Source organism: Pollutimonas rozaliensis (genome assembly GCF_048751585.1).
In the GTDB taxonomy this organism is placed as follows: Bacteria; Pseudomonadota; Gammaproteobacteria; order Burkholderiales; family Burkholderiaceae_B.
This window is the reverse complement of record NZ_JAZHOB010000012.1, coordinates 56,818-140,431: the sequence shown is the minus strand read 5'-3', so window position 1 is coordinate 140,431 and position 83,614 is coordinate 56,818. Positions and strand designations below refer to the sequence as shown.

Annotated in this window: 84 protein-coding genes and 4 pseudogenes (1 of these 88 cut by a window edge); 49 read left to right on the top strand and 39 right to left on the bottom strand. The window is 61.3% G+C overall.

Features of this window, described 5'->3' with window-relative positions:
• Nucleotides 1–56: 56 nt before the first annotated feature.
• The 5 genes and pseudogenes from V0R37_RS20995 to V0R37_RS20975 form a co-directional block, all read right to left on the bottom strand.
• Nucleotides 57–152 (bottom strand): annotated as a pseudogene (locus V0R37_RS20995) (PFL_4703 family integrating conjugative element protein); the annotation flags it as partial.
• Nucleotides 149–559, bottom strand: a complete 411-nt coding sequence (locus V0R37_RS20990) for a TIGR03750 family conjugal transfer protein (protein ID WP_033470523.1) — start codon at nucleotides 557–559, stop codon at nucleotides 149–151. The pseudogene V0R37_RS20995 and the gene V0R37_RS20990, both read right to left, overlap by 4 nt.
• Nucleotides 560–571: 12 nt before the next feature.
• On the bottom strand, nucleotides 572–940 hold the full coding sequence (locus V0R37_RS20985; RefSeq protein WP_042928657.1) for a TIGR03745 family integrating conjugative element membrane protein: 369 nt from the start codon (nucleotides 938–940) through the stop codon (nucleotides 572–574).
• Nucleotides 941–962: 22 nt separating this feature from the next.
• On the bottom strand, nucleotides 963–1,196 hold the full coding sequence (locus V0R37_RS20980) for a TIGR03758 family integrating conjugative element protein (protein WP_033470529.1): 234 nt from the start codon (nucleotides 1,194–1,196) through the stop codon (nucleotides 963–965).
• Nucleotides 1,193–1,546: an integrative conjugative element protein, RAQPRD family gene (locus V0R37_RS20975; protein WP_033470532.1), complete on the bottom strand. Its 354-nt coding sequence runs from the start codon at nucleotides 1,544–1,546 to the stop codon at nucleotides 1,193–1,195. Before V0R37_RS20975 ends, V0R37_RS20980 begins: the two co-directional genes overlap by 4 nt.
• An 80-nt stretch (nucleotides 1,547–1,626) precedes the next feature.
• On the opposite strand from V0R37_RS20975, the gene V0R37_RS23415 reads away from it, so the two are divergent.
• The 5 genes and pseudogenes from V0R37_RS23415 to V0R37_RS20950 all read left to right on the top strand — a co-directional run bounded on the left by V0R37_RS23415 (nucleotide 1,627) and on the right by V0R37_RS20950 (nucleotide 9,520).
• Nucleotides 1,627–1,971, top strand: coding sequence for a helix-turn-helix domain-containing protein (locus V0R37_RS23415; protein WP_425599796.1), 345 nt, complete (start codon nucleotides 1,627–1,629; stop codon nucleotides 1,969–1,971).
• Nucleotides 1,972–2,029: 58 nt separating this feature from the next.
• Nucleotides 2,030–4,422 (top strand): annotated as a pseudogene (locus tag V0R37_RS20965) (helicase-related protein).
• 182 nt (nucleotides 4,423–4,604) lie between these two features.
• Nucleotides 4,605–5,609, top strand: a complete 1,005-nt coding sequence (locus V0R37_RS20960; RefSeq protein WP_420376369.1) for an AIPR family protein — start codon at nucleotides 4,605–4,607, stop codon at nucleotides 5,607–5,609.
• Between the two features lie 177 nt (nucleotides 5,610–5,786).
• Complete coding sequence (locus tag V0R37_RS20955; protein WP_420376366.1) at nucleotides 5,787–6,782, top strand: ATP-binding protein; 996 nt, start codon at nucleotides 5,787–5,789, stop codon at nucleotides 6,780–6,782.
• A gap of 110 nt (nucleotides 6,783–6,892) precedes the next feature.
• Nucleotides 6,893–9,520, top strand: coding sequence for an AAA family ATPase (locus tag V0R37_RS20950; protein WP_033470540.1), 2,628 nt, complete (start codon nucleotides 6,893–6,895; stop codon nucleotides 9,518–9,520).
• Between the two features lie 91 nt (nucleotides 9,521–9,611).
• Here V0R37_RS20950 and V0R37_RS20945 read toward each other — a convergent pair whose 3' ends face one another.
• The 6 genes and pseudogenes from V0R37_RS20945 to V0R37_RS20920 all read right to left on the bottom strand — a co-directional run bounded on the left by V0R37_RS20945 (nucleotide 9,612) and on the right by V0R37_RS20920 (nucleotide 15,032).
• Nucleotides 9,612–10,361 (bottom strand): TIGR03747 family integrating conjugative element membrane protein, encoded by a 750-nt coding sequence (locus V0R37_RS20945; protein ID WP_033470542.1) that lies wholly within the window; start codon nucleotides 10,359–10,361, stop codon nucleotides 9,612–9,614.
• Nucleotides 10,358–11,140: pseudogene (locus tag V0R37_RS20940) on the bottom strand (TraM recognition domain-containing protein); the annotation flags it as partial. The gene V0R37_RS20945 and the pseudogene V0R37_RS20940, both read right to left, overlap by 4 nt.
• Before the next feature lie 40 nt (nucleotides 11,141–11,180).
• Nucleotides 11,181–12,035, bottom strand: coding sequence for a DUF1259 domain-containing protein (locus V0R37_RS20935; protein WP_048512706.1), 855 nt, complete (start codon nucleotides 12,033–12,035; stop codon nucleotides 11,181–11,183).
• Nucleotides 12,036–12,205: 170 nt separating this feature from the next.
• Nucleotides 12,206–12,799 carry a superoxide dismutase gene (locus tag V0R37_RS20930; protein WP_033470572.1) on the bottom strand — a complete coding sequence of 198 codons (594 nt, stop codon included), beginning with the start codon at nucleotides 12,797–12,799 and terminating at the stop codon, nucleotides 12,206–12,208.
• A 59-nt stretch (nucleotides 12,800–12,858) separates the two neighbouring features.
• Nucleotides 12,859–14,034 (bottom strand): chromate resistance efflux protein ChrA, encoded by a 1,176-nt coding sequence (chrA, locus tag V0R37_RS20925; RefSeq protein ID WP_033470574.1) that lies wholly within the window; start codon nucleotides 14,032–14,034, stop codon nucleotides 12,859–12,861.
• Nucleotides 14,035–14,087: 53 nt separating this feature from the next.
• Nucleotides 14,088–15,032 carry a chromate resistance protein ChrB domain-containing protein gene (locus V0R37_RS20920; RefSeq protein WP_033470577.1) on the bottom strand — a complete coding sequence of 315 codons (945 nt, stop codon included), beginning with the start codon at nucleotides 15,030–15,032 and terminating at the stop codon, nucleotides 14,088–14,090.
• A 119-nt stretch (nucleotides 15,033–15,151) separates the two neighbouring features.
• On the opposite strand from V0R37_RS20920, the gene V0R37_RS20915 reads away from it, so the two are divergent.
• Nucleotides 15,152–15,277 carry a hypothetical protein gene (locus V0R37_RS20915; RefSeq protein ID WP_255398788.1) on the top strand — a complete coding sequence of 42 codons (126 nt, stop codon included), beginning with the start codon at nucleotides 15,152–15,154 and terminating at the stop codon, nucleotides 15,275–15,277.
• Nucleotides 15,278–15,348: 71 nt separating this feature from the next.
• On the opposite strand, the gene V0R37_RS20910 is transcribed toward V0R37_RS20915, so the two are convergent.
• The 23 genes from V0R37_RS20910 to V0R37_RS20800 form a co-directional block, all read right to left on the bottom strand.
• The gene (locus tag V0R37_RS20910; protein ID WP_088384481.1) at nucleotides 15,349–17,634 is read right to left on the bottom strand and encodes a helicase-related protein; all 2,286 of its coding nucleotides are present in this window, start codon (nucleotides 17,632–17,634) and stop codon (nucleotides 15,349–15,351) included.
• A gap of 100 nt (nucleotides 17,635–17,734) precedes the next feature.
• On the bottom strand, nucleotides 17,735–18,037 hold the full coding sequence (locus tag V0R37_RS20905) for a hypothetical protein (protein WP_033470583.1): 303 nt from the start codon (nucleotides 18,035–18,037) through the stop codon (nucleotides 17,735–17,737).
• A gap of 118 nt (nucleotides 18,038–18,155) precedes the next feature.
• Nucleotides 18,156–19,265, bottom strand: a complete 1,110-nt coding sequence (locus tag V0R37_RS20900) for a DUF6094 domain-containing protein (RefSeq protein WP_033470585.1) — start codon at nucleotides 19,263–19,265, stop codon at nucleotides 18,156–18,158.
• Between the two features lie 74 nt (nucleotides 19,266–19,339).
• Complete coding sequence (locus tag V0R37_RS20895) at nucleotides 19,340–19,990, bottom strand: hypothetical protein (RefSeq protein WP_033470650.1); 651 nt, start codon at nucleotides 19,988–19,990, stop codon at nucleotides 19,340–19,342.
• An 82-nt stretch (nucleotides 19,991–20,072) separates the two neighbouring features.
• On the bottom strand, nucleotides 20,073–20,333 hold the full coding sequence (locus V0R37_RS20890) for a hypothetical protein (protein WP_033470588.1): 261 nt from the start codon (nucleotides 20,331–20,333) through the stop codon (nucleotides 20,073–20,075).
• A gap of 16 nt (nucleotides 20,334–20,349) precedes the next feature.
• On the bottom strand, nucleotides 20,350–20,748 hold the full coding sequence (locus V0R37_RS20885) for a hypothetical protein (protein ID WP_033470590.1): 399 nt from the start codon (nucleotides 20,746–20,748) through the stop codon (nucleotides 20,350–20,352).
• Nucleotides 20,749–20,837: 89 nt separating this feature from the next.
• Complete coding sequence (locus V0R37_RS20880) at nucleotides 20,838–21,452, bottom strand: DUF3275 family protein (RefSeq protein WP_033470592.1); 615 nt, start codon at nucleotides 21,450–21,452, stop codon at nucleotides 20,838–20,840.
• Nucleotides 21,453–21,568: 116 nt separating this feature from the next.
• Nucleotides 21,569–22,105 (bottom strand): STY4534 family ICE replication protein, encoded by a 537-nt coding sequence (locus V0R37_RS20875; protein WP_033470593.1) that lies wholly within the window; start codon nucleotides 22,103–22,105, stop codon nucleotides 21,569–21,571.
• A gap of 499 nt (nucleotides 22,106–22,604) precedes the next feature.
• A complete protein-coding gene (locus tag V0R37_RS20870; RefSeq protein WP_033470607.1) occupies nucleotides 22,605–22,997 on the bottom strand; it encodes a hypothetical protein in 393 nt (130 codons plus the stop codon).
• 28 nt (nucleotides 22,998–23,025) lie between these two features.
• The gene (locus V0R37_RS20865) at nucleotides 23,026–23,280 is read right to left on the bottom strand and encodes a hypothetical protein (RefSeq protein WP_033470653.1); all 255 of its coding nucleotides are present in this window, start codon (nucleotides 23,278–23,280) and stop codon (nucleotides 23,026–23,028) included.
• An 873-nt stretch (nucleotides 23,281–24,153) separates the two neighbouring features.
• Complete coding sequence (locus tag V0R37_RS20860; protein ID WP_086077285.1) at nucleotides 24,154–26,169, bottom strand: DNA topoisomerase III; 2,016 nt, start codon at nucleotides 26,167–26,169, stop codon at nucleotides 24,154–24,156.
• 280 nt (nucleotides 26,170–26,449) lie between these two features.
• Complete coding sequence (locus tag V0R37_RS20855) at nucleotides 26,450–26,833, bottom strand: single-stranded DNA-binding protein (protein ID WP_020685569.1); 384 nt, start codon at nucleotides 26,831–26,833, stop codon at nucleotides 26,450–26,452.
• Nucleotides 26,830–27,381, bottom strand: coding sequence for a DUF3158 family protein (locus V0R37_RS20850; protein WP_033470614.1), 552 nt, complete (start codon nucleotides 27,379–27,381; stop codon nucleotides 26,830–26,832). Before V0R37_RS20850 ends, V0R37_RS20855 begins: the two co-directional genes overlap by 4 nt.
• Entirely contained in the window at nucleotides 27,378–28,235 is an 858-nt protein-coding gene (locus V0R37_RS20845; protein ID WP_232468106.1) for a PFL_4669 family integrating conjugative element protein, read from the bottom strand. Before V0R37_RS20845 ends, V0R37_RS20850 begins: the two co-directional genes overlap by 4 nt.
• A 189-nt stretch (nucleotides 28,236–28,424) precedes the next feature.
• Entirely contained in the window at nucleotides 28,425–29,177 is a 753-nt protein-coding gene (locus tag V0R37_RS20840; protein ID WP_033470616.1) for an OST-HTH/LOTUS domain-containing protein, read from the bottom strand.
• A 238-nt stretch (nucleotides 29,178–29,415) separates the two neighbouring features.
• The gene (locus tag V0R37_RS20835) at nucleotides 29,416–30,609 is read right to left on the bottom strand and encodes an STY4528 family pathogenicity island replication protein (protein ID WP_033470619.1); all 1,194 of its coding nucleotides are present in this window, start codon (nucleotides 30,607–30,609) and stop codon (nucleotides 29,416–29,418) included.
• A gap of 2 nt (nucleotides 30,610–30,611) precedes the next feature.
• Nucleotides 30,612–31,172, bottom strand: a complete 561-nt coding sequence (locus V0R37_RS20830; protein WP_004255086.1) for a DUF2857 domain-containing protein — start codon at nucleotides 31,170–31,172, stop codon at nucleotides 30,612–30,614.
• A 17-nt stretch (nucleotides 31,173–31,189) separates the two neighbouring features.
• A complete protein-coding gene (locus V0R37_RS20825) occupies nucleotides 31,190–32,848 on the bottom strand; it encodes a ParB family protein (RefSeq protein WP_033470622.1) in 1,659 nt (552 codons plus the stop codon).
• Nucleotides 32,841–33,077 (bottom strand): hypothetical protein, encoded by a 237-nt coding sequence (locus V0R37_RS20820; RefSeq protein ID WP_033470625.1) that lies wholly within the window; start codon nucleotides 33,075–33,077, stop codon nucleotides 32,841–32,843. Before V0R37_RS20820 ends, V0R37_RS20825 begins: the two co-directional genes overlap by 8 nt.
• Nucleotides 33,061–33,927: a ParA family protein gene (locus V0R37_RS20815; RefSeq protein WP_086077287.1), complete on the bottom strand. Its 867-nt coding sequence runs from the start codon at nucleotides 33,925–33,927 to the stop codon at nucleotides 33,061–33,063. Before V0R37_RS20815 ends, V0R37_RS20820 begins: the two co-directional genes overlap by 17 nt.
• Nucleotides 33,928–33,967: 40 nt before the next feature.
• Nucleotides 33,968–34,186: an AlpA family transcriptional regulator gene (locus tag V0R37_RS20810; protein WP_018076211.1), complete on the bottom strand. Its 219-nt coding sequence runs from the start codon at nucleotides 34,184–34,186 to the stop codon at nucleotides 33,968–33,970.
• 118 nt (nucleotides 34,187–34,304) lie between these two features.
• Nucleotides 34,305–35,066 carry a hypothetical protein gene (locus V0R37_RS20805; RefSeq protein WP_026177189.1) on the bottom strand — a complete coding sequence of 254 codons (762 nt, stop codon included), beginning with the start codon at nucleotides 35,064–35,066 and terminating at the stop codon, nucleotides 34,305–34,307.
• Between the two features lie 530 nt (nucleotides 35,067–35,596).
• Complete coding sequence (locus V0R37_RS20800; RefSeq protein ID WP_018076209.1) at nucleotides 35,597–36,508, bottom strand: LysR family transcriptional regulator; 912 nt, start codon at nucleotides 36,506–36,508, stop codon at nucleotides 35,597–35,599.
• A gap of 233 nt (nucleotides 36,509–36,741) precedes the next feature.
• Here V0R37_RS20800 and V0R37_RS20795 point away from each other — a divergent pair, with 233 nt between their 5' ends.
• The 26 genes and pseudogenes from V0R37_RS20795 (at nucleotide 36,742) to V0R37_RS20670 (ending at nucleotide 63,466) form a co-directional block, all read left to right on the top strand.
• A complete protein-coding gene (locus tag V0R37_RS20795) occupies nucleotides 36,742–37,170 on the top strand; it encodes an ExbD/TolR family protein (protein WP_102073826.1) in 429 nt (142 codons plus the stop codon).
• Nucleotides 37,171–37,236: 66 nt separating this feature from the next.
• Nucleotides 37,237–38,145 carry a LysR family transcriptional regulator gene (locus tag V0R37_RS20790; protein WP_033470632.1) on the top strand — a complete coding sequence of 303 codons (909 nt, stop codon included), beginning with the start codon at nucleotides 37,237–37,239 and terminating at the stop codon, nucleotides 38,143–38,145.
• Nucleotides 38,146–38,634: 489 nt separating this feature from the next.
• A complete protein-coding gene (locus tag V0R37_RS20785) occupies nucleotides 38,635–40,524 on the top strand; it encodes a tyrosine-type recombinase/integrase (RefSeq protein ID WP_420376365.1) in 1,890 nt (629 codons plus the stop codon).
• 699 nt (nucleotides 40,525–41,223) lie between these two features.
• Nucleotides 41,224–41,970, top strand: coding sequence for a hypothetical protein (locus V0R37_RS20780; RefSeq protein ID WP_420376364.1), 747 nt, complete (start codon nucleotides 41,224–41,226; stop codon nucleotides 41,968–41,970).
• Between the two features lie 118 nt (nucleotides 41,971–42,088).
• A complete protein-coding gene (locus tag V0R37_RS20775) occupies nucleotides 42,089–42,301 on the top strand; it encodes an AlpA family transcriptional regulator (RefSeq protein WP_102071001.1) in 213 nt (70 codons plus the stop codon).
• 40 nt (nucleotides 42,302–42,341) lie between these two features.
• Nucleotides 42,342–43,220, top strand: a complete 879-nt coding sequence (locus V0R37_RS20770; RefSeq protein ID WP_420376363.1) for a ParA family protein — start codon at nucleotides 42,342–42,344, stop codon at nucleotides 43,218–43,220.
• On the top strand, nucleotides 43,204–43,464 hold the full coding sequence (locus V0R37_RS20765; protein WP_420376362.1) for a hypothetical protein: 261 nt from the start codon (nucleotides 43,204–43,206) through the stop codon (nucleotides 43,462–43,464). The genes V0R37_RS20770 and V0R37_RS20765 overlap by 17 nt, the downstream gene beginning before the upstream one ends.
• On the top strand, nucleotides 43,457–45,109 hold the full coding sequence (locus V0R37_RS20760) for a ParB family protein (RefSeq protein WP_420376361.1): 1,653 nt from the start codon (nucleotides 43,457–43,459) through the stop codon (nucleotides 45,107–45,109). The genes V0R37_RS20765 and V0R37_RS20760 overlap by 8 nt, the downstream gene beginning before the upstream one ends.
• 15 nt (nucleotides 45,110–45,124) lie before the next feature.
• Entirely contained in the window at nucleotides 45,125–45,685 is a 561-nt protein-coding gene (locus V0R37_RS20755) for a DUF2857 domain-containing protein (RefSeq protein WP_420376360.1), read from the top strand.
• 3 nt (nucleotides 45,686–45,688) lie between these two features.
• On the top strand, nucleotides 45,689–46,864 hold the full coding sequence (locus V0R37_RS20750) for an STY4528 family pathogenicity island replication protein (protein ID WP_420376359.1): 1,176 nt from the start codon (nucleotides 45,689–45,691) through the stop codon (nucleotides 46,862–46,864).
• Between the two features lie 229 nt (nucleotides 46,865–47,093).
• Nucleotides 47,094–47,894: a PFL_4669 family integrating conjugative element protein gene (locus V0R37_RS20745; protein ID WP_420376358.1), complete on the top strand. Its 801-nt coding sequence runs from the start codon at nucleotides 47,094–47,096 to the stop codon at nucleotides 47,892–47,894.
• A pseudogene (locus tag V0R37_RS20740) lies at nucleotides 47,891–48,019 on the top strand (DUF3158 family protein); the annotation flags it as partial. The gene V0R37_RS20745 and the pseudogene V0R37_RS20740, both read left to right, overlap by 4 nt.
• A 2-nt stretch (nucleotides 48,020–48,021) precedes the next feature.
• On the top strand, nucleotides 48,022–48,399 hold the full coding sequence (locus tag V0R37_RS20735) for an MFS transporter (RefSeq protein WP_420376357.1): 378 nt from the start codon (nucleotides 48,022–48,024) through the stop codon (nucleotides 48,397–48,399).
• Between the two features lie 383 nt (nucleotides 48,400–48,782).
• Nucleotides 48,783–50,798 carry a DNA topoisomerase III gene (locus tag V0R37_RS20730; protein WP_420376356.1) on the top strand — a complete coding sequence of 672 codons (2,016 nt, stop codon included), beginning with the start codon at nucleotides 48,783–48,785 and terminating at the stop codon, nucleotides 50,796–50,798.
• A 545-nt stretch (nucleotides 50,799–51,343) separates the two neighbouring features.
• Nucleotides 51,344–52,816, top strand: a complete 1,473-nt coding sequence (locus V0R37_RS20725) for a DNA cytosine methyltransferase (RefSeq protein WP_420376355.1) — start codon at nucleotides 51,344–51,346, stop codon at nucleotides 52,814–52,816.
• Nucleotides 52,817–53,083: 267 nt separating this feature from the next.
• Nucleotides 53,084–53,647, top strand: coding sequence for a hypothetical protein (locus V0R37_RS20720; RefSeq protein ID WP_420376354.1), 564 nt, complete (start codon nucleotides 53,084–53,086; stop codon nucleotides 53,645–53,647).
• A 201-nt stretch (nucleotides 53,648–53,848) separates the two neighbouring features.
• The gene (locus V0R37_RS20715) at nucleotides 53,849–54,565 is read left to right on the top strand and encodes a DUF5983 family protein (RefSeq protein WP_420376353.1); all 717 of its coding nucleotides are present in this window, start codon (nucleotides 53,849–53,851) and stop codon (nucleotides 54,563–54,565) included.
• A 289-nt stretch (nucleotides 54,566–54,854) separates the two neighbouring features.
• The gene (locus tag V0R37_RS20710) at nucleotides 54,855–55,670 is read left to right on the top strand and encodes a GTPase (protein ID WP_420376352.1); all 816 of its coding nucleotides are present in this window, start codon (nucleotides 54,855–54,857) and stop codon (nucleotides 55,668–55,670) included.
• A gap of 364 nt (nucleotides 55,671–56,034) precedes the next feature.
• Nucleotides 56,035–56,949, top strand: coding sequence for a DUF3577 domain-containing protein (locus V0R37_RS20705; protein WP_420376351.1), 915 nt, complete (start codon nucleotides 56,035–56,037; stop codon nucleotides 56,947–56,949).
• A gap of 109 nt (nucleotides 56,950–57,058) precedes the next feature.
• Complete coding sequence (locus V0R37_RS20700) at nucleotides 57,059–57,733, top strand: DUF3275 family protein (RefSeq protein WP_420376350.1); 675 nt, start codon at nucleotides 57,059–57,061, stop codon at nucleotides 57,731–57,733.
• Nucleotides 57,734–57,821: 88 nt separating this feature from the next.
• Nucleotides 57,822–58,169: a hypothetical protein gene (locus tag V0R37_RS20695; protein ID WP_420376349.1), complete on the top strand. Its 348-nt coding sequence runs from the start codon at nucleotides 57,822–57,824 to the stop codon at nucleotides 58,167–58,169.
• A 109-nt stretch (nucleotides 58,170–58,278) separates the two neighbouring features.
• Nucleotides 58,279–58,620 (top strand): hypothetical protein, encoded by a 342-nt coding sequence (locus V0R37_RS20690; protein ID WP_420376348.1) that lies wholly within the window; start codon nucleotides 58,279–58,281, stop codon nucleotides 58,618–58,620.
• A 166-nt stretch (nucleotides 58,621–58,786) separates the two neighbouring features.
• Nucleotides 58,787–59,446: a hypothetical protein gene (locus tag V0R37_RS20685; protein WP_420376347.1), complete on the top strand. Its 660-nt coding sequence runs from the start codon at nucleotides 58,787–58,789 to the stop codon at nucleotides 59,444–59,446.
• Between the two features lie 73 nt (nucleotides 59,447–59,519).
• Nucleotides 59,520–60,629 carry a DUF6094 domain-containing protein gene (locus V0R37_RS20680; protein WP_420376346.1) on the top strand — a complete coding sequence of 370 codons (1,110 nt, stop codon included), beginning with the start codon at nucleotides 59,520–59,522 and terminating at the stop codon, nucleotides 60,627–60,629.
• 145 nt (nucleotides 60,630–60,774) lie between these two features.
• A complete protein-coding gene (locus tag V0R37_RS20675) occupies nucleotides 60,775–61,086 on the top strand; it encodes a hypothetical protein (RefSeq protein ID WP_420376345.1) in 312 nt (103 codons plus the stop codon).
• A gap of 103 nt (nucleotides 61,087–61,189) precedes the next feature.
• The gene (locus V0R37_RS20670; protein WP_420376344.1) at nucleotides 61,190–63,466 is read left to right on the top strand and encodes a DEAD/DEAH box helicase family protein; all 2,277 of its coding nucleotides are present in this window, start codon (nucleotides 61,190–61,192) and stop codon (nucleotides 63,464–63,466) included.
• A gap of 40 nt (nucleotides 63,467–63,506) precedes the next feature.
• On the opposite strand, the gene V0R37_RS20665 is transcribed toward V0R37_RS20670, so the two are convergent.
• Nucleotides 63,507–64,259 (bottom strand): hypothetical protein, encoded by a 753-nt coding sequence (locus V0R37_RS20665; protein WP_420376343.1) that lies wholly within the window; start codon nucleotides 64,257–64,259, stop codon nucleotides 63,507–63,509.
• 208 nt (nucleotides 64,260–64,467) lie between these two features.
• Here V0R37_RS20665 and pilL2 point away from each other — a divergent pair, with 208 nt between their 5' ends.
• From pilL2 to V0R37_RS20630, 7 genes are read left to right on the top strand one after another with little or no spacing between them, the layout of a single operon-like run.
• Nucleotides 64,468–65,046, top strand: a complete 579-nt coding sequence (gene pilL2, locus V0R37_RS20660) for a PFGI-1 class ICE element type IV pilus protein PilL2 (RefSeq protein ID WP_420376342.1) — start codon at nucleotides 64,468–64,470, stop codon at nucleotides 65,044–65,046.
• Nucleotides 65,043–65,693 carry a hypothetical protein gene (locus V0R37_RS20655; protein WP_420376341.1) on the top strand — a complete coding sequence of 217 codons (651 nt, stop codon included), beginning with the start codon at nucleotides 65,043–65,045 and terminating at the stop codon, nucleotides 65,691–65,693. Before pilL2 ends, V0R37_RS20655 begins: the two co-directional genes overlap by 4 nt.
• Nucleotides 65,694–65,707: 14 nt before the next feature.
• Complete coding sequence (locus tag V0R37_RS20650; protein WP_420376340.1) at nucleotides 65,708–66,436, top strand: TIGR03759 family integrating conjugative element protein; 729 nt, start codon at nucleotides 65,708–65,710, stop codon at nucleotides 66,434–66,436.
• A complete protein-coding gene (locus V0R37_RS20645) occupies nucleotides 66,418–67,008 on the top strand; it encodes a transglycosylase SLT domain-containing protein (RefSeq protein WP_420376339.1) in 591 nt (196 codons plus the stop codon). Before V0R37_RS20650 ends, V0R37_RS20645 begins: the two co-directional genes overlap by 19 nt.
• A complete protein-coding gene (locus V0R37_RS20640; RefSeq protein WP_420376338.1) occupies nucleotides 67,005–67,547 on the top strand; it encodes an integrating conjugative element protein in 543 nt (180 codons plus the stop codon). The genes V0R37_RS20645 and V0R37_RS20640 overlap by 4 nt, the downstream gene beginning before the upstream one ends.
• Before the next feature lie 4 nt (nucleotides 67,548–67,551).
• Nucleotides 67,552–69,726, top strand: a complete 2,175-nt coding sequence (traD, locus tag V0R37_RS20635) for a type IV conjugative transfer system coupling protein TraD (protein WP_420376337.1) — start codon at nucleotides 67,552–67,554, stop codon at nucleotides 69,724–69,726.
• A complete protein-coding gene (locus V0R37_RS20630; protein WP_420376336.1) occupies nucleotides 69,723–70,472 on the top strand; it encodes a TIGR03747 family integrating conjugative element membrane protein in 750 nt (249 codons plus the stop codon). The genes traD and V0R37_RS20630 overlap by 4 nt, the downstream gene beginning before the upstream one ends.
• A gap of 22 nt (nucleotides 70,473–70,494) precedes the next feature.
• Here V0R37_RS20630 and V0R37_RS20625 read toward each other — a convergent pair whose 3' ends face one another.
• From V0R37_RS20625 to V0R37_RS20615, 3 genes are read right to left on the bottom strand one after another with little or no spacing between them, the layout of a single operon-like run.
• Nucleotides 70,495–71,544: a DUF3800 domain-containing protein gene (locus V0R37_RS20625; protein WP_420376335.1), complete on the bottom strand. Its 1,050-nt coding sequence runs from the start codon at nucleotides 71,542–71,544 to the stop codon at nucleotides 70,495–70,497.
• Nucleotides 71,545–72,231, bottom strand: coding sequence for an RES family NAD+ phosphorylase (locus tag V0R37_RS20620; protein ID WP_269495610.1), 687 nt, complete (start codon nucleotides 72,229–72,231; stop codon nucleotides 71,545–71,547).
• Nucleotides 72,224–72,898 (bottom strand): hypothetical protein, encoded by a 675-nt coding sequence (locus V0R37_RS20615; RefSeq protein WP_269495612.1) that lies wholly within the window; start codon nucleotides 72,896–72,898, stop codon nucleotides 72,224–72,226. Before V0R37_RS20615 ends, V0R37_RS20620 begins: the two co-directional genes overlap by 8 nt.
• Before the next feature lie 110 nt (nucleotides 72,899–73,008).
• Between V0R37_RS20615 and V0R37_RS20610 the strand changes: the two genes are divergently transcribed.
• From V0R37_RS20610 to V0R37_RS20565, 10 genes are all read left to right on the top strand, one after another.
• Nucleotides 73,009–73,911, top strand: a complete 903-nt coding sequence (locus tag V0R37_RS20610; RefSeq protein ID WP_269495614.1) for a bacteriophage abortive infection AbiH family protein — start codon at nucleotides 73,009–73,011, stop codon at nucleotides 73,909–73,911.
• A 138-nt stretch (nucleotides 73,912–74,049) separates the two neighbouring features.
• Nucleotides 74,050–74,421, top strand: coding sequence for an integrative conjugative element protein, RAQPRD family (locus tag V0R37_RS20605; RefSeq protein WP_420376334.1), 372 nt, complete (start codon nucleotides 74,050–74,052; stop codon nucleotides 74,419–74,421).
• Nucleotides 74,418–74,651: a TIGR03758 family integrating conjugative element protein gene (locus V0R37_RS20600; RefSeq protein ID WP_102071037.1), complete on the top strand. Its 234-nt coding sequence runs from the start codon at nucleotides 74,418–74,420 to the stop codon at nucleotides 74,649–74,651. Before V0R37_RS20605 ends, V0R37_RS20600 begins: the two co-directional genes overlap by 4 nt.
• Before the next feature lie 38 nt (nucleotides 74,652–74,689).
• Complete coding sequence (locus V0R37_RS20595; protein ID WP_442867531.1) at nucleotides 74,690–75,025, top strand: TIGR03745 family integrating conjugative element membrane protein; 336 nt, start codon at nucleotides 74,690–74,692, stop codon at nucleotides 75,023–75,025.
• 11 nt (nucleotides 75,026–75,036) lie between these two features.
• Nucleotides 75,037–75,435, top strand: a complete 399-nt coding sequence (locus tag V0R37_RS20590) for a TIGR03750 family conjugal transfer protein (RefSeq protein WP_420376333.1) — start codon at nucleotides 75,037–75,039, stop codon at nucleotides 75,433–75,435.
• On the top strand, nucleotides 75,432–76,112 hold the full coding sequence (locus tag V0R37_RS20585) for a PFL_4703 family integrating conjugative element protein (protein WP_420376332.1): 681 nt from the start codon (nucleotides 75,432–75,434) through the stop codon (nucleotides 76,110–76,112). The genes V0R37_RS20590 and V0R37_RS20585 overlap by 4 nt, the downstream gene beginning before the upstream one ends.
• Nucleotides 76,109–77,011, top strand: coding sequence for a TIGR03749 family integrating conjugative element protein (locus V0R37_RS20580; RefSeq protein ID WP_420376331.1), 903 nt, complete (start codon nucleotides 76,109–76,111; stop codon nucleotides 77,009–77,011). The genes V0R37_RS20585 and V0R37_RS20580 overlap by 4 nt, the downstream gene beginning before the upstream one ends.
• Nucleotides 77,001–78,398: a TIGR03752 family integrating conjugative element protein gene (locus tag V0R37_RS20575; protein ID WP_269495623.1), complete on the top strand. Its 1,398-nt coding sequence runs from the start codon at nucleotides 77,001–77,003 to the stop codon at nucleotides 78,396–78,398. Before V0R37_RS20580 ends, V0R37_RS20575 begins: the two co-directional genes overlap by 11 nt.
• Complete coding sequence (locus V0R37_RS20570; protein WP_420376330.1) at nucleotides 78,379–78,813, top strand: TIGR03751 family conjugal transfer lipoprotein; 435 nt, start codon at nucleotides 78,379–78,381, stop codon at nucleotides 78,811–78,813. Before V0R37_RS20575 ends, V0R37_RS20570 begins: the two co-directional genes overlap by 20 nt.
• Entirely contained in the window at nucleotides 78,813–81,704 is a 2,892-nt protein-coding gene (locus V0R37_RS20565) for a conjugative transfer ATPase (RefSeq protein WP_420376329.1), read from the top strand. The genes V0R37_RS20570 and V0R37_RS20565 overlap by 1 nt, the downstream gene beginning before the upstream one ends.
• A 271-nt stretch (nucleotides 81,705–81,975) precedes the next feature.
• Here V0R37_RS20565 and V0R37_RS20560 read toward each other — a convergent pair whose 3' ends face one another.
• Nucleotides 81,976–83,614 carry the 3' portion of an AAA family ATPase gene (locus tag V0R37_RS20560; protein ID WP_269495629.1) on the bottom strand. The gene runs 941 nt beyond the window's last position, so 1,639 of the gene's 2,580 nt are visible here — the last part of the coding sequence; its start codon lies off the right edge, out of view — the gene reads right to left on this strand; it ends in the stop codon at nucleotides 81,976–81,978.

The window sequence follows — 83,614 nt, the reverse complement described above, 5'->3', positions numbered from 1 at the left end:
GTTCAAACCATGAAAACCAACTCAAGCTGGCGGCTTGAATACATGTTACATGCGACAACTAGCTTGACAATTACCGACAGCGCCACGCCGCCCAGGCGCAGCGTCTTCACGTGTGCCTGCAGGTGCGCGACCTCATTCCTGAAACGGCTCATGCCGCACCTCGATCGGCCGTGCGCCGCGTGCTCCACCAGCCGGTGCGGGTGACCAGACGGCGCCCGTCCAGGTGAGCGGCGAGCACCGGATAGCGCAAGGTCAACCGCCACTGAAGCTGCCGGTACAGCCAAGTGTCAGGGCGGCCGCGCTTCTGGCTGCGCAGGAAGCCTCCGCCGACGAAGACGCCGAGCGCGATGCCCGCGACGATCAGCGTAGGCACCATGGCAATGCTTCGCGTCAGCCAGGCCAGGGGCACGCCGAGCACCAGCCCGGCGGCCGCCGACAGGCCGGCGCAGATCCACAGCTCATCGGCGGTCAGTCCGCGCACGACCACCGGCTGGCGATTCAGCCGGTGCGGCAGGAACGTCACCAGCGCGTCGCGCGCTGTCTCCGCGGGGGTGGCCATCGCGTGCAGCCCTTACAGCACGCCGGTGGCTTTGGTCAGCAGCCAGATGCCGACGACCAACAGGATCGCACCCACAGCGACGGTCAGCCCGAACTGGCCCCAGGTGGCACGGCCCGTGTGAATCTCGGAGTAGCGGGTGTAGGCGTGGTAGCAGACGCCGACGAACATCGAGGCGACCACGAGCAGCGCGATCAGCATCACGATGTCGTAGCCGTAGTTCTGCAGCGTCTGCATGAGGCCGCTGCCCTGGCCACGGGAAGGGTCTTCCATGGTCGGCAGGCCCTGCGCGAACGCGGATGGCGGCAGCCCCAGGAGCACCAGCGGTGCCAGCAGCGCGGCGATGCGCGAGGGAACGCGAAAAGTAGTCGGAGGCGTGTGCATGATCGATGGCCCTTCGTGGTGGTCAGGAGAGGATGAAGAAGGTCAGCACCAGGTACATCGCGACGAAGCGGATGCAGACGCCCAGGAACTGACGTTGGTTGATGCGGTTCTCGGCCCAGCCCACGTAGGCCGTGCGCATGGCCCACACGCCCCACAGCAGCAGCACGGCGAACACGAAGCCGAGCACCACGACGGACACCGCCGAGGGCGCAAAGCCACCGTTGGCCTGGAAGGCGGCGATCTGGTCGGCGGTCATGGCGAGGGCTCCTCCTGTTCGTCGCGGCGCAGGTAGTCGCCGGCCAGCGGAACGGGATCGCGCGGCTGGGCGCGCTGGGGCACGAGGAAGTCCTGCAAACCGGTGCGCACGCGCTTCAGGTCGGCGCGCAGCCGGGCGTAGTCGAAGTGGTAGCGGGCGCGCGCCTGCGGCGCTGTGGTGGTGGCGTGCTCGGCCAGTCGGTCGAGCAGGTCGAGCTGGCGCGCGAGCGCAGCGAGCTGCTCACGCTCCGGGGTGTCGTCGGCAATGGCGGGCTGCGGGGCCGAGAGCGACACGGTCAGCAGCACGGCCAGCGAAGGCCATGCGGATGCGCGGCGGTTAGTCTGTCCCATCGTGCCATTCCCCGTTGATGCGGATGGCCAGATGCTGTGCCGCGCTCTCGCTTTGCGCCGCAGGGAATGGGAACTACGGCATGACCGGATTCCCAGGCCGAACTGGCCATCAACTGCGCAAGGCTTCCCGGATCGCGGAGTTGGCCAGCGCCTACCGCGGCCTGGTAGAATTGGCTAAACTTGGCAATCCAAGGCTACGAAAGGCCAAATCGGATGGTTTCCGGATGACTGAAGTCGAGAGCGAAATCCTCACGCTGGAGGAGGTCGCGGCCTACCTCAAAGCCGGGAAGCGGACGGTCTATCGCCTTGCCCAGAAAGGAGAGATTCCGGCGTTCAAGCTTGGAGGTACCTGGCGCTTTCGCCGCTCAGAACTGGATCGCTGGATCGCCGAAAGCATCAGCAAGAAGAAGCCGGAGGCCGAGTGAGCGTGCGCCAAGTCAACGACCGAATCGCATTCGGAAAAGAACAAGGGGGGGATCGCCGTTGACAACACAGCAGCTTCTGACGCCGCACCAGAGCCAGTACTTCGCCTGGCTGCTGACCCGACGCGCGGCGGGCGACTCTGTGGAGTCGCTGGCCTCAACCTTGGTCGATTCGCAAGTCGATCTGAATCCTCATCAAGTCGAGGCCGCGCTCTTCGCTTGCCGCAACCCGCTCTCACGCGGCGTGATCCGCAAGCAGGAGCGGCAGAATCCGTTCCTGTTCGCGTCCGGCCCGATCATCTGTTCCTACCAGTTCGCAAAGGCCAAGGCCGACGACGTCAAGGGCATTGACTGGGACTTGGTCGTGCTCGACGAAGCGCATCGCCTGCGCAACGTCTACAAAACCAGCAACGTCATCGCCAAGACCCTCAAGGAGGCGCTGTCGCGCGTTCACTCCAAGGTGCTCCTGACCGCGACGCCGTTGCAGAACTCATTGCTCGAACTCTATGGGCTGGTCAGCTTCATCGATGACCGCGTGTTCGGAGACCTTGATAGCTTCCGCTCGCAGTTCACTGGCAGGGAGCAATCCTTCAGCAGCCTGCGTGACCGGCTGGCCCCCATCTGCAAGCGCACCCTGCGCAAACAGGTTCAGCCCTACGTTTCGTACACAGCACGCAGGGCCATCGTCGAGGAGTTCACGCCATCGGGCGAAGAGCAGGAACTTTCCAGGCTCGTCGCCGACTATCTGCGCCGCCCAAACCTCAAGGCCCTGCCCGACGGGCAGCGCCAACTGATTTCACTCGTGCTGTGGAAGCTGCTTGCCTCCAGCACGCACGCAATTGCGGGTGCGTTGGAGACAATGGCCAAGCGTCTCCAGGGCGTGCTGAATCAAGCTCCCGTGGTTCCCGATCTCGCCGAAGAACTGGACGAGGACTACGAGTCGCTCGACGAGACCGCCGACGAATGGGAGGACCAAGAGCCGGGCACAGAGGCAACGAACCGCTCCGAGCGTGATGCCATCGCACAGGAGATCGAGGAACTTCGCCACTTCAAAACGCTGGCAACCAACATCCGTGACAACGCCAAGGGTAAGGCGCTGCTCACCGCGCTGGTTCGCGCCTTCGCCGAACTGGATCGGTTGGGCGCGGCCAGAAAGGCCATCATCTTCACCGAGTCCAGGCGCACGCAGGAATACCTCCTCAGCTTGCTGGCCGACACGCCATACGGCGACGGCATCGTGCTCTTCAACGGCACAAACAGCGACCAGCGCGCGCAGGCCATCTATAAGGACTGGCTGAAACGCCACGAAGGCACCGACCGCATCACCGGCTCCAAGACCGCCGACACCCGCGCAGCCCTGGTCGAGCACTTCAAGGAGCGCGGCAAGGTCATGATTGCCACCGAGGCTGGGGCCGAAGGTATCAACCTCCAGTTCTGCTCGCTCGTCATCAACTACGACCTGCCCTGGAACCCGCAGCGCATCGAACAACGCATTGGACGGTGCCACCGCTACGGGCAGAAATTCGATGTGGTGGTCGTGAACTTCGTCGACCGCAGCAATGAGGCAGATGCACGGGTGTACGAGCTGCTGTCGCAGAAGTTCCAGCTCTTCGAAGGTGTATTCGGGGCCAGCGACGAAGTTCTCGGCGCCATCGGCTCCGGTGTCGATTTCGAGCGGCGTATCGCCGAGATCTACCAGAACTGCCGAGAGCCCGAAGAAATCAAGTCCAGCTTCGAGCAACTCCAGCTTGACCTCTCCGGCGAGATCAACGAGGCGATGGTCAAGACGCGCCAGGTCTTGCTTGAGAACTTTGATGAGGAGGTGCAGGAGAAGCTGCGCATGCGGGCAGACGACAGCCGCAACGCGCGCAACCGCTTCGAGCGCATGCTGATGGACCTGACCCGCGCGGAACTGGTCCATTGCGCCGCGTTCGATGACGACGGCTTCGATCTCCGCCACATACCGACTGGAATCGAGCATGGCGGTCTCACGGGCATCGAACTGGGGCGCTACGAGTTGCCTCGCCGCTCCGGCGACGCGCATCTATACCGCATCAATCATCCGCTGGCGCGATGGGGCATCGAGCAGGCCAAGGCTCGCGTACTCGACGGGGCTCGACTCGTCTTCGACTACAACGCCTACGGTTCAAAGATCAGCACCCTCGAAGCCTATCGCGGCAAGGCCGGATGGCTCACCGTGAAGCTGATCTCGGTCGAGACTTTCGGCAAGTACGTCGCACTGCCGCGACCTCGCCGACATTGGAAGAAAAGCTGTCATGGCAGAAGAAGCAGCGCGAACTGGAAGGCAAGCGCAGCAAGCTGCGCCGCGAGCTGTTTGCCCGGCAGGACGAAGTCGAAGCGCAACGAAATGACCTCATCAGTCAGTTGGAAGTGCAGCTCCAGCAGCAGGTGGAAGAGCGCACGCTGTTTACCGTCGAATGGGAGCTGGTCTGATGGCAACAGTTGTCGCTCGGCCCCTCGAACTCGATCTGCTATGCCGGAAACTCGATGCAGATTACTCCACCCGAATCACGGGAACAGGGAACACGCCAGAATCTCGGCGAAGCAACTTTCTGTCCAAGGCAATTGCAGCATTCGTCCTGCATGAAGACGCCGGCGCCAATCTCGATGAGTCCGTGGCCGCCAGTATCGATGGTGGTCAAGATCATGGAATAGATTCCGTATTCGTTTCAACAGATCAGACGATCTGGCTGGTCCAATCCAAGTACAAAGAGTCAGGCACTGGCGAGCCGGAACTCGGCGAGGTATCCAAATTTCGGGATGGCGTAACCGACCTTCTGCAAGGACGGTGGAACCGTTTCAACAACGCCCTGCAGAACCGCCAAGCGGCAATCACCAATGCCTTGAACAGCGGTGTCTGCAGGATCAAAGTCGTGCTGGCCTATTCCGGTACGGCGGTGTCCGATGACCGGCGCGACATCTTTGCCGACTTGGAGCGCGCGTTCAACGGAGCAAATCCGGGCTTTCTTCGGTGCCATGCCTATGGGCTCACGACCCTGCACGATCTGCATCTGGATGGGGTTTCGGCCCAGCCCATAGAAGCCGAAGTCGAATTGAAGGACTTCGGTCACACGCAAGAGCCCTACCGGGCGTTCTACGGCCGCATGGACGCCAAGCGGCTCGCCGAGCTTTGGGCGGCACACGAGGAGCATCTGGTTGATCGGAACATTCGGCGGTTCAAGGGTACGACCACCGTCAATGCGGGGCTGACCGAGACGCTCCGACAGGAAGCACAGCACTTCTTCTACTTCAATAACGGCGTCACCTTCCTCTGCGACTCCATAACGGAGCAGCATCCCCGCGACCCGCATCGGCAGACTGGCACGTTTCGCATTCGAGGCCTGTCCATCATCAACGGCGCGCAGACAGTTGGGGCGATAGCCCGCGAGCCACTGGCCCACTACGATGCACATCCCACCGTAGTCATGGCGACTTTCGTTTGTCTTGAGAACGTGCCTGATGGCTTTGGCGATCGTGTTACCCAATCGCGTAACCGCCAGAATGCCGTAGAGCTGGAAGACTTTGCCGCGCTCGATGAGCGGCAGGCCATGTGGCAGCAGACCTTGCAGATGGCTGGCGTCACCTATCTGGTCAAGCAGGGGGAGGACGACCCAGGATGAACTGACAGCGATTTCACGTGAGGTCGATCTTGTTTGCGAACGTCTTGTGACTTCTGTCCAGGGCGAGCAGTGGAACAAGCAGGCGCGCAGCGTTTTTGAGAACAAAACGGACTGTCGAACCGTGAAAGGCCGTTTGATGGCGACCTTGGCGCAGCAGAGTCAGGGAGGAAATCAATAGTGCAAGCAAACATCAAAGGTCTGGTGGATCGACTGGAGCTTTCTCAGGCCAAGGCAATGATGCCTCTTTACGAGGCCATCTCGAATGCCGTCGATGCAATCGAAGAGCGTCTAGACGGCTTCAGCAATCATTCGATTCGTATCCGTCTGGTTGCCTCTAACGATCTTGCCCATCAAGCTGGGGATGGGACTCTGGTCGTGGACGGCTTCGATGTCATTGATGATGGCGTTGGCTTCAACGACAAGAACTTGGCTTCGTTTCAAGAGGCGCACACGCTTTCAAAGGTCAAAGTCGGCGGTCGTGGTGTCGGACGCTTCACCTTCCTGAAGGTCTTTTCATCCGTACACATCCGCAGCGTCTTCAAACGCGACGGTAAGGCTTTTCTGCGCGAGTTCGACTTCAGCATCCAAGATGAACTGAAAGGCGCAGACACCACGTCTGAAGTCAAAGAGGCATGTGGCACGCATACCTCCTTGCGGGGCATGGATGACAAGTTTCGGGCTGGGTGGCCTACCCAGCCCGAGACCATCGCTGAACGCATCATTGCGCACTTTCTGATCCGGTTTGCGGCCCGCTCCTGCCCTCCGATAACTCTGGAGTCTCCTGGACACGCTCCGATTGACTTGCACGCCCTGTTTCAGGCAACAGTGCTGGCGCACATCCAAGAGCAGTTCTTCGAGGTTTCCGGCCATACATTCGCGTTGCAGGCTTATCGCCACCGGGACGGTCGCTCGCGCCACGAACTCAATTTGTGTGCGAACGGGCGGGAAGTCACCACGAGTAAGCTGCGGGACCTGCTTCCGGAGCTTCCCGAAAGGCTGATCGACGGTGACCAAGAGTCCTACACCTTGATCGTACTGGTCACAGGGGAATACCTGGATGACCATGCCAACCAAGAGCGCACGCGCATCGCTTTCCAAAGCGATGAGGAGCCCGAACTTGAGCAGACGCTGGTTTCGCGGATTACCTGCGCTTTGAGGTCAAGACGTAGTTGAGCTGCCCTTGATCGACTTCAGTGAGCAAAAGCGATTCCAGCGAGGCACCTAGGCGGCGGAAAATCGCCGCTTCACGGGCATGATGAATCGGCAGGGAAGAGGAACAAGAAATGCAGAAACCCGCCGCACCGCAAAAGACCGTCCTGGAAACGATTCTGGACTGGTCAAAGGATCGTCCACTCTGGCAGCGTGACGCCCTGCGCCGCATCATCGCAAACGGCCGTCTGACGGACGCCGATATCGGCGAACTCGTGGACCTTTGCAAACAGGGCAAAGGTGCACCCGTAGGCGCGCTGAAAGCGGTACCGCTGGAGAAGGCCCACCTTCCGGCCAACCCCGGTCAGACCGCCGCGGTATCGCTTCTGTCGATTGCCGACGTGACCGGCGTGAACAACCTTGCCGCCGGCCAGGCACTCGGCTTCGAGCCGAATGGAATCACGATCATCTACGGCGACAACGGTGCGGGCAAGTCCGGCTACGCACGCATCCTGAAGCGCGCATGTCGTGCAAGGCATGCCGGAAAGATCGAACCCAATGTGTATGCCGATCAGCCCCCGAAGCGCGTCGGCGCGAACATCGCGTACGGGGTCGGCGGTACGCCGCAGCCGGTCGAGCAGTGGCAGAACGGCACAAATCCGCATGCAACGCTGTCAGCGGTGAGCGTGTTCGATAGCGACTGCGCCTCAGTGCATATCCGCGAGAAGAACGAAGTTGCATTCCGACCCTTTGGACTGGACGTACCGGATGAGCTTGCTGCAGCTTGCCAGTCGGTGAAGGATGCCCTCGCAGCTGAGCAGAAGCAGCTTGAGAAGGCCCGCAATCCGATCTTTGCGGCGCCAACCTGGAAGGCCACCACGGCCGTGGGGAAGGCGCTTGCGGCGCTGAACGCCAATACTGACGCAAAGAAGATTGAAGCCCTGGCGGTGCTCTCGGCAGACGAAAGCGCCCGTCTTGAGCGTCTGCGGGAAGACCTGTCGAAGAATCCGGCCAAGGCGGCAGCGGAGCAGACCGTTAAAGCCGACAACGTCATGCGGCTGATTACCGTGATGAACAGCGTTGCAGCCAGAACCACCGATGAGGAGCTGCTGGCAGCCGCTGCCCTCGCCAAGGACGCACGGTCGAAACGGGACGCTGCACGTCTTGCCGCGGAGAAGGCCTTCACGGGCGAACCCCTTGCCGGCGTCGGCGGCGAGACGTGGCGGGCGCTATGGGATTCCGCCCGACGCTACTCGACGGAGATCGCATACCCCGGAGAACCGTTCCCGCCGTCGGCCGAAGACGCGCATTGCATGCTTTGCCAGCAGCCATTGGAAGCTGAAGCACGTGCACGGATGGCACGCTTCGAGGATTTCATCCAGAAGGACACGGAACAGCTGGCACGCGAGGCAGAGAAGGCGGCTCAGATCGCACGTCAGACCATAGCTACCGGGGCAATCGGCACGCGGGCGGTGAAGGCCAGTCTCGACGAGCTGGGCCTCCAGAATCAGGAGCTGCAGCAGCAGACGCGCCGCTTCATCGCCGCAGCCCGGCTGCGGCGCCACGTTCTGCTCAAAGCCTTGGGCGGAAACGGCGAGGTACAGCTTCCGCCCGTTCCGCTGTCGCCGCTGCCTGATCTCGGCCAGCTTCAGACCATGATCCGCAGCTACGCCGCCGAGCTGCGCAAGTCCGCTGACGCGGATGAACGCAAGAAGCTGGAAGCCGATTTCGCCGAGCTGAGCGACCGGGCGCTGCTCGCTGGCATGCTGCAGGTCGTCACTGACGAGATCCAGCGGCTGAAGAGCATCCGGTTTCTGACCGAGTGTGCGGGCGAAACGGCGACGAACACCATCACCAAGATGGGCAACGACATTGCCGACACCGTGATTACTCCCCGGCTGCGCGACAGATTTCAGGAGGAGATTGTCAGGCTTGCGGCCTCGAAGGTTCGCGTCGAAATCGTGCGCTCCGGCGGCAAGTACGGCTCACCGCAGTATCAGGTGCGCCTCTTCGCCAAGCCGGATGCCAAGGTCCACGAAATCCTGAGCGAAGGGGAAAAGACCTGCGTGGCGCTGGCCGCCTTCATGACCGAGCTTGCCACCGCGATGCACCGCTCTGCTCTGGTCTTCGATGACCCGGTGTCCTCGTTGGACCATCGCTGGCGTGGGCAGGTGGCCAAGCGTCTCGTGGAAGAAGCGGAGAACCGTCAGGTCATTGTCTTCACGCATGATCTGGTGTTCGTGAACGATCTGAATGACCACGCGACGAAGACCGGGCGGGCAGTGCGGCTCACGACGCTCAGTCGTGGCGCCGCGGGAGCCGGTATGGTGGCCGACGGCCTGCCCTGGAAGGCCCAGAGCGTCGAAGATCGCATCGACAAGCTGGAGAAGGCGGCACGTGCGGTAAAGCTGCTGCATGACAACAACCAGGAAGACGAGTACGCGGTCGAGGTGGCAAAGCTCTACAACTCGCTGCGCGCCACATGGGAGCGCGGCCTGGAAGACATCGCTTTCGTCCGCGTTATTCAGCGCCACAGGGACTACATCAACGCCAAGGACCTGAAGAAGGTCAGTGCGCTCACCGAGGCTGACTGCGATGCTTTCGCCGCTGGATTCAAGAAGTGCTGCGACATTGTTGACGCACACGATCCATCCAGCGGTAGGAATGCCGCGCCGCCACCACCTACTGATCTCTTTCAGGACATCCAGGCTTTGAAGGACTGGGCCGCGTCTCTGCGAGACAGGCAGAAGAAGATTGCTTGAAACGTATTCGTTCACGCCGATGCTGACGTGCTTGACGAAACAGAGAACCGAAACTACGGCATCGTTCATCTGACCTGGCGCAGGGCTGCAGCTACAGATACTTCTTGAACGTCGCCGCCGCAATGCACACCGCCACGCCGAGCAATGCGGCGCTGGGCAGCAGGATCAGCAGCGGGTTCACGCTGACCGGCAGTGCCAGGTAAGTCACCCACGGCAGCACGGCCAGCGGGATCAGGCTGGCCCTGGCGCGGTGATAGATGAACCCCGATTCGCGTCCCGCGCCGAAGCGGCGGATGTCCCGGCGTACCAAGCCGTCCACCAGCCCGACGAAGGCGACCATCAGGAACAGCGGCAGGGTCAGGCACAGCACCAGCAGCCGCACGAGGAAGACCAGCGTCGTGTAGGCCGCCGCGATCAGGTAGCTCTCCACGTTCACGTAGACCAAGCCGATGTAGTAGCGAAAATCCTTGGTCGGGCGGTGGCTGCCGGCGCTGGCCTGCGCCGAGGCATCGCGTATCCAGTCCAGCAGACCGCTTTTCACGAACAGCCAGTCGTAGCCTTGCTCGACCAGCCGGTGTGCGGTGCGCCCCGGCTCCTGCACCAGCGCGCTGCGCGTGAAGTGCGTGGAGAGCTGACCCAGCTCGTAGTGCAGCATGCCCTGCGCGTGGCGCCAGCCCTGCTCGGGCCAGAAGAAGTGCATGCCGACGCATTCGATCAGGATGCACAGCAGCAGCGCGCCGCACAGCACGCCGAAGAAGCGGAACGGCAGCGTGACCAGGCCGGCGATCAGGCCTTGCTGTCGCTGCTGCTGGCGCTGGGCCGCGACGGCCGGATCGCTCATGCTTCGGCCTCTTCACCGACGGCCGCCATCTGCTTGAAGTCGTCCAGCAGGTCGGCGGGCAACCCGCTGTCCTGCAGGCCGGGCAGGCCGGGCAGGCCCTGATTGTCCCACCAGTCGCCGGCCTCGACGTAGTGCTGGCGCATGTAGCCGGCCAGCTCCTGCAGATCCTTCGGCATGGCCTCGTCGGGGTCGGGCGCCGGCAGCGGCATGCGGACTTTCCATAGGTTGCCGCCCTCGATCAGCGCGAAGCACTGCCCCTTGGGCAGCGCAACCACATGCGCCGGCTCGATCAGCGGCACGCTGTTGCTGCTGATGCGGTCCTGGGTGTTGGACGTGAAAGCGGTATTGCCGCGCGGGTCGGAACTGTCGGTGGCGCCGCTCATCAACGCCGTGGCATACACCTCGACCTTGGGCAGTTGTCGCGTCAACAGCTCGGCGGTGGCGGTCTCGCGCACGCGCAGCATGAACAGATTGTTGAAGTTGCCGACCACCTGGCCGGCCTTGGCCCTGTTGCCGATGCGGGCCTCGATGTCGCTCAAGGTCTGCGTGTAGGCCGTCACCTGCACGCCGGCACCGCCGCCCTTGTTGACCATCGGAATGAACTCGTCGCCCATGAGTTCATTGAATTCGTCGGCGTGGACGTTGATCGGAATCTTGGCGCTCATCGCTGCGCCGGGTAGCCCGTCGTCGATGCCGAATTTGTAGATGTGGCCGGCGACCGAGACCAGATCGCTGAACATCGAGTTGCCCACCGCCGCCGCGACTTCGGCGTCGGACAAGCCACGAGGCAGGGCAAAGAGCGCCAGGGGCCGGCCCGCGTCATTTCACGGCCTTCTGTGCGTCCAAAGTCCTTTTCAACGACTGCGCCAGCTCCGCCGCTTTGCCTTTGCCCCAGTAGTGCAGAAAGACGTAGCGCGGCTCCTCGTGCGTCATGTGGTTGTGGATCGCCACGATGTTGATTCCTTCTCGCCGCAACACCTTGAGTACGGTCTGGAGTTCCTCCTCACGCATCGCGAAGTCACCGTCCACCACGGCCCGCTCGTCGGTCCCTGCAAACGCAGCCCAGGTGTTGACGCCCATCTCATTGCCGACGGGTGTGCCGTACATCTTCGCCTCGCGCCCGAAGCTCACCTTGACCATGCCGTCCTTCACTTGCGGCTTGGCGCCGAGGATTTCCTCGATGCGCGCCGCGGTGATGCTGCTGGGCGTGGGAATGCTGCCGCCAAAGGCCTTTGCGGGTTTGGGTTGGCTTGCTCGCACCTGCGCGACCCGGTCATACACAGCCTTGACCCCTGTGGCCAGTTGCCGCGCATCGCCCATCCCGCCGATGTGCATGAAGTAAACCTTGGGCTGGTCGAAGAAGAAGTGGTTGTGCAGCGCCGTCACTTCCAGGCCGGCTTCAAGAGCGGCGCTCATGGCCGGATTGACCTCGTCCTCGAACAGCACCGTGTCGCCCATCATCATCGTGCTGCCGCCCATCGGCGTGAATGCAGCCCACGATGTCAGGCCCATGAAGGGGGGCATCGTCCAGCGATCCACGCTGATCTTCACGTCATCGCGCGGCTTGCTGACCTTGAAGACGTTCTCGGTCTTGTTGTAGTTGCCCTTGAGTCCCGTCACGGACTCGATCGTTGCCGTGTCGACCGTCGGTCCGGCCGCAACGGCCATTTGCATGCAGACTGCTGTTGCTGCGGCGAAAAGGATTCGGGTTTTACGGGTCATATTACCTCCTGGTGGGGATAAACGATCAACACATCGTTCCGGGCGCCTCCCTCCCGCAGCAGGATTGAACGTACTGGCGAGTTCGGATTTCGGGGTTTCGGGTTTGATGGTGCGGTCCATGTTCAGGCTCCCAATCGGGTGAAAGCCGCTTCGGCGGTGGTCCAGGACAGGTTTTGCATGAAGGCGTCCACGTAAGCCCCGGCCTTGGCGCCGAAGTCCATGTGGTAGCTGTGCTCGTACATGTCGAGGGCGATCAGCGGCGTGGCGCCGGGCAGGTTGTGGGCGTGGTCGGCGGCCCAGGCGTTCACGAGACGCCCCCGGCGCGGACTCCACACCAACAGGGTCCAGCCGGAGCCGCCGCCCTGGGCCTTGCCCATGGCCGTGAATTGGGCGCGCCAGGCGTCCATGGAGCCGAAATCGCGCACGATGGCCGCCTTCAGCGTCCCGCCAGGGTCGCCTCCCGCGCCACCGAGGGAATCGAAGTACACCTCGTGCAGGATCATGGAACCGCTGGCGATCATCTCCTCGCGCTTGAGGCCGTTGATCTCGAACACCGGCGCCGCTCCCCAGTTCAATTGCGCCAGCTCTTGCTCGATGGCGTTGAGACGCTTGACAGCGCCGCCGTAGTTGTTCTCCCAATGGCTGACGATGAGTTTCTCAGACAGGCCGGTGAGTTTGGCCGGATCGCATGAAAGGGACTTCAGTTCGTAAGGCATCTTGGCTTCCTCAGCAAGGTGGATCGGAAACGGCGCGACGAAGGCTGACTCGATCAGGTTCAGCCTTGGCCCGGAAACACCAGCCACCCCGCCAGTCCCGCCGCGAGGATCACGACGACGACGTTGAGCTTGTTCTTCCAGACATAAAGGAATGCCAGGGCCGCGGCGAAGATCGACATGCCCGCCGTCAGCGATGGCACGCGTTCGGCAGTGACCCGCGCCAAGTCGATTGTGGTTGCGCCGATCAGGCCGACTACCCCAGCCGCGACGCCGTCCAGAAAGGCGTGTAGCCGTTTGTTCTCCACGACCGCCTCCAGCCGGTCGTAGAAAATCAGCGAGAACGCAAAGGCCGGAAGAAACACACCCACCGTCATGGCCACCGCCCCGATCGGCCCCCCCGCCACATAGCCGACGAACGTGGCGAAGATGATGAGCGGTGCCGGCAGCACACCGGACAGCGCCAGGCCGTCCAGGAACTGCCCATCCGTCATCCACCCGCGCCCGACGGCGTCGTTGCGAACGAACGGAATCGCTGTGTAGGCGCCGCCGAAGGTGAGCAAGCCGGCCTTGAGGCCTGAGGCGAAGATGAGCAACACCGAGGCTTGGCCCCGAACGACCGTTTCCACCAGCTTTGCTGTTGGCTCAGCCCAAAATGCCATGGCCGTGGCCAGCGCCACCGCTGCCAGCGTCACTAGCAGTGCTGAGGCCCGATGCTTGAGCACGAGCAGGGCGTACACAAGCCCACCCACGGGCAGGGTGATCCAAAAGTCGACACGAACTATGGCTGCCAGCGCGCAAACGATGGCAATGGCCCACAACCAGCGATCGAGCAGGATGTGCTCGCCGATGCGGTGCACGGCGCGCACGATCAGGGCGATCACGGCCGCCTGTACGCCAAGGAACGCAGCGCCCAGCGCGGTACCCACGATGTCAATCTGGAAGTACAACCAGGACAGCGCGAACATCAGCAAGAATCCGGGAAGCATGAACCCGAGTCCCGCCAGCATGCCACCCAGCCGCCCTTTCGCTCGGATGCCCAAATGAACGCATAATTCGTGGGCTTCGGGTCCGGGCAGCACCTGCATCACCGCAAGCAGCTTGTTGAAGCGTTTGACGGAGATCCAGCGTTCCTCGTCCACGAGCTCGCGGCGCAACATGCCGATCTGAGCCACAGGCCCGCCCCATGCGAGCAAGCCGAACTTGAGGAAGCGAACGAAGAGCTGCAGGTAGCTCATCGCTGGAGGGACGGCTTCAGTCGTGGCATCCGTCTGAGGACGGGTCAGGGTGTTCACGTTATTTTTTCCTCGTAACTCTTCAACAGCCAATCAAAAACTTCGCACGCGCGAACAAGCAGCGCGTCGTCGTCGGATTCGGATGCCCTCAGGCCCGCGAGCAGCTGTTCGATGCCCGGCGCTTCCGGTACCGGCAGTCCGCCCACGTCCAGGCAATGCACCACTTCGCCCAGGCGCGTCAGCGCCCGGTCGTCCTCCAGGCCAAAACTCGCCAGCAGCGTCTCGAAGGTGACCTTGGTACCGACGTGGCTGAACGTCGCACCGTCGAAATCGAAGCCGAGCCAATCGGCTTTGCAGTCGGCGGGACTCGTCAGCCAGACGATGCGGGCCTTCGGGTCGATAAACCGGCGGATCAGCCAGGCCGAGGCGAGCCGGTCGACCCACGGACGGGCCCGCGTGGCCCAGACACGGCCCCGATAGTCGGCCCGCTCCAGTCGCGGAATGTCAGCCTGCCGAGGGGTCGGCTCGTCGGGAGAAAGCCGGCGGGTGAGCGCGTCGCGCAGGTCGTCGAGCAGGCTCAAGGTCTGCCGCTGCGCCTCGCCGGGGAAGAAGTCGATGCGCGCCACCTGCTCGAAGCGGCGCACGAGCGGCTGGAGCTTACGCGCGGCGGCTGCGCCGTCCAGGGATGCCAGGCTCCGTCCGAGCCCTTTGATCTCCTCGACGATGCCCGCGTACTCCTCGCCCCGGTCGAACAGGGCGCGCAGCGCGGCTTCCTGAGCTTCGTCACACCCCGACAGTCGATAGACCTCGCCGCTGCCCCCGGCCTCGACCGACTGCGCCGCCACTTCGTCCAGCGCCGTAGCGCTATCGGCCGAGTCGGGCAGCAGATAGACCCCATCGCGCAGCGTCGCGCAGCCCAGCGCCTTGACGGAGCGCCAGACGCGCATGCGGCCGGTCGATGCCTTGGTGGGCAGGCTGATGAACAGCGCGAGAAAGCTCAAGCACGGACTCCTTTATCGCCAAGGGGTGGGTAATGAGTTATATATCTTACTGCATGTTATAGATCAAACGAAATCTACGAAGTTGCGTAGCGAGTCCGTCGGATCTGATCCCAAATCGCATGGTGCCCGCCGATGCGCCGACCAGCCTTATCAAGGAACGCTGGGAGAAGCTGGTGATGGCCGATGCTGGCATTGACCGGCACTACTACGGCCGCGCTTTTTTGTTTTCTGAAACGCTCCCCTGAAATAGCGACTGCGGCAACGACCGAAGACAAGAATTCGGCCCCCGAAGGGGCCGATCAAGAGGGAAACAATCTCAATGCACCAACTGCCGCGCCAACGCCACCTCCACCGAGTCGCCATCCTGGTTCAGGACATCGAGCCCTGATTCGGGCACGTCGCCGGAGGTGGATTGCGACACCATGATCTTCTTGGCCATCAGCCCCAGGCAGGTCATCTGCGAGGAGTTGGCGTAGCCGAGGTAGATCACCTTGACCGACTGCTTCTGACCGATACGCCATGAACGGCGTGCGGCCTGCTGCAGCGAATACACGTTGTAGCCCGACTGCATGAACACGATCGTCGGGAACTCCAACAGGTCCAGGCCGGTTTTCACCAGCTCTGGATTGGTGACGAGCACGTCGATACCGCGGTCCAGCTGCTCGGCGATCCAGTCTTCCCGGCGGGAGGCATCCACGCTCGCGCGCAGTACCGCCACCTTGAAGCCTTCCTGCTCCAGCAGCACCTTCAGGCGCGACGTGGTGTCGCGCGTGCCGGTGTAGACCGTATAGACCAGGGTCTTGCGACCTTCTGCTTTCTCCTGCTTGCAGATATCAATCAGCTCGCGCTCCTTGGGCATCACCTCCAGCTCGTTGAACTGAGCCGGGACGAAGGCCAGGGTGTTGCGCGTGCGTGGATGCACCACCGTCTCCGACCGGAAGCAGCAATCCGGCCAGGCCAGCAGCACGTTGAGGACCACACCCAGCAGCGTCGTGTCGCGCTTCGCCAGGGCCTGCTTCAGCTCCGCGGTCAGCCGTCCCGCCAGATCGCGATAGGCCGCGGATTGCGCCGTGTCCATCGTGACCTCACGGAACTCCTCGTCGTAGGGCGGCAGCACGTTGCCGCCGATGTCCTTCAACTTGAGGAAGACGGTGAACGGCAGAACGCAACGCAGCACGCCCTTCGGACCGAAGCCCGGCGCCTTGACCGTGCGCACCGATACTTTGGTGCCCTTGGCGGTCTTGTGCGCCGTGCCCGTGCTCTCGGAGTAGATGTCCTTGAGCACGCCGTGATCGCGCATGAACGCCATCGCGGCCGACGTCATGGAACCTTGCTTGGTCGGCCGGTAGCCGTCTTCGATCATCCGCCCAGGCAGGGCGCGGAACAGCAGGTGGAACAGGTCGTCGCCGTAGCCGCCCATCAGCGTGCCGGTGAGCAGCAGCGTCTTGCGCGCCTTGGCCGCCAACACCCCCATGGCCTGGCCCTGTGCGGAGCCGCCGTTCTTGTACTCGTGCGCCTCGTCGGCGATGAGCAGGTCGAACGCGCCTTGGGGAAGCTGCCTCTTGATGAACTCGGACGGCTGGTAGCCGCCCTCGCCGAAGCCGAACTCCATGTTGGCCATCGCACGTTCCATGCGATGGGCTTGCCGGTCCGAGAAGACCAGCTCGCCGTTGCCATCCATCAGGTTGATGAACTCGTGGATGTTGTCCCCGAGCATCGACGCGAGAAAGGCGTCACCGAACTTCTGCATCAGCTTCTGCGCGGTGACTTCGCCAATCGTGGGAATACGCTTCAGCGCCTTGAGCACGGTCGAGGACTGGTCACTGGCGGACAAGCCCCTGGGACGGATCAGCGTCCACAGCGGTGCGGCGCAATGGCTGCACTTGCGGCGGCTCTCTTCGGCTTCGAGTTCGACCGGGTTGATGGGCTCGCCGTCGAGGTCGGTGATGATGTGGCCGCAGTCCGGGCACGCCGCCACGTCGCCGTGGGGCGTGCGCCGCCGGGTGAAGACGGGCTTCCAGTGGAACCCCATCCGCATCCGCACGCGGCCCAGGACGAAGAACTCCTGACCCTGCGCCGGTACACCCAACTGCTCGCGCAGCTTCAGCAGCTTGACCAGCGTGTCCGGGCCGTTGAGCACCCAGACCTTGGCGCCGGCCACCGTCTCCTGGATTTCCCGCCGCCACTTGTAGACCAGATGCGGCGGAGAAAGAACCAAGGTTCGGCGGTAGCCTTCGGCGTTGAGCACGGCGGCGGTGGCAATACCCACCGTCGTCTTGCCGCATCCCATCTCGCCATTGACGATCGCGGCGCGTTCACCGCTATCGACCAGCAGCTCGGTGACGGCATGGACCACATCGGCTTGCGCCTGGAACAGCTTGCGCTTGAGGGCTGCGAGGATGAGTTGCCGATGTACCCGCACCTGGCCGGTGTAGACCGGGGGATTGGCACGGTTGAGCGAGTCGAGCAGCTCGTCGCCGAACTCCGACACGAAGTCGGTCAGGCTGATGGCGAGCGGAGAAGATGCGGCTTCGAGCAGGTCGCCCTGCACGGGCGAGGCATCGGAAACAGCCGCGGGAACAGTTTCGAGATCAAGTGACATGGTGATGCTCCAATGAAAATGGGGCATGCACCGCCCCCTGCGGGGCGATGGCATGCCCCAGGGGTGGGAAGAGAAAGACGGCCGAGCCGTCAGAGGACGATCAGTACTCGGATGGCAGCAGCAGCGTGGTGACGCTGCGGTCCCACTCGGTGATGATCCAGAGCTTCAAGGTCGGCGTGACCTGGTAGGACGAGAACAAGCGGTCTCCGGACTTCAATGCAGCGTCGTTGGAACGCCGGTCGCAGTCATCGAGATCGCCCCAGTCGCAACGCAGGTGGCGGCGCAGATAAGGCACCGGATTGAACTGACCCTGCTGGACCAGATCGTTGATGCCGGCGGTCATGACCACTTGTCCGGATGGGAACCGTGGTTGCGAGACGAGATTGAGAACAGCGAGTGCCATGGTGATTTCTCCTTCAGAAAGAAAAAGAGGCCACGGCACCCCATCGGGGCGACATGACCCCGGTGGGTGGACAAAGAAGGCGGCGAAGCGCTGGCAGCTTGCCGTCAGGGAACAACGATCAGCGGATGATTAGCACCTCGCCCCGCGTGGCGGAGCCCGGTGTCATGTCCCAGGCACGGATGACCGGCACGAACTTGTCGGTGAGGATGCGTGTCTCGGCCACGGAGCCGTCGTCGCGTTCGGTGTATTCCGTCTGGAGAGTCTTCTCCTTATGGGTATCACCTTTCACGACGAGCGTTCTGCCGCTCTTCGAGGTCACGACGCCCGAGATCGCGCCCGCGGCCAAGGCCAGAGCGAGATGCCAGTGGGACAAGGCCCGCGCCGGTGGACGCAGCGACTGCTGCGCGGCCCCCAGGTGGGTGTCGAGCGACGGCCATAGCCCCTGCAGTCGGCCGACTTCATCGGCGAACTGCTCAGGCTCCATCGTCACGCGATAGAAGTGCTCCGGCTCCGCGGGAGACACTGGGACGGTGTACTGCAGGAACGGCCATTCCACTGGCAGTTCCTCGGCCTCAGCATCGCCTTGCCCGATCTGCAACAGCAGCCCGCGCACGGCTTTGGCCGAGTCCGACGCCTGGTCGCGCTGGCGAGCCCGCCGACCGAAGATCACCACCTGCTTGAACTGCGCCTCTACCGCACGGTAGATCCGCAGGTCTGCGAAATGGCGCGTCAGCCATCCGACCAGCTCCGGATCGAGCACGTAGGACGGCACGATGAAGATCAGCACACCGCCGTATTGCAGCAGCGGCAGGCTGCGCTGATAGAACAACTTCTCCAGCCTGGCACGACCTTGGCCCTGATAGCCGATGTTGCCGTTGACGTCCTTGGAGAGGTCGCCATACGGCGGGTTCAGCCACAACAGGCCGAAGCTCTGCCGGCTGATCAGCGAGTCCATCAGGTCGCCGTGGAGGCAACGATCGACCAGTTGCCGGGCGTGGCGGGCACGCTCGGCGTCGTACTCGACGGCATAAGCCGAAACCTGCTCGCGCCCGAGGGCGTGCGCAGCTTCGGCAATCGCCACGCCTTCGCCGGCGCAGGGATCGAGGATGGAGAGCGGGCCAGAGGCTGGCGCCAGTGCGGACAACGCCCGTTCCAATGTGGGCTCATCGGTCGGGAAATAGCCGTTTTTGATGAAGTTGCGCGCAAGGCGCGGGAACATGAGAGCCATAAGAACCTCCTGAAAGGAAGTGGGATGAAGGAAGACGGGCACGCGCGCCGCGCATGCCCGTACATGGAGATGACTCAGGCCACGCGCCGAAGCGGTGCGCCGGAAGCCAGCTCGTACCGCGACGCCCCGAGGGTGCCGTTGCGAATCAGGTCACCCAGCGCGGTGGTCAGCGCCGGGACGTCGATCGCCAGCCGATGACCTTCCAACGCGCCGATGGCGGATGGCAGGCGGCTCAGCATCGCGCGGGCTTGCAGCAGTTCCAGCACGGTGTCGCGCCAGTGATCGAGCAACGGCAGTGGGCAGGTGTCCTGCACCAGCGTCCACAGCCGATCGGTGCGATGCGATGAATCCCTGGGCAGCAGGGCCAGCGCGCCGGCGTTGGCCTTGTCGGGCTTCACGCAGCGGCGGTCGAACAACCACAGGTTGACCATGGAACCGAACAGCGTGCGCCGGAAGACGCGCGTGGAGCGTTTCTCCAGGTTCTCGACGTTGCCGACGAAGACCGGGATCGATCCGCCCTGTTCGGTGATGACGTGGAACTGGTCCAGCCCCTGTTCGTCGCGCCCGAGGGTCAGACGTGCCAGGAACTCCTGGATGGCTGTGTCGCGCGCCCAGATGGAAAGGAACACGAGATTGCCCTGTTCGTCGCCGACGCAGCCATCGGCCATCAGGTCGGGGCATTCGTCGATGCGGTAGAGCGGCTTGGGATCGGAGTGTGCAGGCATGGTGATGTCCTCTTGGATAAAGGAAAGGGACAGCACTGCCCGCTGGGGCAAGTACTGCCCCGTGGGGTGGAAAAGGAATGGCTCAGTCCGGCTTGAACTGCCGGGTGGCCGGATTGAAACGAAGCGCCTCGTCTGCCTTGCGGATCGGCGTGAAGCCTTCCAGGTAGATGTTGGCCGAGTAGTTGTCGCGGTAGGTCAACGCCTGCCGTGCCTGCTCATCGGTGAGGCCGTTGGCGATGAAGTGGTCGAGCAGTTCCTCGTCGGGCGAGACGTCGTTGTTGGACAACTGGTCTTCGACGAAAGACAGCAGCGATGCCGGAAGAGACGCGAGGATGGAGTCCATCGTGAGCCTCCTGGGATCAGGCCGACACCGGCGTAGCCGGTAGGGTCGGCGTGCGACGACGCGCGTGGTAGGCGCGCACGCCTTCGCGCCACTGGGGGGACTGCTCGGGCGCCATCGCCAGATAGCTGAGCGGGCACGAGTAGTAGTACGGGTGCATCGACTCATCCATCGGCTTGTAGCCCCATTCATTGCCGGAGCCTTCCAGCAGGTCGCAGCGGATGTAGTGATAGGAGTCGCCAACCCCGAGGCCCGGCTTGATGCCTTCCTGCTTGGCGGTGATGCGCACGACGGACCACAGCACGTTGCCGCGCAAGGTGTGTGCGACGGTCTCCGCGCGAAGCTGCTCGTTGTCGCGGGGTTCGATCAGCTCCTGGATCAGCTGATGGCGGGATTGCCTTGAGAAATACCAGCCCATGAGAGTTCTCCTTGAAGAAAAAGCCGGAGTCCTCCCCATCGGGGAAGAACCCCGGCGGGTGGTGACTGACCGCTTGCGCGGCCGATGGATCAGGCGGTGGCGAGGTGCCAGTCCTGAGACAACGGGGCGAACGAATAACCCAGCACCCCGAGGCGGTCGCGCTGCTGACGCAGGACACGACGATCCACGGTCGGATCGAGCTTGACGCTGTCGCCCAGCGGCCAAAGCGCGCCGAACAGTGCGGTGTCGTCTTCCTCGGCCGAGGCTTCGAGAGACGGCTTGGCTGCTTTCTCCGTGCCGAACGGCGTGGTATCGACCAGCGGATCGCGGGTCTTGCGACCCTTCGCCTTGGCAGGTGCCGGGGCTGCGACAGGCACAGGTGCCTGCGCCTCTTCGTCGATCGGATCGACTTCCTGCGGACTCAGCCGGCGGGCTTCGTCACGGCTCAGGGGATCGATGCTGGACAAGGTCATACCGCCCAGGTGGGCGCGAATCTCGATCACCATCCGCCCACTGGTGTTGTAGGTGGAGGGCCGGATCTCGGTGATGATGAAGTCGCCGTCGTACTTGCCTTCGGCGTACTGGTCGAGTTCGGCATTCTTGATGACGAACTCGCCGATGGAAGTCGCCAGACGGCCGACGTTGAAGTCGCCGTTGCGACCGTGGATGGTCTTGATGGCCAGTTGGCCTGGAACATTGATCATGGATAGCTCCTTTCGACGAATGAGCGATCGCGTGCCGCCGGCGCCGAAGCGCAAGCGGTGCTCGATCGAAGGGGAAGAAAACAAGGCCCCGGTGCATGCGCATGGGGCCTTGCAGATCAGAACGACTCGGCCAGGGCCGGCGCGTCAGCGGGTGCATCGGCGTCGTCATTGGCGGCGGCTTCGGATGCGGGCGCGTCCTGGGCTGCCGACGCGCTGGAGGGTGCTGGTGCATCCTCGCTCGCCGCGTCATCGGTCGTCTTGGGCTCGGCCTTGTAGACCATCTCGCCATCAATCTTGATCCAGTTCACAAAGAGCAGGCGGGCCTTCAGGCTGACGCCCTGCTGGCCGGCATTCTTCCCCTTGGAGTAGGTGAAGATGTCGGTCCACAGGTCGCCGAGGCGGAAGCCGATCAGCACCTTGCGTTCGGCCTTGACGGCCTCTTCGCAACGGCGGACCAGATGCTGAGCTTCGCTGCCGGACACCCGCACGTCGAAACGGCGGTACTCGGGAGCGTTGCTCGGACCATTGAGCGCTGCGATGTCGCAGGCCAGGAACGGCTCACCTTTCTTGGGCTTCACTTCGCGGATGCGATTGAGATACCCGAGGCCAGTGATGTGCAGGTCGAAGAACGATTTTTCGGATGAAGTGGTCATGGTGAATCTCCAGACTTGAGAACAAGAAAAGCGGAGACACACCGACCCTGGCGGGGAGGTGTGGAAACCCCCGCGCGGGTTGTGGATCGTGAGACCCGGAAACAACTACCGTGGCATCTCCATCGATGACTCGACGGACGTTCGCGCTATGGATGCCGAGAGCGAACTGGGGTGGGGGATAGATCACGGTCAGGAACTGCCTGCCGTTGTGATCGCGGAAGCACGTGCCGTCCGGTACGGCAACCCAGGTGATCCAGTCATGGACCTCCAGCGTCGTGCCGCGAACGATTCGGGCTCTGAACCAGCGGCCGGGCAGTTGGCCGTCGCCGTAGAACCCGGCGCTGGTGCGCGCGTGATGCGCGTTGAGCCGCCGGACGATTTGTCTGAGCGTCAGGGACATGTGCCACTCCTGAGATGAAGAGGAGGAACACGGCCCCGGCAGGGACACGTGTCCCTCGTAGGGTTGGAGAAAAGGTGCGAGTGCGACGGCGAGGCAGGCTCACCAACCGTTGTAGTTGAGGACCAAGTCGGCGATGACCTTGCGCCGCTCCAGATCGAGGCCGCCGAAGTCGGACAGCCCCTCGAAGCCGCAACGCTTGAGCATCGCGCCGCCTTCGCGGGCGTTGTAGAAGCTCACCATCGCGGACAGGAACATCCGCTGGCCACTGCTCAGGACACCCAGGGCGTCGTTGAGCATCAGCATGTTGGGCCGCAGCTCCCACTTGGTCGTGGCACGCTGCAAGCCTTCGCGGGTGCCGTCGCCGAACCACTCGGCGCCGGCGATCTCGGCACCGCGCTTCCAGGCCTGGAAGAACGCGGACGGGGCCTGGGTGAAATGCGCATCTTCCCGCGCGATCTGATCGAACACTTCTTGAGGCAATGACAAGCTCATGAGGAATCTCCTTGGATGGCAGGGGCAATCACGGGTGCGAGCGCTGTGTCCACGCGCCTGTCGCCAGGGCTTTGGCTGCGGCGTCGCGGCTGGGGAAGTACTCGAAGGACTCGCGGGAGCAAGGTCCGTCGTGGTCATCGAACGCGCCGATGTAGTAACCAGCGGCACTGCGAAGAACCTGCAGAGGCAGGCGCTTGCCGACAAAGGTCAGGGCCAGGTAGCCGATGGAATCGGCTCGGGCCGCCTGTGCCGTGATGGGTGGCGAAGTGGAAGCAAGGGACATGGGGCTCTCCATGGGGAAAATGGAAAGCTCAATCCCGACGGGATGAAGGAACTTCCCGTGAGGTGGATCGAAGCATCGACGCCAGGTATCGGCGGCGTCCGCGCGGGCGATGCGAAGCGGACTGGTTCGGTCTACGCGGAAGGTTCCGCGGCGCAGCCTTGAAGACCGGAGCTGCCTGGGCATGGCGCTGACGGAGTCAGCAACGCATGGGCTTAGCTTCGGAGAGCAGTGCGAGCTTGTCGTGCAACAAATCGAAGCTGCGCGGTTCCTGATTTCCAAGCGCTGGATAGCGCTGTCGCCATTTAGCAGCGCACACGAAAAGGCCCCGCAGTGCGGAGCCGGTTGTGAAACAGGGAGCAGAGGTTGTCGGCCGTGCGGCCGGCGTGTTTCAGGACAAGGAAAGACCAAGGTGCCGAAGGCTGGAGGCCTTCGGCTGGATGACAAAGGAGTGCCACCCGTGGGCTGCTACAGGCGTGGGGCCGTCGTCAAAGCCGCCGCTGCACCAGCAATCGCACTCGACCGGTATCGTGGCTGGGGTCGATATCCTCTGGCACGCATCCGCGCACAAAGGGCGCCCGTTTTTTCACCGGCGGGCACCGGCACCGAATACCGTCGACCCCGAAGAGTCTCCTGGCGGCTCGCGAGACGAGGCGCCAGGAGACTCTTCTGAGTGAACGGAAGAACCGCGGATCAAGGGAATCGCGTGGGGCGCCATTCGCGGACCAACTGCCTTCTCGCCCTGTGGCCACACGTGCCAGGCAGGACGCGCACACCGTCGCAGAAGGGATCGCGTGCTGGGGAGGCCCCGCAACGCGCGGGGCGCATGCCTCGCCGCCGGGGGAGCGGCAGGCGCGGCAGACGTGTTTTCAGGCTTCAGGACGCCTTGGGTGACGCGCGCCGCTTGCGCGGCGCCGGGCGTTTGCCCGTCGAAGATTCGACAGGCAGTGTGCCCTTGCAGTCTGGGTAGCGGCTGCACGACCAAAAGATGCCGCTCTTGCCGGTGCGCTGGCGCATCGGCGACGTGCACAACGGGCAGGCCGGCGTCGGCGGCAGCTTGAGGGACAACCTGGTGCCGCGGTGCTGCTGGACCAACTGCGTGATCCAGGCCGACTGCTTCTCGATAAAGGTGTCCAGCGTCATCTGGCCGGCCTCGATCATGTCCAGCGCCTGCTCCCAGATCGCCGTGGTGCCCGGATCGGCAATCGCCACCGGCACCGCATCGATCAGCGTGAAGGCCGCATCCGACGCGCGGATGGCGCGGCCTTTCTTCAGCAGATAGCTACGGCCCAGCAGGCCGTTGATGATGCTGGCGCGCGTGGCTTCGGTGCCGATACCCGTCGTTTCCTTGAGCTTCTGCTTCAGTCGCGGGTCGGTCACCAACTTGGCAACACCCTTCATGGCCTTGATCAGTTCGCCCTGGGTGTAGGGCTTGGGTGGCAAGGTCTTCAGCGCCTTCATCTCAACTTGCTCGACGCCGCACTGCATGCCGCTGGTCAGCGGCGGCAGGATCTGACCGCGCTGCGCCGGCTCATCATCCGACTTCTCCGGACCAGCATTGACCAACGCCAGGCGCCAGCCAGGCACGACCACCTGCTTGCCGGTCGCCTGCAGTGGCTGGCCACCGCTGGTCAACACCGCTGTGGTCCGATCGAACTCATGGTGCGGCAGGAACTGCGCCAGGTAGTGGGACCGGATCAGGCCGTACACCGCCTGTTCCTTCTCCGACATGGCTGAAAGCCGGGTGGGTTCCAGCGTCGGGATGATGCCGTGGTGAGCCGTCACCTTGTCGTCATTCCACGCGCGTGAACGTTGGCTGCGGTCCAGCTTATCGATTAGCGGTCGCAGGCCGGGATCGGTGGCGAGCAAGGCACCGAGGACGGCCGGCACTTCGGCCAGCATGCTTTCGGGCAGGTAGCCCGAGTCGGAGCGTGGATAGGTCGTCGCCTTGTGCGTTTCGTACAGCGCCTGGGCAATGTCCAGCGTCTCCTGCACATCGAGGCCGAGCTGGCGCGAACACACTTCCTGCAAGGTACCCAGGTCGAACGGCAGCGGTGCGGCTTCCCGCACGCGCTCGGTCTCGACCGACACCACCCGCGCCTCGCGGTCGGCGCGGATACGATCGGCTGCGTGCTGCGCCACCGGCTGCTGGAGGCAGCGTCCCGCCGCATCGGAGGTGCTGTCGGGCGGCAGCCAATGGGCGCCGAAGGAGTGGCCCGACTGAGCCAGCAAGACCTCGACCGTCCAGTACGGCACGGATACGAACCTAGCGATCTCGCGGTCGCGGTCGACCACCAGGCGCAGCGTGGGGGTCTGTACCCGACCGACCGACAGCACGCCCGAGTAGCCGGCTTGGCGTCCGAGCACGGTGAACAGCCGACTCAGGTTCATGCCGATCAGCCAGTCGGCACGCGAGCGGGCCAGGGCCGAGTAGTACAACGACAGCGTCTCGGCCGAAGGCTTCAACGCGCCCAGCGCTTTGCGGATCGATGCATCGTTGAGCGCCGACAGCCACAGCCGCTGGATTGGGCCGCGGTAGCTGCACAGGTCGAGGATTTCGCGGGCGATCATTTCGCCTTCGCGATCGGCGTCGGTGGCGATCACCAACTCGCTCGCTTGGGCGACGAGGTGCTTGACCACCTTGAATTGCGCTGCGACCGAAGCCTTGACCTCGACGCGCCAGCGCTCGGGAATGATAGGTAGTTGCTCGATGGACCAGCGCTTGTACTGCTCGCCGTAGCCTTCGGGCGGAACCGCTTCGATCAGATGGCCGATGCACCAGGTCACGACGGTACCCGAACCGCTGTAGCAGCCGGAACCTCGCTGGCCGGCGCCCAGCACGCGGGCGATGTCCTTGCCTTGCGAAGGCTTCTCGCACAGGAACACGCGCATGGAGCCTCCTCGGATACGTGCTGTTGATCGGATGGACGACAGCATGTCCGCGCAGGGAGAACTCGACAGCAAGGAAGCGGAACGGGATGGACACCGATTTGTGTGGACGACAGGAAAACGCCGCCCGCAGCGGTGTGGGCAGGTCGCTGCGGAAGGCGTTACGGAAGCGTCGTGTCGGGAGGGCGACTGGAAGCCGATGGACGTCGATGACGCTATCCCCAGGGGATAACTGGTGCATGGCGGGCGGTTGACGGTTGCTACAGCCGCCCTCGAAGGACATCTATTGGCCGGCGGCCGGCTTGGTGCCGAGCACCACCGCCTCGACGCGATACGGCAGGATGCCCACACGCCTGGCCTCGATCTTGAACGTGACCCGTTCGTTCTCGTCGGCATCCTCCCACTCGTCGCGCACCGTGCGGCCATCGACCAGTACGCGCATGCCTTTCTGGTAGAGACTGGCCCAGTGCTCGGCATCGCGATGCCACAGTTCCACCGGCGCCCAAAAGCCGCCGCGGTCCTCGTATTCACCGTCCTTCTTCGGCACCGGGTTGTCGAAGTAGACGTTCAGGCGCAGCAGACGCCGCGGTTCGTCGTTGCCGTTGGTGAACTCGCGGTACTCGGGCGCAGAACCGATGTTGCCTTCGCCGCTGAAATGCGTGCTCATGGTGCCTCCTGTCGCGTGGTGGGTTGGATCGAAACGCCGTGCCCGTGGTGGACACGGCGCAGGTAGACCGCCTCGGCCTGGGACATCTTGTCGGCGCATTCCAGGGCCTGGCGGGCAATGCTGTGAGTCAGGCTGATCTGCATGTTCAGCGCGATGCGCTGCAGCTCCATCGCGTAGAGATCGTCGACCAGGCGATCGGGCGTGGACGGGCTGGCGATGAGGTGCTGCCACAGCGTCACACCCATGCTGGACCGGTCGAGGTTGCGCCAGCGCAGGAAGGTCGTGCCTGCGCCAGTGGTCTGCTGAGCCAGTTGCGAGCCGAGCAGGTTGAAGGGGTAGGTGCGTGCCTGCGGCAGCACTCGTCTCATCGCCAGCGCGATCAAGTCGTCGCGCAGCGCCATGCATTGGCTGGCCCAGGCCTCCAGACTTCCCTTACCTTTAAAAGGCTTCAAAAGGCCTTTTAGGTAGGCGGCGTGTTCCAGTCGCTGGAAGTCGGGCTGTTCCAGCGGCATGAAGTGTCGAGGCGCCGCGGAGGATTGCGCCGTCATGCTGGTGCATCCCCATCGGTGGATTCGGTCGCCTTGGCGGACTTCCTCGACCTCTTGGGTTTGTCGGGCTTGGCGGTGTCCTCGTCCGTCGCAACGGCTTCGGCCTCGTCCGCGGTTGCCGCCGGTGTGCTGGCCCTGGCCTCGGCAGGTTCGCGCTGCATGGCGGTCAGTGGAGTGCGGCGCACCAAGGGCGGCGCGAAGCGCGAGCGGTGTGTGCCTTCGAGCACCTCCTGCGGCAGCGGCCCGTATTTCTCCAGTGCGACACGCGCCGCGGCGTTGTTCGCAGCGAAGTCATCGCGCTGGGTGCCGGAATAGCGGTACTGCTGGGCCAGCGAGAACAGGCTGCGCAAGGCGTGCGCGCCATCGTTGAGCCAGCGCTCCAAGGTGCTGCGGTCGATCAGCGCCGTGTGGTGGGCCAGGATCAGCTTGCGGGCCAGGTCGTCGTAGTCGGCCAGCAGGTAGACCGCCATGAAGCCGAGCTGTGCATTCACGAACAGCGGCAGCTTCACCGGCTGCACGTTCATGTTCTCGCCCAGCGACAGCGCTGGCGGCACGTCGGCCAGGGCCTGATCCACCTGTTCGCGCAGGGTCTGCAGGCGGGTCTTGGTGTCGGCGAGCTTGTCTTCGATCCGCAACATCCACCAGTCCGAGTACGGGTCGTCCTGCTCGGCGCCGCGCTTCATCTTGTTCATGGCGCCGATGAAGCCGTTGAGTCCGATGATGCCGGGGCGCCCCTCGGTCGGCGCACGGCCGTGCCAGATGCGCGAAGCGTGGTGCGTGTGCAGCGTCAGCGACATCGCGCTGCGCAGCGATCCGAGATTCAGTTGCAGGGGTTCTGTGCGTTCGTTGGCCATGGGAGCGACTCGCGGTGAAGGGGCGAGTCGCCAGCATCGGCATCGGCCGGAAGGCTGTCAGTCAACAAACCGCAGCCCATGCGCGCCCGGTTTTGTTCCGCACGGAAGGCTGTGAGTGCCGGCTATCCCCTGGGGATAGCTAGGCGAAGTTGTTCGCGGCTCGCGCGGAGGTGAGACCGCGTTGCGGGGCTATGCCTCGCGAGGTCTGTACCAGGCGGCCCGTTGCCCCTCCACCTCACGGTAGCGAAGCTCGAACAGGCGGCACTCGTGCACCACCTGCCGCCAACTGCTGCAGCCGTACTTGGCTGGAAGCTGCTCGGGATGCCGGTCCGCGATCCAGCGGCCAGCGGCGACGATGGGTGTCCAGCCCTCGACGGCCAACTGCGCGGCGGCCTCGCGCAGCGCGCGAACGATGCCGGCGGCCGGCCAGTCCACCGTGCCGTCCGGCGCGATGCCATTGACCACCAGGTCGTGGAACACATCCGACTGGACGAACTCCGCTGCCAGGCGCCGCGCCTGATCCATGTGCTCGGCCCAGCCGCGCAGCTGCTCGAAGTGTTGATCGATGCGCGTGTAGGCGGAACCGAGTTCGTCCTGTGCAGCGCGGCACCCGTCCACGGTCCATAGATCGTGCTGGTCGATGAAGTGGTGCACCAAGGTGTTGCGCAGCGAGACCAGGTCTTTGAGGTCGGCCTGGGTCTTGGCGTAGTCCTGCGCAGACAGGCTCAGTTGCACGCGCGTGCGAAAGGAAATCACGTCGCCGGGAAGATCGTCGTCGCGTTCCTTGCCACCATTTCCATCGGTGACGACATACGAACCAAACAGTTGTCCGACCAACGTGCCCAGGGTCTTGGTCGCGGCATCTTCGATCCGCGCTGCGCGAATGGCCTCCTGCGAATGCGCCGGGCCTGAAATCTCGTGGTGCGCCACGATGGCTTTCATGAGGCGCTCGTATTGTTGAAGGCGCAACAGGCACCTGCCCAGCAAGCGCTGAACGTCTCGCTGTAGTGGTTGCAGTGCGTTTGTGACGGGGGAAGTCGTCATGTCCATCGTCGGCCGGGCTCGTGCGTGGCTGTCCTCGTCTGATTCACAGGCGACAGTTTCGCCTGTCGTTCGGCGGGCGGCAATCGAGCACGGCGGAAGGGTGTCTGTTCCAGCTATCCCCTGGGGATAGTCAACATCAGCGTTCACGCAAGGCTTCTCGGAGCTGTGCCAGGTAGGCACGTGCCACCTCGGGGTCAGCCACACGGGATGCCGGCGGTGACGATGGCGCAGGTGGCGGGGGCGCTGGCGGCGCCGATGCACTTTCTCCGGCCCAGGCCTTGAACTCCCCGCGGATCGCCTTCTGGATGATGCCAAACAGGTAGCCGGCCGGGTTGCGTACCGCGCTGTTGCGGCAGCGTGCCGCCCACTCGTCGAGAACGGCCTGCCGCTGCGCCTCGTCCACCTGCTGCAGCGCCACCAGCGCGCCGGCCTGCTGTTCGTCCTTCAAGCGCAGGAAACGCTCGGGCAGCCGCAGGTTCTGCAAGACCCTCGCGCGCGGTACTGTACGTACTTCATTTATACGATCATTACGTACTGTACGGTCCTCCTTCGGAATCCGAAGAGAGCCGTCCAGCGCGGGTTTCGGCCCTGCTTCGGATTCCGAAGACGGGCGCGCGCCATTCCGAAGCAGGGCTTCCTGGCCTTCTTCGGATTCGTGGTCCGCACCCTCCTGTGGATAACTCCCCGTCGTCCAGCCATGCCGCGCCATGCGCTGTGCCAGCACCTGCAAGCGCGTCGGCAGCGTGCGCCCGCTGAGCAGCGGGTCTTCGGCGATCTCCCGCAGGGTGTTCATGCCCACGACCTGCACCGCCTTCGCCGCGTGCGTGAGCGCCTGGCTCACCAGGCCCAGGTAGTCGGGGTCGAGTTGCATCGCCTCGAAGGGCGACAGCGGTTCGTCGTGCAGCACGTAGAGGTTGCCTTGGATACGGCCGGTCTTGGGATCGCGCCGCCGCCGCACCAGGCTGAGCCAGCGCGTCAGCCGCAGCAGCGTCAAGGCGCGCGCCACGGTCTCGTGCGAGGCTTGCGCCGCGCAGGGCATGGACGCCAGATAGGGGCGGAGCTGGTCGTAGGTGGGAAAGGCAGTCACGCCGTCGTCGTTGAGCTGCAAGCGGAACACCTGCCAGGCGTTTCGCTCCAGCGGCGTCAGGCGCCGGTCGAGGAACAGCGCGCGCGGGACGCTCTCGTGCCGGTTGCCGCTGTAGAGAAAGCCGTCCTGGCTCGGCGCCGTGCCCTGCGCCGGTTCCTTCGGCTCAAGGTGCCGCAGCGCCTCGTCGAACAACATCGACAGCGCAACCGGGCCATCGCGCCGTGGTGCGCTGCCCGTGGTCATGGCTACACCAGCCCCTGGTCGATCCAGTTCCGTATCGCCGACCAGATCACCGACATGGGCAGGGTCATGGCCTCGGCCAGGTCCATGGTCAGCGCCAGCATCGCCATGTCGTCGGTCAGGGCGATATGGCGCTCGGCGACGCCGGCCTTCCAGCGCTCCCACAAGGCCACGTCCTGCGCCTCGTCGAGCACCGGATGCCGGCCCTTGCGCTTGGGCAGCCCGAGGATGTCGCGGCGCAGCGCCACTTCCTGATGCGTGAGGCCGTAGAACTTGCTGACCATCTCCGTGCTCGCCCCCAGGCGCAGCATGCGGTCCACCGTGGCGATCTCCCGCTCCACGTCGTGCACCTGGCTCAGCAGCCGCTTCAACACTTCCCGGTTCACCGACACCGAGCACCACGACACCGTGGCATTCACCAGCATGCTCACGAGTTCGGGGTGCTTCAGCGCATCCAGCTCCTCCTCGCCGAAGCCCATGGCCTTGCAGCGGCGCAACTGGCCGTTGCGCAGGTCATGCAGGGCCTGGGCGATCACGGCCTGGTTGAGCGGGTGCGGTGCCGACATACGGGAGCCTCCTGCGCTCAGGATTCCTGGCCCGCTACGCCGGCTTCCTGGTCCAGCAGCCGGCGCGCCAGACGCAGCAGACGGAACAGCTTCACCAGTGCAGCATCGCTCAGGCGTGTGGCCGAGCCGCCGTGGCCATGCAGCAGCGCCGCCAGCTCGTCGGCCAGCCGCGCGCGGTCCAATCCGTTCGCGGAGGGCGGAGCCGCACTCAGCGCATGCAGCAGGGTCAGCACCGCCCGCGCGAACGCCGGCAGCGCCTTCGCCTGGCCCACAACTGGCGCCACGCAGACGAAGCCGATGCCGCCGTCGCTGGCCTCGATGTGATCGGCTACCGCCGCTTCCCCGGCGATCTCGCGCGCGAACTGCGCGATGTGCACGCGCAGGCGATCCGGTACGTCCAGCCCCGGCTCGACGTACCAAACGTCCGAGATGGGATAGAGCCCGCCGACCTGCACGGGGATCGCGCGCAGCGCATCGGCCTCGAAGTCGGGCAGCTTGTCGCCGAGCTGGTCCGCGACCATCCGCTGGATGGACTGCAGGCGGTCGGTGGTCGGTGCCGGTGTCACGATGTGCCCTTGCAGGCGCTCGTCGCGTTGCCCGTGTTGGTCCTCCGGCGCTTCGGGCGATGCAGGCGGTGTCGCTGCTGGCGCCGCAGGCGCGACCGGCGTGGTGTCGCGCGGCACAGACGAGACGGGTGGCTGCTGAGACGCGGAGACCTGCGGGGGAGGAGCAGCAGGCACGACAGGCGCTGCAGGTGGCGTCGGCGCCGCCGGTTCGCTGGTCAGCGCACGCTGGCGGCTTTCGCTGTCGTTGATCTCCAGCGCCAGCGTGTCGTAGTCCGCCTCCAGCAACTCGGCCATCTGGCCCACCAGCTCGTCCTGCACTCGCTGCGGCGAGAAGTCGTCCGGCTGTGTGTCGAACTGCGTCAGCACGTCCTGAAACAAGGTGGCGAAGTCCACGGCCACGGTGCGGCCCAGCGCACGCCGCTCCCAGGTGCGCTCGCACGCCTTGCGCAGCACCGCGAGCCGGTCCACCTGATGCCGGCCCAATCCGCCGTACAACAGCGTCGGGATCGCCGGCAGCAGATAGCGCACCGCATCGTTCATGCGGCTGATGTGTGACTGCGGCACCGGATAGCCGTCGGCAGTCAGCCGCCGCGCGAGTTCGCTCTGCGACAGCGCCTGGCCGCTTTCCTGCTCGTAGAACTCGCGCGCCTTCTCGATGCCCAAGGCCCGCTCGATGAAGGTCAGCCCGCCGCGCAGCTCGTTCTCGGCCAGATGTCCGGTCAGCGCCACGATTTCGCCGCGCGCCGGCCACGGGCGGAACAGGCACGCAATGCGGAAGAAGCGTTCCTCCTTGGTCTCGCTCCACAACTCGCGCAGGATCGCCAGCCGCGTATTGCCGCCGTTGCGAATGATGTAGTGCGCCTCGCCCGGCCTGCGCGTGATCGCGGGGGGCGCGTCGAGCCCGCGTTCGCGGATGGACGCCTTGATCTCCGCATAGGCCGGGTTGCGCGTCACGCGCGGGTCGTGGTCGTAGGGCCGCAACTGGTCCAGCGTCACCGCCATCGGCGTGTCGGCGATGGGGTCGCTCAAGGTCGCGGCCGAAGGGCCGCTGCGCTCGAAACCGGTGGCCAGCAGCTTGGCAGCCATGTCCTGCGGCGTCAGCTCAGCCACGGCCGTTCTCCTGCGCCTGCCGGTCGGCGCGGCGAAGTTGCGCGCGGGCATTGCGGTCGGCACGGTGGTCGCTCGCAGTCGAGCTGGTGTAGATCGACGCGTAGCCTTGTTTCGTGAACTTCAGGTGCCCGCCGGACGTGCGCACCACGCGCCAGCCTTCGCCCAGCGCGAACTCGATCAGCGCGCGCAGCCGTTCACGGCCGCGCGCCAGTTCATGCGCGCTCGCCATGGCCGGCCCCTCCCGCATCGGCCCGGCCGGTGACCAGCGCGAAGCGCTCCCGCCACGCGGGGAACAGCTCGCCAGCCAGCGTGCGCATGGTGTCCAGCGCCGCGGGCGCCGTGCGCCCAGCCGGCCGCCGGTACTCCACCCGATGCACCGGCAATCCTCGTGTCGCAGCGCGCGGATAGGCTTCGATGGCCGGCACGTCGGTGTCCAGCACCTGCACGCCGGCCTGTTCCTGGAACACCTGTCGCAGCGCCTGCTGGACCAGCCGCGCGTTCGACGACACCGGATGCACACGGTTGATGAGCAGGCGCAGCGGCGGCGGCTCGATGCCCAGGTGCCGATACGGCGCGATGTCCTCGATCAGTTGCAGCGTGCCGCGCCGCAGCTCGCGCGCCGCGAGGATTTCCGGCGTCACCGGCGACAGCGCCAGGTCGGACGCCAGCACCGCCATCTCCAGCAGCACGCTGCGCGCGCCCTGCGTGTCGATCAACAGCAAGTCATAGTGCGTGCGGAAGACGGGAAGCAAATGGCGCAGTCGCAGGCGCCCATCCGGTGCGTGCAGCAGCAGCGTGTTCAGTTCGCCGCGGTCGTCGTTGGAGAGCACCAGGTCCAGGCCCGCGATCGCGGTGCGCGACACCAGTTGCTCGATGCTCCGCTCGTTGAAGGCCAGCATCTCGTAGATGCCGCCGGGCGCGCGCACGTCCAGCGTGAAGTAGCTCGACAGCGTGGGCTGCACGTCCAGGTCCAGCAGCAGCACTCGCAGCCCGGCATCGGCGATGAAGCCGCCCAGGTTGGCCGCCGTCGTGGTCTTGCCCACGCCGCCCTTGGTCGAAATGATGGACACCACCTGCATGAGCTTCTCCTCGTCGAATGGCATGAACCGAGAAGAAGCGTCAGGCGCGTTCTTTGAGGCGATCGGCGATCCACTGTTCGATCTCCACCGAGTCCCAGCCCACCGCGCGCACGCCCAGACGTAGCGCCTTGGGGAACTTGCCTTCCTTCATCAGGCTGTAGATGTGCGCGCGCTTGAAGCCGGTCTTGGCTTCGACCTCGGCGCGGCGCAGGATGCGGTGTTCGGTCGGTGCTGCCGTGGCGGCGGTCTGCGAAGACATGAGGGTCACTCCTTAACGCTCAGTGGCGCTGATTGGCGTGACTCGAATTAAGAACGCCGCGTTGAAGAAAGACACCGCAAATGCGGTATTCGCGACCGCAGATACGGTCTGGCATCGCTCAGGAAGTTGTGCTCTGCAAATTGCGCCGAGCCAGTGCGAACTTGGCCTGCAGGGTGCGCTCGGTGATGCCCATCGCGTTGCCGTGGTGCGCCACCATCGCGCTGATGATGGCCTCCTGCGTCAGGAAGCTGGAATACGGCATGCCGCTGGGCGACTTGCCCAGCAGCAGCGTCAGTAACCCGCCAACGATGTTCAGGTAGGTCGATTCGCTGCGCGGCCCCGGCGTGTTCGCACGCTCCGCGTCGGCCGCGCAGGCGGCGTGCGTTCTGAGCAGCGCCTCATGCTCGGCGCGCAGCGTCTCGTGCACGCCCAAGTGTTCCGCCAGCCGCGCCTTGATCGCTTCCCGCTCGACCAGCAATGCGCCCACTGTGTCCAGGCTGATCGCCGGGTGAAGCGCACGCTCGATCTCATCGAACAGAAACGCCGGTTTCTCGCCGGGGTAGTAGTGCGCCATCCAGGCTTTCAGATCGACGTGCCGCACCGTCAGCGACGAGTCGTCCATCGCCAGGCCTTGCGTGTCCCGCCCCAAGCCCTCCTTGCCATACGGCATGTCGCCGTGAGCCATCGCATCGAAGATTCTTTCGGCGTTCAACCGCAGCATCGGCCAGCGCGGAAACTCCGTTGCCTCCGGCAGAGGCCGCTGTCCCAAGGTCGCCAGGATGCGCCGCTCGAAGCGCAGCAATCCGCTCCAGCGGATTGCCGCCTCGATCGGGCGGTAGTAGATCTTGGCGCCATCGGCCAGGCTGCTCGACTTCGGCATATCGCGCGCCTCCATTCGTCATCGCACCGAGTCCAAGCACGCGCACCCGCCGTACAGGCGGCGTGCGTGGCTGTCCAGGAATCTCCGGGCGAAACGAGCAGGTGGCGAAGCGGCGAAGACCGTGGCATCGGTGATGCCGCCGGTTTCGTTGCGAGATGCGCGCCTTGCTGCGCATGGCGCCATCACTCACAATTCGCAAGCCGCGAAACACGCTGTCACCAGCGTCATTCGCGGGCACCATGCTTGACCCGGATAACCAGGCCAAAGTCTTTGCAGGGAAAGAGGCCCAGTAAAGCGCGATCAGATCAACACGCCAGAGCCGATGCGCATACGGCAAGCACTGTTGCGCCGCGCGTCTTCGCTGTGATGCGCCACGATGGGCATGCGAGTTTCACGCAGGATGCCAACCGCAACCGCGAGCAACGCCTGAGTGCAGCGCGCCCGTGCACCGCGTCAATGGAAACCCGCTTTGACAAAACAGGTCTGCCGGTTTGACCAAAATGGAATCGGCCAACCCGCCTGAAACAGCCTCATGCGAGCCGTTGCGTATCCAACGGCATATGGCCGACACGCTGCGCACGGTCGATGAAGTGGCGCAGTGGCTCCGACATCGCGCCCTCGGGATGTAGCAGGTAGGTCGTCAGCGCCGCCGAGTCTTCATCCAGCGGCCGGACGATTACGTCCGCCTGTCGGCATGCCACCACGTGCGCCGCGGTGGAAAATCCCACGCCATAGCCGGCCGCCACCAGGGCCAGCATCAGCGAGTGGGTCGTCACGTACTCGGCCACGACCGACGGTGTCTCCACCAGGCGCAGCAGGCGCTCGCATTGCCGGCTGCACTCCGCACACACCTGCGGGTGGCACAGCACCAGCGGGTAGCCCACCACCTCTTCCAGCGGCACCCGCTTGTGCGCCAGCAAGGGGTGCCGCGCGGGTATGGCCACCACCAGCGGATCTTGCCACACCGGCATGGCGACCACCCCGGCCTCCATCTCGCCGGCCATCGCAAAGGCCGCGTCGTACAGGTCGTTGCCCAGCCCGCCCACCACCTGCGACAGCGGCGCCTCGAACAGCCGGATGCCCACTTCCGGCGCCTCCTCCCGGCACAGCGCGAGCAGCGCCGACAGCCGGGTCCGCCCGACGCCGCCGGCCAAGGCGATGCGCAGGGTGCCCCGGTGTCCCGCCGCCACCGCCCGCGCCTTGGTCTGGGCTTGCTCAAAGGCCAGCAGCACGCGCCGGGCCTCCTCCAAGAACACCTGCCCGGCCGGGGTCAGGCGCACGCCGCGCGACGTGCGCTCCAGTAGCGTCACGCCCAGGTCCGCCTCCAGTTGGCGAATCGTCCGCGACAGGGGCGACTGCTCCACATGCAGCCGCCGCGCCGCCCGGCCAAAGTGCAACTCCTCGGCCACGGCGATGAAACAGCGAAGATGGCGTAAGTTCATGTAATTCCCCCCAGAAAGTGGAGTCCATTCCTCTGGCCGTAGGGAACGGCATGAGTGCTTCCCGGTGGCGATGCCGGTCACAGAGGCTTTCCAGTTGCCGCCATCCGGCCTTCCAGTCGCCGGCGAGGGGGCGAGTGTCCAGGCAAGGCCGGGTTATTCCATCGGTGTTGCCATATCACACGAAACCACGGACAATCAATAATAGTTCTCATTAGCATCTGTGTCTGAATGGAGTGAAGCCGATCAAGCCCGACGTGGCGAACCTGTCCGTCACCACCCACGGCAGCGTGTTCTGGAACGACGAACGCATGGGCGACGAGCAGCTCGTGCAGCGGCTGCAGGCCTCCGCGCCGCGGCAACCGCAGCCCGAGGACTTCATCCGCGGCGACCGCCTGGTGGATCTACGAGCGCGTCGCCCAGGGGATGGCGGCTACGCAGAAGTCCGGGGTGTTGGAGCTGCGCTTCGTGACCGACTAGGCCACGACCGGGGTGAGCCGAAAGACACCCCCATGAAACTGCATCGGCACGCCCGCCCTGACGCCGGCGTGACGTCGTCGGCTGCACCGATCGCGGACTCCAGCACACGTGAGCGCCTGCGCGCCGTGCCCGGCGCACCAAGCGGGCATGAGGCTTTGACGCGATGCCATCGAAGGAGGTGCTGACGGGATGCGGATGGAGATGCTGGCGCCCGATAGGCCGAACCAGAAGAAGACAAACGGGAGGTGGCCTTGGATTTCAGATTGCTGCGTTACTTCGTCGCAGTTGCGGAAGAACTGCATCTGGCCCGTGCAGCCGAGCGTCTGGGCATCGAGCAGTCGCCTGTGTCGCGTGCGATGCGCGACCTGGAAAGCCAGCTTGGCGTGCAGTTGTTCGACCGCAGCACACGCCTGACGCGGCTGACCTGGGCCGGCCAGGTGTTCCTCGGCGAATGCCGGCGCGTGATGGCCACCGTGGAGCAGGCAGTCAAGAGCGCCAAGGCGGCGGCACAGGGCTACCAGGGCCATCTGCGCATCGCCATCTGCGACAGCCTGGCGCAGCCCCACATCGCCACCTTGCTGGCACGCAGCCGCGAGGATGAGCCCGAGCTGGAGATTCGCGTCTTCGAGCTGCCGTTCGCGCAGCAGCTCAAGATGCTGCACAACGATCTGCTGGACATCGGCTTTGCGTTGTCAAACGCGGTGCATGCTGGCCTCGTCGCTGAGCCGGTGTGGACCGATCCACTGTCGGTGATCGTGCCCGCACGCCACCCCTTGCTGGCACACATGCAGGTGCCGCTGGCCGAAGCCTTGAAGTTCCCGCTGGTTCTGTGCCATCCCGAATCGGGATCGGGCTGCCGCCATCAGATTCAAGCGATGCTGCAGGACGCGGGCACGCCGCTCAAGCTGGTCGATGAAGTGACCAGCCTCGGCGTGATGCTGACCCTGGTCGGCGCCGGCTACGGCATCGGCTTCGCCATCGCCTCGCAAGTGCAGACCCTACAGCGCCCGGACATCTCCATTCGTCCCCTGGCCGGCACCCCACCGATGCTCTCTACCTACCTGCTGCGCCGCCAGGGCGAACCCTCGGAGCCCATGAAGCGGTTCATCGAGCGGGTGAAAGACGAGGCCGCGCCGATCGATGATGAGCCGGTCCTTTGAGGACGCAGCTCGCCTGTCCGTTGCGACCTGTGGCGTGGTGTGCCAGTAGACAGATAGACTTCGGAATGAAATCCGATGCTCTGGCTGTTGGTGGATGTGCTTGGCTCGCTTTGGATCACCCGCAACGGCCTGCGTTGACCAGGCCGAAGACTTGAGTCCACAATCGAGTCCATTCCGTGACGCTTGGATCGGAAAAGACGTTCGTAATAAACGAGTTAGCGAACGGGTGCTGTTCCCTTCACCCGCTCCACGTCAACTTTCCAGGGTGTTCCACCAACGGCTCTCAAGTTCTATAAGTCGTTGATTGTTAGGAAGTTCTTTCGCATTGGATGTTCCACTGACATCCAGGGAAAGCTCCCTACAGCGCCTCTGAATGGGTACATTATTGGGTACATCTATACGGATGTACCCGGTGCCGGATTGTTGATGGGCGCAAACATCAGGTGAGATCAGCATAAGTCCAACTTCCCCGCTTCAGGAGTTGGCACCATGGCTCTGTCCGATCTGGCTGTCCGTAAAGCTACGGCGACGGGTAAAGACCGCAGCATTGCGGATTTCGATGGTCTGTATCTCTTTGTTCCCGTTCAGGGGCGAAAAGCGTGGCACTTTCGTTATTACTATGTCGGCAAGCGCGAGCGCTTTTCCCTGGGGACCTACCCCGAGGTGTCGCTGCGCGAGGCCAGAGACCTGCGCGACGAGGCCAGGATCTTGTTGGCCAAGGGCATTAATCCTCGCAGCGAGCGTAAAAGAAAACGCCAAGCGATCGTCTTGGCCGGTGCCGATACGTTTATGGCGGTCTATAAAAAGTGGCTCGCTCATCGTCAGCTTTCGCTCGATGAGTGCCGCCAAGGCAGCTATGAACAGATTCAACGGGTATTCAAGGCGAACGTTTTTCCTGTGCTGGACAATCTGACCGTCCATGAGATCACACAGGCTCACCTCTTGGATATCATCGGCAAGGTCGAGGCGCGCGGTTCACTGTCGGTGGCCGAGAAATTACGCACGTGGCTAAATCAGCTTTTTTCCTACATCAAGGTGGTTGTTACGGGGATAAAGGAAAATCCGGCCACTGATCTGGATGTGGTGGCGTTGCCGTTGCCCCCGGTCGACCACAACCCCTTCCTGCGCATGGCCGAGCTGCCAGTTATGCTGCAAACGCTGCGCAAGTACCGGGGTCGGCTCACGACTCAACTGGGTTTGCGGCTGCTGATGCTGACTGGGGTGCGCACGGGGGAATTACGGTTTGCCACACCCGATCAGTTCGATCTGGACCGGGGCCTCTGGATCATCCCTGTGGTGCGTCTGAAGCAGCGTAAGATGCTCACGAAAAAGAAACGCAAGCGGATGTCCGACATTCCGCCTTATATCGTCCCGTTGTCCGTGCAGGCCCAGGAAATCGTTCGTTACCTGCTGTCGCAGTTCAAACCCGCTCAGGTGTACCTGTTGCCAGGAGCGAGATCCCTACTCAGGCCAGTGAGCGAAAACACGCTGAACCACGCACTTAAGCGCATGGGGTACGAGGACCGACTGACTGGGCATGGCATTCGCGCAACGATCTCCACGGCACTCAACGAGCTGGGATACCTCAAGAAATGGGTCGATGCTCAGCTCTCGCATGCCGACCCGGATAGGATCAGTGCCACCTATAATCACGCCGAGTACGTAGAACAACGGCGTGTCATGATGCAGGACTGGGCCGATCGACTTGATCTATTCGAGCAGAACCACGTCCAGGCGGCCAGCATGCACCTGACCATTACGCTGCAAGGCTTGCCCACCATTGCCGGCCAGGCCGTGACGCATCCTCCCATCATCAATCCGAATACGCCAACGCTCATCGTGGCCCCAGCAACACCCGATATGCCTATCGTGCCGGAGTCAGCTCAGCGTTTGCCCGCAGTGGAGGTGCCGGACTATGCCAAACCTCAGCCGTCACCTTTGCAGCGCGAACGAATGAAGCTGCTCGATCTGTTCGAGGCAGCCCACCACCTGCGTGTTGTTGACTACGCGACGTTAGTGGGTAAGTCCAGGCGCTGGATCAGTTATGAAATCCAGGCGCGCAATCTGCTCGCGCTTAGTATGGGCCATCGTGGCTTGCGCGTACCCGATTGGCAGTTGGACCCACTCAAGCGGCGGCTGGTCCAAAGTGTGCTCGCCTCAACTCCACCCGACATCGACGCCTGGCAGATTTACCACGTATTAACAGAGGCGCATGAGTCGCTGGGGGGCCGTTCGCCAATTGGGGCCATCACCGTGCGTAACCTGGATTACCTCGTTGGTTTGGTGCGTGACACGCTCGACGCTATGCAATGGCCCGTCTCACCCTTCACGACGCTATCGCAGGGGGAGAATGCCACAGCGGTCGAGATGATGGTATGAGGCCACATTGATAAGATACAGATGGCCTTAACGGCATTAAATAATTAAGCTGAGGTCATCGTGGTTTGGGCCACTTTTATTGGCCACGTCTTGCTCCTGCAAGCGCTGGGACTCCAGCTTGACGAGTCCTAGCGCTCAGCCGCATTGCGCCATAGCCGGCGTATCTAAGCCGAACTGACGCGGTTCGTACGTCAGCACCCTAGGCATCCGCGTGCGCGCTTCTCTCACTGATTGTTATTCAATTCGACCGATATCCGGTCTGCCGCCTACAACCCGCGACTTGAAGTACGACGCGGCTAACTAGGAATATTCAGATTGCTGGAACAGAATCCTAGTTGCAAAGTTGGTCTCTCAGGATTCCGGATGGGTCTTAGGCGACCGGCGCTTCCCCTAGTGTTCCTTGGCATGACGAAAAATATGTGCCAATGATGCCGTCTGCTTAGACCGTCGGTAGAACACCTAAGACCTATTGAGACTTGTAGGGGCCGGTAAAAACCATGACGCTGGCCGGTATGTACGAGTAACGGGTTAACGCTGGAGCTTGTGAGGTGGTCGATCAGAACCATTGAATTTTCGCACATCAAGTGCGTGATCGCTACCGGCGATCGGCGGACCTGATGTCAGTTCTCAAGGCTTTTACAAAGGTGCTCGTACAACAAAGGACTCGGTGATGTAGCACTCCCACAAGGAGGCGGAGACATGCATGAAAGGCCCCCCACATCCATGGTTTTCTATCGTCCCATCGAAGCTGCCATTCGTTGGACTGGCCTATTGCGACACGAGCAGGAAATCCTGTCTGCCATCTCGTCGCCAAGAAATTTACCGCAAACGCTCGACTACCCCCGGTGGGACGACCTTCTATTATGTATGGATCGTATCTACGATGCCGTCATCCACCGGGAATTGCCTTATGGACAAAACGGCGTCACGTTAAATGACGAATCACTGATCGACTCGACCGAGCTGACGGTCCGCCATACCGATTTGAAGCGTTGGATGCGCACCCATTACCCAGAGCATCGCCCTGGGTTTCTTTTCAGTCGCAGCGAGCGCATTGCGCATCCCTTCATCACGTTGGAGGCGGGCCAGGCCATGCTGATCGAGCGACAGGCCATGAAAGCCGAGTTGGAACAATGCCGCCGTCAGATGCACGCGCTTCGGGAACAGCATGAAAGCTTTCTGAAGCAATCGGTGCTGATCTCTGCCTGTCAACAATGTCCCATTTCGGACCGGGCCGAAACGACGTACTTAAATATCATCGGCGGAATGCTGACGCTGATGCTGGGGACGTCACCCGCGGGCAAGGCCTACTCCAGTTTTAGGACTCAGGAAGCTGTCGTGAGCGCGCTGGTGGCCCATCACCAGAGCGTCATGGGCATTACCGAGCGCACGTTGAACGGTAAGTTTGCCAGCGCAAAGCGCAGGCTGAGTAGCGCAAACGCCTAAGAATTTCCAGCTTGTATCTGCAGTCACGGAAACTGCATTTGCAATGTACTGGTGCAGGTATGTTCTATTGAATAGAGGTTACGCCAACAAGCGCTACCAAGCGTTAAGGAGTGACCCTATGTCGCAGACACCAGCCTTGCCCCCGGGCGAACGCCGCATTTTACGGCGCGAAGAAGTTGAAGCCAAAACAGGCTTTAAGCGCGCCCATATCTACAACCTGATGAAGAAAGGCCAGTTTCCGAAGGCCTTGCGCCTCGGGGTGCGCGCGGTCGGCTGGGACTCTGTTGAGATAGACCAGTGGATCACTGAACGCCTCGATAACCGGGCCTGACCGCTCTCCCTCACATTTTCACACCCATACGGAGAGCGCCATGCAGGTTGTATCCATCATTTCTACCAAAGGCGGGGTGGGCAAGACGACCACTGCCGCCAACCTGGGCGGGTTCGTCGCCGATGCGGGCTTGCGCGTGCTGCTGCTTGATTTTGACATCCAGCCCACGCTGTCGTCTTACTACGAGCTGACCCATCGTGCCGCCGGCGGCACCTACGAGCTGCTGGCCTTCAATGAGCAACGCATCGAGCAGTTGGTGTCTCGCACCGTCATTGCTGGTCTGGACTTGGTGGTGTCCAACGATGACCGGGGCGAACTGAACACACTACTGCTGCATGCGGCCGATGGACGCCTACGGCTGCGCCACCTATTACCGGTACTGGCGCCGCTCTATGACCTGGTGCTCATCGATACGCAGGGCGCGCGCAGTGTGATGCTGGAGATGGCAGTGCTCGCTTCCGACGTGGCGCTGTCGCCGGTTACCCCCGAAATTCTGGCTGCACGCGAATTACGGCGCGGGACCATGCAGTTGATTGAGGATATCGCGCCGTATCGGCACCTGGGCATCGAGCCGCCGCCTTTGCAGCTGCTCATCAACCGGGTACATCCTGTGTCGTCAAACGCCCGGCTGATCCAGCAGGCGCTTCGCGATTTATTCCAGGGACAAGTTGGCCTTCGTGTGCTGGACACGGACGTGCCTGCCATCGAAGCCTACCCTCGCGCTGCGACTCGGGGCCTGCCCGTGCATCGCATCGAATACCGACAGCCGACAGGTCGCGTGGCACCCGCCGCACTCGAAACCATGCGATCGCTTGCCATTGAACTTTTTCCGTTGTGGAAAGAGCCTTTGGCCCGCGTCTCGGGCCGCCCGCAGCACCCGCATCAACCAGGGAGCGCACGCCATGGCCAACACGCATGAGTTAGCACGTGGCCATAAGCGGCTGCGCGCTCTGATTGATTTTGCCATTGCTGAAGGCTGGCACGTGAAGCGAACATCAGGCGGCCATCTCAAATTCACTAAGGCGGGATACGCGCCCATCTACACCAGCACGACGGCAAGCGACCATCGAGCCAGTCTTAATGCGCAGGCCCAGATTCGGCGCACTGACCGGCAATGCCGCTCGATCCTTGAAAACCTTCATCGGGGGACAGGCCATGGCTGACATAACTTCCCAGGATATGGCAACCAAGTTGCTGGCCGCGGGCTTTGAGCGCAGCAGCCCCTCTGCCTCTGCATTGAGCGACCCGATCGCCGATACCCCTATGGTCGTCACCTTGGATCAGTTGCGCCCCTATGATCACGATCCGCGCATGAAGCGCAACTCCGCGTACGATGAAATCAAGGCCTCTATTCGAGAACGTGGGCTGGACGCATCCCCCGCTATTACCCGGCGACCAGGCGCAGAGCACTACATCATCCGCAATGGTGGGAATACCCGCTTGGCGATTCTGCGTGAACTGTGGTCAGAAACCAAGGACAAACGTTTTTTCCGCATTTCTTGCCTGTTTCGGCCTTGGCCAGAGCGGGGCGAGATCATCGCCTTGACGGGACACCTAGCCGAAAACGAGTTGCGCGGTGGCCTGACGTTTATTGAGCGCGCGCTCGGTGTGGAAAAAGCTCGCGAGTTCTACGAACAGGAAAGTGGCGCAGCGCTGAACCAATCCGAACTTGCCCGTCGCCTTGCCGCCGACGGTTATCCCGTGCAGCAATCCCACATCAGCCGCATGTCCGATGCTGTACGCTATCTGCTGCCGGCCATCCCGACCGTGCTTTATGCTGGACTGGGCCGTCACCAGATCGAGCGGCTTGCCGTCATGCGCAAGTCCTGTGAGCGTATCTGGGAGCCGCATACAAAAGGCAGGGCGGTATCACTGGATTTTGAGAGTTTCTTTCAGGAAGTGCTGACCCAATTTGATACGCAGGTGGAGGAGTTTTCCTGGCAACGCGTGCAGGATGAACTGATTGGACAAATGTCTGACCTGCTGGGTGTGGACTATGACGTTTTGAACCTGGACCTGAATGACTCAAACAGTCGTCAGCGCGCCTTGGCGAGCGAGCCAACACCTGGGGGTTCGCTTACGACGTTATCCGTACCCACGGCAGCGCCGTCCTCGACGGTTGAAACACCGCCCACAGCCTTTGCACCACTCAGTGCGCCGCCTGTCAGCCCACCTGCGGTGAATTCGCCGCCTCGCGAAGCCATCGCGGGTGCTAACGACGCTAACACCGATGGTATCGATGACTCCGAGCGTCTGCGAGAACATATCATCTCGACAGCCCCCACGACTGAACGGCTCCAGTCTATTCAGCGCATGGTGGCCAACCAGTTGGGGGATGCGATACCGCCCGAATTCTCGGCCAACGTGCTGCAATCCATTCCTGTACAAGCCGGAGGGTTGTATCCGATTTCGGATGTCTGGTACATCGACCCGGGGTTGGACGCACCCGATCGGCTGCGGACCCACATTGAACAGTTTGCGCGGGAAATCGCCGACGAGGCGGGCGTGGCTGACTGTGTGCAAGCGAGCTCCGATGGTATCGGCTTCAGATGCTCCGAATGGCAGGAAAGCATGCCGGCAACCGCACGTGCTGTCATGCACTTGTTGAGGGCACTAAGCGGCCAGCCTATCGCTGTGCCAGAGCCTGACGATGAGCGCCTGGCTGCCCACTTGCCGGTGCTATTGCACGGTAATGGCCAGCAGGCGCCCGGTTTGAGCGATACCGCCTTGGTCAAGTTATTTCGCTTGCTGCGTCTAGCAAGGCGCCTAGTGGAGCTTGACCTCGATAAACCCCATCGCGGTGCGTGAGAGAGGAGGATCTTCATGTCCACACCACACCCTTTGAATCAAGCCGTTATTGCCCAGGCGCTGTTCGATCTGCGCAACGGACAGCTGCGCCGCTGTAAGGCGATGGGGTTCGGTGAGGAAGAGCTGAACGCGCTCAAGCGTCCCGAACTGATTAGCGTGCTCCTGAATGCTTCCGTGTCGTGGTGCTCTGTGTCGATCAATCGCGAGGTGGTCAAGCGGTTGCTGCAACAGGCGCAGGACGCGGAAAAAGAGATCGCTTTCGTGGATCGCATGCTCCGGCTTGGCGCCAGCACAGAAATGGTCGGTCGCTTCTACGGTTTGACGCATCAGGAGGTCGCGCTGCGGCGCGACATCTTGGGACTACCCAAACGCAAGGGGCGCCACCCCGTGCTGGATGAAGAGCAGGATACGGCGCTCTGGAAGCAGTGGAGAGCGTTTGCAGAGGCCAGAAGCATTGCGTGTGATGATGACGCCGCCATGTTGGAGGCCGCCATGGACTTGGCCGAAGACATGGCGCTGCCGCTATCCGTGGTCTGGTCAGCAATCAAGGGCTGGGTTGACCAGGGGTTGGGCTAGGTCGTGGCGGACCATGACGCGAGTCGGCACGATGGTCCCGTCTTGCTTTCCAACCTGTTGGACGGTGCGCTGACGGATTTTTCATTCGGGCAGGAGCAGAACCCGGCGAGTGACGGGTTTCTCTATAGCGGTAATCGGCACGAGAGCGTTCCGCGCCGGCTTTTTCTCGATAGACGATTGACACCGCTGGAGCGCAACGCCTGGCAAGTCTTCCGGCTGCTGCTTAATGATGACGGCGTCACGGCGTTTCCCACCTATGAGCAATTGCGACCCTGGCTAGCCTCGATGCCGTGCGGGGCTCAGGCCTCGCATGAGACTGTGGCGCGCGCACTAACCTTGTTGCGTCTGACGCGCTGGCTCAGTCTGGTGCGCCGCCGCCGCGACCCCAAGACGGGGCGCATTCTGGGCAATCTCTATGTGCTGCACGACGAACCGTTGACGCCGTTTGAAGCCATGCAGCTTGATCCGGACTATTTGGAGCTGGTCAGTCAGTCTCTGAGCCACTCGGCCAAGGCCGTTCAGATCGTCGGCCTGAACACGTTGCAGGAAATTGCCGATGACCCCTTGTTGCAGGGGCGCACGTTGCCCTCACGTTTGTACGTGCTCGCGCAACGCCTGCAGCAGGACGCGCCAGACAAGAGTTATCCACAGGAGGGGGATCGCCACGAATCCGAAGAAGGCGGCTCGGGCTTACTTCGGAATGTCGAAGCCCCGTCTTCGGAATCCGAAGCAGGGGTGAAACCCGCGTCAAACGGCACTCTTCCGAATCCGAAGCGGGACCGTACAGTACGTGAGGTAAGTATTAAAGAAGTACGTACGGCTGAGCCCGTTCGCGGGGCACAGAATTTACGCTTGCCCCAACGTTTTGGGCAATTAAAGCAAGAGCAGCAGGCGGGCACTTTGGTCGCGCTACGCCAGGTGGATGAGTCCCTACGCCAGGCGGTGCTCGACGAGTGGGCGACGCGTTGCCATAACCAGGTGGTGCGTAATCCTGCCGGCTATCTGTTTGGCATCATTCAACGCGCGATCAGTGGGGACTTCAAACCCTGGGCAGGAAAGTCGAAAGGTCCGGCACCCACTAAAGCACCTACATCCGAATCAGCGCCGCGCGAAGTGGTGCCGCCCGAAGTCGCTATGGAACATCTCAATCGATTGCGCAAATTGGTGGGCAAGGACTGATTCCGGCCAGCCGCATGGGGGAGCAGCCATGGCCTGCGTTCCATGTGAAAAGCCATCGCGTGTTGAGGATCGGAACACCATGGACGTTCTTGGAGCTATCCCCTGGGGATAATTCGCTGGCCAGTGCGACTAAGGCGAAACTGGGATAAGCGCGTATCCATTTCTTGACTGACTGCCTTCTGGCTCATGCCGATGATGGTGCCTTACCCATTCACGACGAGTCGTCACTATGTCCAACGAACGAAATTCCTCCGAGTCCTTGCAGTTGAACCTCGGGTCTCTGCGCAGCGCCATGTCGCTCACGCTGCACACGCACCACGCCTCACGCATCTGGCATGGGCGCGCGCCCGCCGAAGGTAAGCCGGCGATCGTCGGCCTAAACGGCTTTGTGTCGATTATGAACAAGCTCAAACGTGGCGCGGAGCAAGACGATCCGTATTCCGACTGGTGGATGCTGCGCATTGAAGACAAGCTCGAGCAAACCAAGACCACGCTGCAAACCCTGGGCGAGCAGGTCGATCAGGCCCTGACTAACGTGCCATCGGCGTTGAGCATTGGGGAGAACCTGAACGTACAGCCCGTTAAGCTGCCGCTCTTCGTTAACGCCCAATTGGGGTTTGCCGCCGTCTATCTACTGGCCGATTATGATGAGATCGCGCGCAAACTTATCCTGGCGCATCACACGGCACTGATCGATCGCCGCACACTGGAGCGCTGGCTCAATGAGGGTGCGCACGCACTGCGAAGCCTGTTCAGTCTGGCGCAGCAATACCGCTACTCGGGTACGCAGCGCGACGACTTCGCCGCCAAGAATGCCGCCGCGCGGGCTGCCATCGAGAAGCTCGGTGAATTGCCACAAGATGTGCTGGAAGGTACGCGGCGCTCACGCTTTGCGCCACCGATCGTGCGCCGGGGCCAGCCGCCAAGTAGCCATGTCGAGCTCGATGCGAGCGATACGCCGTCTGTCGCGTCCGATGCGTCGTCCGACACGCTTAAGCCTGTTGCCACCGACGAGGACGAATCGGCATGAGTGATCACGACGACAGCGCACGCCGCCACTTCCTGGCGTTGCAACAGACGGACTTCCTGCGGCTGGAACACGCAGCCTATCTAAAAGGCCTTTTAAAACCTTTTAAAGGTAAGGGGGCTTTGGAGGATTGCTGATCGCACAAGTCTGGATGGCAGGCGCGGAACTGGTACCTACACGATTGATTCCTGTACTGATTGTGGTCGGGGTCGGTCAAGGCTTCATCATGACGCCGCTGCTGAACCTAGTGCTGGGCTTTGTCGAGGAGGCCCAGGCCGGAATGGCTTCGGGTGTGATTTCGACTGTCCAACAGGTCGGTGCGGCGTTGGGTGTGGCTGTGGTAGGAATTTTGTTCGGTGCAGCGTTGGCCGCAGGTGATGGCGTGGCGGCGCAAGCAAACCAATATGTTTCGGCTTTCGTGGCGGGAATGCTCTACAACTTGGGCGCAGCCCTACTGGTCTGCGTGTTATTGCTGATGTTGGCTAAAACGCAGCGGTTGACGAGTTGACGCAAGGAGTCGCGCAACGGAACTCCGACATTTGCGTTGCTTTCTGGCGGTAGCAGAGGAACTCCACTTCGCCTGCGCTGCCGAGAAGCTGCATAGGCTGGCCGAGAAGCGCGAGCAGCACGTGGCCGGCATCTACCGGCTTTACGTCGGTCAATAGACCTATCCCCAGGGGATAGGTCTATTGACGTCCACTGTGTTCCACGCGGCGTCCCGATCTGGACGCAACTGTTTCAGATACTCCCGATTTGGTTTTGCTTTTTTCGTCCATTTACGAGAGCGGCATCAAAGCGCTTACACCGTGTTCAGCTTGTTTACTGCCCGAATCTGACGCTGCGGCCATGCTGTTTCCATTGGCAGTATCAACGAGATTCGGATGGAGCAGTATGAGGCTATTTCTGTGTGAAAAACCCTCACAGGGCAAAGACATCGGCAAAGTGCTTGGTGCTACTCGGCGCGACAACGGTTGTCTGAAAGGCCCGGGGGTTATCGTGACCTGGTGCATCGGCCATCTGGTCGAAGCGGCGCCGCCCGAGGCTTATGACGCAAATCTCAAACACTGGACTATCGAACATTTGCCCATTATTCCCGAGCGCTGGCGTGTCGAAGTCAAACCCAAGACGGCCGCGCAATTTAAAGTCGTCAAGCAGTTGCTGGAACAAGCCACAGAGTTGATCATCGCCACCGATGCAGATCGCGAAGGCGAAATGATTGCCCGCGAAATCGTTGATCTGTGTGGCTACCGAGGTCCTATTCAACGCCTGTGGCTATCGGCCCTGAATGATGCGTCGATCCGCAAGGCATTGGCCGCCCTGAAACCGTCTTCAGAGACGCTGCCCATGTACCACTCGGCTTTGGCGCGGTCTCGCGCGGACTGGCTAGTGGGCATGAATCTGAGTCGGCTTTTCACGCTGTTGGGACGGCAGGCTGGCTACGATGGTGTGCTGTCGGTAGGCCGGGTGCAAACGCCCACGCTCAAACTCGTCGTGGATCGTGACCGCGAAATTTCCCGATTTGTCTCCATCCCGTTCTGGGCCATCGATGTGGCTCTTTCTGCAACAGGACAATCTTTCATCGCGCAGTGGCAAGCGCCTGAAACGTACGCCGACGAGTCCGGCAGATGCCTGCAGGAGACGGTAGCGCAGCAGGCGGCGCAACAATTACGTGCAGACGGTGGCGCTCAGGTCGCGTCCGTCGAAACCGAACGGGTGCGCGAGGGCCCGCCGTTGCCGTTTGATCTGGGCACGCTGCAGGAAGTCTGTTCCAAGCAGCTTGGCCTAGATGTGCAGGAAACCCTGGACATTGCTCAGGCCTTGTACGAAACGCACAAAGTCACCACCTATCCACGCTCGGATTCGGGCTACCTGCCCGAGAGCATGCTGGCCGACGTGCCGACCGTGCTCGACAGTTTGGTCAAAACCGATCCCGCTTTGCGGCCCGTGATGGGGCAGCTTGATCGCACCCAACGCTCGCGGGCCTGGAACGACGGTAAGGTCACCGCTCACCATGGCATCATCCCCACGCTGGAGCCCGCGAACCTGTCGGCCATGAGCGAGAAGGAGCTGGCCGTCTATCGCCTGATCCGTGCCCATTATCTGGCGCAGTTTCTGCCCCATCATGAATTTGACCGCACGATTGCGCGGCTTTCGTGCGCGGGCCAAAATCTTCAAGCCGTAGGTAAACAGATCGTCATCCCAGGATGGCGGCTGGTGTTGGCCGAGCAGCAACCCGTTGATGCAGACGATGATTCAGCCCCGCGTAGTCAAGTTCTGCCCGCACTCAAGCAGGGCCTGTCCTGCCAGGTGAACAACGTCGATCTTAAGGCGCTCAAGACGCTGCCTCCCCGGCCCCTCACCCAAGGAGAGCTGGTCAAGGCCATGAAAAGTGTCGCCAAGCTGGTGTCCGATCCACGCCTGAAGCAGAAACTGAAGGACACGGTGGGCATCGGTACTGAGGCCACTCGCGCCAATATTATCAATGGACTGCTCACGCGCGGCTATCTGATCAAGAAGGGTCGGGCGATCCGTGCGTCGGATGCGGCTGGCACGCTCATTGACACAGTGCCAGCGGCCATTTCCGACCCCGGCACGACGGCCGTGTGGGAGCAGGCCCTGGACATGATCGAGGCGGGCGAACTTACCCACGAAGTATTTATCGCCAAGCAGGCGGCCTGGATTGCACAGATCATCGCTCAGTACCAAGGCACAGCCCTGTCGATCAAGGTGCCCCAGGGCCCATCCTGCCCGCAGTGCGGCTCGGCCACGCGCCAACGCACCGGCAAGAATGGTCCGTTCTGGTCATGTTCGCGCTATCCCGATTGCAAAGGCACATTGCAGGTTGAATCCACTAACGCCAAACGCAGCGCGCCGCGAAAGCGCCGCAGCGCACCCAAGGCATCCTGAGATGCTCAATACCCCATGTGCCGTGCAGACCGATCCGGTTGCATGGCATTGATCCCGTAGTCCTCTCGGGACTCCCAGCGCGCCAATCCTTCGCAACTGTGTGCGTGCCTCGCCGAGCTGGAGACAGCTTCGAGGCCAGAAGGATGCTTTTACTTGAATCGCTCCGCGCGACTTCCCTTGATCGTTGCAATTTCCGTCTGTTGCGAAGGGTCTCCTGATGATTTGCCAGTCTGTACGAGGCGAGGCACCAGGAGACCTTTCGAGGTTGACGGTAATCGGTGCCGGTGCCCGCCGGTGAAACACCGGGCTCCCTTTGTGCGCGGATGTGCGCCAGACAATGCCGGCCCCAACCACGACATGGGCCGGGTGTGATTGCTGTGACAGCGTACGGTTCTAGCGACAACCGTGAGCCTGGATCAGCCCACGGGTGGTGACTTCCTCCCGCGCCGAAGGCTCATGGGTCTTCGGCACCTTTCTCCTGTTTTACCACTACCTTCCGGCCCGGCCGATGTTGGTTATGGCCCCTACGAACAGGAGAGACCCTAATGCACCCTCAGCCTACCCACACAACATTGCAATACGGCAGCGTCTGCAGCGGTATTGAAGCCGTGAGTCTCGCGTGGCAACCGCAAGGTCTGCACGCCGCGTGGTTTTCAGAGATTGAACCGTTCCCGTGCGCCGTACTCGCCCACCACTATCCCGAGGTGCCCAACCTGGGCGATATGACACAGATCGCCAAGTTGGTACTTAACGGTCAGGTCGTCGCGCCAGACATTCTCGTGGGCGGTACCCCTTGCCAATCGTTCAGCATCGCCGGCGCACGCCAAGGGTTGTCCGACCCGCGCGGCGCCTTAACCCTCAAATATGTGGAGCTTGCCAATGCCATCGACCAAACCCGCCAAAAAAATCAACGCCCACCCGCCACGATCATCTGGGAAAACGTCCCGGGCGTCCTTAGCGACCGTTCCAACGCCTTTGGCTGCCTGTTGGGCGCACTGGCCGGCGAAAGCCGTGCGCTCGAACCGCCAGGGGAGAAATGGACGCACGCAGGTTACGTGTCTGGCCCCCAACGCCGTCTCGCCTGGCGTGTGCTTGACGCTCAATATTTCGGTCTCGCCCAACGCCGCAAGCGCGTGTTTCTTGTGGCAAGTGGTCGAGATGACGTCGATCCCGCCGAAGTACTATTTGAGCGCGACGGCGTGTACGGGGATTCGTCGCAGGGCTTTGCGCCGTGGCAAGACCTTGCCTGCACTGCTGGAGCACGCACTGCATCACCAAGCGACTATGCCGGACTGAACCCGGCGCATGGCAAGGTCCAGGTTACGTTTGGCTTTGGCGGTGGCAACACCTCAGGGCCGATTGGTGTTGCCGCCTGCCTGACCGCTGCACCTGGTGCCAAGAACGACTTTGAAGTCGAAACCTTCGTGGTGCAGTCTGTGGCTGGCAATATTAGCCACACGTTGGGTACGTCCACGGGCAACAGCGAGGACGGCACGGGCAGGGGCGTGCCTATCATCACCTCCTGTGCGCCAAAGGCATTGGCTTTCGCACAGAACTCTCGCGGCGAGTTGCGCCTGGAGTCCGGCCACGGGCAGATCGCCGGTGCGCTTTCTACGGGCGGTGGTAAACCTGGACAGGGATTGCCCATGGTGTTCAGCGTGGCGTTACGCGGTCGCGAACACGGCATTGCCGCCGAATTGGGCGGTGCCCTCGCACCGGCGCTGCGTGCCAGCACTGGTGGCGGTGACAAAAGCCACGTACTGACTCCCGACTATGAAGCCTGCTTCCAATACACAGGAAGAAAACCAAGTCCCAGCGACTGGTCTCAGTGGCGGGTGCGACGGCTGATGCCGGTCGAGTGTGAGCGGTTGCAAGGCATGCCGGATGACTACACCCAAGTGCCTTATCGCGGCAAGCCCGCAGCCGACGCCCCGCGTTACAAAGCGATCGGAAATTCCATGGCCGTACCGTGTGTCGCGTGGTTGGGGCAGCGCCTGATCCAGCTCCTAAATAAATAAAGAGGAGACGCCTGCCGCGTATTGATGCGCGACTTGCTGGCCCGGTAAGGCCACGCTCTAGTCCTGACTTGCTGAAACTTCAGCAACGCCAGCAGCCAGGGTTTGCAGGCTGCCGTGGGACTTCCCCACGCAACCCGCCAGTTCGCACCCGCATCGCCTCGGCGAACGTTGCCCACGCGGGCATTGATGCCTCTTTCTCCAACCGACTGAGTAAGTGTCTCTTCCCACCAGGGCGTGCCATCACTCGACCCCATCATAGGAATCTCCATGGAAACCATCATTAAGCAAGACCGTATTGCATTGAAAAGCCTCAAAGTGGCGCAGTTCGCCAGCGAAGAGACGCTGTGCTTCACCGCCACCGTGCTGTTCGACGGTGTCGCCATTGCCCAAGCACGCAACGACGGGCGCGGGGGTTCGACCTTCCTGCATGCCTTGGAAGGCAAGGCCGCGCAATTGTCCGAAGCCGGACAGTTTGCCAAAGGTCTGCCAGCGGCCCGGTTCGAAGGAGGTATCACCGGTCAGGACGACGCTCCCCTCATCATCGACATGACGCTGGATTTTCTCGTCGACCAGTTGGCCGAGACCCAGCACACTGATCGTAAGCTGCGCACTGCGTTCACCCGCGACATCGGCAACAAGGTGTTGTTCATCAAGAACGATAGGCTGCTCTTTTTGAAGGGCGTCAAGCTTAAGACAATCGTAGACCGACCTGTTTATTTCAAAGCCCTGCGCACACGGCAGTCCCTGCCCATCATCATCCTCGCTGAACTACCGCTAGATGAGGCATTCGCTTTATGGAAGCGCTATGCCTTGGGCGATCACCCGTCCTAGCTCCCTTGCAGCATGCGCTGCTCAACCATCGCATGCGTAACGGCATGTCGGGTGGTGTAGCGAGGCGAAGGGCGACACCACCGACTTTCGCGATTGATCAATTCACGACGCGACCTGAGCAGTCGCTATTGATGTTCCACCCACCGGGGTTCAATTCCCGGCAGGGGATTGGCCTCGCCTATCCTTTGCTGGAGAAATCCCATGTCCAAGATCGAAAACCCTTTCATTCGCGGCTATCAGAACCCACGTATTATCCGAACCTTGCTCATCACCTACGAGGATGATTGCCCGCCAGTCTGGCGGCCATTACATGCCGGCCAGGCGCATCTAACCGATGATCAGGTAGCGTTGTTTCCTTGCCTATTCGGCCAGGACTTCGCGCTCATCACCGAAGGCCAGAGCGTGTCCGACGAACTGGAAGCCCAGTGCCAGGGTGAAGGCATCGTGCGCACAGTGGTCTACGCCATCGCCGCAGACGATGTCGATGGTCAACAAGAGCATGTAGGCGACACCTACTCCGAAGCGGCCGCCCGCGAGGTGGTACGTCGCCTGAAATTCGAGACCGGCGTCTACAGCCGCGCTTGGGAAATCAGCACGGCTCACATCACCGAGCAGTCACAGGGGTATTTGCGTGATTTGGCCGATATTGCCACGCCAACCGGCTTCCTGTTTATCGCTTTTCGGGTGCCGTACAGCCCGGCCATTGGTGTCAAGTTGATCGCTACCCCTTGGACGGATGAGCATTTGCAGAATCTTGACGGCATTACCGCCGAGCAACTGCACCAGGAGCATCTGTCCAAAGGCATGCCAGCGGATCTGATGCGAGTGCTGCATCTAGCGGCCAACGCCGACGTGCGCATCCTGATTATTGACGCTGACGCGCCGGAACTGGACGGTCTTCCAGTCTACGAAATGTAGATTCTCTCATTCGCCCCTTACTTAGGGGCTTTTTTTTGCCTGCGTGGCTTGAAAACGGATGAACACCACATCTGTTTCATGGCGGACGAAATCGCACTACTGCGCCAGCCTTGAGGCATGTTCGCTGGCGTAGCTGGCAGCATCCCAGGCAGTCAAGGCCATCAAGACTGTGGTGAACCCAAAGTTCGCTGGCTGACCTCATCTCCGGACGTTCATCGTCCATTCCACCCCCCCCCACGGGATCCTTCATCCCTTGGGGAGGAGGGGTTCCGTTTTCTCGGAGTCCATCATGGATCATCAAACCATTCGTCAACAAATGCCTTTCCTGGTTGCCGGCCATGTGCCAAGCAACTCACGATCCTTTCAGTTCAACATCTTCGACGGGACACCGAAGGAGAACATGCTGGGCTTTCGCATTGACCCGTCGCCCTTTGAGGGCAAAGTCATCGCTACCACTGAGAACGCCGTCGTCATCAAGATCGGACGAACGAAGTTTGCCGTTCTGGATCGCACGCTCATCACCGAAGTTCCCGTAGAGGGTGCCAAGGTCGAAGTCACACCCTATGCGCGCCGTCGCTTCGACGGTCAACGTGCCGATACGCCTGAAGAGATCATCGAACAAACCGCAGACGGTACTCCCTACACGGTAAAGCGCATGATTCTCGGAGCAGCGCCGGCCAAACTTCCTGTTGCGCCGCCGGAGTGTCTGGAATTGCAACAACTTATCGAGCAACTAGAGCAAATGCCTGCCCCTGACGGGCATCGGCGCATCGCTCATATGCTGGTCGACGCTCAGGCGCGTGACTTCGAACTCGTTGATCCCACGCCTGCAGACATCATCCGGACACCGCCCACAGTGAGTTTCACGGTTGAAACTGCGAAGTTCTCGGGGCGTGTCAGCGTGATCTATCTGCGTGCCGACGATGCGTATGCGGTGGAATTGCATCGCGACGATGAACAGGTCGAGCGCCGCGACGACATCTATTTTGACATGCTGGGGGAGACCTTGGGCGATCTGATTGATGACGGTACCTGGCGCTGCATTCGTGTTCAGACCTTGCAACAGCCGGTCCGCAGCAAGAAAGCGCTTTCTTCGACTACTTAACCAACCTGTTTCTCTCTCAGCCTCCGACCAACCATCGGGGGCGTGTTTTTTGGTGATTCCGTTTGTTGTGGCCTATACGGTCCGGTGCGATCACCCATTGTTGGTGGCGTATCAACAGGCATGGTGCAACCCTTGGCCCATGATTGTTGACGTTGTCAGCGACATGCCAGGCAACCAGTGGTCTTTAAGGTTGCGGCGCGACACCTGCCGCGTGACCACACCAGTTCGCACCGCATCCTTGCGCGAACGACTGCCAGTTTTTTCTGGTGGTGATGCAACTGCCTTTCTCAACCCATCGCGGGGTTACGCACCTGCCGCTTTGGGCATGGTGTGTCTTCCGCTTCTTATCCAATGGAGATTCACCATGAACCAAGCTTCTTCCAATACGAAGTCCTACTTTGATCTGCATACCTCTGGTATTGGTTATCTGCAGCGCGTCCGGATGGTACCGGTGCGAGGCGGGCGTCGTGCCGAGTCTTTCCTTGCATGTACCGTCGCTGCGCTGGTCGGTCCTGCCAAGGACTCGACACTGCGCTATTTCGACGTCAAAGTCTCTGGCGCTGATGCCAAGACACTGGTGCAGCGTTACGTCGGTGTCGATGATCCGAAACAGCGGCCCCTGATCCGCTTTCGGATCGGCGACCTCTGGGGCGACCCCTATATTCGTCCCAGCGGCGAACGCAAGGGGGAGCCTGCCGGAAGCCTTAAAGGCCGACTGCTCAAAGTCGAGCTGATTGATCGTGCCGAACTGGCTCAAATCGAACAGCATGAACTGATCACTCGTGGTATCGGTTATCTCAACAGGCCCAAGGACGTCTCTCCCAAGAACGGCGACCCGTTCCTGTCATGCTCCATTGGCGCCTTGGCCGGGCCGGTCGATGAACCCGAATATCGGTACATCGATACCATCGTCACCAACGCCGATGCCCAGCACCTAGTGCGCCGCTGCGTAGAGGCTGTTCAGGCCGAACGCAAAGTACTGATTGCCTTCCGTCTTAACGACATGAAAACCGATCCGTACCTTCGTACCAAGGGCGATCGCGCAGGCGAAGCCGCCTTGTCCTTGAAGTCCAACCTGATTCACATCAGCCTGATCAAGGTCGATGGTCAGCAGGTTTATCCGACTGCGGACCAGGCGCCCGTATCCGAAGACGTTTCGGCGGCAGAGGACACCGGCCCTGCACGTGGCAGCGACGACTCAACGCCCTCTGAGCTCGCTCAATCCGATAGGGAGCAGTCGCCGCAGACCGACGAGCCAGCAATGGCAACGTCCTTCTGACCTGACTCACTCGGCCCCACCCCAGGGATTTGTTCATTCTTCCCCTATGGCCCGCAACCACCCCGTGTGGTTGTGGGCATTTGCACATTCATCACTCAGGAGGTGCCTCATGGCTCCCACGGCAGCACACCCATCCACATCGCCCATCATCGTTTCAGGCCGGCTCACGCTACGCACGATCCGGGGCCGCAACGGCCCATTTACGGTCGGTCGCCTTACTACACACCTTGGTGTGTTTGAGGTCAAAGACGCGGAACTGGAACAGTACCCCGAAGGTAAATACGATGGGGAGTTCGTCATCAGGTACATCTACCCGAGGGCCTACCCAACAGGTGGCGGGATGCGTTTCGAGATCCGCGCCAACCTGGACGGAATGACGCTTTCAGGGCTGGACAAACTGAGCCGCGACGATGCCACGGGCTTCGCCGCACAGGAAGTTGATCCACTCGACGAGGAGCTGGGCACGCCATTGACAGCATCACCAGCCTCTACGTCTAAAGCGGTAGACGCTGCCGTACAGGCATCGGCAGACCCATTGATCGATACCACGCCGTTTGGCGTGGACACGCCATCGGCGGCTATTGCGGCTGCGGGTGGTCCTGACAGCGACGATGCGGCCCTGTTCGGTCTGTTGTGGCCGCTGGAGGATTCCATCAAATTGGATTCGACCATCGACCGGCGCACGCTACGTGCACAGATTGCACGGCTGGGTGCGCTGGGCTATGCGCTGGACTTCAAGGCGCAGGAGTGGAGCCGCGAGGCAGAACTGCAACCTGCGGGATAACACCACATCCGCAGTGTGCTTTATCCACCCGCCAGGGTTCTTTCCTCCGCGTGGGCGAGGGCACTGGTTTTTTCTGGAGGTTTTCATCATGTCAACTATCGCTTGCGATACACCCTCACAACCCGTCAGGGATACCCGCTTTGCGCTGGATGAACCAGCGTGGCGGGGTACCTGCGAGGCGGTCGCCACAGACGCCATGAAGGGTTGCGGACTGTCTCATGACTACTACATTGAACGCCTCAGTTTGGCGATTGATACACACGTTCTTCAATTGCCCGAGTCCCAGCGCGCACAGGCGCTGCAAATAGCACAGGAATGGGACTACGCAACACCTGCCCAGAGGCAGGAAACCCAGGACTGGAATGCTGAACACTGCTATTGCACGCATGGGATCGAGTTGGGTTATTGCCCGACCGGTTGCGATACGGACCACTAATACTAAGAGCTGGCACTTCACTTCATCGCCGCTCACACGGCTTTTTAACTACCCGCCGGGGCGATCCCGATGGGGAGGCTCCCGGCTATTTCAATCGAGGAGCTTCATCATGAGTCGGCACTACTTCGACACATTTCACAAGGGATTTCCCATCACCGTCCTACTCGGCTGGGACCGGCCAATGGATTACTTCTTCTTGGTCGTCGAGAAGCCAGCTGAGTTGATCGATAACACCATGAAGGTCGAGAGCGACGACTTCTTGTATAGCAATCTGCACGAGAGCGATCCGTTCAGCCATGGCCTGGACTACTACCGTGGAGTTCTGCGTCATTTTCAGATTCTCGTGCCGGAGAGCATGTTCATCCAGGTCCAGCGTGACCGCGAAAGCTACACCGGCAACCGTGTAGCCAAGCATCAAGCCGATTGTTCGATCACCGAACAGGAACTTTGAGTTTCTATGCGGATTAATCATTCTTTTCGGTTTTTCTCTCCGACGATGCGCTGCAATGCGACTAGCGGCCAGGGAGCTTAATCCGAATAGTCCGCACTCTTTCATCCCTTACGGGGCAGTCACTGCCCTTGGGGGCGGTGCTGTCTCCTTTCTTGAGGACACCACTATGCTCCCATCCTCTCATCAAACTCCCGTGCTGTACCGCATCGACGAATGCAGCGACCTGATGGCCGATGCGTGCGTTTGCAACGAGCAAGGCGAGTTTATTTTTCTTTCCGTCTGGGCCCGTGATACCGCGATCCAGCAATTCATCGCTCGATTGGCCCTGGGCCGCGCCGAAGATGGGCTGGATCAATTCCATCTCATCACCGAACAAGGGGGCTCTGTCCCGGTCTCGGTCGGCGCCGTTGATCGTCTGGAAAAGCGCCTCACCCGAGCTTATCGTCGCACGCTGTTCGGTTCAATGGCCAACCTTTGGTTGTTCGACCGACGATGCACCCAACCTGAAAAGAGTACGGCCAGCGCTCTCGCGTTGCTACCACGCTCAGCCAACGATCCCACCGCTCGACTGTGGCGCTTGGTCAAAGACACGTGCCCGCTGCCCCTTCTGGAGCACTGGCAAGCACCCGTGCTGGCGCTGCTACGCGATCGGGAAATGCTCAAGCCATTGCCAATGGCGCTCGGACCGTTGCAGGGCTTTCGTTTGGGGTTGGACCTACCACTTCTCACCGACGCACTGGGCGAACTCATACGCCAGGACGTGCTCACCGCCTATTCGGCGCCGCTATCGGCAGCGACCGATCTGCCACTGGAAGCGGTGGCCTGACGCTTTTGCCCGTGGATGCGCGCTTCGCGCACGTGTCCGCATTTTTTTATCCCCGCCACACAGGAGATTTCTTATGGCCCTCATGTTCCCCCGGCTCGCTCGGAATTTTGCCAAAAACGGCTACTACCCGACCGATGAAGCCACGCTTGAACGAACCCTCAACGCCCTCGCGCCCAGTGATGGACCGATGTGCATTCTTGATCCTTGCGCTGGCGAAGGCGTTGCCATCGCCGAAGCGGCACATGCCCTCGGGCGTGAGCACGTCACCGCTTACGCGGTCGAGTACGACCAGGAACGGGCAAACCACGCCCGCCGACTGGTTGATCGCTGCATTCATGGCGATCTGATGGACACGCTAATCACACGTCAGTGCTTCGGCCTGCTGTGGCTCAACCCGCCTTACGGTGATCTCGCTCGAGACGCCAATGGCAACATGGGCTACGAAGGCCGAGGCCGCGCCCGGCTGGAAAAGCTCTTCTATCAAAAGACGCTGCCGCAACTGCAATACGGCGGTGTTCTGGTTTTTATCATCCCGGTCTACGTTCTCGATCAGGAAATGGTTGGATGGCTGACACGACACTTTACCGATCTGAGCGTCTACCGTGCGGTGGATACCCAGTTCAAACAGGTCGTCGTGTTCGGGCGTCGCGTTCGTCAGCGTGAGCTGGCGGGTGATGACGCTAAGTCCATCCGCACCCGGCTGCTACAGGTCGGCCAAGCTGAAATCGAAGCGCAGGAGCTGCCTGCTGTGTGGACTGCGCTGCCCTACAGCATCCCAGCCGCACAGGCCGAGCCGGCGCATTTTTACCGGATCAGCATGGAACCGGCGCAGTTTGCCGAGGAAGTGCAGCGCCTGCAGGGGCTATGGCCATCGAGCGAGACCCATTTGGGCGCCGCCCAACAATCCATGCGGCCTCCGGCACGCGGTTTATCTCACTGGCATTTGGCACTGGCCCTGGCGGCCGGCGCCATCTCAGGTGTCGTGCAGTCCAAAAGCGGTCGCACCCTGGCCGTCAAGGGCGACACCTACAAGCAGAAAGCCACGGCCACCGAGTATCGCGAACGCGATGACGGTTCCGTGGCCGAGACGCGCATCCTCACCGACAAGTTTGTGCCCGTTATCAGGGCTTGGGACTTAACCCCCGACTCAGCCACGTTGGGTCAGATTCTCACGATTCATTGAGCTTCCTAGTAAGGCCGTTGCTCAACTGCCCGCGGAACCGTCTTTGATCTGACGGCGCCGTATCACCGCTTTTATCCACCCACCGGGGTCATGTTGTCCCGATGGGCGTCATGGCGTCGGCTTTCTTTATTAAGGAGCTATCTCCATGACAACCGAAGCACTATTCATTAGCGTGGTTCCCAACATGCGCTTCTCGCCAGGCCAGTTGATTCTGACGGCTGGCGTTGATGCACTGGTCCAACAGGGCCAGCTCAACCCCAGTATGTACTTGCGCCGTCACCTTGGCGGCGATTGGGGTGATCTCAGTGAAGGGGATCGCGAACTGAACGATGCCGCGCTGGCATCGGGTGAGGATCGCCTGTTCTCGTCCTACCAGGTCGCACCCGACCTGAAACTTTGGATCATTACTGAATGGGATCGCAGCGTGACCACGCTGCTCCTGCCCAGCGAGTACTGATCCCACCTACGGCGGCCTACGGCCGCCATCTACCTTTTATCCCCTGGGGCATGTCACCGCCCCTTTGGGGGAGGTGCGTGCCCCATTTTTATGGAGTACCACCATGACTACTCAACTTGAAGCGACGGCTGTCGCAGAAACCATCCACGCCGACGAGCGGGCAGAGGCCGCAGAGTCGGAATTGTCCCTCAGCTTGCAGGATTTCGTCGAGGAGTTCGGCGACGAACTGCTGGACAGCCTGAACCGGGCCAACCCGCCTGTGTATAACGGTACACCCCGGCTCGAGCGTCAATTGGTGCTCGCAGGCCTCAAACGCCAGCTCTTTCCAGCTCAGGCCGAAGTCGTGCATGCGGCAGCGGAGTTATTGGTGAATCAAGGCGAACGCGCCGCGATCATCAATGGAGAGATGGGCACCGGCAAGACCATTGTCGGTATCGCGCTGGCGACAATGCTCAATGCGGAAGGTTATCGCCGCACCTTGGTCCTGAGCCCGCCCCACCTGGTCTACAAGTGGCGCAGGGAAATTCTGGAAACCGTCGCAGGCGCCAAAGTATGGGTGCTCAATGGCCCCGATACCTTGCTCAAGCTCATCAAGCTGCGCGAGCAGATGAGTGAGGAGTCGACGGGCCAGGAGTTTTTCATTATCGGTCGCGTGCGTATGCGCATGGGTTTTCACTGGAAACCGGCATTTATGCGCAAACGAACCCTTCACGGCGAGGTTGGCGCCTGCCCGCACTGTGGGACAACAGTCACCGATCTGGATGGTGAGCCTATCTATGCCTTGGAACTGGAGGCCGAAGAAACGCGTCGCAAGTGCAGTGGCTGCAGCGCCGCACTCTGGACGTTGATGCGTCCTAGAACATTGTCCGGTAGTGACCAATCCTCAGCGGTGCTTCGCGCTTTAAAGCGTATCCCAACCATCGGTGAAGCCACTGCACAGAAACTGATGAAGATGTTCGGTGACAGCTTCCTGGCCTCAATGCTGGGAGACAATCTGCACAACTTCATCAACTTGATGGACGACCGGGGGGAGTTGGTTTTTTCCGACCGGCAAGCGCAACGGATGGAACGCGCCATGTCCAGCATGGAGTTCGGTTTCGGTGAAGGCGGCTACCAGGCCTCCGAGTTCGTCAAACGCTACTTACCACAGGGCACGTTCGACTTGCTTATCGCTGACGAGGCGCATGAGTACAAGACGGGCGGCTCGGCCCAAGGCCAGGCGATGGGGGTCATCGCAGCTAAGGTCCGTAAGACGGTGCTGTTGACCGGCACGCTCATGGGCGGCTACGCGGACGACCTTTTTCATCTTCTATTTCGGGCATTGCCTGGGCGAATGATCGAAGACGGCTACCGTCCGAGCAGCAGCGGCAGCATGAGTTCGGCCGCGATGGCCTTCATGCGAGACCATGGTGTTCTCAAGGACATTTTCTCCGAGTCCGATGGGCCTGCCCACAAGACCGCCAAGGGCACCAAGGTGTCAGTCCGAACGGTCAAAGCCCCAGGTTTTGGTCCGAAGGGCGTACTGCGTTGCATCCTGCCGTACACGATATTCCTAAAGCTTCGCGACATGGGGGGCATCCTGCCGCCGTATGACGAGGAGTTTCGGGAAGTCGAGATGGATGCCGAACAAGGCGATACCTACGGCAGTCTGGCTGCCAACCTGACGTCTGCACTCAAAGAAGCCCTGCGCAAGCGGGATACCACGTTGCTGGGCGTTGTACTCAACGTGCTGCTGGCTTGGTCCGACTGTTGCTTTAGAGCGGAAACCGTTCGTCATCCGCGCACCCGTCAGGTGCTGGCTTTCACACCCGTTCAGTTTAACGAACTGGAAATCATGCCCAAAGAGCGGGAGCTGATCAGCATCTGCCGCGAGGAAAAAGCCGCAGGTCGCAAGACCCTGGTCTATTCCGTCTACACCGGCACGCGCGATACCACATCGCGTTTGAAGATGTTGCTGGAGCAGGAAGGTTTCAAGGTGGCAGTATTGCGCGCAAGCGTGGAAGCTAGCCGCCGGGAAGACTGGATTGCCGAGCAGCTGGATCGGGGCATTGATGTTCTCATCACCAACCCTGAGCTGGTCAAGACGGGGCTGGACCTTCTGGAGTTCCCCACGATTGTGTTCATGCAATCGGGCTATAACGTGTACACCCTGCAGCAGGCTGCACGCCGTTCATGGCGTATCGGTCAACAGCAAGCAGTACGCGTGATCTATCTGGGCTATGCAGCGACATCGCAGATGACATGCCTGTCCCTTATGGCCAAGAAGATCCTGGTCTCACAAAGCACGTCGGGAGACGTGCCAGAGTCTGGGCTTGATGTGCTGAACCCAGACGGTGATTCCATCGAAGTAGCATTGGCCAGGCAGCTTGTTGCGGCCTGAGTTTTTCTTTATCGGCGGCCCATTCGGGCCGCCACTATTTTTAGTACAGCTGTTTTTTCCGCCTTTCCTCTTCTTCACGTAATTGACGATCCAACGGAGGGAAGTAAATTTCATCCGGCTTATAGGGAGGGAACCAAGCCCATTTGAGCATGAATAAACCGGAAAGCAGTACGACCGTTAGAACTAATAGCGCATAGTCTCCCAAGAATGGCCATAGGCCGCTGATTACGCCAATGCTGTCTTGCCAATGACGAGCTATCACGCAGTCAGCCAATGCGGCCAGGAGCGCAGTTGCTGTCAATTCCCCATCTCGTATTCTTGATCGCCTAATAGCTTCTTTCCGCTGTCTCTCTGCTTTATATAACTGATATAGAAACTCGTCTCGTTCTGACAGAGCTAAGTCACGGAACTTGTATATGGGCACATTTCCTAGGCCGCGCCGATAGGGTGCCTCTGACGGCGTTAATAAGTGAAAGCTGGGAACAAGATCCCATAATGCAAAAACGAGTTGCTGCAAGAACGTCAGGATCACGGGCATCACGACTGCGACAATTGTGCTGAAGCTGACGACGGTAAGTGCGATCCAGCCTACGTCGCTTAGAAGAGCCTTATCTTCGGGTAACCACTGCCACAGCCCTCTTTCAGTGCGCATGATCATGGCCATGTCCAGAAACAGGACAAGGCAGATCAGTCGTAATGCCCATTGAGCGTCCCATGATCGGTCCAGTACACCAAGTCCTTTTTCCAACGTGGTTGCGGAGCTGTTCGTTCGATCTGGTTCGTTTTTCCCCATTTTAAATATCCCTTAGATTGATTGAAGGTAATGACCGCGAGTTGGTAGCTAGTTGAGCCGTGCGCGGTGAACGTTTAGCTATTGCTTATCAGAGCATGGATTGGGAGAGATTCAAAAGTAAAGCGGTCTAGTCGCAGTTCGCTTTCTTTGGTGATTTAACGACGTGTCTGACTGAAGGTATCGGTTCATCACAACAAAGAGCCGATCTATGCCAGCCATCGTTTCCATCCGGCACCTATCTGGTGGCGGCCTGTTGGTCGCCGCCGCACTGTTAAGCGGTTGTGCGACTACCACTGCACCGTCAGTAGCCCCCACTTCTGAAGAGTTTTCTTCCGTGCCCGAGCCCGGACAGCCGGAGTACCTTCCGGTGGTTCGCTCCGGTCGTTACACCTTGGTTGAGCTTGCGCCAACGGCGGCACAGCGTGATCTGTTGCTGCAGATCGTTGATGTATCTATGCCTGAGGATGCACATGCCTCGGTGGGCGATGGTCTGCACCATGTCCTGAAGCGCAGCGGTTATCAGCTTTGTGAAAGTGACTCAGTAACCACCGCACTCTATGCGCTGCCTCTACCGTTGGCCCATTTGCAGCTAGGGCCAATGACCTTGCGTGATGCGCTGGTGATGTTGGCGGGTTCCGCCTGGGACCTGCAAATCGACGATGTGGCACGCCAAATTTGCTTTGTTCGATCCAACTCCAGTGAGATCAAGCTGGAGCCGGCCAGTGACATACCTGCCAGTGAGCCGGTAGTGACCTTTCCCGTCACGGTGACAGGAGTCCGGTCATGATCGGTGCGAAAGGAACCTTGCGCGGCGCGGTCAACCTAGGCTTGCAGATCCTGCTCTGGGTCTGGTTGGTCGTGCTCAGCATACTGGTCGGAACTGGGTATCGGACCATGGCAGGCCTCGCTGATCGGGCACATGTCGATTCGAGCCTGCGGCAGGTTCAGGCGCTTCAGGCGCGGATCGCTGAATTGGCTGATAGCGTGCAAATGCTCCAAGCCCAGCCCGAATCCGCCACAGTCGCCGTACTGCATGAGACGCGCCAACGCCTGGAGACACGTCTTACCCGAATGGAGCAGACGCTGGCTGACCGCTCCGCCGCAGAAGAACTACAGGCACTACGTACCGAAGTCGAGCAGATGAAAACACACTCGCAATCTACTCCGGCAGCGCCACCACCACAAGCCCAACCGATCACACCTGTAGCTACGGCTCCAAAACAAGCTCGGTTTCCATTTCGCATCATAGGTTCAGAAATGCGGGCCGGGCAGCGTAGCGTATCTGTCGCACCGGTAAAGGGCGAACTGACGGCGGACAAGATTCAGGTGGTGCTACCCGGCGAGACGGTGGGGCAGTGGCGATTGCAAGCCATTGAGGCAAACACCGCCATATTCCAAAACGGTAAACAGACACGCCGTCTGCTCATCCCTTGATCCGGAGCCAAGCCATGAAACCACAGATCGTCTTGGCCCTTGCCCTATTTGCAGGGTTGCCCCAGTGGGTGTCAGCACAGCCAGCTTCGCAACAAAATGCCATCAACCAGTCATCCCGAGCCAGTCAAAGTCAGATCGAACAAAGCCGCGACGAACGCCTGGCACGGGACTGGGGATTGCGCACAGACGAGTGGACACGTTTTGAAGAGCTGATGGATGGCCCGCTCGGGATCTATTCGCCTAACCTCGACCCGCTTTCGGCCCTGGGCGTTGAAGCCCGCTCGGACGAAGAGCGGCGCCGCTATGCCGAACTGCAGGTACAGGCTGAAGCACGCCGCGTCGAGAAACTGCTGGCCTACCAGCGCGCCTACGATGACGCTTGGCAGCGGCTGCACCCCGGCCTGCAGCGGGTAAATCTTCCCGATGCGACACCAAGTGGCATCTCGATCGCGGGCAGTGGGCGCACGGCGATTTTCGTGAAGGACGAGTGCGCAACCTGCGGTGTGCTTGTGCAGCGTTTGCAAGCGCTGGGCACTGAGTTTGATCTTTACATGGTCGGTAGCCGTCAGGATGATGCTCGAATCCGTGATTTGGCCAAACGCATGCAGATCGACCCGGCCAGGGTACGCACCGGCACCATCACGCTCAATCACGATGGTGGGCGTTGGCTCTCGCTCGGTCTGGCCGGCGAGCTGCCTGCTGTGGTGCGTCAGGTGAACGGGCAATGGCAGCGACAACCGTAAGCTCGGTGCAGCCCCTGTGGGTCCTGCTGTTGGCGGCTGGCCTGTTCACCAGCAGTGGGCATGCTCAGGAAATTCCCCCTCCCGCCTATCAGTTGGCGGCCCAACGAGCAGGCATTCCATCGACGGTGCTCTTTGCCGTGGCCCTGCAAGAAAGCGGCATCCGTCGTGATAACCGCCTCATCCCCTGGCCCTGGTCGCTGAATGTGGCAGGGCAGTCGCACCGCTATGCCACGCGTGCCCAGGCTTGCACCGGTTTGCTCCAGGCGCTGCGTGAAACGAGGCCTACTCGCGTTGATGTGGGCCTCGCACAAGTCAACCTGGGCTATCAGAAACATCGCTACAGCCGTCCGTGTGATCTGCTCGACCCCTACGCCAACTTGGCCATCGCCGCCGCCATTCTATTTGAACAGTACAAGCCGGGTGAAGACTGGCTGTTGGCGATGGGCCGCTACCACCGTCCGGCGGGCGGGGAGCCGGCGGCACGTTATCGGCGCAGCGTTTCCCGGCATCTGAACCGTGTTCAGGGTTCGTCCGGCGCGTCACGCACCACTCATCAGGAGACTTCACCATGAAACCCTTTTCCCTGGCTGTGCTCGGCTTGCCTGCCCTGATCGCCGCCGCACCGCTGTCTGCCTTGCAAGCGGCAGAACCGCTGGTTGTGGTGGACGATCACGGGGGTGTGTCGGCGTTACCGTATTACGACGCGCTCAACCTGCAGCCGCGCATCGGCGCCGTACAACGTTCGCCCATTCCCATCCCCCAACTGCCCTCCACCATCGACGGTGAAGCACAGATCCTGCCCGTGCGTAGTGCGAAACTCACGCCGGGAGCGGTCGCGCGTCGGGTTATTGAGGCACCGGGCCTACAACCGTTCTTTCTGATTGGCGACGATGAGGTATCTCATGCCTGGCTGCGCCGCCATGAAGCAAGTCTGCGCGAGCGCAACGCGGCCGGTTTAGTGGTCAATGTCGAGACGGCGCAGGGACTTGAACGCTTGCGGGCGCTGGCTCCCGGCCTGCAACTTTGGCCCGTATCGGCGGACGATCTGGCCGAGCGGCTGGGGCTGCGCCACTACCCCGCCTTGATTACGGCCACTGGCATCGAGCAATGACGATATGGCGCAGACCCAGCCGGTTGAGGTATTGCTGCGCCCCGCTGTGGAGCTTTACACCGTGGCGGTGTGTGCCGGCGCCGCGATTCTGTGCGTGGTGGCCCCGTGGTCGCTCGCGTTGAACCCCAGCTTAGGTGTTGGGAGTGCCTTAGCGTTTTCTGTCTTCGGCGCGATCCGTTTTCGACAGGCCCAGGCCATCCTGCGCTATCGCCGCAATATTCGCCGCCTGCCGCGTTATGTGATGACCAGCCGCGCTGTGCCGGTCAGCCAACAACGGCTGTTCATCGGTCGGGGCTTTCTGTGGGAACAGAAGCATACGCATCGGCTGACGCAAACCTATCGGCCGGATTTTCGCCGCTATGTCGAGCCGACACCCGTGTATCGACTGGCGCGGCGCTTGGAAGAACGTCTGGAGTTCGCGCCATTTCCTTTGTCTCGTTTGGCGCAGCTTACGGCATGGGATGTGCTATTGAACCCGGTACGCCCCTTGCCGCCGGTCGGCGGGTTGCCGCGTCTGCATGGCATCGAGCCGCACGAAGTGGACGTCAGCCTGCCGTTAGGGGAACGCGTCGGCCATTCGTTGGTGTTGGGCACCACTCGGGTGGGTAAAACGCGGCTGGCTGAACTTTTCATCACCCAGGACATTCGACGCAAGAACCACGTGGGTGAACACGAGGTCGTCATTGTCTTCGACCCGAAGGGCGATGCCGATTTGCTCAAACGCATGTACGTGGAGGCGAAACGTGCCGGGCGGGAGGGGGAGTTCTATGTGTTTCACCTGGGTTGGCCGGACATTTCCGCCCGCTATAACGCGGTGGGCCGGTTTGGGCGCATTTCCGAAGTGGCCACGCGCATCGCCGGCCAGCTCTCGGGCGAGGGCAACTCGGCGGCGTTCCGGGAATTTGCCTGGCGCTTCGTCAATATCGTTGCGCGTGCGCTGATCGAACTGGGGCAACGCCCGGATTATTTGTTGATCCAGCGCCACGTGGTCAACATCGACGCGCTGTTCATCGAGTACGCCCAGCACTATTTCGCCAAGACCGAGCCCAAGGCCTGGGAGGTCATTGTCCAGCTCGAAGCGCGTCTGAACGACAGGAACATTCCGAGGAACATGATCGGGCGCGAGAAGCGCGTGGTTGCGCTGGAGCAGTACCTGAGCCAGGTGCGCAACTACGACCCGGTGCTGGACGGTTTGCGTAGTGCCGTGCGTTACGACAAGACGTATTTCGACAAGATCGTGGCAAGCCTCTTGCCCCTGCTGGAAAAGCTCACCAGCGGCAAAATCGCCCAACTGCTCGCACCGAACTATTCCGACCTGAACGACCCCAGGCCGATCTTCGACTGGATGCAGATCATCCGCAAGCGCGCTGTGGTCTACGTCGGTTTGGATGCGCTCTCGGACGCCGAGGTTGCCGCTGCAGTCGGTAATTCCATGTTCTCCGATTTGGTGTCGGTCGCGGGGCACATCTACAAGTTCGGCGTCGACGACGGTCTGCCCAATGCCCGTGCCGACCAGAAAGTGCCGATCAATCTGCATGCGGACGAATTCAACGAACTGATGGGCGATGAGTTCATCCCGATGATCAACAAAGGGGGTGGAGCAGGCATTCAGGTCACCGCCTACACCCAGACCCTTTCTGACATTGAGGCGCGTCTTGGTAATCGCGCCAAGGCGGGCCAAGTGATCGGTAATTTCAACAATCTATTCATGCTGCGCGTGCGCGAGACCGCCACGGCCGAGCTGCTGACCAAGCAGTTGCCCAAGGTCGAGGTCTACACCACGACGGTGGTTAGCGGCGCCACTGACAGCTCGGACATTCACGGTAAAACCGACTTTACGAGCAATACCCAGGACCGCATCAGCATGACCAGTGTGCCGATGATCGAGCCCGCGCATATCGTCCAACTCCCCAAAGGCCAGTGCTTCGCCTTGATGCAGGGCGGCGCACTGTGGAAGGTTCGTATGCCGCTGCCAGCCCCTGATCCGGACGAGAACATGCCGCAGGACCTGCAACAGCTTGCCCAGTACATGCGCCAGAGCTACACAGAAACCGGCCAGTGGTGGGAAAATCAGGGCATTCCTGGACTGCAGGAGCAATCCCTGCCCGATACGCTGCTCGACGACGAGCCCGTGGATGCGGCAAGCCGTGATGCCGACCACGATGAGGTGGCACTATGAGCGATGCAGCCTCGACGACACAGCAACAGCAAAACCGCCGTCAGGGGCTGATTGCAAGTTTCATTGCTATGCCGTTTCGTCTCTTCGGTGTGTTGATCGGATCGCTGCTGATCTCCATCGTGGTCGAATGCGTGGGCATGCACGTGTTCTGGAAGGAGCAGGGCTGGCGCCATTCTCAGTCCATGCTGCAGTATGAGTTAAGCCACCTGTCGGGCCACTTCACGCGCAGCGTCGTCGTGCGCGAGCCTGGGCGTACTGCACACCAATTAGTGGACACCGGCTATGACTGGGTTTTCGTCAAGACCGGCGTGGGTGACCGGATGAGCCACACTGCGGATCGCGCCCGCGTGCCCAGCCAGGCCGGTACCAAGAACTTTCGCTACTACCTGAGCCAAGCCTACGTCTGGTCGGAGCGCTATCTGATCGCCGCAGCTTTCACCATGCTGACCTTCTTAGTGCGACTACTGATCCTAGTGCTGACCTTGCCGTTGATCCTGCTGGCGGCCTTCGTCGGGCTGGTCGATGGGCTGGTGCGCCGTGACGTGCGCAAGTTCGGTGCGGGCCGTGAATCCGGGTTCTTTTACCACCGTGCTAAAGCGTCGCTCATGCCGCTGGCTGTACTGCCCTGGGTGGTCTATCTGGCGTTGCCTATTTCCCTGCACCCACTATTGATCCTGCTACCAAGCGCAATATTGCTGGGTCTGGCGGTGAACTTGACGGCGGGGAGCTTCAAAAAATACTTGTGATTCGTAACTAGTTGAAAAGGACTCATTTGTGGAAATGGGCGGCGAAATAGTTGATCACCTCTGCAGCCTGCGTACCTTTCCGGAATCTTTGTTGCTCCGCGAAATCGATCGATGGGAGCATGTGGATCAACTGATGATCGGCGTAGAGGGACATCACGGCTTCGGCGTCCAGCCCTGCCGTACGCTGCCCCGTCAATATATTGCCCGCTTCAATGGCCGCACCAATCATTACGTCAGCTAGTTGCACCGCCGGGCTGTCCTTGGAATCAACCTGCGTCACCGAAGTGAGCTTCAGGGGAAACTTGATGCTGGCGATCTCGGACTGGTGAAATTCGATCTGTTGGTCATGATCGATGTAGCGCTGCAGCAGGGTGTTGTAGGTGAGCAGGTTCTTGGATTGATCGTGCTCGACACGGTAGGGGCCGTCCACCATGACCTCCATGCGGCTCACTAGAGATTGCAGCACCACGAGAGCTGCGTCGGTGCTCACCCCCGGCGTGGCGATTGCCGAGAGGCATTCAGGACAGGCATCGACGGCCAGGGGTCCAAGCGCTTCCGGAAGCTCGCGCCACCGTGTTTTTCGTGCCGCGCTTACGAGCGCTCCTAGTGCTGCCAACGATTTGTCTTTGACGGCATGTTGAAACGCCGCCAGCAGTTTATCGAACGCTTCCCTCCCTAGCTGGGTCGGGCCGGCGTAGTACAGCAGGGATGCCAGGGCGTAGTTCTGGCCGTCCTCATAGAAGTTCATGCCGCGTTCGTAGTAGAACGGTTCGACGGCGTAATCCATGAACATCAGCAACAGCAGGTAGCGCTTGTCGCAGACATAGGTTACGCACTTGTAGTTGGTCAGCAAATCCCGCTGCAGAGCCAGCAGGCGGGGATGGTTGCCGGGCCGGCGCACTAGTGAGCGGTACTTGAGCTCGGCGGCTTGCAACTTGGGGAAGTGCTCACGAATCAAACGCCGGGCGTCTTCATTGCTGATGGCGATGGTTGACGCACCCTGAAAGCGCTGCGCAGGGTTCAGCAGGTCGAACCCGGTGTAGCCACTCTCATCAATCCGGAAGCATTCCATTCAAGTTTTCCCCGGCACAATGTTGACACCGATCCGATCCGCCAAGTCCAGCACTTCATCGTAAACGTCCGCATCGTCCAGCAGACTACGTGAGTCCCCCTCATGCTGGAGTGAATCACTGGTGATGCGATCACCAAATAAGATCATGGCACGTGCCGAATCGTCTTGTCTGGAGACCCACGATAGCCCCTGGGCTTGGGGAAATTGAGAGTGGATTGCTGCAGCCCACTTGCGTGTGGCAGGGTACTGGTTCTTCTCGGTGTCGATCAGTTGCTTGCGCGTTACGCCCAGCTTGCGTAGCGGTACGCTTGCAAGGTCAACCAGCTGTAATTCCTCCTCAACTTGAATAGTGGAATGCACCTGGCCAGCTAGTTTGCCTTTATCGACGCTCTTGAAACCGGCCGTGTGCGGGATGTCATGGAACACCGTTTCCATCAATGCACACGCCATTGTTGTTCCAGCGTACAGCGTGGGGATCGGGGTTCCCTGCTCATCGTGGATCGGGCTGAATCGCGCATTGCCTTGCATGCCGGGATTGAACTGATCCGCTTGGTACATGCTCTGATGCACCCGATGTAGCACCTTTCCCGGTTCCAGCCGGCTGAGCGTGACATGCAGTGTGCCCGGAGGTTCCGGCGTTGTGTTAGATGCCTCTTCAGTAGGTGATGATGGCTTAGGCCTAGCCATGCGAGATTTCCTGGACCTCGTCCATCGCCGCCTCGATAACACGCTCGGGCTCGGACGTCAAAAAATCCTGAGGCTTCTTGCCGCCCAGAAAGCTATTGTCCGAACGGAACCAGTACGCCATGCCCCAGCTGTCTTTGTTCCTGGCCAAGATCTCAATGACTTTAGCCATGGCTTTTGACGGTCGGAAACCCGCGTTTCGATCTAAGCCGTAACCTGGAAAGTAGTCGACGCCGCCGTGGTTGATCGCGAAGATTTGCCCCTGCTTTTTCCATTTATTCGGTTGAGCGCTGGGGTTTCGGGTGCTCAACTCTGCCAGTTGTGCAACCTCGGCGGCCGTCAGCCAGTCACCGCTCTCCAACACGGCTTTGCGCGCCTGCACCAGCATGACCGCTTCCTTGAGCAAGCGGGGGGAAGGCGGTGTCCGAGGCATCAGGACGTCGACTAAACGTTCAATGGACTCTCGGTCATGGCGCTCCAACATCAGTTCAAACATGGAGGATGTTACGTTAGCGACATTTGCCGCGAGGGCCTCTAAGACCCGGGGCCTGATATGGTCGAACGTTACGAGCAGTACTTGATCAGCATGTGATTTGCCAAGTCGTGCCTGTACTTCCTTTGGGGTGCCAACCAACGTCGAGACGCCCGGATGGTCTATTACGACATTCATGGATGTGCTCCCTATGGGTTATGATGGTTATCAAATAATATCATATGCTAGATAATCGTTAAAGTGCCTGGTTTCTGACAACTTACCTTGGATTGATAGGAAATTTATCCATGAAGCCCCGCAAGCTCTACGTAATCGGCAACGGCTTTGACCTACAGCATGACATCCCATCGAAGCTGGATCAGTTCAAACAATACCTTCGAGACAACAGCAATAGCGTCTTCAGGGAAGTCGAGGAGTATCTCCCCGTCCGAGAGGACTGGTGCGACCTTGAGGAGGCGTTGGCAGACATGGATGTGGATGCAATTATCGATAACCTGGGTCATTTCATGGCATCGTACGGAGCTGAGGACTGGAGTGATTCTGGACATCACGACTTCCAGTTTGAAGTGGAGAACCTCGTAAAGCGATTGTCATCAGAGCTTCGGCAGCTATTTGGGGAATGGATACGCCTGCTTCCAATCCCCACTCCGACAACCGCGCTAAAGCGGCTTATCGAACTGGACCGCACCGCGGCATTCCTGAACTTCAACTACACCAGTACCCTGAGTACGCTCTACGGTATTGCACCGGAGCGGATACTGTTCATTCATGGCTGCGCGGCACAGTCTGATGAGGAATTAGTGCTGGGACATGCCTGGCACCCGCAGAACCGTCGCTCGCTGAATGACCGATCAGACATCGCCGATATCGATACTCGGCTGGTCGAGGCTCATGACATCCTTGATGGATACTTCTCTACCACCTTCAAGCCTTCTGAAGCGCTGATAGCCAAGAACCAACCCTTCTTTCAAGGTCTGGCAAGCATCAAGCAGGTGTTTGTGCTGGGGCATTCCTTGTCGGACATCGATGCTTCCTACTTCCAGGCGTTACTCGGCCAGCCCAACGTTTCTGCTGCCCAGTGGCACATCGCCTGTCGCTCGCTCGACGAATGGCTAGAGAAGCAAGCCCAGCTTATTCGATGGGGGCTCAATCCTTCCAGCGCACGATCCATTTCCTGGGAAAGCCTTTGACTCTACATTAACCTTCCCCTGTCAGGGCAAGGCTTGATTAGCCAAATCCGGACGGATGCCAGTTCCTATTGTTTGCAGCCTGATTGCGCCTGCAACGCCACCATTACTCCATTGTTGATCTAACGAAGGGATGGGGCGATGGTGCTCTCGATTCGGTGTCGCGCCATGCACGGCGGCGTGTGTCTCCTGCTCACAGCGATTTTGGCCGTGCCGCCCACAGTTCATGCCGATGTGCCAGCTCAGCGCCAAGACCTGGCTGCGGCCCTGCGCCAACTAGATACGCTGGAGCGATTCGTGGCGCAGAGCGCTGCGGCCGCGCCCATCGTGCCGGGCGATCGTTACCATTTCGACTATCCACGCTTGCTCGCCGACCTGGCCCTCGTGCGTACCGGCATCCAGTCTCATCTGACCCCCTCGCGTGCCCAACCGCGGGATCTGGCCGAGTTGGCGGGGGATTACCGCAGTGAGCGCGCGCCCCAGCACAACCCCTTGCCGCAGGCCCAGCCATGACCTCCGCCCAGATCAGCGCCTTTCAGGCCAATAGCAGCATGTCGCCCGCCATCATGGCGACCGTCCTTGTAGGTTTCGTGTTCGCGGTGCTTTTGCTGTGGGGTGCCTGGGCGATACGCACGGCCTACGTCGGCTGGGCGGAGAACCGAATCAACCAGCGTCAGTTTCTGGGTGTCGTCGTGCGGTTTCTGGCGATGTACCTGGTACTGACTTTTTTCCTCTTATCCTGACCCGCAAGGAACTGACTATGAAGACCCGCTTATTTCGCATGCCTAACGCGCTCGCCTCACTGACCTGGGGCTTGGCCTTGCTGCCCACCCTGTCGTTCGCCCAGGGCTTGCCCACGCTGGAGAATCCCTCGCGCGGCACGGGCGGGGGCATTATGGAGACGATCCGCAACTACGGCTACGACATCGTGCTGTTGGTGGCGCTGCTGGTCGTGGCCTCCATGTTCATCGGGGTGTGCTACCACGCCTACGGCACGTACGCCGAAATCCACACGGGCAAAAAGACCTGGGGCCAGTTTGGCCTGAGCGTTGCGGTTGGTGCCGTGCTGCTCGTGGTCGGCATCTGGCTGCTCACCGAAGCGACGACAGTTCTGTAAGGAAACGGCCCATGTCCGAGCACCAGCACATCCGGGCCGATGGCACCGTGTCGTTTCTGCCGCATCGTCTTAATCGCCATCCGGTCGTGGTACGCGGCTTGACGGCGGATGAACTGTGGATATGCTGCGGTTTGTCGGGCGCAGTGGGGCTGCTGACGGGTGCGCCGTTGTCTTGGGTTTTTTCGACCATTGCCCTGGCGCCGACCTTCATTGTCGTGGGCATTGCCTTGGGCGTGTTCGTCGGTGGCGGCATGTTGCGCCGTAAAAAGCGCGGCAGGCCCGACACGTGGCTGTATCGGCAATTGCAATGGCGCATCACGATCTCATACCCGTTGCTGGCCGGCTGGGTGCGCGGCCATGCTTTAGTCACGCGCACCGGCTACTGGACGATCCGAAGGGCCGTGCAATGAGCCGCTTCAAAAACGAAGTCGCGCACCTGCAGGCGCATATCAAAACCCTGCGCATTGGCGCAGTCGCGCTGCTGCTGGTGGCGCTGGTTATGGGCGGCGGGTGGTGGAGCGCCCCGCGCGATCTGACCATTCACGTCCCGCCCGACCTGCGATCGGGCAGTACCCGCAAGTGGTGGGAAGTACCGCCCGAGTCGGTCTATGCCTTCACTTTTTATGTGTTCCAGCAGCTTAACCGTTGGCCGACCAATGGCGAAGAGGACTACGCCCGCAACCTGCATGTACTGTCGCCTTATCTGACGCCGTCTTGCCGGGCCTTTTTGCGGGCCGATTTCGAGTATCGCCGCAACACGGGCGAGCTGCGCCAGCGCGTGCGTGGCGTCTATGAAATCCCCGGTCGTGGTTATGGCGAGAACCCGAGCGCTCGCGTGCGGGTGGTTTCCGACGATGACTGGATCGTGACGCTCGATCTGAGCGCGGACGAGTACCACGGCTCCGAGCAGGTCAAGCGGGCGCTGGTGCGTTACCCCATCAAGGTGGCGCGGGCGGACGTTGACCCGGCCCGTAATCCGTTTGGCTTGGTGCTGGACTGTTTTGACGGTGCGCCGCAGCGAATTACCGTGCCAGCGTCAGAAACCCCCGCGCGTAGCGGCCTGGGACTGCGAGGAGATTCCCAATGAGCTTCAAACACCGAGTTCTTGCTGGGTTAGGCGTGCTGGTCTGGATGATGGCGATTCCTGCCCAAGCGGTGGAAATCCTACGCTGGGAACGCCTGCCGTTGGCCGTGCCGCTGGTCGTTGGCCAGGAGCGCATTGTGTTTATCGACCGCAACGTGCGCGTTGGCGTGCCCGCCAGCGTGGGCGAGCGCCTGCGGGTGCAAAGCGCCGGCGGCGCGGTCTACCTGCGGGCCAATGAGCCCATCGAACCGACCCGTTTGCAATTGCAAGACGCGGACACCGGGGAACTGATTCTGTTGGACATTGCCGCGCAACCGGCCAATGACGGCGAGCCTGCACTGGAGCCGGTGCAGATCGTCGAGGGGAGTACCACACCCCAGCGCTACGGTCAGCAGGCGGTGGGCAACGACACGGGGGCACCCGCAGGCGCTGCCAAGCCCGCGCGGCGTGACACTCCGGTGCCTGTGGTGCTCACGCGCCATGCCGCGCAGAATCTGTATGCGCCGCTGCGTACCGTGGAGGCCGTACCCGGCATCATGCGCGTGAACCTGCGCGGCGACCTTAACCTCGCTACGCTGCTGCCGACCTTACCGGTACGCGCGGTCGCGTTGGCGTCCTGGCGGCTGGAAGATCAGTGGGTGACAGCGGTCCGTCTGACCAACACTAGCAGCGGCTGGCTGGACCTGGACCCACGTGCGCTGCAAGGCGATTTTCTTACTGCCGCTTTCCAGCACCCGGCCTTGGGCCCACACGGTACGCCCGAGGACACGACGGTCGTGTATTTGGTAACCCGTGGGCATGGACTGGCGCAATCGCTGCTGCCCGCCATTCAGCGTTTCGACCCAGCGGTGCATCTGCCTCATCTCACGCAAGAAGCGCAAGGAGACGGCCATGCGCAGTAACGGACTTTTGAAGTGGCTGATGATTCCGGTAGCCCTACTGGTGCTTTTTGCGGGTATCCGCCTGCTATCCGGCGGCGACACGACCCGTTCAGGCGCTGCGGGTTCTGGCAGTCAGCTCACGCCCGAAGAGATGCAGGCGCTGGGCATTGAAGGCGATACCCCGCACGACACCGTGGCAACGCTCGTGGCGCAGGTCAAGCAGATGCGCACCGAGCTGCAGACGGCGCAGGCCGATAACAAGACGCAACGCAGCGAGAACGCGCGCTTGCGCCAGCGCGAGACCGCCATCGACCAGCGCATTAGTTCCGCACTGGAGTCCGAGCGCACCAGCCTGCGGCGCGACCAGGCTCAGCTTGCCAACGAACGCCAACAGAGCGAAGGTTTGCTGCAGGATCTGCAGCGTCGCCTGGAAAACCTGGGCAATGCGGATCTGCCCGTAGGACTGGGTCTGCGCGAGGGGGATGCCGATGGCCTTGGGGCAGGCGCTGATATCCGCTGGGTTGAACCGGATGATGCCCAACAGGACGATGGGCGCAACCGCAGCAGTAGCTTGAGTTTTCCAACGAGTTTCGGTCCTGCGCAAAAGACATTGGAAACCACCGTCGGCCGCGTGGCCGATGCCGGGGCCAAGGCCGCAGGGGTTAGCACCGCAAAGGCCGTCTATACGGTGCCGACCAATTCAACCCTGATGGGGTCGGTTGCGATGACGGCACTCATTGGCCGTGTGCCCATTGACGGCACGGTCAACGATCCGTATCCCTTCAAAGTCATCGTCGGCCCGGATAACCTGACGGCCAACGGCATCGACATTCCCGATGTGGCGGGGGCTGTCTTTAGCGGAACCGCCTCGGGTGACTGGACGCTGTCATGTGTGCGCGGCCAGGTGCGCTCTATCACCTTTGTTTTTCATGACGGCACGATCCGCACTATCCCTGAGGACAACGAGCGTAATAATCAGCGCGACAACCAGGAGGATGGCCTGGGGTGGATCAGCGACCCCTATGGCATTCCTTGCGTGTCGGGCAATCGGCGCAGCAACGCTCAGCAGTACCTGAGCACCCAAGCGCTCATTACCGCCGCCGGTGCGGGCGCCGCATCGCTTATTGATTCGGGCAGCGGTCGGACGTCTTACGTGGGGGCGGACGGATCGATGGGCACGACAGGCATCAGCGGCAACGAGGCCATGGGTCAGATTCTGGCTGGTGGCGTACGGGATATGTCGCAGTGGGTGAATAAACTCTACGGCCAGGCCTTCGCCGCTGTGTATGTACAGCCTGGGGCCAAGGTGGCCGTCCATCTGGAGAAGCCCCTCGCTATTGACTACGAACCTGAAGGCCGCCGGGTCGATCATCGTATAGGAGAAGCCCATGCGCTTGAACTCGATTAAGCCATTGCTGCTGATCATCGCCGCGGCCACGCTTGCCGGATGCGCCACTCACAAGGACGAGTTGCTGCCGCACGGCAATCGCACCATGCAGGATATCTGGCACACCGAAGCGGGTGAGGGCGGTAGCGGCCAAGTAGCCCGCCGCCAATTGCTCGACGTGCGTCAAAGCCTGCGTCGACCACTGACTGAGGCTGATGTGCACGCTGCTCCGATGGAACAGGCCGGCTATACCCGCACCGCCGCCAATGAAATCCAGCGTCAATTCCACCGGCTACCCAATCCGGACCTCGTGATGTACGTGTTTCCCCACTTGGCGGGTACCGATCCTGTACCTGTGCCAGGATACAGCACAGTGTTCCCGCTATATCAACGGGTGCAGTACGCGATGCCCGGCGAACGTGTCGAGGCCTATTAATGGCATGGCGTTTTCCTTGGCATAAGCGTGTTAGCCCTGATGACGAGATTGCCAACGCCGATCCGTCCGATGGCTGGCAGCAGCATCTCAGCGCCTTGAGGGAGGCGGGTATCCCTGAGCCGGGTGGGGCGGTCCAAGACAACCGGCCCGCGACCCAGGCGGACGAAGAGGCGTTGTACGGCGTGGCGCCGTCCTTTGTCGAACTGCTGCCGTGGGTGGAGTACCTGCCCGACAGCCGCTGCATGTTGTTGGAGGATGGCCAATCGGTGGCCGCCTTCTTTGAGTTGATTCCGCTGGGCACTGAAGGCCGGGAGGCCGCCTGGCTGGCACAGGCGCGCGATGCGTTGGAGAACGCCTTACAGGACAGCTTTGACGAACTGGACGAGAACCCGTGGGTGCTGCAGCTCTACGCCCAGGATGAAACCAGCTTTGATGAGTACCTCAAGACCTTGCAGCGTTACGTGCAGCCGCGTGCGCAAGCCACGCCTTTTACCGAGTTTTATTTGCGATTTTTCGCGCATCACCTACGGGCCATAGCAAAGCCAGGTGGGTTGTTCGAGGACACGGTCGTCACTCGTCTGCCCTGGCGCGGCCAAAGCCGCCGTGTGCGCATGGTGGTCTATCGCCGCGTCACGGGGCAAACCACACGGCGGGGCCAGACGCCCACACAGGCGCTGAACATCGTGTGCGACCGGCTGGCCGGTGGCTTGAGCAATGCGGGTATTCAGGCCCACCGCCTGGATGCGCCGCAGATCCACGACTGGCTGCTGCGCTGGTTCAATCCCCAGCCCCGGCTATTGGGAGCCACGGCCGAGGACCGCGCGCGCTTTTATCAACTGACTGCCTACCCGCCAACCCAAGAACCCGATGAGATCGAGTTGGCCAGCGGTCGGGATTTCAGCCAACGGCTGTTCTTCGGCCAACCGCGCTCCGATGTGGCGCGGGGGCTGTGGCACTTTGACGGTATGCCGCACCGGGTCATGGTTACCGATCGTTTGCGCACGCCGCCGACAACGGGACACCTGACGGGCGAAACCCGCAAGGGCGATGCGATTAACACCTTGTTTGACCAGATGCCCGAAGACACGGTGATGTGCTTAACCTTGATCGCCACGCCCCAGGATGTGCTGGAGACGCATCTGAACCATCTGGCAAAAAAAGCGGTAGGCGAAACCCTGGCCTCGGAGCAGACACTGCGGGATGTGCAGGAGGCCCGGTCTCTGATTGGTAGCGCCCACAAACTCTACCGGGGCAGTCTGGTATTTTACCTGCGTGGCCGTGATGAGGCAGAACTTGATCACCGTGGCCTGCAACTGGCGAACGTGATGCTTAACGCGGGATTGCAGCCGGTACGTGAAGAAGATGAGGTGGCACCGCTGAACACCTATCTGCGCTGGTTACCGTGTCTTTACAACCCCTCGCAAGACCGTAAACAGTGGTACACGCAACTGATGTTCGCTCAGCATGCGGCCAATATCGCACCTGTCTGGGGCCGCAGCCAGGGCACGGGAAACCCTGGCATTACTTTCTTTAACCGGGGCGGCGGACCCATCACCTTCGATCCTTTGAACCGCCTGGATCGGCAGATGAACGCGCACCTGTTCCTGTTCGGCCCGACAGGGTCAGGCAAATCAGCTACTTTGAACAACCTGCTCAATCAGGTCACGGCCCTCTACCGGCCAAGGCTGTTTATTGTGGAGGCCGGCAACTCCTTTGGATTATTCACCGACTTCGCCAAGAGACTGGGTCTTACGGTCCACCGCGTCAAGCTTTCCCCCGGCGCTGGGATTAGCCTGGCACCGTTCGCGGACGCCCGGCGCCTGATCGAGACGCCCAGCGACGTACAGACGCTGGATGCGGACGCCCTTGATGGCGAGCCGACCGCTGATGGTCTCGAGGAGACGGGCGCGGATGAGCAACGCGACGTACTCGGTGAGCTGGAAATCACCGCACGGCTGATGATTACCGGCGGCGAGGACAAGGAAGAGGCCCGTATGACCCGGGCGGATCGGTCGCTGATACGTCAGTGCATCCTGGAAGCCGCCCGGCTTTGCCACAGCGAAGGTGGCGAGCAACGCACCGTACTGACTCGCGACGTGCGTGATGCCTTGCGTGAACGCGGGCGGGACAGCACATTACCCGAGATGCGTCGCGCGAGGCTACTGGAGATGGCTGACGCCATGGACATGTTCTGCCAGGGCGCTGATGGTGAGATGTTCGATCGGCCCGGCACGCCCTGGCCCGAAGCCGACATTACTCTGGTCGATCTGGCGACCTACGCGCGCGAGGGCTACAACGCGCAGCTTTCTATTGCCTACATTTCGCTGATCAGCACGGTCAACAATATCGCCGAGCGGGATCAGTTTCTGGGACGCCCGATCATCAACGTTACCGATGAGGGCCATATCATTACCAAGAACCCGCTGTTGGCACCCTACGTGGTTAAGATCACGAAGATGTGGCGGAAATTGGGGGCCTGGTTCTGGCTGGCCACGCAAAACGTCGATGACCTGCCCAAAGCAGCCGAGCCCATGCTCAATATGATCGAGTGGTGGATCTGCCTGTCGATGCCGCCTGATGAAGTGGAGAAGATCGCGCGCTTTCGCGAACTATCGCCAGCGCAGAAGGCGTTGATGCTGTCGGCACGCAAGGAGGCCGGTAAATTCACCGAAGGTGTGATTCTGTCTAAGAACATGGAGGTGCTGTTTCGAGCCGTACCACCGAGTCTCTATCTGGCCCTGGCCCAGACGGAGCCCGAAGAGAAGGCAGAGCGCTACCAGCTGATGCAGCAGTTCGGTATCAGCGAACTGGACGCAGCGTTTAAGATGTCTGAAAAGATTGATCGGGCTCGGGGAATTGATTCTCTGGCATGGGGACCCATACAGGACTGATTGTTATGTCGGTTAAGGAAACTCTAGCAATAACACAGCGAAATAGCCTAATTTATACTTATATTGGCTCCGATTTGATCTGGCGGGCACTGACTGGAGAATCAGGCAGAAAACGACCCTAAGCAGACGTCGCGCAAATCTGCCCGGCTGTCTGAACGACACCTTACCTGCGATGCGTACCCCGCGCCGAGCATGATTAGGTTCTTGTATCACCCAACGATGCCGAACGCGTGAACTCAGCGAGCATGGCACGGTGATTATGCCTCGAGAACTATGCCAGAACCACTTTGCGCCGTTCCCCAAAGTCTTTTCGCCATTGCTTCAATTCCTCCAAATCGGCTCGTAATTCTGCCTCTTCCGGTATTGGCACAGGGACCTCATCAGACTGACTGTGTTCATAGTAGGAATACTTCGTCATGAGGCGATCGATCAAATCGCAATCTCCCGTCTCGATAATAGGCAGCGCGGCCAGCTTATTGTCCGTCGTCACGCTTCGTCTATGTCGTTTCACTATGGCATAAATGAGGTCATCTTCTACTGTGCGCTCAAGCAACTTTCGGAAATCGCTGCATATACCTTGCGCCCTATCTCGATACTCGTCGCCTCCACCTTCTTTGCCGGCACGCGCTGCCACGTTCAGCCGTTCGATCAGCAGATTGTTCGCAGCCGTGGTATTAGCGTTCCAAGTTGCCTGATGCACGGGCTGTCCAGCCTTGCCAGCATAGGTCTCAATGCATGTCTGGAAGAAGTTCTTTCCCTTGACGGGTTCGCCGATCTTCTTCGCGATGTCCTCCATCGCACCATAAAGGGACAGGCGGTGCGTGAAGACGATGACTTGTCGAGTCTTCGCCAACTCTCCCAGGCGCTTTGCCACTGCCCATTCGTAGTCATGATCCAGCGAAGAAATCGGGTCATCGAACACAAATGGAGCAGGAAACGGCTTTTCACACACATCTGCCAAGAATGCCGCCAGCGCAATGATGCGACGCTCACCCTCGCTTAGAACTAGCTCGAGCGGCTGTTTTCCCTTGGCCGACTTCAACTGAAGGCGGTGCTTTGCACTACCTTTCTCCATCTTGGACTTCACGAGTTCTACCTGAATGCGGCCTGCACCGAGCTTCTTAAGCTCTGCGTTGAATCTGGCAACGTACGCCTGGGTGATGGCCTGCTCCGCCACGACGCCAGCCTGCGTGGTCACCGGGCGCGAATGTGCCAACGCTTTGAGTTTTTCAAGAGCTTGCACGCGCTTTAAACGAGCTACTTCATTGCGCACCGCTTCTGCTTGTTGGCAGACCCAATGCTTGCCTTCCAACGCAGTTTTCTGCCGCTTCGCCAAGTCTCGATCGAAGTCTTTTGCGTCTTTGTCCAACTGCAACGCTTCTGCCTCAAGAGCCTTTGCAAAGATTGTGAGCTTCGTGCACGCATCTTCGCTATCTTGTGCCGGCTGCACGGCCTCAGTTAGCTCGTGTGTTATTAATGCCTGGCGCGCTACCGCTATGGCCTTCCAGTAAGCTTCTAAGTATGCTGCCCACCCTGGGTCGGTAAGACCGGCGGTCTGGAGTTGCGCACAGTAGACTTCTGCTGGAACAGGTTCTGGCAACGCCTTCAGGGCGTCGTGGTACGACTTTTGTGCCCGTGCGGCCGTCGCTTCAACTTCACCTTGGACAAAAGTTTCAAACTCTTGAAGGCGGTGTGCTGCCTCTTCATCCAAGGGTTGGTGGCAGAGCACACACCGTGCTTCTTCCGTAACGGGGAAGTCCCGATTAGGATATGACAATTGGGAGTAGGCGCGCGCAGCAGCCCACATCGCGCGCCATGAGTCTTCACCAACCCCGTCCAGTTTGGCAGAATTAACCTGGGCGGCATCGATAGCAGCTTTCCTGGCGATATTTGCAGTCTGCCGCAGGCCT

Excerpts from the sequence above, each read along its gene's own strand:
- V0R37_RS20720 (WP_420376354.1), top strand. The coding sequence starts at position 53,084 with ATGGAAACCATCATTAAGCAAGACCGTATTGCATTGAAAAGCCTCAAA.
- V0R37_RS20855 (WP_020685569.1), bottom strand. The coding sequence starts at position 26,833 with ATGAGCACGCATTTCAGCGGCGAAGGCAACATCGGTTCTGCGCCCGAG.
- V0R37_RS20580 (WP_420376331.1), top strand. The coding sequence starts at position 76,109 with ATGAGCTTCAAACACCGAGTTCTTGCTGGGTTAGGCGTGCTGGTCTGG.
- V0R37_RS23415 (WP_425599796.1), top strand. The coding sequence starts at position 1,627 with ATGACCGGATTCCCAGGCCGAACTGGCCATCAACTGCGCAAGGCTTCC.
- V0R37_RS20655 (WP_420376341.1), top strand. The coding sequence starts at position 65,043 with ATGATCGGTGCGAAAGGAACCTTGCGCGGCGCGGTCAACCTAGGCTTG.
- V0R37_RS20980 (WP_033470529.1), bottom strand. The coding sequence starts at position 1,196 with ATGACCGCCGACCAGATCGCCGCCTTCCAGGCCAACGGTGGCTTTGCG.
- V0R37_RS20850 (WP_033470614.1), bottom strand. The coding sequence starts at position 27,381 with ATGACGGCGCAATCCTCCGCGGCGCCTCGACACTTCATGCCGCTGGAA.
- V0R37_RS20820 (WP_033470625.1), bottom strand. The coding sequence starts at position 33,077 with ATGGCGAGCGCGCATGAACTGGCGCGCGGCCGTGAACGGCTGCGCGCG.
- V0R37_RS20645 (WP_420376339.1), top strand. The coding sequence starts at position 66,418 with ATGGCAGCGACAACCGTAAGCTCGGTGCAGCCCCTGTGGGTCCTGCTG.
- V0R37_RS20880 (WP_033470592.1), bottom strand. The coding sequence starts at position 21,452 with ATGATCAATGTTCCAGGCCAACTGGCCATCAAGACCATCCACGGTCGC.
- V0R37_RS20665 (WP_420376343.1), bottom strand. The coding sequence starts at position 64,259 with ATGGGGAAAAACGAACCAGATCGAACGAACAGCTCCGCAACCACGTTG.
- V0R37_RS20680 (WP_420376346.1), top strand. The coding sequence starts at position 59,520 with ATGGCCCTCATGTTCCCCCGGCTCGCTCGGAATTTTGCCAAAAACGGC.
- V0R37_RS20985 (WP_042928657.1), bottom strand. The coding sequence starts at position 940 with ATGCACACGCCTCCGACTACTTTTCGCGTTCCCTCGCGCATCGCCGCG.
- V0R37_RS20885 (WP_033470590.1), bottom strand. The coding sequence starts at position 20,748 with ATGGGCTGGTATTTCTCAAGGCAATCCCGCCATCAGCTGATCCAGGAG.
- traD (WP_420376337.1), top strand. The coding sequence starts at position 67,552 with ATGGCGCAGACCCAGCCGGTTGAGGTATTGCTGCGCCCCGCTGTGGAG.
- V0R37_RS20930 (WP_033470572.1), bottom strand. The coding sequence starts at position 12,799 with ATGCCTTACGAACTGAAGTCCCTTTCATGCGATCCGGCCAAACTCACC.
- V0R37_RS20785 (WP_420376365.1), top strand. The coding sequence starts at position 38,635 with ATGGCTCTGTCCGATCTGGCTGTCCGTAAAGCTACGGCGACGGGTAAA.
- V0R37_RS20755 (WP_420376360.1), top strand. The coding sequence starts at position 45,125 with ATGTCCACACCACACCCTTTGAATCAAGCCGTTATTGCCCAGGCGCTG.
- V0R37_RS20675 (WP_420376345.1), top strand. The coding sequence starts at position 60,775 with ATGACAACCGAAGCACTATTCATTAGCGTGGTTCCCAACATGCGCTTC.
- V0R37_RS20730 (WP_420376356.1), top strand. The coding sequence starts at position 48,783 with ATGAGGCTATTTCTGTGTGAAAAACCCTCACAGGGCAAAGACATCGGC.
- V0R37_RS20745 (WP_420376358.1), top strand. The coding sequence starts at position 47,094 with ATGTCCAACGAACGAAATTCCTCCGAGTCCTTGCAGTTGAACCTCGGG.
- V0R37_RS20915 (WP_255398788.1), top strand. The coding sequence starts at position 15,152 with ATGGTGCCCGCCGATGCGCCGACCAGCCTTATCAAGGAACGCTGGGAG.
- V0R37_RS20695 (WP_420376349.1), top strand. The coding sequence starts at position 57,822 with ATGTCAACTATCGCTTGCGATACACCCTCACAACCCGTCAGGGATACC.
- V0R37_RS20625 (WP_420376335.1), bottom strand. The coding sequence starts at position 71,544 with ATGGAATGCTTCCGGATTGATGAGAGTGGCTACACCGGGTTCGACCTG.
- V0R37_RS20900 (WP_033470585.1), bottom strand. The coding sequence starts at position 19,265 with ATGGCTCTCATGTTCCCGCGCCTTGCGCGCAACTTCATCAAAAACGGC.
- chrA (WP_033470574.1), bottom strand. The coding sequence starts at position 14,034 with ATGAGCTACCTGCAGCTCTTCGTTCGCTTCCTCAAGTTCGGCTTGCTC.
- V0R37_RS20605 (WP_420376334.1), top strand. The coding sequence starts at position 74,050 with ATGGTGCTCTCGATTCGGTGTCGCGCCATGCACGGCGGCGTGTGTCTC.
- V0R37_RS20590 (WP_420376333.1), top strand. The coding sequence starts at position 75,037 with ATGTCCGAGCACCAGCACATCCGGGCCGATGGCACCGTGTCGTTTCTG.
- V0R37_RS20575 (WP_269495623.1), top strand. The coding sequence starts at position 77,001 with ATGCGCAGTAACGGACTTTTGAAGTGGCTGATGATTCCGGTAGCCCTA.
- V0R37_RS20760 (WP_420376361.1), top strand. The coding sequence starts at position 43,457 with ATGGCTGACATAACTTCCCAGGATATGGCAACCAAGTTGCTGGCCGCG.
- V0R37_RS20640 (WP_420376338.1), top strand. The coding sequence starts at position 67,005 with ATGAAACCCTTTTCCCTGGCTGTGCTCGGCTTGCCTGCCCTGATCGCC.
- V0R37_RS20705 (WP_420376351.1), top strand. The coding sequence starts at position 56,035 with ATGAACCAAGCTTCTTCCAATACGAAGTCCTACTTTGATCTGCATACC.
- V0R37_RS20610 (WP_269495614.1), top strand. The coding sequence starts at position 73,009 with ATGAAGCCCCGCAAGCTCTACGTAATCGGCAACGGCTTTGACCTACAG.
- V0R37_RS20910 (WP_088384481.1), bottom strand. The coding sequence starts at position 17,634 with ATGTCACTTGATCTCGAAACTGTTCCCGCGGCTGTTTCCGATGCCTCG.
- V0R37_RS20700 (WP_420376350.1), top strand. The coding sequence starts at position 57,059 with ATGGCTCCCACGGCAGCACACCCATCCACATCGCCCATCATCGTTTCA.
- V0R37_RS20845 (WP_232468106.1), bottom strand. The coding sequence starts at position 28,235 with ATGGCCAACGAACGCACAGAACCCCTGCAACTGAATCTCGGATCGCTG.
- V0R37_RS20835 (WP_033470619.1), bottom strand. The coding sequence starts at position 30,609 with ATGACCACGGGCAGCGCACCACGGCGCGATGGCCCGGTTGCGCTGTCG.
- V0R37_RS20815 (WP_086077287.1), bottom strand. The coding sequence starts at position 33,927 with ATGCAGGTGGTGTCCATCATTTCGACCAAGGGCGGCGTGGGCAAGACC.
- V0R37_RS20800 (WP_018076209.1), bottom strand. The coding sequence starts at position 36,508 with ATGAACTTACGCCATCTTCGCTGTTTCATCGCCGTGGCCGAGGAGTTG.
- V0R37_RS20810 (WP_018076211.1), bottom strand. The coding sequence starts at position 34,186 with ATGTCTTCGCAGACCGCCGCCACGGCAGCACCGACCGAACACCGCATC.
- V0R37_RS20770 (WP_420376363.1), top strand. The coding sequence starts at position 42,342 with ATGCAGGTTGTATCCATCATTTCTACCAAAGGCGGGGTGGGCAAGACG.
- V0R37_RS20765 (WP_420376362.1), top strand. The coding sequence starts at position 43,204 with ATGGCCAACACGCATGAGTTAGCACGTGGCCATAAGCGGCTGCGCGCT.
- V0R37_RS20670 (WP_420376344.1), top strand. The coding sequence starts at position 61,190 with ATGACTACTCAACTTGAAGCGACGGCTGTCGCAGAAACCATCCACGCC.
- V0R37_RS20565 (WP_420376329.1), top strand. The coding sequence starts at position 78,813 with ATGGCATGGCGTTTTCCTTGGCATAAGCGTGTTAGCCCTGATGACGAG.
- V0R37_RS20935 (WP_048512706.1), bottom strand. The coding sequence starts at position 12,035 with ATGCAAATGGCCGTTGCGGCCGGACCGACGGTCGACACGGCAACGATC.
- V0R37_RS20870 (WP_033470607.1), bottom strand. The coding sequence starts at position 22,997 with ATGAGCTTGTCATTGCCTCAAGAAGTGTTCGATCAGATCGCGCGGGAA.
- V0R37_RS20890 (WP_033470588.1), bottom strand. The coding sequence starts at position 20,333 with ATGGACTCCATCCTCGCGTCTCTTCCGGCATCGCTGCTGTCTTTCGTC.
- V0R37_RS20805 (WP_026177189.1), bottom strand. The coding sequence starts at position 35,066 with ATGCCGAAGTCGAGCAGCCTGGCCGATGGCGCCAAGATCTACTACCGC.
- V0R37_RS20690 (WP_420376348.1), top strand. The coding sequence starts at position 58,279 with ATGAGTCGGCACTACTTCGACACATTTCACAAGGGATTTCCCATCACC.
- V0R37_RS20905 (WP_033470583.1), bottom strand. The coding sequence starts at position 18,037 with ATGGCACTCGCTGTTCTCAATCTCGTCTCGCAACCACGGTTCCCATCC.
- V0R37_RS20600 (WP_102071037.1), top strand. The coding sequence starts at position 74,418 with ATGACCTCCGCCCAGATCAGCGCCTTTCAGGCCAATAGCAGCATGTCG.
- V0R37_RS20990 (WP_033470523.1), bottom strand. The coding sequence starts at position 559 with ATGGCCACCCCCGCGGAGACAGCGCGCGACGCGCTGGTGACGTTCCTG.
- V0R37_RS20725 (WP_420376355.1), top strand. The coding sequence starts at position 51,344 with ATGCACCCTCAGCCTACCCACACAACATTGCAATACGGCAGCGTCTGC.
- V0R37_RS20840 (WP_033470616.1), bottom strand. The coding sequence starts at position 29,177 with ATGAAAGCCATCGTGGCGCACCACGAGATTTCAGGCCCGGCGCATTCG.
- V0R37_RS20710 (WP_420376352.1), top strand. The coding sequence starts at position 54,855 with ATGGATCATCAAACCATTCGTCAACAAATGCCTTTCCTGGTTGCCGGC.
- V0R37_RS20830 (WP_004255086.1), bottom strand. The coding sequence starts at position 31,172 with ATGTCGGCACCGCACCCGCTCAACCAGGCCGTGATCGCCCAGGCCCTG.
- V0R37_RS20975 (WP_033470532.1), bottom strand. The coding sequence starts at position 1,546 with ATGGGACAGACTAACCGCCGCGCATCCGCATGGCCTTCGCTGGCCGTG.
- V0R37_RS20865 (WP_033470653.1), bottom strand. The coding sequence starts at position 23,280 with ATGTCCCTTGCTTCCACTTCGCCACCCATCACGGCACAGGCGGCCCGA.
- V0R37_RS20775 (WP_102071001.1), top strand. The coding sequence starts at position 42,089 with ATGTCGCAGACACCAGCCTTGCCCCCGGGCGAACGCCGCATTTTACGG.
- pilL2 (WP_420376342.1), top strand. The coding sequence starts at position 64,468 with ATGCCAGCCATCGTTTCCATCCGGCACCTATCTGGTGGCGGCCTGTTG.
- V0R37_RS20895 (WP_033470650.1), bottom strand. The coding sequence starts at position 19,990 with ATGCCTGCACACTCCGATCCCAAGCCGCTCTACCGCATCGACGAATGC.
- V0R37_RS20715 (WP_420376353.1), top strand. The coding sequence starts at position 53,849 with ATGTCCAAGATCGAAAACCCTTTCATTCGCGGCTATCAGAACCCACGT.
- V0R37_RS20650 (WP_420376340.1), top strand. The coding sequence starts at position 65,708 with ATGAAACCACAGATCGTCTTGGCCCTTGCCCTATTTGCAGGGTTGCCC.
- V0R37_RS20780 (WP_420376364.1), top strand. The coding sequence starts at position 41,224 with ATGCATGAAAGGCCCCCCACATCCATGGTTTTCTATCGTCCCATCGAA.
- V0R37_RS20570 (WP_420376330.1), top strand. The coding sequence starts at position 78,379 with ATGCGCTTGAACTCGATTAAGCCATTGCTGCTGATCATCGCCGCGGCC.
- V0R37_RS20615 (WP_269495612.1), bottom strand. The coding sequence starts at position 72,898 with ATGAATGTCGTAATAGACCATCCGGGCGTCTCGACGTTGGTTGGCACC.
- V0R37_RS20950 (WP_033470540.1), top strand. The coding sequence starts at position 6,893 with ATGCAGAAACCCGCCGCACCGCAAAAGACCGTCCTGGAAACGATTCTG.
- V0R37_RS20585 (WP_420376332.1), top strand. The coding sequence starts at position 75,432 with ATGAGCCGCTTCAAAAACGAAGTCGCGCACCTGCAGGCGCATATCAAA.
- V0R37_RS20685 (WP_420376347.1), top strand. The coding sequence starts at position 58,787 with ATGCTCCCATCCTCTCATCAAACTCCCGTGCTGTACCGCATCGACGAA.
- V0R37_RS20875 (WP_033470593.1), bottom strand. The coding sequence starts at position 22,105 with ATGACCACTTCATCCGAAAAATCGTTCTTCGACCTGCACATCACTGGC.
- V0R37_RS20620 (WP_269495610.1), bottom strand. The coding sequence starts at position 72,231 with ATGGCTAGGCCTAAGCCATCATCACCTACTGAAGAGGCATCTAACACA.
- V0R37_RS20595 (WP_442867531.1), top strand. The coding sequence starts at position 74,690 with ATGCCTAACGCGCTCGCCTCACTGACCTGGGGCTTGGCCTTGCTGCCC.
- V0R37_RS20945 (WP_033470542.1), bottom strand. The coding sequence starts at position 10,361 with ATGAGCGATCCGGCCGTCGCGGCCCAGCGCCAGCAGCAGCGACAGCAA.
- V0R37_RS20860 (WP_086077285.1), bottom strand. The coding sequence starts at position 26,169 with ATGCGCGTGTTCCTGTGCGAGAAGCCTTCGCAAGGCAAGGACATCGCC.
- V0R37_RS20630 (WP_420376336.1), top strand. The coding sequence starts at position 69,723 with ATGAGCGATGCAGCCTCGACGACACAGCAACAGCAAAACCGCCGTCAG.